The following is an 82,308-nucleotide window of genomic DNA, read 5'->3' as shown; positions in this document are numbered from 1 at the left end:
GAGGGAAATCTGATTAGCACGGATGTGTTTTCAACTTACAGAGATGGAAAGCCGATTGGAACGGAGGAGTTCCTCCTGCTCGATACAGTGACATGGGAATACTGCGGAATTAAGATGAATTAAGATGTAGAATCCGATACGTAATTGGATGCATATTATAACAGACATTATTACGATGATGTCCGGGGAACGAGTGAAAGTAAAAACGAAATCGTATCAGAATGATATGGTGACATTTAAAAATAAAGATGACGTTTTAACTGCACTGATTCACTTAGGCTATCTGGCATACGATCGAAGAGAACAGATGGCGTACATTCCAAATGAAGAAATCCGCAGCGAGTTCACGGATGCGGTAAAAGAACATCAGTGTATCATTGAGAAGTATGAAAAATAAAAAGGAGTATGAAAAAATGTATTACGTACCAGACGGAACCAAAACATGTGGTTATTATGAATGCAAGAAATGCGGCAACCGCTTTTTATCCCTTCAGACGATGGAAAAAATCCCATGCCCGGACTGCGAGGCGGAGGTGGATTATGAAATCGGACCTGGCGAATCTTTGGAGGATGTGCTGGACACCGCAGTGCTGCTGCAAAAAATCGAGGGCGAAGAGGAAGTGGAAAAGATGGATGCACTCTTAAGTCTTGCGATTACCGGCGGAGATTTTGACTGGATCTGACATAACAGAGCTTTTTTCAAACACGCTCCAGACAGGTAGCGGATATTTGATGAATGCCAAGTCTGGCGTCCGCTCTGAATTTTCACAGAATTTTGCCGGAGTTTTTCCGCGATTTTAAAAGAAAACAAAGAAATTTCAAAGGTTCATGAGAAAAATGTTCAGAAACAACCGAAAAAACATCGGTGAAATTGTGTAAAATTGACAGAACTGATGAAAAAGACCGGAAATCATCGAAAAATTTAAGGATTGACAAAAAGCGGGAATTCCGCTAGAATGTGCCTATGTTGAAAAACAGCAGAGAAAAAGAATAGAGTAAAGATAACGCAACGGAGCGGTTCTGGGAATAGAATCGCTCCGTTTGTAATTTTCTCCCTTTCTCCAAGGTTTTATTTCTCCCAAAAAACACTCTCAGAAAACCGGAAAACGCTCTGTCTGTTTTTCAAGATAAACTCCATATAAGTAGTGGATTCGCAAAGGCGCGGTACGAAGGGAAAGCTTCGTGCCGCGTTTTTCAATCCCAAGGAGAAACGTCAGTAAAGAGTTCGCAACGGGGCGATCTGGAAGGAAGATTTCCAGATCGCTTTTTGATTTTACCGGAAAGGAGAAAGTCCGATGGAAAACACAAACGTCTTATTTGACAGAAAGCGTCTGGTCCGGCTGATCGTACCATTGATTGTGGAACAGGTGCTGGCCGTTACCGTCGGTATGGCAGACATGGTAATGGTATCCGGGGCCGGTGAAACGGCTGTTTCCGGAATCTCACTTGTCAATACGATCTGTGTACTGCTGATCGTGATTTTCACATCGATGGCAAGCGGCGGTTCCGTTGTCGGAGCACAGTTCCTCGGAAGCGGGGATAAGAAAACAGCGTGTCACGCAGCCGAACAGCTCGTTATGATCTGCGGACTGATTGCACAACAGGAGGCGAGGCGTATGAAAGAAGAAAACTATGAGGTAGTCGTTTTTCAGGGAGACCCGGGAACCATCGATCTGACGTACGAAGAAATAGAAGCAGAGTGGAACAAAATGCTGCAGACCGTACCACAGATCGGAAAGTTCCGTATCATCCATCAGGGGAAAAAGAGGTACATCTTCGAAGATTACAGCAGTCAGATCGGGAACGCCGACGCAGCACTTGGTATCTGGGTCCACAAAGGAGTGATCAACGAAAAGCTTTTTGAAGCGCATCCGAATCTGAAATATATCGCAACGCTGGGACATGGATTTGAAGACTTCGATGTGGAAATGACAAGACGCCGGGGCGTGACCATAACGAATACGATTTACGGTGATGTCACCATTGCCCAGTATGCGATGGCACTGCTCATGAACATCTGTCATAACGTGACGGTACAGAGCGATTACACCAAAACAGGGTACTGGAAAGAAAAAGAAACGAATCCGCAGGCAAGCTACAATCAACTGTTCGTGCCGCAGATTGAGCTCTACCAGAAAACGATGGGAATCATCGGACTTGGCGCGATCGGCCTCTGGACGGCAAGAATGGCAAAGGGCTTTGGCATGAAGGTCATCGCAAACAGCCGTCACAAAAAGACGGGGCCGCAGTATGACGGCATCGAGCAGGTCAGCATGGAAGAAATTTTCGAACGGTCGGATGTGATCTCCATTCACTGTCCGCATACGAAGGAAACAGAAAACCTGCTGAACCGTGAAGCATTTGCCAAAATGAAGGACGGTGTCATCATTATCAACACCGCGCGGGGAATCATCATCGATGAGGAGGCGCTTCTTGAGGCGCTGGAATCGAGAAAGGTTTATATGGCAGGACTCGATGTTGTCGCAAATGAGCCGCCGCAGTATCAGATTCCGCTGATGCAGTCGCCGTACACCTTTATTACTTCCCATATCGCCTGGCAGCCGAAGGCAGCAAGACTCCGTGCAGTAGATCTGGCGGTGAAAAACTTCCGGTCGTACCTGGAGGGAATGCCGACAAGTGTGATTAATTAAAAACAGCGGATTGTGAAAGCAGATGCAAAAAAACGACTGTAAAAACAACTGTAAAAACAGCAGAGCTGCGGAACAGTCCAGGCATGAAAGAAGAGGTTAGAAAATCTGTCAGAAAACAGATTTCTATATAGAAGCAGCAGAGCCGGTAAATGAATGGAAGAGAAAACCGGGAAGGCGGATAAAAAAGAAATCCGCAGCCGGAAAAATCAGAAGCTGTACAGGGACCGGTTCGGAAAGGGAGGGAAAATCATGAAAAAGCTGGAAATTGTAATTCGTCCGGAGAGCCTCGAAAACCTGGAGCTACTCCTCGAGGAGCAGAAGGCAAACGGTATGATGATCACAAATATCCTTGGATATGGAAATCAGAAGGGATATCGTCAGATGTACCGTGGAGCGGAAATCGTGGCCAAAATGCTTCCGAAGGTTAAAGTGGAGACCGTTGTGGAGGACGACAAGGTTCCGAAAATCGTTGATTTTGTTGTGAAAAACCTGTCAACCGGAAACTACGGCGATGGAAAAATTTTCGTTTACGATGTCGAAGATGCAGTGCGGATCCGGACAGGTGAGCACGGCGAACAGGCACTTTAAAAAATCTGAAAGCCACCGTTTCAGAAGATCTGCAGACGGGAACAGGTAAGATGGGAATGAGGAGGAACTTATTATGGAAAACACACAGGTATTACTCAATATCGTATGGACCATGGTCGGAGCCTTTCTGGTGTATTTTATGCAGGCCGGATTTGCCATGGTGGAGACAGGATTTACAAGAGCGAAAAACTCAGGAAACATTCTGATGAAGAACATGATGGATTTCGTGCTCGGCTCTATTTTCTTCTTTATCATCGGATTTGCGCTGATGTTCGGAGGAAGCAATGCTTTTATCGGAACCGCCGGTTTTTTTAATCCGAAATCGCTGGCAGATGCAGACGGCATGTTCAACGGACTGCCGATCGGCGTATTCATGATTTTCCAGACCGTGTTCTGTGCAACATCGGCAACGATTGTATCAGGAGCTATGGCAGAGAGAACCAAATTTATCTCTTATCTGATTTACTCCGCAGCGATCAGCGTTTTCATTTATCCGATCACCGGACACTGGATCTGGGGAGGCGGCTGGTTAAGCCAGATCGGGTTCCATGATTTTGCAGGATCTACCGCAGTTCATATGGTCGGCGGTCTGTGTGCCCTTGCCGGTGCAAAAATGGTCGGACCTCGTATCGGAAAATACACAAAAGAGGGAAAACCGGTTGCTATTCCTGGTCATAACCTTCCGCTTGGAGCACTTGGTGTCTTTATCCTCTGGTTCTGCTGGTTCGGATTTAACTGTGGATCTACCACAGCAGCAACCTATAATCTTGGCGACATTGCCATGACTACAAACCTTGCGGCAGCAGCAGCAACACTTGTTACCCTGATTGTTACCTGGGTACGTTATGGAAAACCGGATATCAGTATGACAATGAACGGCGCACTGGCCGGACTGGTAGCTATTACAGCAAGCTGTGATGTAGTCAATGATTACGAGGCACTGTTCATTGGAGCAGTTGCAGGTGTTGTCGTTGTATTCGCAGTTGAATTCTTTGATAAAGTCGTAAAAATCGATGACCCGGTTGGTGCAATCAGTGTACACGGTGTCTGTGGAGCACTCGGAACCTTATTCACCGGTATTTTCGGCGAGGGATGCAGCTTTATCACCCAGATGATCGGTTTTGTAGCAGTTGCAGCATATACCCTGATCCTGGCGTTCATTCTGTTCTTCGTCCTGAAAAAGACCATCGGACTTCGCGTAACCGAGAAGGAAGAGATCGACGGATTGGATATGCACGAGCACGGATGCAGCGCTTATGCAAACTTCCACTTCCATAATGATAAATAAAAAAGGATCAATAAAAAAGGTGGTGCGGATATGAAAAAGCTGACAGTTATTGTCAAACCCGCGAACCGGGAGGATGTCATCGACATCATGGAATCGTGTGCCGTGTACGGCGTGATGGAAACGGATATCACCGGATATGGAAACCAGAAGGGTTACCGGGTGATGTACCGTGGAACCATGAGCGGACCGAATGTACTGATGAAATGCAAATTCGAGACCGTCGGTGACGATAAGACAATTGAAGTATTAAAAGGCTTTCTGGAAAAGAAGCTGTGTACCGGAAATATCGGAGACGGAAAGATTTTTGTCGAGAAAGTGGCAGACGTCATCCGGGTTCGTACCGGCCAGCGCGGCGAGGAAGCATTATAAAAACAAAAGACAGTAAAAAGGTGCAAAGAGGCAGCCAGAGCAGATCGTTCGGCTGCCTCTTCTGAGCTAAAAAAGCCGGAACGGGAGGAATGCTGCATGGTAAGATACATCATAAAACGTTTATTCATCGGAGTGGTGACAATCTGGGCACTGATCACCATTACCTTTTTCCTGATTCGGATTATGCCGGGCAGCCCGTTCGAGGCGGATAATCTTTCCCGGAGCGCGATTGAACAGCTCGAATCGACCTACGGACTGGATGAACCCATGTGGAAACAGTATATTCTTTACATGGAAAATCTGATGCACGGAGATCTCGGCATTTCCTATAAAAAGAACGTTTCTGTTAATACACTGATCGCAAGAGGATTTCCGTACACGCTAAGCATCGGACTTCTCTCTATTGCGGTATCTGCATTCCGGGCTGGATCGGCATGGCTCGTCAGGTAAGAGGCCAGCTGATTGCCTTAAAGGAGCAGGAGTTTTCCATGGCAGCACTCGTCATCGGAGCAAGTGATGCGAGAATTCTCTTCCGTCACCTTTTGATCAATGCCATCGGACCGATCATTGTACAGATTACCTTCCTTGTTCCGAATGCCATTTTTACCGAAGCCTTCTTAAGCTTCATCGGAATCGGCATTTCCGCTCCGATGGCAAGCTGGGGTTCCATGGCGCAGGATGCCCGACAGGTGCTCACCATGCACCCGGGACAGCTGCTTTTGCCGACCATCTGCATTTGTATCACCATTTTCTCCCTGAACTTCCTCGGTGAGGGAATCGGCGATGCCTTTAATCCAAAGAAAACCAGGGGGTGAAGCGTATGAGTTTACTCGAAATCAGCCATCTCACAACAAAATTTGAAACGCAGCAGGGAACCGTCAGCGCAGTCCGCGATGTTTCCTACCATCTGGAAGAGGGCGAGGTACTTGGTATTGTCGGCGAGTCCGGTTCCGGAAAAAGTGTCGGCATGCTGACCCTGATGGGGCTTCTGGCATCGAACGGCAGAGTGGAAGAAGGAGAGATCCTTTTCGACGGAGAAAACATTTCTCCGCCGCACACGAAGGACCGGAAAGAAAAACGGGCTTATGAAAAGAAAATGCAGCAGATCCGCGGAAACCGCATCGGCATGATTTTCCAGGATCCGATGACATTTCTGAATCCGATCCTGAAAATCGGAATTCAGATGACAGAGGGAATTCGAAAGCATCAGAATTGCTCTAAAAAAGAAGCGGAAGCGAAAGCCATTGAGCTGATGCGGCAGGTCGGAATTCCAAGTCCGGAAAAACGGCTCGATCAGTATCCATTTGAATTTTCCGGCGGCATGCGGCAGAGAATCATTATTGCGACGGCGCTGGCGTGTGATCCGAAGCTGATTATCGCAGATGAGCCGACAACCGCACTGGATGTGACCGTACAGGCACAGATTCTGGAGCTTTTGAAAAAGCTGACGAAGGAAAAAGGAACCTCCGTTATTATGATTACCCACGACCTCGGCGTTGTCGCTTCTATGTGTGACCGGATTGCCATTATGTACGCAGGACAGATCGTAGAAGAGGGAACCGTCGATGAGATTTTCTACGAACCGCATCATCCGTACACGAAAGGTCTTCTGAACAGTATCAACAATTCGGCAAAGGATAACGACGAACCGCTCGTTCCGATTCCGGGAACACCGCCGGACCTCTTAAAGCTTCCGAAGGGCTGCGCATTTATGAGCCGCTGTCCTTACACTATGAAGATCTGTGAGGTACAGGCCTCTCCGGTGACAACCTACAGCGAGACGCACTGCTGCAGATGCTGGCTGGAATGTATGGATGAAACAAAAATCACAGTTTCCAGGGAGGAGGTAAGCTGCCAATGAGTGAAAATGTACTGGAAGTAAAAAACCTGTGTAAATACTTTGATGTGAACAGAGGAATGAAGGGAGCACAGAAGGTCATCGCCGTAGATGGTATTTCCTTCGAGGTAAAAAAAGGGGAAACCTTCGGACTGGTCGGAGAATCCGGCTGTGGAAAAAGTACACTGGGCCGCACGATTTTACGGATCTATGAGCCGACAAAGGGCGAAATCGTTTTTGAGGGAGAAGATATCTCCAGGCTTTCCCGGAAAAAGATGCTTCCCTACCGGCAGAAGCTGCAGATGATCTTCCAGGATCCGTATGCATCCTTAAATCCCCGTTTTACCGTCGGTGAGATTATTGAGGAGCCGATGGTGATTCATCACATGTACGATGAAAAAAAGCGAAAAGAACGCGTGCAGGAGCTGCTGGAAACGGTTGGATTAAAACCGGACCACATCCGGAGATATCCGCATGAATTTTCCGGCGGCCAGAGACAGCGAATCGGAATTGCGAGAACGCTGGCACTTGAACCAGACTTTATCGTCTGTGACGAACCGATTTCGGCGCTCGACGTTTCCATCCAGGCACAGGTCATCAACCTTTTGGAGGATATTCAGAAAAAAGAGGGCATCAGCTATCTCTTTATCGCACACGATCTTGGCATGGTAAAGCATATCAGCCACCGGATCGGTGTCATGTATCTGGGACACATGGTAGAGATCGGAGAATCCAATGATGTTTACCGCCGTCCGCTTCACCCATATTCGAAGGCACTGCTTTCCGCAGAGCCGATCCCGGACCCGAAGACCGCAAGAAGCAGAAAACGAATCCTGCTGGAAGGCGAAATCCCAAGTCCGATCCATCCGCCGAAAGGATGCCCGTTCCACACGAGGTGCCCCTACGCTATGGAAGAATGCAGCCAGGCCCGCCCGGCAACGTATGATATTGAGGGCAGGAAAGTGGCTTGCTTCTTATATTCCCCGCGGTATTTGAGACAGAGGGAGGGTCTGGCAATCGAACCGCTGCTGGCCGGAGCAAAATAGAACCATTCCGGTGCGGCAGGTTTGGGAACAGAGGTTCCGGGGACCGGAGCTGTGTTTCAAACAAGCATCAGCAGCAAAAGGAGGAGAACATTATGAGAAAATTATGGAAAGCAACAGCGACACTGGCAGCGGCTGTTCTTCTGGCAGGATCCCTTGCCGGATGCGGAAGCAGCGGAGGAAGCAGCAGCTCTTCCGGAGGAGGCAAAAGCGGCAGTACTTCCGATATGATTGTGACAACGATGTATACCGAGGCCGGAAGCCTGGACAGTGCAGGAGAGAGCGGTTTATGGTGGTGGTCCTACGATGATGTGTGTATGGCGCCGATCATGGAAATGAAAGAGGACGGTTCCTGGGATTACATTCTGGCAGAAAGCGTTGATGTCAATGAGGATATGACACAGTACACCGTACACCTCCGCAGCGATGCAAAATGGAGCAACGGAGACGATGTGACAAGTGCCGATTTCAAAAATACCATTGTCCGCGCACTGGATCCGAACTGCAAGAGTGGTTATTCCTCAATGCTTTACCCGATTGCGGGAGCTGAGGAAATGTACAACGGAACCGGCGATGAGAGCGGTCTTGGCGTAGACACCAGCGATGACAAGACCATCGTGTTCAACTTAAAGGAGCCGTGCGCTTACTTCGAACAGCTCTTTGTACTTCCGGTTTATATGCCGACGCATCGTGAGCTTCAGACTGAGACCAACGGCGACTGGGCAATGGGAAATGACATGGATGCGCTGGTAAGCTGCGGACCGTACTACCTCGCAGAGTATGTACCGAATCAGTACAGCGTTTATAAGAAAAATGAAAATTACGTTCAGGCAGACCGGATCAAAACCGATACGATCAAAAAAATGGTTATGGACGATACACAGTCCATCATCAATGCGTATAAATCCGGTGAGCTGAACTTTATCTCAGCAGATTATACCGTTATGGACGAGTATAAAGACAGCGATGAGCTGATTGCTTCTCCATCTCAGACTAGTTATTATGTACTGTTCAATGTAAATGAAGCACCATTTGACGATGTCCGCGTCCGCCAGGCGTTCTCTATGGCAGTCAACCGCGATGAGGTAGCTTCCGCGTGCGGTTCCTCTTATGAGGCAAGTGATTTCTTCGTAGCAAAACATCTGAAATCCTCCGCAAGCGGCAAGGACTGGGCAGAGGAAGCAGAGGAAGATCCGATCGGCTTTGATCCGGACAAGGCAAAAGAGCTTCTGGCAGAGGCCGGTTACCCGGATGGAGAAGGCTTCCCGGCCATCACCTACAAATATCCGAGCCTCCAGCTTGACAGCGATATGGCACAGGCCCTGCAGGCACAGTGGAAAACAAACCTTGGCATCGAGGTGGAGCTTCAGGCAGAAGAGCAGCAGGTACAGGTAGCAGAGAGAAGATCCGGCGATTTCCAGCTTGCCCGCATGAGATGGACCGCAGACTTTACCGATCCGTTCACCTTCCTTTCCATGTACCGCTCCAACGACAGCTACAACGATAACAAGACCAACTGCCCGGAGTATGATGAACTGATGGCACAGTCGAATGAGGAAAGCGATCCGGCCGCCAGATTTGAGCTGCTGCACCAGGCTGAGAGCGTACTGGTAAACGACTACTGTTTCGGCGTACCGGTACTGAATTCTTCCAATATTTATCTGGTAAGCACCGACATCACAAACTTTGAGATTGACCCGTCCAGAAACATGATCCGTACCAAATATCTGGTATTAGGAGACAGCTCTTCTGAGTCTTAAGCAAAAAATCGGAAAACGGGAAGGCTCCGCAGATGGCTTAGCAGCTGTTTCGAGGGGAGCCGTAAAACGGTAATTTTCCGGAAAAAAAACAATAGAAGCCGTGGAAACAGGAGGAAATGAATATGGAAGTAAATAAAATCATCAGCCACGCATTACAGAGTATGCCGCCGAGCAAACGTCAGAAAGCATTTGCGAAGGACACCTCAAAACTGATCCATATGGGATTAAACGAAAACAATTACGGAATGTCACCGAAGGCAGTGGCGGCACTGGAGGACTCCATGGCGGGAAGCCATTTTTATCCTGACTTTGCGGCAGTACTGCTGAAACAGAAGGTGGCAGAACAGTACGGATTAAAAGCAGAAAATGTACTGACCGGAGCCGGATCGAGTGCGATGATTGATATGATCGGACTGACCTTTCTGGACGAGGGAGATGAGGTACTGTTTTCCGCTCCGACCTACGGGGCATTTGCCGACATGGCGTATTTAAATGGCGGTGTGCCGGTTTCCGTACCGGTAACCGAGGAGCAGAAATTTAATCTGCCTGCCATGAAAGAAAAAATCGGTGAAAAAACAAAAATTGTGGTGATCTGCAATCCGAATAACCCGACCGGAACGTATGTGCCGATCGGGGAGCTGGAGGCATTCGCAGATACCCTTCCGGAGGACGTGCTGCTGGTGATGGATGAGGCATACATGGAGTTTGCTACCGAGCCGGACTGCTGCAGTATGGTTGATTATATGAAAGCGCATCCGGAAAAACCGATTCTGGTTCTCCGCACCTTTTCCAAATATTATGCGATGGCAGGCCTTCGTGTCGGCTATGCGCTGGGATCCGAAGAGCTGATTGGAATCATGCGGAAATGTTCCGCTTCCTGGAACCTGAATGTCTGTGCCCAGAAAGCGGCAGTGGCAGGCCTGGCAGACCAGGAATATTATCAGGAGCAGAAAGCCAAAATCGTGGAGGGAAGAGAATATCTGGAAAAAGAGATGGCAGCGCTTGGCTGCAGGGTTTATCCGTCCCAGTCGAATTTCATCTACTTCGATACCGGAAAAGATCCTGCCTGGATTCAGGAACAGCTGATGGAAAAGGGCATCCGTATCGGCGCTTTTGAGATGAGCCGTGTGAGCGTGGGAACGATGGAAGAATGTCAGCTGTTTCTTCAGTACCTGAAAGAGATTCTGGAAACGGCAAAGGAATAAAAAGCCGGCCGGATGCGGCATGGTATGAAGAGAGACTCTGAATGGTTACAGAGACCGTACAGAGAAAGAAACAGTACCTAAAAAAGAGAGAAGAGAACGGGTTTTCATAGTGAAAAATCCGGTCTCTTCTCTCTTCTTTTGCAGGAATGACAAAAATACAGAGAAAAAACAATCTTTAGGAAATTAAGGCTTGCCATTCGATGAAAATTGGAATATTATATGTGCAAACGCCTATAGATGAAAAACGATGTTACACATCCTGAAAGGGGAAAAAAGATATGCTTTTTAAAACATACCAGAAGATTACGACTTTATTTAAACAACATCATGGCTATATGAGCTTTTCAGACCTCCGCGATCATCAGGTGACCGTACTGCAGCTTGCAGAAATGGAAGAGGAAGGAAGTCTTGAACGTTTTGCACGCGGATGGTATTGGTGCAAAGAGTGTGGCTATGAAAAGCCAAAAGACTATCAATATATAGAAATTGCAAAGGTAAACCCGCGCGCGGTGATCTGCATGGACAGCGCTGCATGGCTTGCCGGAATGCTGGAGAAGGAGCCGGAAACCATTGCGGTTGCCACATCCCGCACAGACCGGAAGAAGATGGAGCTGGAAAATTTTGAAATCAGACGTTTTTATTTTCAGAATGCCGGTCTTCCGGGCGAGATCTGTGAGAAAGAAACAGAGTTCGGATCCTACCGCTATTATGCGCCGAAAAGAACCTTCTGCGACTGTCTCCGTCTGAACAACAAAATGCCGGAAGAGGTAAAAGAAGAAATTTTAACCTGGTGTCGGAAACAGAATTATCCGAAGGAAGAGATCCTTGCCTATGCAAACAAGCTTCGCGCTGTAAAAAATATTGAGGAAGAGTACCGGGAATAAGAAAAAGGATACGAAACCGCAAAGAGGCTCCCGCCGGAAAACCACCAAATGGATTCCGGCGGGAGTTTTTGTTTTTTTGCTCAGATACAACTTATGACGGATCGGAAGAAAAGGAAGCGAGCTCGGCGAGCAGCAGATCATAATAATGTTCGGCATAGCGGCAGAGATAATCGGGCGCGCCCTGATACGAACCGGTCTCTAAAAAGGAAGCAGCTGCACAGGTACGGCAGATTGGCCGGAAACGGCATTGCCGGCATTTTGTGCTAAGCGAAAGATTCCGGGCTTTTGCGGAAACCGTTTCCCAGGCTGCCAAAAAGCCGAGATCAAAGACCGGCGCCGACAGCTCTGAAAGCATGACACAGGGGAAAAGCCGGCCCTGCCAGTTGATAAAGAAGGAGCAGTTCCCGGCAAGACAGGAAATGTGACCGTCCCCCCGCGGGAAAGCCGGGTCGTTGACACGACGGACGGATTCCCGGACATATTGCCGGAAAATATCGGCATCCAGCTGCAGCTTCAGTGCCTGAAAGGCCAGTGCGGCAGCGTCCCCTGGGTGCAGGCGTACCTGCGCATCGAAGGGGAGGGAGCGTTCCCGGACGGCGGGCATCATATAGTGATCGGCGTGGACAGGGACACCGAGCTCTTGTCCGAGGGCAAAAATCCTGGAAAAATCCTGCGGATTCTTTTTGGTCACAGAGCAGCTGATTTTCACATCCACGTTTCGTGCGCGGAGCAGCCGGACTGCGCGAAGAGTCTGATCGAAGCCCTGTGGAAAATGGCACAGACGGTCGTAGGAAGCGGCATCGGCACCGTAGAGTGTGATGTTGATGCGGCGCGGCGGGTATGTGGCAAAAAAATCAGCCCAGGCTTCGTCCAGCAGAGTTCCGTTTGTATTGATGGTAAGAATCATGCCCAGGTTTCGAAGCCTGCGATACAGCGTTTTAAAATCCGGAAAGAGCAGCGGCTCCCCGCCGGTCAGAAGAAGAAAAACAGTACCGGCCTTCTGCATCTGCTCTGCAAGGCGAACCCATTCCTCCACCGTGCGAAGCCGTCCCTGCCGTTCCATTTCCGAACGGGACAGCCGGACATAGCACATGTCGCAGTTCATATTGCAAAGCGGCAGAAGCTCAAGCGCGCCAGTAACGGGAATGTGCTTCTGGCGGGCTTTCTGGAGAAGGGAACGCTCAAAGGTCGAAGCGTCGTCCATATAGTTCATAAAAATTCCTCCGAAAAACAAAACCGGTCCAGAGCGTGTCTGAAAAAGCATTTCCGACACGCTCCGGAGGACCAGAGATGAACCGAATCAGACAAGTCCCCTGCTTCTATTGCGTGAAGCAATAAGCAGTGGGGTGGGATTTGCTTGTATCAGGAGTGGTATAAGCCACTCCTGATAAGCAGCGAAGCAGCTATTCGGCTATGAACAAGTAGCGAAGCGGATTGCGAATATACGCTTTACCTGGAAACAGAAAGAAAAGGATCGAAACGGTTGGTTCGATCCTTTTACAGTCGTTTGAAAAAATATGATGTTGTGGGAACAATCAGGATTTTGCGGTCGCCCAGGAATTGATGTCTAAGTTGGTGGTACAGTGGATATTATTGCCGTCTTTACCTCTCCAGATGACTACAGGAACAGGACTCTGATCCCTCCAGGGCCGCGTATCTTTCATGAAACCAGTTAAAAAGTCGTCACGTACAGGTGCTTCGTGAGCAGCACCACAGGCATGATAGCTACCCAGCTTTTCATCGCCTTCATCCCAGATGTCATTGTGATTTGAATCAACATAAACGTTATAAGGATAGATAAGATATAAATTTTTATCTCCGGCATTACATTCAAACTTATAAACCTTTCCACTATCTCCACAAGCCGCCACATACTCATTTGCAACAAATTCCTGAACCTCGATTACAGGTTCCATCCACTCTCTTCTCATAATGAAACAACCTCCTCTAATAATTGATATTTTAAAGTATCATGCACAAAGTTTAACACGGAATCTTGAATTTTTTCCTCCGGAGCCTCATACTCTTCTGCCGCCTGTGCAACGACCTCCGAAATGGTATGCGGCTGCAAAAATGCATTCCAGAGGAATACGGCGGTATCGTTTGGAACCATTACAGCATTCGAAATCTGACACGCAGCCCCGACGGGAATGATCGCGTATTCTCCTGCGATTTCACGCAGTAGATAATCGGCGCTGACACGATATTTCGTTTCTTTTATTTTCTGTAACAGATCCGACCAGGTCGGAGAAGCCATTGGTTCCATCAAAACCTCCTCTTGCAAAGTGCCGTGCCTTTTCGGGCGAACACCATTTCTGCCGTCAAACCGGTAAAATAGGAGAAAGCGCGCAGAAATGCAATTACAGTTATCATTACAAGTAATTATAAGAGAAAAAGGTGGAAAAGTCAAGGAAAAGCAGGAAAGAAAAGGAAGTAAAAAAATTACAAGTTACATTACATAACAGGAGTAAACAATTGACTGAGCATCTTTTTTTTGCTATCATAAATGCGGAAAAAGGGATCGTGACACGATGTGTGGAAAATGGAAGATCACAGAGAAAAAAGAGGAGTTTTTATGGAAAAAACATTTCAGACAGGGAGTTTTTCCTTCCGGCTGCGCTTTCCGGAGGAGCTGGTTCTTCCGGCGGATATGGAAAAGTTTGCGGTGGAAAAGGAGTCGGCAGACTACACCTATACCATTACCATTGTTGATACACTTCCGGAGGCGGAAGGCGAATTGCTTGTAAACCGGGTCGATCTGCAGGTGTTTCGTAACGGAGAAGGACTGGAAAGCCGCCTGATCGGTGTGAAAGGAGAAGAGCGTCCCTATGCACTGTATCGGGAGACAGCACAAAATCATGCACAGGTGTTTGTCGGAAGATGGTATCTGGATGGAGTTGCAAAATATGAGGTTGTATTTCTGTCTCTTCTTGCACTGGAACGCCGCCTGTCGGAGCGGCCATGCCTGATTCTGCACTGTGCATACCTGGAGTATCAGGGGAAGGCCATGCTCTTTTCAGCACCATCTGGAACGGGCAAAACTACGCAGGCGGGCCTTTGGGAGCAGTACCGGGGAAGCCGCACCGTAAACGGTGATAAGGCATTGCTTGAATACGATGGCAAAATGTGGACAGCAAACGGCTGGCCGGTCTGCGGAACGTCGGAGGTCTGCGAAAACAAAAAACTGCCAGTCGGATGCATCGTGATGCTGAGCCAGGCGAAGCTGAACCAGGCGTGGCGGCTTCGCCCGGCAGAGGCATTTACAAACCTGTACGGACAGATCACCATGAACCGCTGGGACAGGGAGGGACTGGTACACAGTCTCGACCTTCTCGAACAGCTTGCTGGAAAAGTTCCGGTGTATCATCTGGCGTGCGACATTTCAGAAGATGCGGTGAAAACGCTGGAGCAGGAGATCGGGACCGGTTCGTTCGAAAGTGAAACATATGCAGCTGCACTGCACAAAAACATGATTCAGAAAAGGGAGAAACATGCATGAAAATGATGGATACACGTGCCTATGTCGGAATGCTGAAAGAACTTGTAGAGCAGGGCAGAGAAGTGCGTATGGTGATTTCCGGGAGCAGCATGGCGCCGTTTCTGATTCATGGACGCGACAGTATTTTCTTCCGAGCGCCGGAGCGGGAACTTTGGAAAGGTGATATCGTATTTTACGAGCGGCCGGGCGGACAGTTTGTCGTGCATCGGATCTGCCGCGTTCATGCAGACGGTTATGACATAATCGGGGATGCACAGACGGAAATCGAGCATCATGTGCAACGGAAGCAGATCTTTGCACGGGTGACAAAAGTGGAGCGAAAAGGAAAAATACTTGTACCGGGAACGTTCTGGTGGGAGTTTTTTGCACAGGTCTGGATTCGCATCATCCCGCTTCGCCCGATTCTGATGCATGGATATGCCCGGTTATTCGGTGTGGATAAAAAGAAAAATGATGCGTGCAGAGAAAATGAAAGGAAAAGAAGATGATTACAGAAACAGAAACCGCATTCCTTGCGGTGATTTGTGCGTTTTTGACAGAAGAAAAAGCATCGCCGGCGGAAATTCAGGCGCTGACAGAAAAACAATGGAATCATCTGTTTGTCCTCGCGGCACAGCATTCGCTGCTGTCAGCGGTCTACGATGTTGTGGGCAAAACACCGGAATTTGCAGAACTTCCGGACGAGCTTCGCAGACAGGTAAAAACGCAGGCAATGCAGAGTGTTTTGCAGCAGGTTTCGCGTACAGCGCTGTTTCTTTCCGATGAAAAGGAGCTGGCGCATCTGGGCGTGCAGCCGCTGGTGATGAAAGGAATTGTGTGCAGAAATCTCTATCCGAAGCCGGATCTGCGCCCGTCCGGGGATGAGGATCTGCTGATTCCGGAAAAGGATTTCTCGGCAGTGGATGCCTATTTTATGCGGAAGGGCTTTGTGCGGGACAAAGAAACCGCAATGCCAAATGATGCCAAAGACGGTGATGCCCCGGAAGAGATGGGCTACATTCATCCGAAAACAGGGGTCTTCTATGAAATACATACCAGGCTGTTCAGCACAGAATCCTCTGCCTATGGTTATCTGAACCGTGCATTTTCCGATGTTTTTGCGCATCCATCCAGGGTGGAAGTGCAGGGTCAGAGTATCTTTACCTTAGAAGAAACGCATCATCTTTTCTATCTTCTCTGTCACAGCTTCAAGCACTTTCTTCACGGCGGCGTCGGGATCCGTCAGATCTGTGATATGGTACAGATGATTCGTATATATGGAAGAAAAATAGACTGGGAAATGTTCTGGCAGCTGTGCGAAGAGTATCATATGACGTGCTTCTGTATCAATCTGCTGGATATCGGCGAGCGGTATCTGGGCTTTTCCTATGAAGCAAGTGGGGCAGTCCGTGCCGCAAAGAAGCTTCACTCGGATTCCGAAGCGCTTCTGATCGATATTCTCGATGCCGGTTCGTTCGGAAAATCGAGCGCGGGACGGATCCACAGTGCAAACATTACCCTGTATGCGGCAGAAACCGGAATGGAAAAGCACACAGCCGGGGGAATCTGGAAATCGCTGGTTCCGGAAGCTTCCTATATGAAAAACAAGTATCCCTATGCGGCGAGGTATCCGTTTTTGCTCCCGGCTGCATACGTGGAGCGAATCCTGAAATGGCTGGGGCAGGGAGAAAAAGGACAGAAATTGAGCATTGAAGTGGGGGCGGGACGTGTCGAGCTGCTGAAAAAATACGATATGATCCGTACCGCAGACGGGAAAAAGAGAGGAGACGCGCATGCAGGAAGAATCCAAAGAGAAAAGTAAAGACGCTTCCTTTGAGTCTCTCCGTATCCTGTCGGAGCGATGGAAAAACGGAACGTTCTCGGAAATCATCGATGACTGGAAATGGATTTTTGGCTACAGCGCGCGCTATAAGGGTGCGATTGTTTTTTATACGATTCTCGGTATCTTAAGCACTTCGCTTGGGCTTGTCGGCAGCGTGGCAGGAAAATACCTGATCGATATCATTACCGGATACCAGATACAGAAGCTCCCGCTGCTGCTTTGCATCATGATCGGAAGCACCGTGTTCAGTCTTGGATTTGAGAGTGTCATCAACCGTATTTCAACGAAGCTTGGCATCGCGATCAACAACGACATCCAGGCGGATATTTTCGACAAAATCGTCGATGCGGACTGGCTGGAAATCAGCAAATACGCAAACGGTGACGTACTCAACCGGTTTAACGGCGACATTGGAACGGTCAGCGGCAACGCAATCAGCTGGCTCCCGACGATTATCATTGCCGTGTATCGGTTTATTGCCACCTTCTTCGTGATCCTGCATTATGACTGGGTCATGGCGCTGATTGCCTTTTTAAGCGCACCGTTTCTGCTTCTGATGTCCCGTTTTATGATCCGCCGTCAGCGGGAATACAGCAAAAAAGTGCGCGAGATGAGCAGCAACCTGATGAGCTTTGAGGTAGAAGCATTCTACAATTTTGATACCATCAAATCGTTTGGCATTGCGCCGTATTACAGCAAAAAGATGCGCTGGTGGCAGGGACTTTTCAAAGACATCAGCCTGAAATATAATCTGTTTACGATTAAAACCAATATCGTAATGTCTATTCTCGGGAGTGCGGTGGAGTTTACGGCGTTCGGATACTGCCTGTTCCGTCTGTGGACGCACGACATTACCTATGGAACCATGACACTGTTCCTGCAGCAGCGGAGTAACCTTTCCGGCGCATTTGGAAACGTGATTTCGATTATTCCGTCCTTCCTCAACAGCTCCGTCTCGGCGCACCGGATCCGTGAGCTCGTAGAGCTGCCAAAAGAAGTCCATATCCCGGAGAGTGCCGCGCTTGATCCGCTGGCAAAGGATGGTTTCCGGGTACAGATGCACGGGGTAGAATTTTCCTATATAGAAGGAAACAAAGTAATCACCAGATCGGAGTTTCAGGCCGCCCCCGGCGAGATTGTAGCGTTGGTTGGCCCGTCCGGCGAGGGAAAAACAACGATGATTCGCCTGATTCTCGGCCTTATCCGCCCGCAGGAGGGGGAAACCGTGATCATTGCCTCAAACGGAAAAACGGTTCCCATGAACGCCGAAACGCGTCATCTCTTCGCCTATGTTCCACAGGGAAATACGATCCTTTCCGGCACAATCGCCGAAAATATGCGCATGGTAAAAGAGGATGCGACCGACGAGGAGATCATTGAAGCGCTCAAAATCTCCTGCGCCTGGGATTTTGTTCAGCATCTGCCGGACACCATCAACAGCCGCGTCGGGGAACGTGGCCGCGGTTTCTCCGAAGGTCAGTCCCAGCGGCTTGCTATCGCCCGCGCCGTTCTCCGTGATGCTCCGGTGCTGCTTCTAGATGAAGCCACCTCGGCACTGGATGTCACGACGGAACGAAACGTCCTCCGAAACATCATCCGTCAGCGTCCCAACAAAACCTGTATCGTTACGACGCACCGTCCGAGTGTCCTCAGCCTCTGCCAGAGAGTTTACCGTGTCATGAATGGAACCGTGACCGAACTCGATGGGGCAGAAGGGGCAAAGATGGTGGAAGATTTTTGACAGAAAAAAGACACAAAAAAGACACAAAGGTCGGAAGAGTGATACTTCAAAGTCAAATCAGTTATAGAGTTGTAAGTCAAAATCCTGCTATAATACAACCATCAAAGGTCACACAACACGATACGTGAAAAGGAGAAAAAGTATGAAGAAAAAAGTGTTAGCAGGCATTCTTGCAGCAACCATGGCATTTTCCATGGCAGCATGCGGAAGCACAGGATCCAGTTCTGATTCCGGTTCCTCCGCAGCTTCCGGAAGCACAGCAAAGACAGAGGAAAAAGGCGAGCCGTACACTGTAACTATGGTACTGCAGGGCAGCCAGCAGCAGGATGAAGAGAGAATCGAAGAAAAAATCAACGAGATTCTGGAGCCGGAGCTGAATGCAAAGCTCGATATCGTTGTTCTTCCGTGGGCAAGCGCATCTCAGCAGTTACAGCTGATGCTTTCCGGCGATGAGAAAATCGATCTTCTGTACACAAATGCAACAACAGCTGTACAGTATATGCATTCCGGCCAGATCATGGATATGTCTGAACTGATTGACAAATACGGCACAAACCTGAAAGATATCTATGGCGAGGATATTGCAAAAACAAATCAGATTGATGGGTTTGTCTATGGCGTTCCGAACCAGATCGAACGAGGCAGCATTCCAGCCATCTTCATGAGAAAAGACCTGGTAGAAAAGTATAATATCAATACCGATGAAATCAAAGAGCCGAAGGATATGGAGAAAGTATTTGAGACCGTACAGGCCGGCGAGCCTGATATGACAATGCTGTTCTCCAGCAACAACAGTGATACGCCTCTGAGCCGTCTGTCCCGCGCTGATGGACTTGGCGATGCCAACACGGGCGCTCTGATGGATCAGACCAACAGCACAACCGTAGAAAACTACTTTGCAAGCGACTGGTACAAGGAGACTGCAACTATGCTGCATGACTGGTATCAGAAAGGCTACATCAGCAAGGATGCCGGAACAAACACAGAAAACTGGAGAACCGTATGCAAAGCAGGAAATCTCTTCTCCTTGTTCTTTGCTTATCATCCAGGTACCCCGGTTGAGTTCCAGAGCTCCACAGGATATGAGTTTGAAATCGTACCGTTCTATGATCAGCCGATCATCAACTCATCCTCTTACGGCGGAATTATCTTCTCTGTAGCACAGAACTCCGAAAATCCGGAAAAAGCAATGCAGGTTCTCGATTATATCTATGGCAGCCCGGAGGTCATGAACCTTCTGAACTGGGGCGAAGAGGGAACCGACTACGTAGTAGAAGATGAAGAAAACGGAATCATCAACTACCCGGACGGTGTAACAGCAGACAATGCAGGCTACAGCTTTAACTGTGGATGGGAGCTTCCGAACCAGTTCATCGCATACAAATGGGATGGATCTGACCCGCAGCTCTGGGACAAAATGCAGGAGTTCAACGCTTCCGGTATCGAGTCGAAAGCACTGGGATTTGTCTTTGATAACAGCGAATATGCGGATCAGGTATCAGCCCTGAACAACGTAATCAGCCAGTACAACGGCGCACTTAGCAGCGGCTCCGGAGATCCGGAAGAACTGCTTCCACAGTTCCTTGAGGCGCTGGACGATGCGGGAATCGACGATGTCATTGCTGCAAAGCAGGAGCAGCTGGATGCATTTCTTGCAGAGAAATAGGCACCATAATTTGTAAAAAGAGCACGACCGGGGCGGAAAAAAATCCGGTGTGATACAGTAACCGAAGGCTCCACTCTTACCAGAAAAGATGTGGAGCTTTCTCTGTGAAAGAACCTGAAAAAAACAGCCCTCATAAAAGGAGAGACGCTTTATGAAAAAAGCAGAGGTTAAAAAAGGAAAAAAGAAAAACGCGCTGAAGGAATACTGGCCGCTTTATCTGATGATGCTTCCGGCACTTCTGTATCTGCTGATTAACAACTATATCCCAATGGCAGGTATGGTGATTGCGTTTAAAAAACTGAACTTTGCAAAAGGTATCTGGGCAAGCCCGTGGGCAGGACTTAAAAATTTCAAATTCCTGTTTGCTTCCAAGGATGCATGGATTATTACAAGAAATACGCTGTTGTATAACATTGCATTTATTCTTGTAAACATGGTAGTCGGAATTGCCATTGCGATTCTGATTACGGAGATAAGAAACACAAAGCTCAAAAAGATATATCAGAGTGCGATTCTTCTTCCGTTCCTGATGTCCATGGTTATCTTAAGCTACATCGTATATGCGCTTCTGAGTGCAGAAAATGGTCTTGTCAACAACTCCATCCTTCCGTTGTTCCACATTGACCCGATTCAGTGGTACCAGAAACCGAAATACTGGCCGGCGATCCTGATTATCGCGAACTGCTGGAAGGGCGTAGGATACGGATGCCTGATTTACATCGCATCCCTGATCGGTATCGATCCTTCCTTCTATGAGGCTGCAAGACTGGACGGTGCAAGCAAATGGCAGGAGATTACGAAAATCACACTGCCGAGCCTCGTTCCGACCATCATCACCCTGCTGCTCCTCAGCATCGGAAGAATTTTCTATTCCGATTTCGGTCTGTTCTATCAGGTGCCGATGAACTCCGGTGTTCTGTTCCCGACCACAAACGTTATCGATACCTACGTATACCGTGCCCTGATTGAACAAGGAAATATCAGTATGTCATCTGCAGCCGGTGTATACCAGTCTCTGGTAGGCTTCTGTGTCGTAATGTTGAGCAACTGGATTGTCCGCAAAGTAGACAAAGACCAGGCATTATTCTAGGAGGATGGAAGTATGACAAATTCAAAAAAAGCAAAACGTTTCCAGTTCTGGATTAATGTAGTACTCATTCTGATTACGTTATCCATTATACTGCCGTTTGTACTCGTATTTATTTCCTCACTGACCGATGAAAACACACTGATCCGCAACGGATATTCGTTCTTCCCGGAGAAATTCAGCTTCTATGCTTACTCCTATATCATCCGCCAGGGCGAGAAAATCCTGAGAGCATACGGAATTACCATTTTTGTAACCATCGTCGGTACCGCTGCAAACCTTGCGATGTCCGCTCTGTTGGCATATCCGCTTTCGATTAAAAAGCTGCCGTACCGCAGAGCAATTACCTTTTTCGTATTCTTCACGATGCTGTTCAACGGCGGACTGGTGCCGACCTACTTGATGTATGTAAAGTATTTTCACATCAAAAACACGATCTGGGCATTGATTGTTCCAGGCTTCCTGTTAAGCGCAAACAACGTGCTGATGATCCGAAGCTACTTTAACACCAGTATCCCGGACGCGCTGTTCGAGGCAGCCAAAATCGATGGCGCCGGACACATGAAGATTTTCACCAGCATCACACTGCCGCTTGGAAAACCGATTCTGGTAACAATGGGACTGTTTTCCGCACTTGGCTATTGGAATGACTGGACAAATGGTTTATACTATTTATCAGGAAATGAAGGCCAGAAGCTTTACAGCATCCAGAACCTGCTGAATCAGATGATCACCGATATTCAGTACCTGGCAAGTGGAAAAGTAACCGGAAATATCGGCGCGGAGGTGGCAAAGCTGCCGACAACCTCGATCCGTATGGCAATCGCATTTATCGCCATGCTGCCGCTGTTTATCATCTATCCGTTCCTTCAGAAATACTTCGCAGAAGGTATCACACTTGGCGCGGTAAAGGGATGATTTTCCATGCAGGAATAAAAAAGAGAAACATTTCGGTGTTTCCGACATAAATCAGAAAAACAGTACAGACTCATGGAAACATGAGGTGTACTGTTTTTCTGCTGTATTATATTCAGAAAAAAAGATCAGTTCGTAAAATCAAACACGGAAAAATTTCGAGCGTACCGGAACAGAAAAAAGGAGGAAATATCATGCGTATTTCAAAACAGACGAAAAAAACAACACTGGCGCAGCAGGGGCGTTATCTTTTGATCTGCCTGCTGAGTATGCTGCTGCTTTTTCTGGCTGGGAGCGTGCTTATTCTGAACCGGACGCAGCGGCAGGTATATGAGCAGCTGGAAGAGATTTCAAAGCTGTATACGGATGAGCTGGATAACCGTTTTTTTCGAATCAGCCGAAACCTGTTCTCGACTGTAATGGACAGCTCCAACCCGGATTCTGCGTTCTGGAAATATATGGATCTGATGGAGAAGGATCAGTATGAGGAATATGTCATTACGCAGCTGCGAAGGAATTATGTATCTGCAGCGTGGGATTTTGGAACGGATTACAATGTTTTTCTCTATACGCAGAAGGATGACAGCTTATATCAGCTGAGCATTTCCTCCGACGGGCTTTACGCCGTTGATCCCTATTTGCAGGAAGCGCTGAAGCGTAGGATCAAAAGCCTGTCGCAGCAGACGTATGCAGTTAAGAAAAAATGGACCGTGATGTGCCAGGGAGACGATGTTTATATGCTCAAGGTAGCGCAGAGTCAGGGCATTGGACTCGGCTGCTACGTCAATCTGAAGACAATTCTGGAACCGTTCTCTGAACTGTCTCTTGGAAAGAGCGGCTATGTCAGTCTCGTTGACCAGAACGGGAAAAGCATCGGAACACTGACGGAAAAAGGAATTGTAACGGACAATTCGAAAATTAATACCGACAATTACACCTTCCGGCAGGAACTTTCGCAGGCGCCGTTTGAAATACGGATTAAAATCTCCTGGACCGGTGTTTTGAATCTGATGACGGGAAGTGTGTTTGCTCTTCTCGGCGTTGCATTTCTGATGGTGATTGCCGGTTCCGTGCTGCTGTTCCATCTGAAAACAAAAATCTTGAAGCCGGTCGCTATGTTTACGGAAAATCTTCAAAAATATGACAATGGGGATCTCACCTATCAGATGTCGGAAGGAAATCTGGTAGAGCTGGAGCAGATTGACGATAAATTCCGAAACATGATTCATCAGATCCGACGTCTGAAGATCACGCTGTATGAGCAGGAGCTGGAAAAACAGAAAATCGAGATGGATTACCTGAAAATCCAGATTCGTCCGCATTTTTACATGAACTGTCTGAACTTTATTTACAGCATGATTGACTTCGGACAGTACGACCATGCAAAGTCGATGAGCCGTATTACGTCCGATTATCTCGCCTATATTTTCCGCAATACAAGCGAGATGGTGCCGGTGACGGCGGAGACGAATCACTGCGAAAATTACCTCAAAATTCTGCTGCTGCGCTATCCGGAAAAATTCACCTATTATTTTGAAGTCCATGAAGAAGTGAAAGACGCGGTAATCTTCCCGTTTCTGATTCAGGTGTTTGTAGAGAATGCGGCAAAACATGCCCTGACGCTGGAGACGGTTCCGCTGATTTCCGTGACGGTTTACCCGGAGGACCGCGGCGAAGAAAAGTATGTCAACATTTATATTTCGGACACCGGAAACGGCTTCCCGGAGGAGACGTTGCAAAGGCTGAAAGCAGGGGAAGATATTTCCGAGCATGGAAAGCATATCGGGATTGAAAACTGCCTGAAACGATTCCGTTATTATTATGGTGATACAGGAGAGATTCATTTCGATAACAGCCCGCTCGGCGGAGCGATTGTAGATATCCATATTCCATACAAGACAGGGGGAGAAGAACATGAAACTATTGCTCGTGGATGATGAAGAGTACGTGATTGAAAGTATCAAAAGAAATCTCGATCTTACAGCGACCGGGGTGAGCGAGGTGTACACTGCGTTTTCCGTACAGCAGGCGAAGAACATCATGGGAATGGTGGATATTGATATTGTAATCAGCGATATCGTGATGCCGGGCGGAACGGGATTCGATTTTGTGGAGTGGGTCAGGAAAGAGGAGCTGAAGGTCCAGGTCATCTTCCTGACAAGCTATGCGGAGTTTGACTATGCCAGAAGAGCGATACAGCTGAACAGTGTCGATTATCTGCTGAAGCCCATTGATTTTGAAAAGCTGAAGGCGGCCGTGCAGCGTGCGGCGGAATCTGTTGCGAAAGAAAAGAAAATACAGGATCTCAGGCAGGAAAGCATCAAGTGGAATCAGAACAGAAAAATTCTGCAGCAGGATATCTGGAAAAATGTGCTGAAAAGCGGCTTCTCCGAGGAAAAATTCTGCGAAACGGCAGCACAGCGCCAGCTTTCATACGGACCGGGACACTATTTCCGGCTGATTTGTCTGATGCCGGAAATAAAGAGCAATAAGCGGGAGATGTGGGATACCGCGACCATGGAATTTGTGATCGATAATGTGCTGTCGGAACTGTATGAGGAAACGGATATTGCGGTAGATACTGTTTTTTACCAGGAACCGGGCATCTACTGGATTGTTACACAGTCAAAGGAAAAAGCATTCCCGCAGGACGGTGAGCGGGACTGTGAAATTCTGCGGCAGTTTGTTGCGTGGATGAATGAAAAAATCTATCTGGAGCTGTGGTGCGGTGTTGGACAGTGGGAATCTGTACTGGGGATGCAAAAGCAGAGCCGGAATCTTCAGAAAATGCGGGAGGGAAGCCTTTCCGTGCGGAACGAGGTGCTGTTTCTGAACGAATTTCAGGCTCCGCAGACCAGCTACGAAAATAAGGAGCTGGATGTGTGGAAAGCTCTGCTTTCGGAGGAAAAACCGGAGGAGCTGCTGGAGCGGCTGCAGAAATACCTTGACCGGACGGAGCGGGAAGGAATGATTACCAGGGAGCTTCTGGTAGCACTCCGTACCGATCTGACGCAGGTGGTGTATGCATGGCTTTCGGAACGGGAGATCAAGGCGTATGCACTGTTTGCAGATGCGGATATGGAAAACCTGCATCGGAATTCCCTTTATGGCAGAGAAGAGATGATGGAATATGCCGGGGTACTGGTTCGGAAAGCAGTGCAGTACAGACAGTACATCAACAAATCAGATTCGGTTACGAGTCAGGTATGCGCTTATATCGATGCACATTACCGGGAGGAGATTCACCGGGAGGAGCTTGGGGAGCTTGTCTTTTTGAATACGGATTATCTGTCCCGGATTTTTAAAAAAGAAAAGGGTATTTCGATCAGTAATTATATCATCCAAAAGCGGGTGGAGGAGGCAAAAAAGCTTCTGACACAGAGCACGCTGCCGATTAATACGGTGTCGCTGTATGTGGGGTACAGCAATTTCTCATACTTTACGAAGATGTTTAAGGATAATACGGGATACGCACCGCTGGAATACCGAAGAAGCTTTAGTGAAAAATAGCGGAAAGCCACCCTTCACATGTCCGGGAAATAACAGAGGATTTTATCACTTTCTTACGCACCGGAACAACAGCAAACAGGTCGGAATAGTGAAAGAAAAAGGTCGGATCAGGGGATATTTTTTTCAGATCAGATGTGGTAAAATTTCAGTATAAGATTCAGAAAAAACGGAAAAACGATATTTTTCTGACATTTTAGGGGTTTCTGAAGAAGCAGATACAGCAAAAACGAGGTATGGAGGAGAAAAAATGACCGAGCAGAAATTAAAAGAGCTTCTGGCCGACATGACGCTGGAAGAAAAAGTGAACCAGATGAGCCAGGTGGTGGGTGCCTTCTTCAATAAAGATATGGACATCACAGCCATGGGACCGATGGCGGATAAAGGCTTTACACCGGAAAATGTAGCGCTTTCCGGTTCCATCCTGGGCAGCATGGGCGCAGAAATGTTAAAGAAAATCCAGAAGGATTTTGTGGAGCAGCACCCGCATCACATCCCGATGCTGTTCATGCTGGATGTCATCAACGGCTTCAAGACCATTTTCCCGATTCCGCTGGGACAGGGCGCAACGTTTGAACCGGAGCTGTCCGAAAAGTGTGCGGCAGTTGCTGCAAAAGAGGCAGCCGTTTCCGGCCTTCACGTAACCTTCGCACCGATGACCGACCTGGTCCGCGATGCAAGATGGGGCCGTGTCATGGAGTCTACCGGTGAGGATCCGTATCTGAACGGTCTGTTCTGTGCCGGAATGGTGCGCGGATTCCAGGGAGACGATCTGAAGGAGCCGTACAAAATTGCTTCCTGCGTGAAACATTTTGCAGGCTATGGCGCTCCGACAGCGGGAAGAGACTACAACACCGTAGAGCTTTCCGAGCATACCTTCCGTGACTTCTATCTGCCGTCCTACAAAGCCGGCATCGATGCAGGCGCAGCGATGGTAATGACTTCCTTCAACACGGTAAACGGTGTTCCGGCAACCGGAAACAAGAAACTGATGCGCGGCATCCTGCGTGACGAGATGGGATTTGACGGCGTTCTGATTTCCGACTGGGCGGCAATCGAGGAGATTATTTACCACGGCTACTGCGCAGACCGTGAGGAGGCAGCTGTCCGCTCTGCCGAGGCAGGTGTTGACATTGATATGATGACCGGTATTTACTGCGAAAACCTGTGCCGCCTTGTAAGAGAGGGCAAGATTTCCGAGGATCTGATCGATGAGTCCTGCATGCGTATCCTGGAACTGAAAAACAAACTGGGACTGTTTGAAAATCCGTATAAAGACGCAGATGAGACGAAAGAAAAAGAGGTCATTCTCTGCAAAGAGCACCGCGCCCTGGCAAGAGAAGCCGCAAGAAAATCGTTTGTCCTGCTGAAAAACGAAGAGAAAATCCTGCCGCTTGGCAAGGAGAAAAAAATTGCCTGGGTCGGACCGTATGTCCACAGCAGAAACCTGATGGGCGCCTGGTCCTTTATCGGAGATGCAAAGGATGTGACAAATCTGGAAGAGGCCGTAAAAGCGCAGGCAGATACGACAAACATGAGCTTCCATGCAGGTTCCCCGATGCTCGGCTCCGACATCCGTCTGGAGGGCTTCGGCGAGGCGATGGAGCAGTCCACCACGCCAGAAGAGGAAGAAGCAATGCTTCTTGAGGCTGTAAACGCAGCAAAAGAGGCCGATGTTGTCGTTCTTGCGATCGGTGAGGATCGTCTGCAGTCCGGCGAGGCAACCAGCAACGCGAACATCCGCATCCCGGAAATCCAGCAGAGACTGCTTGAGCGCGTTTCAAAAGTCAATGAAAACGTTGTCGTTGTCCTCTTCAACGGCCGTCCGCTCGACCTGCGCGATGTCGTATCGAAAGCAAAAGCCGTTCTTGAAGTATGGATGCCGGGTACCGAAGGTGCCAATGCAATCGCAGACGTTGTTTTTGGTGCATACGCTCCAAGCGGCAAGCTGACCATGAGCTTCCCATACTCTGTAGGCCAGGTGCCGGTTCACTACAACGAGTATTCTACCGGAAGACCGCATGTGCCGGGCAAGGACAAAGACCGCTTCCGCTCCAAATACCTCGACATCCCGAACGCACCACTGTTCCCGTTCGGATATGGCCTTGGCTACACCAGCTTTGCAATTTCAGATGTGAAACTGGACAAGGCAGAGCTTGGCATGGAAGATGAGATTAAAGCCTCCGTAACCGTGAAAAACACCGGCGATACAAAGGGAACCGAGACCGTACAGCTTTACATCCACGACGTAGCCGCATCCGTGGTACGCCCGGTGAAAGAGCTGAAAGATTTCTGCAAGGTAACCCTTCAGCCGGGAGAAGAAACCGAAGTCATCTTCAAAATCACAGAAGAAGAGCTTCGCTTCCTGACAGAAAATGAGCGTGTAGAAAGTGAAAACGGTGCTTTCGAAGTATTCATCGGAAGCGACAGCACGACAGAGAATAAGGCAGAATTTGTGCTGAAAAAATAAGAAGCAATACTGGGATGTAGCGTAAGCGGAATCAAGATGGGGGTCTGAATCGCTACGGAAAGATAAAAGAAAAGCCAGCCACAAAAAGCGAAAAGAATTTTGCTTTTGCGGCTGGCTTTTTTCTGCCGGTACCGTATTGACCCTTCTGTTAAAACAAAGTAAAATAGAAATTGGTATTGGGACGAAAGAGAGGAAAAGAAATGGGGTACTTAGGAAACAAGTTAAAGGGGAAATACCACAAAGACACATTCCAGACCGCCGTCAACATGGCGTGGCCGGCGATCGTGGAGTCGTTTTTCATTGCATTTGCGGGTCTTGTAGATTCGCTGATGGTAAGTTCGCTTGGCTCCTACGCAGTTGCCGCGGTCGGTCTGACGACACAGCCGAAGCTGCTTGGCCTGGCGTTTTTCTTTGCGCTGAATGTGTCGATTTCCGCCCTTGTTGCGCGGCGGCGAGGGGAACAAAGACAGGGTGCGGCGAATGAGACTCTGGTAACTGCGCTTGTATTTATTATCCTTGCGGCAGCTGCATTCAGTGTTGGATTTGTGGCGTTTGCAAGTCCGATCATCCATCTGTGCGGCTCAACGGCGGAGACGCATAACGGCGCAGTAACATATTTCCGTATCATCATGGGCGGTATGATTTTTAACTGTATCCAGATGGGGATCAACTCGGCACAGCGCGGTGCGGGCAATACAAAAATCACGATGCGCACAAATGTAACATCAAATACGATTAATATTATCCTGAATTATCTTCTGATCAACGGCCATTTCGGGTTCCCGGCACTCGGCATTCAGGGTGCGGCACTGGCAACCGTCACAGGAACGGTTGTCGGATGTGTGATGAGCATCCTTTCCATCACAAAGCAAGACGGATTCCTGAATCTTGGCTATATTCTGAAGAACAAAATTAAACCGACGATTGCAGCGTTCATCAGCCTGGTCAGGGTCGGGTACAGTGTGTTTTTCGAGCAGGTTTTCATGCGGATCGGCTTTATGATGACGGCGATCATGGCGGCCAAGCAGGGAACCGATGCGATGGCGGCACACCAGGTCGGCATGAATATTATGTCGCTTTCGTTTGCGTTCGGCGATGGCCTCCAGTCCGCAGCGGTTGCACTGATCGGCCGGAGCCTCGGCGCAAAAAAGCCGGATCTTGCGAAAGAGTACGGCAGAACGTGCCGTCTGATCGGCGCGGGCATCGCAGTATGCCTCGTTGCGATTTATCTCTTCGGCGGAAGATGGCTGTACAGCCTGTTTTTCGAAGAACAGCATATCATTGAAATCGGTGTCAGCATCATCCATGTCATTATCTTCGTCGTCATTTTCCAGATCTGTCAGGTTATTTACATGGGATGCCTGCGCGGTGCGGGAGATACGCTCTATACGGCAGTTGCATCTATGATCAGCGTTACATTTATTCGTACGATCGTTTCGTATCTTGGCGGTTACACGCTGGGGCTTGGCATCGTCGGAATCTGGTTCGGCGTGCTGGCGGATCAGATGTCACGGTTTATCTTTGCGACGATCCGATTCAAACAGGGAAAATGGGTGAAAATTAAGATTTAACCGAATCAAGCAAGTAGCGAAGCAGATTGCGAATATCCGCTTGACGTAACGATTCAGAGCCATGCGAAATGGTACTCTGAATCATTACCAATATAAAACTAAAACAGGAGGAAGCAAAACGATGTACAAATTTGACAGAGAAGCTTATGACAGGCGGATGGAGTGGTACCGCGACGCCCGTTTCGGCATGTTTATCCACTGGGGACTTTATGCCATCCCGGCGCGCGGAGAATGGGTGCGGAGTACCGAGCAGATTCCAAAAGAAGATTACATGAAATATTTCGAGGAGTTCAACCCCGTTGATTTCGAGCCGCGGAAATGGGCAAAAGCGGCGAAAGAGGCCGGCATGAAATACATGGTTCTGACTGCCAAGCATCACGACGGTTTCTGCCTTTTCGACAGCCAGTATACCGATTTCAAATCCACCAACACGAAATGCGGCCGCGACCTCGTTGCAGAGTACGTTGATGCCGTCCGCGCAGAAGGACTGAAGGTCGGTTTGTATTTCTCCCTGCTCGACTGGTTCCACGACGATTTCCCACATTACGGCGACCGGAACCACCCGATGCGGAACAACCCGGCATACAAAAACGATGACCGCGATTTCGACCGCTACCTGACCTACATGCACAATCAGGTACGCGAGATCTGCACAAACTACGGAAAGCTCGATGTGCTGTGGTTTGACTTTTCCTACGATACGCTGCGCGGCGAAGCATGGAAAGCGACGGAGCTGATCAATATGGTGCGGAAGCTCCAGCCGGATGTCATCATCGACAACCGTCTCGAGGTGAGCGGAGAGGGCTACGGTTCTCTGGCGGCCGGAAATCCGACCCCATACCACGGCGACTTTGTGAGCCCGGAGCAGATGATTCCGCCGAATGGCATCCAGGATGTAAATGGAAACGATATCGCCTGGGAATCCTGCGTTACGATGAACAATCACTGGGGCTATTGTGCCAACGACCACTTCTTCAAACCGGCACCGATGCTGATCAAAAAGCTGGTCGAATGCGTATCGAAGGGTGGAAACCTGCTTTTGAATGTCGGCCCGGACGCCAGGGGAAATATCCCGGAGGAGTCGATCGAACGGCTGGCTGAGATTGGAAAGTGGATGAAGAAAAACGGAGAGAGCATTTACGGCTGCGGAAAAGCCGGTATTGAGAAACCGGACTTTGGCCGTGTGACGCGCCACGGAAACCATCTGTATTTTCATGTCTATGAAAATACCGTTGGGCCGCTGCCGCTGCCCGGCGTGAAAAAAGAAGAAATCCAGGCGATCCGCTACGTCGCAACCGGCGCGGAAATCCCGGTTTCCACAAGCTGGGTACACAGCGATTATCCGACCATGGCATTCGCCGATCTCGGCGAAGACCCGGTATTGCCGGATGGAGTCGATACAGTCATCGATGTGATTCTGAAAAAGTAGAGGGTAAAATCGGATTTGATTCTGGAGCGTGTCTGAAAAAGCATTTCCGCAATCTGCAGGCTTCACTTTGCGGTATCTTTTTTTTCAGACACGCTCTAAAAGTCTTACAAGTTCTTACAAAATTCTGTATTTTTCGTTCCGCTGATTGACAGTTCTGGCAGAAGAATGCATACTGAAAAAAACACAAGATCACAGCCCGTGCTTCGAAATTTAACTGAATCAAGCAAGTAGCGAAGCGGATTGCGAAGATCCGCCTGACTCCTTTTCCTGCGCAGGGAAGGATAAGAGCTTTCGGAGTGAGAAAAGGGCAGTCTGTTTTTAGAAACGAAGCAAGAGAATCACAGTTTCGTTTTACAAGAAAAAAAGAGGGGGAATAAAACATGATTCGTCTGAACCACGTCAGCAAAATTTACGGCGATGGAAGCAAAAAAGCCGTCGATGATCTTTCCTGGGATATCGAAGATGGAAAGATCACCGGATTTATCGGCCCAAACGGAGCCGGGAAAACGACAACATTAAAAATGATCACCGGTATCTTAGCGCCGTCCGAAGGAACGATTGAAATCAATGGAAAAGATATCCAGAAGGATCCGCTCGAAGCCAAGCGCCAGTTCGGTTTTGTGCCCGACGACCCGGATGCGTTTCTTCGCGTCAGGGGAATTGAATATCTGAATTTTATGGCAGATATCTACGGTGTCGGAACGGAAGAGCGTCAGCGTTTTATCGAAGAAACCGCAAAACGCTTTGAGATGGAAGAGAACCTTTCGAGCCGTATCATGAGCTACTCGCATGGCATGCGTCAGAAAATCATGGTGATGGGCGCACTGATCCACAAGCCGCCGGTCTGGATTCTCGATGAGCCGCTGACCGGCCTTGACCCGCGCTCCGCGCACGAGCTCAAACAGATGATGCGTGAACACGCCGATGCCGGAAACGCCGTGCTGTTTTCCACCCATGTGCTGGAAGTAGCGGAAAAACTCTGCGACCGCATCGCCATCATCCATCACGGCCGCCAGGTATACCTGGGTACCCTGGAAGAATTAAAAGCGGCCTATCCGGATCAGACGCTTGAAAATATCTTTTTGGAGATCACCGAACATGCGTAATTTATGGATTCTCACCCGTTTCCTTCTGAAAAGCGGACCAGGAAAAAGCAATCAGAAGAGCGGAAAAAAGAAAGCATTTTCGGACGGAGGACGTATCGTTGTATACCTTCTGCTTGGTGTCTGCCTCCTTCCCGTGTCGGTCTTACTGTTTCTTCTGGGATATTCCGGCTATACCTTCCTGCAGCCGCTCGGGCTGGAAACCCTGCTGATCGAGTTCGTCTGTGCCATCGGCATGATGGTCATTTTCTTCTATGGCCTGCCGCTGTTTCTGAGCGAGTATTACATGGACTCTGACCTCGTAAAGCTTTTGCCGCTGCCGTTTACCCCGGCGCAGATTGTTGGTGCGAAAGGCTTCTGCTGTCTGCTGAACGAATACTATCTTATTGTACTGCTGTTCTTTCCGTTTCTGTTAGGGTACGGGATCAGCGCCAAAATGGGCATTTTTTACTGGATCAATATGATCCTCGCCTGCCTTATTTTCCCGGTTGTGCCGCTCGTTTACGCCGCAGTTTTGACGATGCTCGTGATGCGTCTTTTCAAAAATATCCGAAACAAGGATTTCTTAAGCTACCTCGGATTCGCCGCATCCCTGATTTTTGCGATCGGCATCAACGTATTTTCGCGCAGTATCGGAAATTTTGAAATGCAGGATATCATGAACCTGATGGAAAGCCAGAAGGGCACTCTGCGCGCCTTCCGGACCATTTTTCCGAACCTGCCCCTGATGACCGGAAGCCTTGCAGATGCATCCTTTCTCAAAATGATACTCTACATCGCTACAACAGCCGTCATCCTTGCTGTCTTTTTCGCCCTCGCCTGGAAAATCTACCTCCCGGCTGTCCTCGGCATGAGCGAAACCACCAGCGAAAAACGCATTTTATCCAAAGAAGAAGTGACCCGAACCGTCAAAAGCAAAAATCCGGTCCGCACCTACGCGATGATCGAATGGAAAAAACTGTACCGAACCCCGGCCTGGTTCATGAATTGTGTTCTGATGCCTCTCATCTGGCCGGTCTTCATGCTTGGCATTGCCCTTGTTTCCATCATTTCCAGCCTTGGCATGGCTAAAACCACCGGCCTTTGGACCCGGCTTGTCGCCGATGGCACCATATTCCGCCTCCTGAAAGGGGAACTGCCTGTCGCAGTTGCCGTCCTTACCGCCGCCGGAATCGCCGTCATGATGTCCATGTTCTGCGTGATCTCCGCCACAGCGATGTCCCGAAAGGGCAGCGAATACATCTATATGAAATGCATTCCGATGAGCTATCACGACCAGATCCGTGCCATGCTGGTAAGCGGCATCCTGATCAGTCTCCTTGGCACCTTGCCGTACGCTCTGGTCTTCAACATCATCGCGGTCGTTTTCGGTCTGCACCCGGCGACCCTTCTTTACACCACGGCGATCACGGTTTTATTTACCCTGTTCGTAAACTATGAACAGCTCCTTTTTGACCTTGCATTTCCGAAATTAAACTGGGAAAACGAAACCGCCGCCATAAAATCCAACAACCGCTCCCTGATCTCCGTCCTCATCGACCTCACCGTCGGCGCAATCCTGATCGGAGCCGGCTACCTGCTGTACGGAAAACTTCACCTCAACATCCACATCACCACGAGCGTGATGATTCTGCTTACCGCAGTCCTGACCTTTGCCATGCGAACCGCCCTTTTTAAATGGGGCGTTCAAGTGATGGAACATCTGGAAAGCGCTTAACAGTTTCGAGACATAATAACAATATTAAAATGTGATAGAAAAGAGATTTCAGCCAATGTGCGGATCTCTTTTTTTTGCGCTCCTTTCCAATTTCGCTGCGTATTTTCTTTTATCGATTATGCTTCATTGTACTACTAAAAGACCTGTGTGGGCAATCCATTGCCGCCATTCCCCGAAAATTTTAAAAGACGGACAAAAAACAGAGGATTTCTCTCTGCATTTTGTCCGTCTCTCTACAACGTATTTATTGGATTCTCCGTTTACGGAAATGATGAACTAATTCATCGCCTCACCCTTCAGCAGTCTGCTGATGTGCTTGTACAGAAGCATGGTTACCAGTGATACCACAACACCTTTGATGATATTGAACGGTACAACGGCAAACAGAACAAAGGTCGGAAGGCTTGTAATTGCTTTGTTGACTGCAGATCCCATTCCCACAAGGGTATCCATCGGCATTCCAAAGGCTGCTGCATAAGCCGGAAGCAGTACAAAAGCGTTCAGAAGACCGCCGGCTGCTGCCAGAAATACGGTTCCGACTGCCATACCGATCATGGCATTTTTCTTGGTTTTCTGTGTTTTGTAGATCCATGCGGCCGGCATAACATACGCGCAGCCGATCAGGAAGTTTGCCACTTCGCCAACACCTGCGGTGGTACTTCCTTTCATAACAAGGTTCAGCAGAATCTTAATCAGCTCAATCGCAGCTCCGGCAAGAGGTCCCATCGCAAAGGCTCCGATCAGCACCGGAACTTCGCTTAAATCAATCTTGTAGAAACTCGGGGCAAACGGAAGCGGGATGTCAAAAAACATCAATACGACTGCGGCGGCGCCGAGCATTGCCACCTGTACCATGTAACGGGTTTTTCCGATTTGCGACATCTTTGATGTCTGTTTTGCTGTTGTCTGTGCATTCATAACTGCATTTCTCCTTTTTTCTGGAGATCTTGACCGGTTCTGCCGGAAGTAACGAGTCCAAATACGCTCCACGAATTTGAACTTGTTTTCGCGGCAGTCGCCAAGGTCTCGTGCAAGCACGGACTTTGGCTCGTTGCCCGCGAAAAAAAGTGCCCTGAATTCCTTTTCTTGAATTCAGGGCACCAAAAATATTTCCATGCAAATAAATTTTATTTCGTCTTCTTTCATCCAGACTTTAACTGTTGGTCCCGGAGTTGCACCGAGTCAGCCGCTGTTTGATATCGCAGCGGGTCGCGGACTATACCGCCAGTAGGGAATCACACCCTGCCCTGAAGATCTCCGTATTTTGTTTTTACAGGAATATTTTATTCATATTCACACAATTTGTCAATACTTTTTTCAGACAATACATTATCTGGTTAGTTTGCTACGCCCATCTGAATTTTTCCTGTGCTCTTATTTTTCAGCACACGCAGATAGCAGATCCGCATATCTCCCTTCAGGACAAGACGGATCTCAGATACGCCGTCCGTCTGCGGTCTGTTTGCGAGGGAAATTTCAACATCCTCATAAACCGGCTCGCGGTACCGGTTGCGCTCTTTTACTTCTTCCTCCGCATAGCGGTCCAGTTTCGGGGCGCTGCGGAACTCACAGGTTCTTGTGTCACCGGTAAAGCTTCCCATCGAAACACCGTCCACAAAGGCTTCCACACTGCCGCCGCGTTCACTCTTCACATGAAGCGCCAGAACAGCAGCATCGGAAAGATCACAGTCACGGTAAACGAGAACACCTTCTTTCGTCTCATCCTGCACGCGGACTGCCTTGAAATTGAAGTGGCCTTCCGTCAGATACATGTTCTCGTAATCATCGTAGTGGTCTGCCGCGGTAAATGCACTCAGATCGCGTACTCCCCTTTTTCCGCCCGGAATAAAGATTTCTGCGGAAACGGCTTTATCCTTGCAGGATGCGCCCGCATAGATTTCATACGTTCCTTCTTCTACCATCAGTCTGCGGCTGATGACATCGTAGAAGCGAAGCTCCTCCACCGGGATTTCCAGTGCGATGTGTCTCGTCTCGCCCGGGGCAATGTTTTTCACACGGACAAAATCAAGCAGCTGGCAGATTGGTTTCTTTACGCAGGATTCCAGAGCGTAACCGTAGATCTGGACGACCTCGTCGCTTGCGGTAGCGCCCGTATTTCTCACATCGAGAGAGATCTGCAGCAGACGGTCATCTTTTAAGGAAATCTTATAGTTCTCATACGCAAATGTGGTATACGTCAGGCCATAGCCGAATGGATACAATTCCTTCCCGTCGAAATAGCGGTACGTTCTTTTTCCTTTGATGATGTCGTAATCGTCAATGTCCGGCAGCTGATCGATACTCTCATACCAGGTCATATTCAGACGGCCGGCCGGTGCATAGATTCCAAGCACAGCCTCTGCCATTGCGCTTCCCATATCCTGGCTTCCCGTTGCAGACATGATGATCGCCGGCAGTTTTTCCATCGCTTTCTGAAGTGTGTACGGATAATTCGTAAACAGCACCAGAACGGTATTCGGATTGACCTCTGTGATCCGGTCAAGCAGCATCTCCTGCTCCTCTGGCAGCTCCAGTGTGTTGCGGTCGATCTCCTCTTTCGCATTGATCACGGAGTTACAGCCGAGCGCAAGTAAAACCTGCTTTTTGCCCCGGACTGCAGCAACTGCTTTTTCAATTCCGTTTTCGACAACCTCCATCGTAATCGGAATTCCCTCCGTCTGCTCAAAGGAGAAAAATCCCTCTGCATCCTTATAAACCGGGTAATGGAAACGGTTGGTCAGCACAACGCTGCCATCCTCCTGTGGCTCCACGTGGAAAATCTCCATCACGAACCAGTCGAAGGCTTCCTCCCGGTCTGCCGCAATCTGTCCCATTTTCGGCTTTTCTCCCTGCGACTCTGAGAGTCTTGCGCTGAGGTATTTTCCGGTACGGACACTCTTGAACGTATAGCTTCCCTCACCCCAGTATTCCTTGATAAACACATCTGGCTCATCTGCCATCTGAAGTGTTCCGTCTTCTGCTACGGCAAGACCTTTTCCATCACAGCGGAAAACAACGCGATCCAGACCATCCGCGAATGTAATGTTCTCCTGCTTCAGTACTTCCATCCCCTGCAGGAAGGTTGTGCGGTATGGTGCCGTTCCGCCGTACCAGTCCTGATACCATGCATCACCAAGCGGTCCGACAATGGCAATATCTTCTGCTTTCAGGGCTTTGTCAAGTGGCAGCGCTCCGTTCTCATTTTTCAGAAGTACGATCGATTCGCGGCTCAGCTCTTTACAGATTTCACGTGCCTTCGGGGAATCGATATCGTCCTCGGTCACACGGTCATACGGATTCAGATTTTCCCGATCATAAACGCCGAGACGAAGCTTCGTCTCCATCATACAGCGAATAGAGCGGTCCATATCCTCTTCTTTCAGAATGCCAAGCTCATATGCCTCGCGTGCCGCCTGCTCTACCATACGCGGATCGTCAGACATGGCATCCACACCGGCTTTCAGCGCCGTTGCGATCGTCTCCGCATGCTGTCCGAAATAGTGATGCAGATTCACGACAAGTCCCATCGCACCGCCGTCGCTGACAACGTGACGGAGACCGTACTGTTTTTTCAGAATATCGGTCACTTCCGGATTCAGGATACCGATCGTTCCGTTGATCTTGTTATATGCCGTCATAATGCCCTCTGCGCCGCCGTCCTCAATACATCTGCGGAATGGCTCCAGATACAGCTCATATTTGTTCCGCGGGTCAATGGAAGAATTTTTCCATCCGCGGCCGACCTCCGTGTTGTTTCCATAGAAATGCTTTAAGGTCGCTGCACAGCGCAGATACTTCGGATCATCGCCCTGCATTCCCCGGATATAAGCACCGGCCATTTTTCCGGTCAGCACAGGATCCTCTCCGTAACCTTCTTCGTTTCTTCCCCATCTCGGATCGCGCTCAAGATCAACGGTCGGAGCCCATCTGCTGAGTCCATGGCCCTCATGGCGGTGCCATACGACGCGCGCCTCGGTTCCTGTTATTTCACCGGCCTGTCTGATCAGCTCCGGATCCCAGGATGCACTCATACCGATCGGCTGTGGGAAGGATGTTGTCACATCCGGTTTTCCAAGACCGTTCTGATCGTTTCTGCCCTCAACGCCGTGTGCCGCCTCACCGCCCACAGAGACACCCGGAATGCCAAGGCGCGGCAGATCCGGGGAAGAGCTGGCGAGGTATCCCAGTTTTTCTTCGACCGTCATTTCTTTTAACAGCCAGTCGATTCTTTCCTGATCCGTCAGTGATGCATCCCAGAACGGTGTGTTTTTGTTTACCTGAAACTCCTTCTTTTCTGTCATTTTCCAAAAACCTCCCGATTATTTTGTCTCATGAAATTGTTTGCAGATTTTCCATATACTGTTATCTTTTTACAATGTTTCACATTTCCCATTACTGTCGCTGTATTTAAAAACATGGCCTGACATTTAATAATATCAGACCATGTTTTTGTGCCGCCTTCCGTTCAACGGCAAAACCTTATGTTTTTATGTTTTTGCTTTACTTACTCTACATCAACAAGTTTGGTAGCAAGGAACTCTGTCATAGCTTCTTCTGCATCTGCCAGACCATTGTCTGTCAGCTCCTGTACCATGCTCTCCCAGTTTGCATCAAACTCATCTTCTGTACCAGTTACGCACTTAACCAGTCCTGGCCATGCAATTTCATCCAGAATAGTCTGTTTCTCAGCCAGTTCCTGTGGCTGCTGATATGCCCACAGTGCAGAGTATGGAAGAAGGTCAAACTCCTCCGGCTGTGCAAACATGTCGGTCAGCATTTCAAATCCCATCGCTTCGCATCCTTCTTTTTCTGCTGTATTGTAGTTTGCAATAACAGACTCTTTGGTAGTTGGAGTGTATGGGAATCCGTCTTCAGAGTAGGAACCTGTTCCGTAGATCGGGAATCCAGTGTAGTTGTCAATACCGGTGTTCTTTGCATAATCCGGATCAGACTGAGCTTTTGCTACTTCTTCGTCAGTACGATATGGCTGTCCATCATCATCAAGGAAGTAGTTCTCGCCTTCGATACCCCAGTGATACAGGATCTGTCCTTCATCGGAGCACAGATAGTCAAGGAATTTGATGGCACGAACCGGATCTTCACAGCTCTTGGTAATTCCAATACCCCAGCCAACGGTAGTTCCCTGATACAGAAGGGCTTTTTCTACCTGATCTTCTCTTAAGGTTACAGGAAGTCCAACATAAGTCTGATCTACTTTTCCGTCTGCTACCAGAGTAGCTTCGCACTGGCTGTAATGCCACTCAGCATCGGTGATGGCAACAACACGGCCGCTGGCAACTTTTGCAATATAGTCATCATCTGTCTGCGTTGCAAAGTTCGGATCCAGGATACCTTCGTTGTACATACGGCACAGCCATTTGAAGTATTCTTTCTCTTCATCTGTTACATGTTTGTAATGTACGTTGTACTCGTCGTCAATAATCCACTGTCCATTATCCGGGGATGCATCAGCGATCAGTCCTGCCGGGTTTCCAAGGGTAATCATCCAGTGCCAGTCAGAAGCACTCATGGTGATACCGATCATATCCAGACCATCTTCTGTTTTTGGATGTGCTGCAAGATAGCTCTTGATCATTTTTTCATACTCATCCAGTGTCTTCGGATATTTATAATCGTTCTCTTTTAATGCAGCCCACTGAATCTGGCAGCTTCCGCCTGTTGTCAGGGTTTTCTGGTTTACACCTGCGTAGGAAAGCTGATAGATTCCAGGATCATCCTGGCTCCATTTCAGTTTTTCCATCTCTGCTCCGTACATTTTTTTGATGTTTGGACCATATTTTTCAATCAGGTCTGTCATATCAATCAGCGCGCCTGCCTGATACAAATCCGTTGCTGAGCCTTTTGCATAAATCATGTCCGGATACTCATCATTTGCGATCATCAGCGCAATATCTTCTTTTGCATCACCCTGGGATGCTACCGGATAGGAAACATCCAGTGTAACGCCTGTTGCCTCTGTGATTGCTTTTGCTACCGGGTTATCCCAGTTGCCGTTTTTACCATCAGCGTTAAAATACTCAAAGGTAATCGGAGATTTGTCATCTGCATCATCTGCTGTCTCGCCTGAAGAACTTGCCTCTGCCGCTGATCCAGTCTCTGTGCTGGATCCTCCCTTGCTGCTGCCACTGTCGGAACCGCATCCTGCGAGCATTCCGGCCACCATAGCAGATACTAACATGAGTGATACTACTTTTCTTTTCATAAAAGCCCTCCTTAAAATGGTTTATGTCATCCTGCACTCTTGCTTTCGCCTGGCAGGAATAAACATCATCTTTTTCTAAAAATTTTTTAATACTGTTTTTTATCAGTCTTTAACAGAACCAAGTGTCATACCGCCGATAAAGTATTTCTGAAGGAACGGATATACAATAACGATCGGCACAGTTGCTACAATCGTTACGGCCATACGTACGGACATTGGTGTTACGGCCGTCTGTACATTGGTTCCTGCATGAACGTCCATTTTCATGGTCGCCTGGTTCATAATCTCATACAGTTTGTACTGCAGAGTCGGGAGTTTTTTCGCATACAGGTAAGTATCCATGAAGGAGTTCCACTGACCTACTGCATAGTACAGACCTACGGTTGCGATAACCGGTTTACAAAGCGGCATAACGACTTTATACCAGATCTGAAAATCGTTTGCTCCGTCGAGCTTTGCTGCCTCCTGCAGAGCCATCGGCAGTCCGTCGATATAAGAGCGGACCAGAATCATATTATAAACCCACATCAGACCAGGCAGAATGTATACCATGAAGTTATTGCCCAGCTTTAAGGTACGGATAATCAGAAGGTATTCCGGAATCATTCCGCCACCGACATACATGGTAACAACGAACAGAAGCTGGAATGGTTTGCGGAGTACGAAGTCTCTGCGGCTTAATGTGTAAGCAACCATCGAGGTACATACAATACCTACGATTGTTCCGATGATGGTTCTTGTTACAGAAATCACAGCCGGCATTGCAATGCCGCCGTCTTTAAATACATATTTATAGTTGCTTAATGTAAACTTTCTCGGAATGATGAAGTTTACATTCTTAATGGTATCCGTAGAATCGTTGAACGAAATCGCCAGTACGTTCAGGAACGGATAAATGGTGATGATGACGAGGAATACGAAGATTACCGCCAGTACGTAGTCAAATTTTTTTGCTTTCTTGTTCATATTCGCGTCCTCCTACATAAGTTTATCTTCGCCTACCAGACCGGCAATCTTATTGGCGATCAGCAGCAGGGTAACGCTGACTGCAGACTGGAATACACCGATTGCGGTACCAAGACCGTAGTTGCTGTTTCCGATACCTCTCTTATAAGAGAACCAGGAAAGTACCATCGTGTGATCCTCAACCAGCGGGTTACTAAGAAGCATCTGACGCTCCATACCTACGTTCAGGGCGCCACCGATACTCATAATCAGCAGTACGATGATGGTCGGTCGGATACCCGGCAGAGTGATGTGCCAGATCTTCTGCAGACGGCTTGCACCGTCCATATCAGCGGCCTCGTAAAGACCAGGATCAATACCTGCCATGGCGGACAGATAAATAATTGCGTTCCAGCCAACCTCTTTCCAGCAGTTAATCAGGATAATGGTTACCCAGATAAGCGGTGAGTTGGAACTCATCAGGTGCAGGTTCTTGCCGAAGATACTGTCAACAACACCGCCGTCGTTGAAAATATTCTTTGCAATACTTGCAATAATAACCCAGGATACAAAGTGCGGCAGATAAGAAATGGTCTGCGTTACTTTTTTGAACTTCATAAAGAACATCTCGTTCAGAAGAACCGCAAATGCGATTGCTGCGATCGTTCCAACCGCGATGTCAAGGAAGCTTACTCCCAATGTGTTGATTAATGTCTGTGTGAACAGACGGTCTTTGAATGCATCTGTAAAATTTTGAAATCCAACCCAGGTTCTCTCCCAGATCGGAAGTGCGAACGTTGCCGGTTTTACCTCCTGAAACGCCATCGTCCATCCCCAAAGTGGAATATACTTGAAGATAATCAGCCAGATTACAAATGGTACTGACATTACAAGCAGCCAGCGCTGTTTCCACAAAATTGCAGGTGTGATTTTCTGTCCTCTTTTCTTTTTCACCTTTTCCTTCGCCATGCTCCCCATCCTTTCCGTTGTTTTGTGCGTTTTTATTACGCATTTTCTTTGCTTATTTGTGATATTTACATCATATCAAATAAAATCCCAGTTTGATATTGTGTATTTTGTCCACTTATATTGACTTTTTTTATCTTTTTCCACATTTTCAGGTGCTATGGCAGGCATTTTTACTAATTTATATGCGTTTGTTTTTATTTTTTACACCAGCTTACAATTCTACCAATCAGTGTTTTTTTTGTAAAAAAAGCAGGAAAACGTAATGGGGGATTACATTTTAAGAAAAATGTCAGTTTTTTATCCAAATAATCTCCGTTTTCTCTGCTATGATAAACACCATAGAACCAAGAGGGGAAAAACGAGATGAGCCAATACAACATATTAGTCGTAGACGACGACCGGGAAATCGTAAGATCTCTCGGCAAACTATTAGAACTGGAAGGCTACAGGGTAAAAAAAGCCTACAACGGCATGGAGGCACTCGACATCCTCATGACCGAACAGATCCATCTGATCCTGCTCGATGTCATGATGCCCAAAATGAACGGCCTTTCCGCCCTGATGAAAATAAGAGAAAAAAACAACATCCCGATTATCATGCTTTCCGCGAAAACCGAAGAGAGCGATAAAGTCATCGGACTTTCGATGGGCGCCGATGATTACGTGACAAAGCCGTATAATACCGCCGAACTCATGGCCCGTGTTAAATCCCAGCTCCGCCGTTACTTCTCCTTAGGCGCCGCAAACGGAACCACACAAAGCCAGGATATCCTGAAAAACGGCGGTCTGCTGCTGAACCGAAACACCAAAGAACTCCTGGTGGACGGTGAACCTGTTCGCCTGACCGCAACCGAGTACAAAATTATGGAGCTTCTGATGGAGCATCCCGGCTATGTATTCTCAGCCGAAGAAATCTACAGCCAGGTCTGGCAGGAGGATGCTTACAGCGTAGAAAATACCGTCATGGTTCATATCCGGCGCATTCGTGAGAAAATCGAAATTACGCCGAAAAATCCAAAATATTTAAAGGTGGTGTGGGGAATTGGATACAAAATTGAAAAAATTGACGGAAACTGAAAAACGCATCCTGCTGTGGATGCTTACCGATCTTTCTATGGTACTGATTTTGTGCGGAAAGCTTCTGCGGAAATGGGCCAGTGAATTCGAATGGGGAATGTGGCGCAACATCGAATGGGGTATCGGCATTGGAGTGACGGTAGTCGGCGTTTTGGGCATAGCCGCAGCCTTGTATCTGGTATGGAAATTCCGAAAAAATACCGGGAACTCGAAAATGACTGCTTTTGCCGGCAGCGAACCGGAAAAAGCGGGAAAAACAGCAAAAAGCAGCGAAGGGGCAGCCGCAGATAAGTCCGAGACAGATGAAATAGAAAAATCCCGGCAGATGCAGTTTGAGGCAAGAGCCGCTGCGGAAGCAGAGAAAGAGCAGCTGTTTCTGAAAAAATCCGAAAAGGTGCCAAATGAGCTTCTGGTTCTTGTCGGAGGATTTGCTTTTTTCGGATGGCTTCAGCCGCTCCGGCACAGCTATGCCAGATACCGCATTGTTGCCGAATGGGGTACTGTAATAGAGTGTGTGCAGACAGGTCTTCTGTTTTTTGGAATCTGTGGCGTTTTCCTTCTCAGTGCCGGCATTCTTGTCTGTCGCTATGAAAAGAAACAACTGAGAGAAATGTCCTTTTTTTGCAGAGAAAGGAAGCGTTACAGAGATCGGACCAGCCTGGAACGGCAGCTTGCCGGTCAGAGTAAATGGCCGTTCCGTGTGGCACTGATTGCGGAACTTCTAATCGTGATTACCATGATCACCGGACTGATAAACGGAATGGATGGCGAGGTGCTGTTTGTCATTCTTCTTGGGCTGACCACGCTGATTTTAATTCTGTTTGCCTGGAAAACATACCGCAGTCGCCTGAACCGGGAGATGGGCCTTTTGATGGAACAGATCCATACGATGGCAGAAGGCAGCATGGAAAGCCGGATCCATGAAATATCCGAAAAATCCCTGCTGTATCCGGCGTTTGCAGAGCTGGAAAATATTGAGAGCGCTATGCAGAAGAGCGTAGAAAAACAGATGCAGGCGGAGCGTCTCAAAATTGACCTGATTACCAACGTATCGCACGATCTGAAAACCCCGCTCACCTCGATGGTCGGCTATACGGATCTTCTGAAAAAAGAGGATCTGACACCGGCGGCACAGGATTACGTCGAAGTGATTTCTGTGAAACAGGAACAGCTAAAGGAGATGATCCAAAGCCTCTTCGAGCTCTCCAAATCGACAAGCGGAACCGAAAAATTCCAGATGGAAAAAATGGATATGAAACGGTTGATCGAGCAGACCCTCGCCGATATGGACGATGCGATTGCGCAGAGCAATCTGTCGTTCCGCACGGCGCTCGGAGATGAGCCGCTGCCGTTCCTTGGGGATAATGGGAAAATGTACCGCGTGATACAGAATCTCGTGGAAAATATCCTGAAATACAGCCTGGGCGGAACGAGAGTTTACATTGACGCAGGGAAGGAAAAAGGGGAGATTTTCGTGACGATGAAAAACATTTCCGCCTATGAGATGAATTTTGAAGCGGAGGAAATGATGGAACGCTTTGTGCGCGGCGACGAATCACGGACGAGCGAGGGGCACGGCCTTGGCCTTGCGATTGCATCAAGCTACACGGCCAACATGGGCGGCCGCATGGAGCTTGCGGCAGACGGCGATCTGTTTAAAGTCATCCTGCGTTTCCCGGAGGCAGGCGAGGATTCTGCAGCGGGAGAAACAGCCACAAAAACCTGACTTGCATAAGAATGAGACAGAAGCGGGATTGCAGCAGGAAGGATCTGCAGAAGGATTCTGAGAGAGTATGTAATCCCCGGGAGGAAAAAAATGGAGACAATCAGTATTATCATACCATGCTACAACGAAGAGGAAGCAATTCCGGTTTACTACGAGACGATGGTACGTCAGATGGATGAGATGGAAGAACAGCAGAAGGTTCAGTTCGAGCTGATCTTTGTTGACGACGGCTCGAAGGATCACAGCCTGTTTGAGATGCGCCGGCTTGCGCAGAAGGATATGCGCTGCCGTTACCTCTCGTTTTCGAGAAATTTCGGAAAAGAGGCAGCCATGTACGCCGGACTGCAGGCGGCCAAAGGCGATTACGTAACGGTGATGGATGTCGACCTTCAGGATCCGCCGTCCCTTCTTCCGAAAATGTACGCGATGCTGCAGAGCGGCACCTGTGACTGTGTAGCGGCACGCCGCAGTTCACGGGAGGGCGAGGGAAAAATCAAATCCTTCTTATCAAATGCCTTCTACGGTGTGATCAACCGCCTTTCCAGAACAGAGATTGTAAGCGGTGCACGGGACTACCGTCTGATGAGCCGCAAAATGGTGGATGCCGTGCTGGAAATGAGTGAGTACAACCGCTTTTCCAAAGGGATTTTCGGATGGGTCGGTTTTCACACAGAATGGCTGGAATTTGAGCACGAGGACCGCTGCGCCGGGACGTCGAAGTGGCCGCTTCGAAAGCTCCTCGCGTACTCGGTCGACGGCATCACAGGCTTTTCCGTAGCCCCGCTGTCACTTGCATCTGTCATGGGCGTGCTTTTTTTCCTGATTTCTATGATTCTGATCGTGTTCATCATCGGAAGAACGCTGCTGTTTGGCGATCCCGTTGCGGGCTGGCCGTCGATGGCATGCATCCTTTTTCTGGTGAGCGGTGTACAGCTTTTCTGCACGGGCATTGTAGGCATTTATCTTTCCAAGACATATCTTGAAACAAAGCACCGTCCGATCTATCTCTTAAAGGAGACGAGTGAAGAGACGGTCAAGATGCACAGTGTGCAGCCGGTGAAAAAGCAGGAGAGTGCTGCAAAGAGAAGAAAAGATACCCATACGGCAGAAAAGAAAAACGTGTATTTTCCAGAGTATGCCGACAAACGCCATGCGTCTGAAAGAGGAGAAATCCGGGCATGAAAAAGGAAATCTTAAAGGAAATAAGAGAGCCGGGAAAATCACGGAAAAAGAAAGGCCAGCCGAAAGGACGGCGGAACGGCTTCTTGGAAGGTCTTACCGGAAAGGATTTTACGGCGGCTGGTCTGTTTTTCTTTTCTTTGCTTTTGTGCCGGCTGTTCGTCCTGCAATACGGCGTATTCGGCTCCTCGATTGACTGGATCAGCCAGCACAGCACCCTTGCCGATTACTTCCGAAAGCGGTTTTACGCGACCGGAAACCTCTTCCCGGATTTCGCATGGAATCTGGGAGGAGGTCAGAATATTTACCATTTTGCCTACTACGGACTGCTGAGTCCGACCATGCTGTTATCCTACCTTTTCCCGTTCATCCCGATGGACCTGTGGGTGATGGGTTCCTCCGCGCTGCTGTATGCGGCGGATGCAGTGCTTTTTTATCAATGGATCAGCAAAAAGGGTCTGCATTACGGCAACTGTCTTTTTACATCACTTTTCTTTACGTGTTCTACCGCACTTCTATATCATTCCTATAATCAGCTTATGTTTGTCAATTATATGCCGTTTCTGCTGCTGGCTCTGCTGGGCGCGGATCGCCATTTTCAGAAGAGAAAGAGCGGTCTGCTGATTCTTTCCGTTCTTGGGATGATTCTGACCAGCTTTTATTTTTCGGTCGGCGGGCTGCTTGCGCTCACGGCGTATGCAGTGACGGAGTATTTGAAATGCGGTACAGAAAATGCTGCGTATGAAGCGGAACAGGAGAATCGAAAAGTGTCGCGGAATCAAAAGGCCGGGGCAGAGAAAAAGCAGATGGCAGGTGAAAAATCTTCAGGAACAGTCGAAGCTTTGGCGGGTTTGCGGAGCTTTTTTGGCGCAGCAATCCGCTTTGCGCTTCCGGTCCTCGCAGGAATCCTTCTTTCCGGTATTCTGCTGATCCCATCGGCTGCCGCCTTGTTCGGCGGCAGCGGCGAGGGCGGACGCGGCACCGCAGCGGGCGGCATTGCAGGACTTTTTACCGATCCGGCGATGTGGAAACCGCAGTTTCTGATCCTGCGTCTCTGCTACACGCCGTATGGCATTGGCCTCTCCGCATTTGCGGGGGTGGCGCTTTTGGGCAGAGTGATCGGAAAGAGCCGGTTGCGTGAGAAACTGTTGTCCTTCCTTTTGCTGGTATTCTTTTGTATTCCCCTGTTCGGCTATCTGCTGAACGGTGGCCTGTACAGCAAAGATAAAGTATTCATCCCGTTTCTTCCGGTCCTCTGTGCAGAAGTCGGGCTTTATGTGGAAAACCAGCTTGTCCGGAAGCGGGAGTGTGGAAAAAATCGAAGCACCGGGAATTTTAAGCGCAAAGTCATGACAGAGCTGCGAGAATTGTTTCCGTACCTCATAGTTCTGATTCTGATGTGGAATGCAAAGCAAGAGACATACTTTGAACCATACTGGCATCTCGGCATACTGGATGTGATCTGTGTGACTGCGTGCTATCTGGCATGGCGGTGGTTTCCGGCAAAAAAACAGCTGCGGGGCAGAGAGCTTCCGTTTCTACCGCTCGTCTTTAGTGCTGTGATTCTTGCATTTGCCGGAAAAGCAATCAATCAGGAAAAGCATGTGATGATCCCGCGCAAAACGTATGAAGCTCTGACGGACAGCAAGATTGCAGCGGCTATTCGCGAGATCCGTGCGGAAGATCCCGGCTGGTATCGCATGGAGCAATATGGAGACGGCGGACAAAACCTTGCGAACGTCAACCGGATCTGGGATATCGGGCAGAATGTTTCAACGATTTATTCCTCGGCATACAATGCAGAATATAAGAGATTCCGGGACGAGACGTATGGGATTAATGAAGCCTTCCGCAACCGCATGATGCAGACGGTTTCCGATGATCCGCTGTTCTGGCAGTTCATGGGAGTGAAATATATTCTGGCAGAAACACGGCCGGAAGGGTATGAACTGTACCGGGATTACGGGGACTTTCAGGTTTATCGTGCCATATCCGCAGCGCCGGTTGCCTACGTGACAGACCAGGTGGTTTCCGAGACGGAATACAAATCATTACCTTATCCGCAGAACCAGGAAATACTGGAGACGGCAGCCGTGATCCCGGATCAGGAAATGCGGAAGACAACAGCGGCAATCCCGGATCAGGAAAAATCGGCGGAATCTGTGGATAATTTCAGAGCCGCTGCAGATTCAGATACAAAGAATGGTTCTGTAGGACCCCTGTTTCACAGTTGTTTTCAGAAAGTGAACCTTGAAATTCCAGAGACCGATCAGGAAGATCTGCGCATTCAGAAGACAGCGGACGGATATGAGATTGAGACGAAAAAATCCGTGACCGTCTCAGCAACGCTGCCGGGTACCGCAGAGGGAGCGACGCTGCTCGCCGTTTCTTTCGAGGTGGAGAATCAGAAAGCGAGTCATGATATGTTTATCCGCATCAACGGCCAGACCAACCGCCTGACCGGCATCAACCATACGTATGCCAATGGGAATACACAGTTTAACTATCTTGTAACGATGAAAGAAGATGGAACCGTATTCATTCGGATGGGAAAAGGCCATTATATCCTGAAAAATTTTGAGACATGGACTGGTATGGCACAGCCGTTGGAAAAAACGGAGCAGCTGTACAGTCAGGCGGTTACCCTGATTGGCGGAACAACAGCAACATACGGCGGCGACGGCATCACAGGCGTGGTTTCCGCGGAAAGAGACGGATACCTCATCACCAGCATTCCATACGATGAAAATTTTGTGCTGAAAGTGGATGGGAAAGAAACACTGCTGTTCCGCGCAAACACGGCATTTCTCGGTGCAAAAATCCCATCAGGCGAGCACAAAATTGTTCTTGTGTACCATGCGCCCGGACGGACGGCTGGCAGTTGGTGCAGCCTGATGGGAGGAATGCTGGCACTCATCCTTGTGATCTGTGAAAAAAAGAAACAGCAAAACGGCAGCGAACGGGCAGGAGAGAGCAAAATGTTGCAAAAACAGCGGAAATATTATATCATCAGAGTGTAAAAATAGTTGTAGTGACACTTGGTGGAATGGAGCATATCTTTACAGCCGCAGGAAGAACTGGCAGCGTTTGCCCGGTTTGGAAACGCCGTTGCAAGCCTTTGTGTGGAGAAAAAAGGTGCTAGAGCGTGTCTGAAAAATCATTTCCGCAATCTGCAAGCTCCACTTTGCGGTATATTTTACCCTCATTCGGTTGCCGTAGCCCGCTACGCCGCCCTTATTCGGATAAAATCTCCCACGAACTGGGACTCGCAGCTCACGAAAAGCCTTTTTCAGACACGCTCTATTCCGGCCATGCCGGATCTGGCACAGGTAGAAAAAAGACTGGGGGATAAGAAATGGAATTAAGAGAGCAGTTAAATGGAATCCAGCATGTCGGTATTCCGACCAACGATATTGAGATGACGATTGCGTTTTATGAAAAGCTTGGATTTGAAATTGCATTCCGCACCGTAAATGAGGCGGCGGATGAGAAAGTGGCATTCTTAAAGCTTGGAACACTTGTGATCGAAACGTACGAAAACAAAGCTGCAGCACTGAAACCCGGAGCAATCGACCATGTGGCGATTGACGTAAAGAATATTGAAAAGGTTCACGAAATGATTACCGGGGCCGGTCTGAATACGACGCAGGATGAAGTACATTTCCTTCCGTTCTGGGAAAATGGCGTCCGTTTCTTCACGATCGAAGGACCAAATAAAGAAAAAGTGGAATTCAGCCAGTATTTGTAACGATTCCAAGCCATGCGAAATGGAAGAAAAATCGCGAATCATGCTTGCATGAATATCCGTTTGACCAGCAAAGCCTCTGCCGGAAAGCAAAATTTTTGCCCGGCAGAGGCTTTTTTACTTACTCTGAAACAAATACTACCGGATAGTCAAAAAAGCGCAAATTATCCCTATAGAGTAAAGGAGATGCAAAATTTATCTGCAGTTACAAAAACGGGGTGGAGTTTTTATGGAAACAGGGCAGGAAATCATTGTGCTTTCTGCACGTGAGTGGTAAAATAGAATAGATAATATATAATCTGCTTTGAATAAAAACAGGATATTTTAGATAACATATAATCTGTAACAAGAAGGGGAAAAAATGGAACAATTTATATGGGAAACTCCGGAAGAACTGGATCAAAAACTTGCGCAGCGAGTGAGAAAAATCAGAAAGAGACGTTCAATTACGCAGGAAAAATTAGCATCTATAAGCGGAGTGAGTTACGGCTCAATCAAAAGATTCGAAACGACAGGACAAATTTCCCTGTTATCTTTAACGAAAATTGCAATCGCACTGGATCTTGCAGATGAGCTCAGAAATATTTTCACGCAGGTACCGTATAAAGATATTCAGGAGGTTATCAATGAAACAAGATAAAGTACTGCAGGTGTGTTATGAGGATCAAACGGTGGGAACATTAGCTATGACGGCAGACCACAAAGTGGCATTTCAGTACAGTGATGAATGGCTGGAAACCGGATTTTCGATCAACCCATTTTCATTGCCTTTGCAAAAACAGGTATTTGTTCCAGTTAAGGATCATTTTGAAGGATTATTTGGGGTTTTTGCGGACAGTCTTCCAGATCATTGGGGCAGATTACTGTTGGATCGCCTGTTACGGGCACATAAACAAAATCCGGATGAACTGACCGTACTGGATCGTCTGGCGATTGTGGGCACATCGGGGATGGGAGCGTTGACATATCACCCGGAAAAGAATTTTCCAGAGGAGCAGAGCAGTGCAGATCTGGACAAACTGGCGGAAGAGTGTCAAAAGATACTGAATACAGAGTATTCGGATAAACTGGACGAATTGTATCTGCTGGGAGGTACCAGCGGCGGAGCAAGACCTAAAATCATGACAACCATTGATAATGAAGAATGGATTATCAAATTTCCAGCGCATGTGGACGGAAAAGATGCAGGAAAAATGGAATATGACTATTCCTGCTGTGCCAAGGCCTGCGGAATTATGATGAGTGAAACGAGATTGTTTCCATCAGAAAAATGTAAAGGATATTTTGGAACTAAAAGGTTTGACAGGAGAAACTGTTTGAAAGGGAAAAAGAAAGTGCACATGTTGACGACAGCTGCAATTCTGGAATTGGATTTTGAGCAGCCAAGTCTGGACTATCATGGATTAATGAAACTGACAAAAATCATGACACGCAATTGCGATGAAGATGTTGAAAATATGTTCCGCCGAATGTGTTTCAATGTTTTTGCACATAACAGAGATGATCATTCGAAGAACTTCACGTATTTGTACGAAGCAGACGAAGATAAATGGCATTTAAGTCCGGCATATGATCTTACTTACAGTAATACGTATTATGGCGAACATACTACGTCAGTAGATGGAAATGGAAGAAATCCAGGCAGAAAAGAGTTACTGGCGGTAGGAACTGGTGCAGGGATGAAAAAGACAAGGTGTGAAGAGATCATAGACGAAATTGAGAAAAAAGTAAAGGAAATGTTGGAAGAATATCTTTTGGGTAAGTGATTCTCTTTGCATTCAAAAAATTTTAAACAGCAAGTTATTAACAGTTAAATAAAAAAGAGTTGCCAGACAAATGAACACTATAAGTACCTTGCTACGAGTTTTATTTTCGTAGCAAAGTACAAGATAGTACAGAGATAAAAATATGTCTCATTTGTCGTTTAACTCTTTACATTGCGCTTTTATTTCTTCTATCGAATCCTTCAATAACTTTAATCTGGCAGGCTACTTTCTAAACAAAGTCGTCCCCATCCCACCCGCCTGTTCGGGTATTCGCTCTCGGATGCGATGGGTTTTGTGCCTGCGATGAGATAAGCTTTCAGCTTTTCACCATATAAAAACGGGTCATTTCCGCGCAGAATACCCCATTCCATCATAAGAGCGGCGCTTCCCGATACAAAAGGCGTGGCAAACGAGGTGCCGGTGAAGGAAGCATAGCCGCCGCCGGAACGGGGAGCTGGGATATTGACACCCGGGGCGGCGAGATCAGGTTTAATTTCGTGGAGAATACGGGTATAGCCGCGGCCGGAGAAGCTGGCATAGGAGGAAAGGCGGGGATCGTAGGCACCGACCGTGATGGCGGAGCGGGCGGTGGAAGGGATGGTGAGTGTGGTGTCGGCAGTGGGGGAGAAGAAGCGTGTCTGTGAACCGACGGCGTTTCCGCCGGGAAGCCAGAGGTCAAAGGAACCGGAGATCAGGCGGCCGGGGGTGAGACGCAAGGTCCAGATGCCGTTTTCGACGGACAGATGGTTTCCTGCGCCCTGAAAGGTCAGGTAAATTTCCTGCGCCTGGCTGTAGGGGGATGGCATGCCATAAAACAGGAGAAGTTCTGTCGGACCAAGCGTCAGACGCGCCGTGCCGAGGACAGGAGAGAGCGTGCCGGAGCGGATGCCGCCGGGGGAAATCAGTTCGATCGAGATTTCATCCCCATAAACCTTCCAGATCTGGAGACTGAACGAGGATTCATAAGCACCGACCTGAAATTCAACGGAGACAGCGCGGTCAGCCGTTGCCGAGACCGCAGACGTCGCAGCCGGATCAGATGTCGGACGGACTGTTTGCGTCTGACCGGACGACTTGCGGTCCGACTTTAGGTTCCCGGTATAATGGCGTCCGGTATCCCCTTCATTTCCTGCCCCGATACAGATCACGTTCTGCCCTAAATTTGACACTGCATTCAAATACGTTTCAAGTAAGGAATCCCCGCTGTGCGAACCGTAATTATTCCCGAAGCTCAAATTAATCACAAGCGGCCGCTCCACCAGAAGTGCATATCTTACGCAGAAATCCACCGCCTGCAGCAATTGCGATGTCCGCGGCAGATCCGCCGGATCAGGATTCCCAAGCTTTACGACCACGAGTGTTGCTTCCGGTGCCACGCCCCGCATGGCCGCATCTGCCGAGGATCTCCCATTTCCCGCTGCGATTCCGAGCACCGCTGTCCCATGCCCCGTCACATCGCGGGACGGCACGAGGGCAAACCGTTCTTCCGGCGTAGAAGATGCAAGTGCCTCATTGATCTGCTGCCGTGTATATACCGACCCAAGAGCATACCCCATCGGAGGATTCCCCGGAATCGTCTGATCCCATAAAATTGCAATTCGGCTTGTCCCGTCCGGTGCGCAGAAATCAGGATGCGCATAGTCCACGCCTGAATCAATGCATGCAAGCAGCACCCCATTCCCAGACAGACCCATAACCCCCTCCTGCACAGGCGTAATACAGGATATGCTCCGCACAAATGCATCTGCGAAATAAAGTAATTTCGGTTTCTCCAGATAGGTAATCTGCGGCAGTCCTGTCACGTAATCCATCAGGGACTCCGGAACCAGAAGAATGGCATACGAAAACAGCAGCAGCGTCACACGAACTCCCTGCTCCTCCAGAAAAGCCAGGTCTCCCTGATACTGTACAATTACTTCCCATGTTTTGCTGTAAGAGTTATAACCTGCCGAAAGCTCCGGCACACGCCGCCGTTCGACTTCCGTTGCGGCCAGCGCAAGGTTCAACAGGTTTTCCCTTTTTTGATCAATCATTACAAAAACTCCGTCCAAAATGTTGTTAAAATCTATTCCGCTTTTCCTGGAAATATGATATAATCGCCATCGTACAATAGGGGTACAGATCTGCTTTTTGGAGTGCATCGAAAAATGGTTTTACGATGCCGCCTGGCGGGTCTTTACTATTTTACGCGAAATGCTTTTGCATTGAAGGGAGAGAACATGAAAATTATCATTGTGGGCTGCGGAAAAGTCGGAGCCGCACTGACCGCCCAGCTGAGCCGCGAGGACAACCTTGTGACGGTCATCGACACAGACAGTATTGTCGTCCGCAACGTCTCCAACACCTATGACGTTATGGGAATTGTAGGAAACGGAGCAAGCTATCAGGTGCTTCAGGAGGCGGATATTGAGCATGCGGATCTGATGATTGCCGTAACCAAAAGTGATGAAATGAACCTGCTTTGTTGTGTCATCGCCAAACAGGCAGCAGACTGTCACACCATCGCCAGAGTTCGAAATCCGATGTATCGGGAGGAGAGAGAATTTATCCGTAAAAAGCTGGGTCTGTCCATGATCATCAACCCGGAGCACGCGGCCGCCATGGAAATGGCAAGACTGCTGCGGTTCCCATCTGCGATTGAGATCGACAGCTTTTCCCGCGGAAGAATCGAAATGCTGCGCTTTAAAGTGCCGGAAACATCGAAAATTGTCCATATGTCGCTGCGTGAGCTGGCCGGAGCGCTTCAGTACAGTCTGCTGGTCTGTGCTGTTGAGCGAAACGGCGAGGTTTACATACCGGATGGAAATTTTGTGATCCAGGCAAAAGACAGCCTTTCCATCATTACCACACCGCAGAACGCAGAGAGCCTGTTTAAGAAAATCGGTGTTCATACAAACAAGGTACACAGTACGATGATCGTCGGCGGCGGTGAAATTACGTATTATCTCGCAAAATCACTGGCAAATATGAACGTCGATGTCAAGATTATCGAGAAAAATAAGGATCGCTGTGAGGTTTTAAGCGAAGCACTGCCAGATGCAACCGTTATTTACGGTGACGGAAGTGACCAGGAGCTCTTAAAAGAGGAGCGCATCCAGAATATGGATTCCTTTGTGGCCTGCACCGATATGGATGAGGAAAACATCATTCTGTCGCTGTATGCGAAAGAGAAGGTATCCTCAAAGGTTGTAACGAAAATCAACCATCTGGAATTTAATGATGTTATCCACAGCCTGAACCTGGACAGCCTGATCTACCCGAAACACATCACCGCAGAGTACATTCTGCAGTATGTCCGGGCAATGAAAAACTCCATCGGAAGCAACGTTGAGACGCTGTATAAGCTGATGGAAGACCGTGTGGAGGCTCTTGAGTTTATCGTGAACCAGAATTGCCGTATGATCGGCATCCGTCTGCAGGATATGAAAACACGGCCAAACCTTCTGGTAGCAGCGATTAACAGACGGGGAAAGGTCATCATTCCGGGTGGACAGGATTCCTTTGAGGCAGGAGATTCCGTCATTATCGTAACAACGGAAACCGGTCTTCAGGATATCCATGAGATTCTGGCAGAGTAACGGGGGAAGCGGATTATGAACTATAAAATGATTCGTTTTGTCATCAGCTGGGTGCTGAAAGTGGAAGGTATGCTGATGCTGTTTCCGGCGCTGGTCGGAGCCATGTATCAGGAAAAGACAGGCTTTGCGTATCTTATCTGGGGACTGCTCTGCATTGCGGCCGGTCTGATCCTCTGCTTCAGAAAACCGTCCAATATGGAAATCTATTCCCGCGACGGATTTGTCTGCGTTTCGTTAAGCTGGGTTGTCCTTGGTGTTTTCGGAGCGGTGCCGTTTGTAATTACGGGGGAAATTCCGTTTTATATCAATGCGCTGTTTGAGATCGTTTCCGGTTTTACAACGACAGGAGCCAGCATTTTGAGCGATGTGGAAGCACTTTCACACGCCAGCCTGTTCTGGAGAAGCTTTTCCCACTGGATTGGCGGTATGGGCGTTCTTGTGTTCATTCTTGCATTGCTTCCGATGAAGGGCGGTTCCGTCATGAACCTGATGAAGGCAGAGAGCCCGGGACCGACCGTTTCCAAATTTGTTCCGAGAGTGCGCGGAACTGCTAAAATTCTGTATCAGATTTATCTTGGCATGACACTTTTTACCATTGCTGCCCTGCTGCTTTCCGGCATGAAGACATTTGATTCTGTCACACTCGCCATGGGAGCTGCCGGAACAGGAGGTTTTGCCGTGTTGAACAGCGGTTGTGCAGTGTACACACCACTGCAGCAGTGGATTCTGACAATCGCCATGATTGCGTTCGGTGTGAATTTTAACTTTTATTATCTGATGCTTTGCAAAAAGGGAAAGGCCGCCATTTCGTCCCAGGAGGTAAGAGCGTATTTCCTGATTATCCTTCTGGCAGGAGGCGTGATTTCCTGGAATACCTATCCGATGTACCATTCCATCGGTGAAGCGGTGCGGACTGCCTTTTTCCAGGTCGGATCGATTATCACGACAACGGGTTATTCCACGACGGACTTTGACCTCTGGCCGGAGCTGTCAAAATGTATTCTGGTGATGCTGATGTTCATCGGAGCCTGTGCCGGTTCAACGGGAGGCGGAATCAAGGTTTCGCGAATCCTGATCCTCTTAAAAACCGTGAAAAAAGAGCTTGGTTCGATCGTACATCCGCGCAGTATCAAACGCATCCGTTTCGACGATCACCCGGTAGAGCATGAGGTTCTGCGGGCGATCAACGTATTTTTGATTGTTTATCTGGTGATCTACAGCTTTTCCATGCTGATCATCAGTGTGGATGGATTTTCCTTCGAGACAAACTTCACGGCAGTTGCCGCAACACTGAACAACATCGGACCGGGTCTTGACCAGGTAGGACCGACCAGTAACTTCTTTGGATACGGTCCGGTTTCCAAGCTGATTCTGATTTTTGATATGCTGGCAGGCCGTCTGGAACTGTTTCCGATGCTGATTCTTTTCTATCCGTCTACCTGGAAGAAGAGAGGATAAAGCGGTTCACCGGGAAGAAAAGGGACTTTGCGTCGGCGGGAAACTGCCGGGAGCAGAAGGAAAAGAAAAAATGGTTACGATTCACAGGGGTTTCCAAAAAAACAGAAAGACGGAATAAAGTCAGGGTGCATTTCCTGACCACAGGCAGAAAGGAAGGAACTTATGAGTAACTGGGAAAAGAATGTAAGAAAAGTTGTGCCGTATGTACCGGGCGAGCAGCCGCATGAGGCTGACATGATCAAGCTGAATACGAATGAGAATCCGTATCCGCCGTCACCAAAAGCCGCAGAGGCGATCAGACGGGTAGCAGAAGAGGATACCCTCCGTCTCTATCCGGATCCGACCGCGGCAGAACTGGTGCAGGCGATCGCGGATGTCTACCACGTAAGCACAAAGCAGGTTTTTGTCGGCGTTGGTTCGGATGATGTTCTGGCGATGGCGTTTATGACGTATTTTAACTCTGACAAACCGATTCTTTTCCCGGACATTACGTATTCCTTCTACGATGTCTGGGCGGAGGAATTCCGCATTCCGTACGAGCAGATCCCGCTCGATGAAAATTTCTGCATTGTGCCGGAGCAGTATTTTGCAGAGAATCATCCAAATGGCGGAATCGTGTTCCCGAACCCGAATGCACCGACGGGTGTGGAGCTTTCGCTTTCTGCGATCGAATCGATATTACAGAACAACCCGGATGTGGTTGTAATTGTGGATGAGGCATATGTGGATTTCGGAGCAGCCACTGCGCAGCCGCTGCTGGAAAAATATGAAAACCTGCTGGTTGTGCAGACAACATCAAAATCTCGTTCGCTTGCCGGCATGCGCATCGGCTATGCAATCGGAAATGAGAAGATGATTTCGTATCTGAATGATGTGAAATATTCTTTCAATTCGTATACCATGAATCAGACCACGATCGCAGCCGGAGCCGCAGCGATCCGCGATGTGGAATATTTCCGCAAGACGGTGAAAAAAGTGATGGAAACGAGAGAGTGGTCGAAGGAGGAGCTGAAAAAGCTGGGATTTTCTTTCGAAGATTCGAAATCGAACTTTATTTTCGCAACGCACAAAAGCGTACCGGCCGGGAAGATTTTTCAGGCACTCCGGGAACGCCATATTTATGTGCGGTATTTTGAGAAACCCCGCATTGACAATTATTTGCGTATTACGATTGGCACGCGGGAAGAAATGCAGACGCTGTTTGATTTTTTGAAAGATTACTTAACCGAATCAAGCAAGTAGCGAAGCGGATTGCAAATATCCGCTTGCCAAGAGGGATGAAGCAGCTGAAAATATAAAACAGAAGAAGAGTATCTGCAGAGGAGCAGAAGAAAATTTTAAAGGGGGACTGCCGTCGGAATCAGCCATGAGATCCGGCGGCAGTTTTAGAAGGTATTTGGGTATGAACAAAGAGAAGAAAGAAGTAGTAAAGGTAAATCAGATTACGGAAGGTGTTATCTGGCAGCAGATTCTGATCTTTTTCCTGCCGATTCTGTTCGGAACGTTTTTCCAACAGCTTTACAACACGGCAGATGCCATGATTGTCGGACACTTTCTCGGAAAACAGGCACTTGCGGCGGTCGGCGGAACGACAGGTACGCTGATCAATCTGCTGGTCGGATTTTTTGTCGGCCTTTCGAGTGGTGCGACGGTTGTTATTTCACAGCATTACGGAGCCAATAAAGAGGACAAGGTGCAGTGGGCAGTGCACACTTCCATTGCCTTTTCCATTCTCGGAGGTATTGTGCTGACAGTAGTCGGCATTGGCTGTTCGAGATGGATGCTCGATTTGATGAACACGCCGGATGATGTTGTAAATCATGCGCTGATTTATATGCGTGTTTATTTCCTTGGAACCATCGGAAACCTGATTTACAACATGGGTTCCGGTATTCTGCGTGCGGTCGGCGATTCGAAACGTCCGCTGCTGTATCTGATCATCTGCTGTATGACCAATATCGCGCTTGACTTTTTATTTGTTGTCGGTTTGCAAATGGGTGTTATGGGCGCGGCACTTGCAACCATTCTGTCTCAAATCATCAGTGCGGTTCTTGTTATGGGCTCTCTGATGCGGACCAAAGACATTTACCGGCTTCATCTGCGGAAAATCAGCATCGACTGGATTATGCTGAAACGAATTGTCCGCATTGGTTTTCCGGCAGGCGTACAGTCAATTCTGTACTCGGTATCGAATGTAATCATTCAGTCTGCCGTCAATTCGCTGGGAACCAACAATGTGGCCGCGTGGGCGGCTTACGGAAAGGTGGACGGTCTTTTCTGGATGATGATCAATGCGCTCGGTATTGCGGCGACAACCTTTGTCGGTCAGAACTACGGTGCGAAAAAGATGGATCGTGTACACCGCGGTGTGCGCACCAGCATGATCATGGCATTCCTGATGACGGGTCTGATGGTTGTGTTTATGTGGTTTATCGGTGATACACTGATTTCTCTGTTTACCACAGATACGGCGGTGCGTGAAATCTGTCACGGACTGATCCATTTCCTGGTTCCGACCTTCTTTACCTACATTTCCATCGAAATCCTTTCCGGTGCACTCCGCGGTGTCGGAGATGCATGGATTCCGATGTTTATCACCGGAATAGGAATCTGCGGAGTACGTATCGTGTGGATGACGGCGGTTCTGCCGCATTTCCACTCCTTAAAAGGAGCAGCCTTCTGCTATCCGCTGTCGTGGGTGATCACAACGATTGCATACTTTATTTATTACCTGTTCTTCAGTCAGCTGAGTAAGAGGAAAGAATTGAGGAGTATCTAACAGAATGTTCAAACTGTATTAACAAAACTGTGCTATCATGAAAATATCAGTGTCAAAAGGTCAAAAAACCGATGCAGGCAAAGCTTGCAGGAGGATTTTTGAACTCGGGACACGGCAAAAAATGAGTAAGTAGCCATTTTTCAAAGAAAAATGAGCGGATTACAAAGGAAAGACAGGTGGAACGTAAGATGGTAAGTGAAAAAGTAACGATTGTCAATCCGTCAGGTCTGCATCTTTTAAACGCGGTAAATTTGTCAAACAGTGTAAGCCGGTACAAATCTTCCATGTCGTTTACCTATGAAAACAACGGGATGCAGGGAACGGTTAATTTAAAGAGTATTTTGAGTATCGTTGCCGCAGGAATCAGGCAGGGAGAAACCATTGAGATCTGCAGCAGCGGGGAGGATGAAGAGGAGGCACTTCGGGCGGCTGTTGCCGCAATTAAAAGCGGGCTCGGAGAGACGCCGGAGTGAGGAGATAGGAACATAGAATAGAAATAAAGAAAAGGACCTCGCTTTTTGAAAAAACGGAATGGGAAACCGGACCGTATTTCAAAAAGCGAGGTTTTTTTTGTGGCGGCAGATAAAAGATTCCTGCCTTCGGGGGGGATTTCGAAAGCAGGGATGAAAAGATAAGCTGCGAAGCAGCTCTTCGGCTATGAGCAAGCAGCGAAGCGGATTGCTCATAGCCGTTTGACAACAGGAGGTATAAGGCCGGAAAAAAGTGTCTACACTCTGGATAAAGCAAAAATGCAGAGAAAAGGAGTGTAGAAAAAATGGCAAGGCAGAAGAAAATTGATCTGGAACATATGACGGAGAAGGAGAAAATGAAATACGAAATCGCAGGTGAGCTGGGGCTTTTAGAACGCGTGCTGAATGACGGCTGGCGATCACTCACGGCAAAAGAAACGGGACGGATCGGTGGCCTTGTGACACGGAGGAAGCGGCAGATGGCGGCGGAAGGAAAGAACGAAAACGAAGAAAAATAAGCGGTACCGCAATTTTTGCAATATCCTCAACAGTTTTGACCATAGATTTTTCCTGTGAAAGCGTTATAATAAAAACAAGGAATGGGTGGTGCCGCGCCAAAGTCCGTGTCTGCACGAGACCCGGCGACTGCCGCGATACCCTGAGAAACTCGCAGAGCGTGTTTCGGATCGTTTGGAGAAGTGAGGGAAAAGTTTATGGAAGCAAAAAAAGAGAAAAAGTATATGTCGGATATCCATCTCGAGGATTATACCGAACAGTACGAAACGGGATTTGCCACAGTGGACACGATGATATTTGAAGGGGGAAGAAGAGAGGAGCTGCTGAACGGCGGCTGGCATTATGCAGTCGATCAGTACGATACCTGTCTGCGCCAGAAATGGTACAAAGAGAGATACCGCGACGAAAAAGGCTTCACTGTGCCAATCGACTATTCCTTTGACGAGTGGCCGGTGATGCAGCTTCCGTGCAGCTGGAATACCATCGATCCGATGTATCTCCTGTATGAGGGAAGCATGATCTTTACGAGAAAAATTTCCTATATCGCAGAAAGAGAGGAAACAGTTTTTCTGAAGGTGGGCGCAGCCAATTATCTGTGCCGCGTTTTCTTAAACGGAAAATACGTCGGTATGCATCGCGGCGGATCGACACCGGCGTTCTGGAATATCACAGAATACCTGAAAGCGGAGAACCGCATCGTGCTTGCTGTTGACGGAACGAGACGGCCGGAGCAGGTGCCGACCGAGAATACCGACTGGTTCAACTACTGCGGCGTATACCGCGATATCGCACTGATCCGTGTTCCGAAATGCCATATCAAAACTTTTAAAATTGCGCTTGTGCCGGACGGAACATTTGGACATGTTATGGCGAAAGTGACACTGTCGGAAAAAATCACAGCCAAGGCAGAGCTTGTCATCGAGGAGCTTGGCGTGAGCCGGAAAATCCAGCTGGAAAACGGAGCCGGAGAAGTTGTTTTTGATGCAAAACCGGAGCTTTGGACACCGGAAAAACCGAAGCTGTATGATGTAAAAGTAACCTGTGGAACCGATACCGTCAGCGATCGGGTCGGCTTTCGTGAAATTCGCGTGAACGGCAGAGACATTCTGCTGAACGGAGAGCCCGTTTTCCTGCGTGGTATCAGTTGCCACGAAGACAGCGTGGAAAACGGAAAAGGCCTGACAAGAGAGGAACGGATCGAAAATATCCGCATTGCGAAAGAACTGGGATGCAACTTCATGCGCCTTGCACATTACCCGCATAACGAAGAAATGGCAAAACTCGCCGACGAGTTTGGGCTTCTTTTGTGGGAGGAAATTCCGGTTTACTGGGCAATTCGTTTTGAACGTGAAAAAACATATGAGGATGCCCAGAATCAGCTCCGCGAACTCATCAACCGTGACTGGAACCGCGCGAGCGTGATCATCTGGTCTGTCGGAAATGAGAATGCCGATACGGATGAACGGCTGAAATTCATGAGCGCACTGGCAGAATGCGCGCATCGGGAAGATGAGACGCGAATGGTGTCTGCGGCCTGCCTGGTTAATGCTGCGAAAAATAAGATTGAGGACCGTCTGATGGAATACCTTGACATCATCGGCATCAACGAGTACTGCGGCTGGTACACCCCGGATTTTGCGATGCTGCCGGCACTGATGGAAAACAGCCAGCCGGACAAGCCGGTTATCGTAACGGAGTTCGGCGCAGACGCGCTGCCGCATCACCATGGAACCATCTCGGACAAAGGAACCGAGGAGTGCCAGGCGGATGTGTACGAAAAACAGATTGCAACGCTGCGGAACATTGACTACATCAAGGGCATGACCCCCTGGATTCTCTACGACTTCCGCTGCCCGCGCAGAACAAGCCTGATCCAGAAATATTATAACCGAAAGGGGCTGCTCTCTGAGGACAAAAAGTACCGCAAACCGGCATTTTATGTGCTGCAGAAATTTTATGAAGAGCTGAAAAGAAAAGAACAGTAGGGGCAAGAGCTTTTCGAAAAGATCAGCCGACTTGCACGGTTGACGATATCAAACGGAACAGAGAAAAAAAGACAAGAACAGACAAAAACAGATGATATGAAATCAGCTTTGAAGTCCGATTTCATACCATCTGTTTTTTTCACTGCAACAATCCGCCGTAGGCGGAGAATCCGGCAAGTGCTGTGTTATGCTTTTTTCTGTGCAGCCATCCACTCCAGAATCGGAGTTTCTTTTCCGTCCGTCATAACCGGTTTGCCGTCATAATCGAGGACACACTCATCGTTCAGCATCGGGATCCAGGACCAGTGGCCGATGTATTCGAATGGGGTGCCGTCTGCATTTTTCTGGGTTCCGGTGTGATCGAGTACCTTGTCCCAGTAGGTGAAGTGTGCATTCGGATTGACCTTTGCCAGACGCTCATAGGTCGGAACGACAAAGTCATCCGGAACGACAACCGGGTCGGTTTTTGCGTGTGTAAACCAGATCGGCAGATCTTTGAGCTTCAGAATATCTTCATCGGAAATCATCGACACCTGGAACATGACCATCACCCCGGCAGGCCGCCACAGCGGAGAATTCACGATCGACATGCCGTCAAGACCGTATATGGCTGTGCGACTGGTGAAAGTGAAATAAAAATGTGGGAGAGGAATCTTGAAATTCGATTCGGCATATGATATAGTATATGTAGCTAATAAGAGAAATAAGTGACATGTGTTCACAAAGCGAACCCCCAGCAGCGGCAACTGCTGGGGGTTCTTCCCTATTTTACGGAAGGGCATCCGCCTGTGCTAATTGTCACCATGTTTTCCGTCTAGCCACTTGCAGATATAGTAGCTGATTACACCTGCTACAACGGAAACGATAAGAGAAATAAGTATAGACATGCGCTCACCCCCTTCCTGTTGCCAGTTTGGGAGGCGACAACAACGTAAGTATAACATGGTATAGGAAGAAACGGTTTGAAAAAATAGAACGCATATTTTGATGAAGTTGCACAAATATGAAAAAAGTCTATTTTGATCTTGACAACCCTCCTCACATATGATATCATACCACCTGTATCACGCCGAAGACAGCAGGTGCCGCAAGGCGTAAGTTTCAAACGCCTGCCGAGGAGAAGTTACACAAGGTTCATGTTATGGAATTTTGAGATCTCTTCGCCAATCTTCGCGAAGAGCTTTTTTTATACTTCCAAAGCGTAGGTACGAAATACTACAAGGAGGTGCAATCATGGCAATCAATGCAAAAATCGATCTGAAGAAGCCGGTCCTGGAAGAGATCAGCGCACAGGTAGAAGGCGCACAGTGCGTGCTGCTGGTAAACTACAGCGGATTAACCGTTGCTCAGGATACTCAGCTGCGTAAAGAGTTAAGAGAAGCAGGCGTTCATTACAAAGTATACAAAAATACAATGATGAAACGTGCATTCGCTGGTACTGCTTTCGAGTCTCTTACCAAAGACCTGGATGGCACAAACGCTATCGCAATCAGCAAGGACGATGCAACAGCTCCGGCAAGAATCATCGCTAAATTTGCAAAAACCGCTCCGAAGCTGGAGATGGTTTCTGGTGTTGTAGAAGGAAACTACTACGACAAAGCTGGAATGGAAGCACTGGCAAACGTTCCGTCAAGAGAAGAACTTCTTGGCAAACTGCTTGGAAGCATCCAGTCCCCGATCGCAAACCTGGCTCGCGTCCTCAACCAGATCGCAGAGTCCAAAGGCGGCGCAGCAGAGGCCTAAGCCTCAAGCGGGCAGCGTGAAATACGCAGCCTGAGAACATTATTCAGAAAATATCCAAGGAGGAAAATAAAATGGCAAAGTTAACAACCGCAGAGTTTATTGACGCTATCAAAGAGTTATCTGTATTAGAGTTAAACGATCTTGTAAAAGCATGTGAGGAAGAGTTCGGCGTATCCGCAGCAGCAGGCGTTGTAGTTGCAGCAGCAGCAGGCGATGCAGCAGCAGCTGAGGAGAAAGACGAGTTCGACGTAGAGCTGACAGAGGTTGGCCCGAACAAAGTTAAAGTTATCAAAGTTGTACGTGAAGCTACAGGACTTGGCCTGAAAGAAGCTAAAGAAGTAGTTGACGGTGCTCCGAAAGTCCTCAAAGAGGGTGCTTCCAAAGCAGAAGCTGAAGAGCTCAAAACTAAACTTGAGGCTGAAGGCGCTAAAGTTACTCTTAAATAATTTAAGCGTAAATCAGAATCTATGGACGCACGGCGGGATTTCCTGCCGTGCGTTTTTTTGAACTGAGTCCATACTTTGTGGCAATAAAGTTAAAAATTGCCGGAAGGTATGGTGATGCCATGTGGTATCAAAATGTAATTGCGACCGTGGAGATGAAATTGAGAATGTGATCTATTCATACAAGACATTTACGGAGGAGTATAAGGGCTAAATATCCTCATGACAGAAAGACTCCGAGAGTACAGAAAGAGAAAACGGGAGGAACGAAAAATGCAGGTACATTCCGTTCTGGAATCTTTACAGCAGGGAATCCTGATCTGCGATCAGCACAGCAGGATTGTGTTCTTCAATCAAGTCTACAGCGATTTCATCGGCGTTCCGCTTGAAACCGCGAAAGGTCATAAAATCACGGAGTACCGAAAATCTGCCATTGCTCCGGAAGTTATTTGGAGCGGCATCCCGGTCGAGGGAATGGTGCGGAGAGAGGGAACACAGGAATACTTTGCAAGTGTTTATCCGATCTGGGAAGAGCATCAGATCCGCGGAAGCATCTCAATTGTGACGAGTCTCGTACAGTTTGAAAAACGGGAATCAGAGGCTCACATGACGCTGGAAGAGCGGGTGCGCCGCTTTGAACGGCAGGAGATCAAAAATACGTTGTTGCTGTACGGACGGGATATGGAAGGGAAGCAAAAAGCGGCAAAGGAACTCGGAATTTCGCTGGCAACGTTATACAATAAAATCAAAGAATAAGACAGAAGGAGAATGAAATGCCGGAATTTCTGCAGCTTTGGAGCTTTGTGGTATTTTCTGTCTTTGCTGTAACAGAACTCACATAAAAGAGGGATCATGATTTCTAAAATTTTAGAAATTACGATCCCTTTTGTAGTATCTGCCCGGATATCGCATTACAATGATCTCAGATCAAAGAAAGCGAGGCCATAGAACATGAAAAAAATCAGAATCGGAAGCGGCGCAGGCTATGCGGGAGACCGCATTGAGCCGGCAGTGGAACTGATGGAAAAAGGAAATCTGGACTACATTATTTTCGAGTGTCTGGCGGAACGCACCGTTGCGATCGGGCAGCAGGACAAAGAGAAAGATCCGTCGAAGGGATACAACCAGCTGCTCGACTATCGAATGGAAAAAATTCTCCCGCTGATGGCGAAAAACAAAGTAAAAGTTATTACCAATATGGGAGCTGCCAACCCGGTATCTGCTGCAGAACGGACGTGTGAAATTGCCAGAAAACTGGGTGTCAGTGGATTGAAGATTGCCTGTGTGACCGGCGATGATATTACAGACGAGCTGGACAAGTATGAAAATGAAACAGTGCTGGAGGATGGCACGCTGTTAAAAGAGAAAAAAGATGTTCTGATTTCTGCGAATGTCTATATGGGTGCGGAGGGCATCACAAAAGCGTTGGAAGAGGGTGCCAATCTTGTCATTACCGGTCGCGTTTCCGATCCTGCACTGACGATCGGACCGCTGGTATATGAATTTGGATGGAACATTGACGACAACCCGGATCAGATGGGACAGGCGGTTCTGGCAGGCCATCTGCTGGAGTGTGCCGGACAGGTGACAGGCGGCTATTTTGCGGATCCGGGCTACAAGGATGTGCCGGATCTGTGGAAACTTGGATTCCCGCTCATTGAGATCGACGAGACAGGCGCATTTACCGTGACAAAAGTCGAGGGAAGTGGCGGACTGGTGAGTGTGGATACCTGTAAAGAGCAGATGATCTACGAAATCCACAACCCCAAGGCTTACCTGACCCCGGATGCAACAGCGGACTTTTCAAAGGTGACGTTCCGGCAGATCGGGGAAAACCAGGTTTGCGCCGAGCATGCGACAACGCATGGAAGACCGGAAACTTTGAAAGTGAGTGTCGGCTACAAGGACTGCTTCATCGGTGAGGGTGAAATTTCCTATGGCGGAAGCAACTGTATGGCACGGGCGGAGCTGGCGGCGGAGATTCTGGAGAAGCGGATTGAACTGACAGGCATCGAGCTGGAAGAGTACCGTACTGATTTTATCGGATGCAATTCCCTGTATCGTGATGCAATTTCCAAGGAGATCGGAAGTGGAACTCCGTGTGAAGTGCGTCTCCGCGCCGCAGGCAGAACGAAAGACCGGAAAAATGCCGTTCTGCTGGCAAACGAGGTGGAGGCTCTCTATACCAACGGTCCCGCAGGAGGCGGCGGAGCAGTGAAACGGGTGTCCGAGATTGTCTCGGTCTGCTCAATTTTTGTGCCGCGCGATGCAGTAGAAGCAAAAGTTACATTCCGGGAGGTATAAGGCGATGAAATTAAAAGAGATTGCACATGCAAGAACAGGCGATAAAGGCGAGATCTCCAATATTTCGGTGATCCCATATGATGAGAACAATTATGAAATGCTGAAAGAAAAAGTAACAGAAGCACGCGTAGCAGAATACTTCCGCGAAATCTGTCACGGAAAAGTAACCCGCTACGAACTGGACGGAATCCATGCGCTGAACTTTGTCCTCGACAAGACACTCGGCGGCGGTGTCACAAGATCGCTGGCGCTGGACAAACATGGAAAGACACTCGGTATGGCACTGCTGGAAATGGAGGTTTAGGGCAATGGCAGAAGATTTTATGACGGCTGCGGTAAAACGCGTAGAAGCACAATTTGCGAAAAGCGGCGTTTCCGAAAGCTGTGCAGCATTTGAAAGAAAAGACAGCCAGATCGAGATGCGCGATGGTGTGAAGCTGCATACAATCTATTATTTTCCAAGGGAAGGCGGATCAGGAGAAAACAAGAAATATCCCGTCATCCTGACTCGTACCTGCTATCCGGGCAACGACCGTATTCACCGTGCCTACGGCGAGGGACTGGCGCGCAGGGGTTATGTGTATGTCTACCAGTATTGCCGCGGCAGAGAGCAGTCGGAAGGAAAATGGGAGCCAAACATTAATGAGCGGAACGATGGCATTGACACCATGGATTACCTTGTGGAGCAGCCATGGTGCGAAATCTTAGGCTACTGGGGCCATTCCTACACAAGCATGACCGGCTGGGCGTTCGCTGATGCCGCGGAGGGGAAAGTTGCCACAATGTTTCTGGAGGACTATGGAACGGATCGTTTTGTATCAGCCTACGAGAAGGGCTGCTTCCGCCACGATATCCTGACCGCATGGTCGATGGAAAATGCGGAAAAACCAGTGAATGCTGACTATCGCGAAAGCTGCCGTTATCTGCCGCAGATTGAAGTGGACGAGGCGCTGTGGGGACAGCGTGTTCCGTCCTACCGCGAATACATCACAAGCCCGAGCCCGGATGCGGCACTCTGGCAGACGGGCTGGTGGAAACAGTTACGGGAAATTCCATCAAAAACGAAGGTTCCGATTTATCTTTTAAGCGGCTGGTACGATCATCACCACGGCAGCAGTATGAAAACGTGGGAGCGGCTGAACGCGGAAACAAAACAGCACAGCTGGCTCGAAATCGGCGCCTGGAACCACTTTTTCCAGATCTGCCTCGAGGGCAAAGAGGTGCTGCACCCGCAGAATGAAGAAATTCCAAAGATGCTGGAATGGTTTGAGCTGACGCTGAAACAAAAAGAAATCCCAACACAGCGGATCCGTGCCTATGAGATCGGCTCAGACCGTTGGATTGATAGCGTGTCCGACGGACTGGGAGAAGAAGAAACTGCGGGAAGCATGACGCTGTATCTGGATGAGAAAACACTGCGGGAAGACGCGCCGGAACGGGAAAAAACGAGAAACTACACGTTTGACCCGGCCACTCCCGTCGAGAGCATCGGCGGAGAAGCCCTTCTGCATACGATGCCGCAGATCGGCAGCCATCTTCAGCCGGAACCGGATTATCGTGAGGATGTCCTGAGCTTTGTATCAGAACCGCTGGAAGAAACTTTCACGCTGAACGGAAAAGCTTCCGTCCGTCTGTTCGTGGAAAGTGATTGCGAGGATACGGCATTTACCGCTAAAATCATGGAGGTAACGCCGGAAGGAAAAGCGTACAACATTCGTTCCTCGATTGCAACATTGGAGCAGGGAAAAACGGAGGCCGGAGCCTATGAGGCGGGCAGCGTGGCAGAGGTACAGATTACTATGTGGAATATTGTATACACGATTCCAAAGGGTTCCCGCATTCGTGTAGATGTTTCCTCCTCCGACTTCCCGCAGTACCATGTCCACAGCAATCAGAAAGGGCTGTGGTCGGAAAAAACGGAAAATAAAATTGCACATCAGACCATTCATATGGGCAGAAAAGCTGCTTCCTGCGTGATTTTGCCGCTGATGAAAAAACAGTGAACCGTAACGGTAAAGCGGACATCGGGAAAAATCAAAAAGAAAAAGTAGCATAATCCATTCTTTTGTGATATAGTGGAAACACTATAGGTTTTGCGGTAAACCTAAAGAACGGCCCGCATTATAAAAACAAAATGAACAGGAGAAGAGTAATGGAGAAAAAGTGGTGGCACAAAACGGTCGGATATCAGATTTACCCGAAGAGTTTTCAGGATACCAATGGAGACGGCATAGGAGATCTGAAAGGCGTGATCCGTCATCTTGACAAAATAGAAAAGCTGGGAGCCAATGTCATCTGGCTCTGTCCGGTGTTTGCATCCCCGATGGTGGATAACGGATACGATATTTCCGATTACATGGATATCGACCCGTCGTTTGGAACGATGGAGGACATGAAGGAGCTGATTGCGGAGGCAAAAAAACGCGGCATCCGCATTCTGATGGACCTTGTCGTGAATCATTCCTCTGACCGGCATGCGTGGTTTCAGGCGGCACTCAAAGATCCGTTTGGAAAGTACGGAAAGTATTATGTGTTCCGGGAAGGAAAAGACGGCAAAGAGCCGAACAACTGGCGGTCGATTTTTGGCGGCAGCGCGTGGGAGAAAGTACCGGGATATGATAAACTGTATTACCTCCACATCTTCACAAAAGAGCAGCCGGATCTCAATTGGGAGAATCCCAAATTGCGGGAAGAAATTTATGAGATGATTTTAAAATGGATGGATCTGGGACTTGGCGGATTCCGTCTTGATGCGATCAGCCATCTGAAAAAGAATTATCAGTACACCAACCTTCCGCCGGATGGACCGGACGAGTACAATATGGCGTTCGAGTATTTCAACAATGTAGACGGTCTTGCCGATATCTTGTGTGAAATGAAGGAGCGCACCTTTGCACCGACCGATGCGCTGACGATCGGAGAGTACGATCACATGGGACCGGAGGATGTGGAGGATGTGATTGGGGAAAACGGCAGTTTCTCGTCCGTTTTCGATTTTTGTCACACCCTCGACAATGTGCGTAACCCGAAATGGGGCAATACCGTGGCGCTGTTTGACGATTATCGCGATCAGCTTTTTGCGGCGCAGAAAATCGTGGATGGCCGCGGCATGCTCTGCAACTTTCTCGAAAACCATGACAAAACGCGCATCATCGACCGGTTCCTGATGCCGGAGGACCAGAACCGCTACAGCGAAAAGATGCTTCCGGTCACCAATTTCTTCCTGCCGGGTATTGTATTTCTGTATCAGGGACAGGAGATTGGCATGCGCGACAACCCGAAACAGTCTATTCAGGGATTCGTCGACAAACCGACCTTTGCTATTTACGACCGTCTGATTGCAGAAGGAAAAACGGATGCGGAAGCGCTCGAGCAGATCAACCGCGAGAGCCGCGAGCACAGCAGAACTCCGATGCAGTGGGATGCATCTGCCGAGGCGGGATTCACAACAGGTACGCCGTGGTTCCCGGTGAATAAAAACTATACGGAACTGAACTATGAGGCCGAGGAAAAAGATCCTGATTCCCTGCTGTGGTTTTACCGCAAAATGGTGGCAGTAAGACGACGTGAAGATCTGGAAGAAACCTTCCTCTACGGAACGCTGATTCCGGAATACGAGACGGTAAGCGGCGTTCTGGCGTACCGCAGGAAGGATGAGAAGAATAATATTCTGATCCTTACTACTTCTCTTGCGGATGGCATTACATTGCCATTTACAGACACAATCGAAGAAGTACTTCTGAATAACTATGACACCTGCGAGGCAGGCGAGGAAACGATCCGTCTGCAACCGTATCAGTGTCTGGTGCTGAAGGTGAAGGAATAATTGCAAAAACTAAAACAAAAACCGAAAAATTGGTCCCACAAAAGGAGAAGATCTTTTTGCGGGACCTTTTTTGTGGTACAATACAACAAAAAAATCTATCATGAGGTGTGAAATGGAAAGAGACAACAGAGACGAAGACATGATGCTGAAAGGAACAAAACAGGAAATGCCGGGATTCCGTTTTCGGCTACTCCGGCCGGAGAAGAAACGGGAACTGTGGAATCCGGATTTTGAACTTTTATTTCTGCTTCGTGGGAGTGGAAGAGTCAGCTACGAGGACGGGGAAGTTCACAATCTCCCGATGGGATCTATCTTTGCGATCAACCGGTTTCAGATCTGTGACCTGGATCTGGACGAAGACGGACTTGCTCTGTCGCTCTGCGTTTCAGCGGAGACGATTGATTCATTTCACATTAAGCTGCTGAAATGTGAAGTCAAATGTCAGTCGTTTTTTTATATGGAAGATCAGCAGGAAAAATTTGATTTGATCCGGCGGGATATGGCACGGATCTTTCTTGAGATGTACAAGAATAATGAGGAACAACCGATCTATATGAAAAGCCGTGTGACGGCGCTTCTGGAGGATCTGCTTTTTTACTTTACATCCGGGGAAAAGGTGGAACAGGGCCGGGGCGGAAGGGAACGCATTCAGCGGGCATCAGACTATATTCTGCAGCATTGCCGGGAAGAGATTACGCTGGAGGATCTGGCGGATCATCTTTATCTGAGCCGTGCCTATATTTCACGGAGCTTTCCGCAGTATTTCGGTGTATCATTTCGGGAGTACGTGACGCAGGTGCGCCTGGCGCATGCCGTACAGGAAATGCACAGCGGCGCAACGCTGACGGAGATTGCCTATCACAATGGATTTGTCAATGAGACGGCGATGATCCGCGCATTCCGCAAATACCGCGGTATGACACCGAGCGAATACCGGAAGCAGATGGAATATACAGTAAAACAGCGTGAAAAGAAAGGAAAAGAGCGGGAAGAGGCGGCGGGAGACCATGATATTTTCCAGAGTCTCCTGCAGTATGCAGCGGTCACGGAGCAGGAGATTGAGACGATAAATGAGAGTGCCGTTTCCGTGACAGCGGCAGTAAACGGACGGAAACCAAGAGTGGCAGGCCACTGGAAGCGCGTGATCAATGCTGGCTATGCGGCAAGTGTGCTGAACCGCGAGGTGCAGGATGAGCTGGAACAGCTGGTGCAGGAGCTCGGCTATGAGCTGATCCGCGTAAAAGGAATTCTTGATGATGATATGTGCGTATTTCGGCGGAATATGTGGGGCGAGATTCAGTTCTGCTGGAACTATATTGATGAGGTGATCGATTTCATCCTTTCCACGGGAGCGAAGCCGTTGCTGCTGGCAAAAACAGACCCGGGAAGAACGATGCGTCCGGCGCTAAGCAGCTCTCCGCGGGATCTGGCTGAGTGGCGCATGCTGATCAAAAACCTGATGGAACATCTAAGGGAACGGTATGGAATCAACCAGATGCGGCGCTGGATTTTCAACCCGTGGATCAGCGGAGACGTGATCACGATTGATGGAGGAGATGAGTTCTTTGAGACGTGGAAAGCATCGTACGAGGAGATGAAACGTGTGAGCCCGGATCTTGTAACATGTCTTTCCTTTGGTCTTGGACCGGAGGAACATCTCAAAGCCTTTATCGAAACTATGAAGGAAAAGGAATGTGTGCCGGAAATTTTTGCATTCCGCTCGTTTGGCACGGTGATCTATGGAGAGGAAGAGGAGAAAATGAATCTGATCCAGAACAACGAGAGCGTCAATATGATTGTGAGCCGCGACCCGGATTTTCTGCGGAACCGCGGGGAGAAGGTAAAAGGTCTGCTGCAGAAGGCTGGGCTTGGTGCACTGCCGGTTCTGGTGGATGAGTGCAGCAGCAACATCTGGCAGAGGGATCTGTGCAACGATACCTGTTATAAAGCGGCATGGCTGTTTAAAAATCTTCTGGAAAATGAAGAGGCGCTGCAGGGAATTGCGTATTTCTCGGTCAATGACCGTTTGGATGAAGTATTTCCGGCGCGGGAAACGTATCATGGAGGTTTTGGGCTGTTCACGATGAACGGCATTCCAAAGGCGGTCTGCACTGCGCTGCGGCTGCTCGGCAGAATGGGATCTCGTCTGGTGAAGCGTGGGGACGGCTATTTTATCAGCACGGAGCCGGAGAAAAACCAAAGCCAGATTTACCTGTACAACTATGTTCACTACGATATGCTGTACCGCTACCGCCATGCCGTGAATATTTCCCGCACGGATCGTTACCGCGTATTCAATATGGGGGAAATCCGGACCTTTTCAGTGAAACTGACCGGACTGGAACCGGGAAAATATTGCCTGCGGCTGTATAAAGTGACAAAAGAGCACGGCAGCAGCTACGATGCGTGGGTGCGGATGGGAGCTCCGGAGCGGATGAACCGGATGGAGCGCGCGATGCTGTGCCACAGTGCGGACCCGGAATACCGTGTCTGGGAGCAGGAAACCGACCCGGAAGGCAGCCTCACGGTGCAGGAACGCCTGGAGCCGCACGAGACGGCGCTGATTGAGGTGGAGCAGATTCTGTAAAATCTTCAAAAAATTGCACTCGCGGTGGGAGAATACAGAGAAAGAGTGGAAAAAAAGCAACAATATAAGAAGATCTTGCGACAATTCGAGTAGAAAAGGACGAAAATATTGTTTATACTGAAAACAACATAAATGCTAAATTCTACAGAAAAGAGGTATTTCAAAATGGGGAAAATATTTGATTACGATGGCGTGCCGGTGCTGCATACCACATCCGGCGATTTAAAAGGTTATTTTTATGACGGTGTTTACATTTACAAAGGAATTCCGTATGCATACGCAGACCGTTTCCAGATGCCGGTTCCGTCCAAATGGGATGGCGTGAAGGATGCGACAAACTACGGCTTTGTATGCCCGCTTCAGAACCAAGATACACCGAACGGCGAGCTTATGGTTCCGCACCGCTACTGGCCGCAGGATGAGCACTGCCAGTCCTTAAATATCTGGACAAACAAACTTGATCCGGAAGCCAAAAAACCGGTTCTCGTATGGTTCCACGGCGGTGGATACGCAGCGGGATCTTCCATCGAGCAGGTTGCGTATGACGGCGTCAGCATCGCAAAGAAAGGTGATTCGATTCTTGTTTCTGTCAACCACAGACTGAATATTTTAGGATATCTGGATCTGTCTCCGTTTGGGGAAAAATACAAAAACTCCGCAAACGCAGGCCACGCCGATATGGTGGCAGCCCTGCAGTGGGTACATGACAATATTGCCCTGTTCGGCGGCGATCCGGAGAATGTAACCATTTTCGGCCAGTCCGGCGGCGGAATGAAGGTGATTGACCTGATGCAGATTCCATCAGCAGACGGCCTGTTCCAGAAAGGCCTTGTCATGAGCGGTGTTATGGAGGACGATCCGCTCGGCGCAGGAGAGAAAGACGGCACGGAGATTATTACGGCAATGATGAAAGCGCTCGGCTTTGACGATGTGGCTCAGCTGGAAACTGTACCGTATCCGCAGCTTGCTGCTGCATATGCAAAAGTGGCTCCGGCGATTGCACAGAGTGGCGGCTACATCGGCGGCGGCCCGAAAAAGGGCGATTACTTCTATGGAAATCCATTCGACGCAGGCTTCCGTGAGCATGCACATCAGATTCCGATGATGATCGGAACCGTATACGGCGAGTTCGCAACGTTTGCACCGGCAGCTTATGATAAGAACAAACTGACAGCGGAAGAGATTCTGGAAATCCTCAAAAAGGTTTATGGAGACAATGCCGAAAAGGTTCTGGACGCTTTCAAAGAAGCATATCCGGAGAAGAACGGCGTAGATGTTCTTGCCATCGACCGTGCAATGCGTGAGCCGACCGTAAAACTTGCCAAACTGTTCGCAAAAGGCGGCGGCAAAGCATATCTCTACAACTTCGCTCTGGAATTCCCGTTCCAGCACGGCAAGCCGGCATGGCACTGCTCCGATATCCCATATTTCTTCGGAAACGCAGATCTCGTAGAAATTTGTGGCATCCCGGATGTCAGCGATAAACTGGAAAGCGAAATCTTCGGAGCACTTCTTGCCTTCGCAAAGAACGGCACCCCGGATCATGCCGGACTCCCGCACTGGCCGGAAGTAGAAGCAGAGGATGCGGATACCATGGTGTTTGACCGCAAAACGGAAGTAAAACACAACTACGATGATAAAGTGTTTGCAGAGATCAACAAAGTTCTGAAACCATGGAGCTTTATGGACATGATGGCTGACAATATTCAGCATTAAAAAGAACGATTCGACGCGGCATAAGCGAAATCGGGATGGAGCTCTGAAATATTAAAAAATTAGAATAAAAAAACCGCCTGTTTGATTTGAAAAATAAAAAAATCAAACAGGCGGTTTTTTCTGAAAATTCGGTGCTTTCAATCACATCTAAAGTATTATTCTAACAGGGTCACGGAAGAAAAACCAGTAAAAAACAGATTGTACTGAAAAAAATACAATCTGTTTTGTTGACACACTTGAAAAAACATGATAATCTAGAAAATGCACTATTATGGCAAGATATGCCTAAAACCTTTTGTTCAGGCATGAGCGGTAATAAATATATTATAACACAAGGGGTGACAACGTCAATGGAGAAAAACAGAATACGTCCGATACCTACCGGAAAAAGTATGCGAATGAGTTACCAGAGACAAAAAGAAGTATTGGAAATGCCCAACTTGATTGAAGTCCAGAAGGATTCCTATGACTGGTTCCTGAGAAGCGGACTCAAGGAAGTCTTTGATGACATTTCACCAATCTCCGACTACGGCGGACGGCTGAGCCTTGAATTCGTAGACTTTACACTGTGTGAAGATGACGTAAAATACTCAATCGAAGAGTGTAAACAGCGTGACGCTACTTATGCGGCACCGTTAAAGGTAAAAGTAAGATTATATAATAAGGAAAAAGACGAGATCACAGAGCACGAAATTTTCATGGGTGATCTGCCGTTGATGACAGCAACAGGAACATTCGTTATCAATGGTGCAGAGCGAGTAATCGTCAGCCAGCTGGTACGTTCCCCTGGTATTTATTACGGCATCGCACATGATAAGCTCGGAAAGAGACTGTTCTCCTGTACCGTAATCCCGAACCGTGGAGCATGGCTGGAGTACGAGACCGATTCCAACGACGTCTTCTATGTCCGCGTAGACCGTACCAGAAAAGTTCCGATCACAGTCCTCATCCGTGCACTTGGAGTAAGCTCCAATGCAGAGATCGTAGAGCTGTTCGGTGAAGAGCCGAAGATTCTTGCAAGCTTCACCAAAGATACTTCCACCAACTATCAGGAAGGTCTTCTCGAGCTGTACAAGAAAATTCGTCCGGGCGAGCCTCTCGCAGTAGAAAATGCAGAGAGCCTCATCATGAGCATGTTCTTTGACCCGCGTCGCTATGACCTGGCAAAGGTAGGCCGTTATAAATTCAACAAGAAACTTGCACTGCGCAGCCGTATCCGCAACCAGATCCTCGCTGAGGATGTTGTAGATCCGTCCACCGGTGAAATCCTTGCAGAAAAAGGCACCACCGTTACTCTGGAACTCGCAGACAAGATTCAGAACGCAGCAGTACCGTATGTATGGATTCAGACAGAGGAGAGAAACGTAAAAGTTCTTTCCAACTTAATGGTAGATCTGAAAGCATGGGTAGATGTTGACGAGGAAGAACTTGGCATCAACGAGAAAGTATACTATCCGGTTCTGGAAAAGATCCTGGAGGAAAATACCGATATCGAAGAGATCAAACAGGCGATCAAACGTGACATTCACGACCTGATTCCGAAACATATCACAAAGGAAGATATTTTCGCTTCCATCAACTACAACATGCATCTGGAATACGGCGCAGGAAATGCCGATGATATCGACCACCTGGGCAACCGTAGAATCCGTGCCGTAGGTGAGCTGCTTCAGAACCAGTACCGCATCGGTCTGTCCCGTATGGAGCGTGTGGTACGTGAGCGCATGACAACACAGGACATCGACGGAATTTCTCCGCAGTCCCTGATCAATATCAAACCGGTTACAGCTGCAATCAAAGAGTTCTTCGGATCTTCCCAGCTGTCCCAGTTCATGGATCAGAATAACCCGCTTGGAGAGCTGACGCACAAGAGACGTCTTTCCGCCCTTGGACCTGGCGGTCTGTCCCGTGACCGTGCCGGATTCGAGGTTCGAGACGTACACTACTCCCATTACGGAAGAATGTGCCCGATCGAGACTCCTGAGGGACCGAACATCGGTCTGATCAACTCTCTGGCATCGTATGCGCGCATCAACGAGTATGGCTTCGTTGAGGCTCCATACAGAAGAATTGACAAATCAGATCCGAAAAATCCGCGTGTTACCGACGAAGTAGTCTACATGACCGCAGATGAAGAGGATAATTACCATGTAGCACAGGCAAATGAGCCGCTGGATGCAGAAGGACACTTCCTCAACAAGAACGTTTCCGGACGTTATCTGGATGAGACCCAGTCCTACGAGCCGCACATGTTTGATTACATGGACGTGTCTCCGAAGATGGTATTCTCCGTTGCTACGGCGCTGATCCCGTTCCTTCAGAACGACGATGCGAACCGTGCGCTGATGGGATCCAACATGCAGCGTCAGGCCGTACCGCTGATGATCACCGATGCTCCTGTTGTAGGAACCGGTATCGAAGCAAAAGCAGCCGTAGACTCCGGTGTCTGCGTCGTTGCAAAAAAAGCAGGAACCATTTCCTATTCCTGCTCCAACGAGATCCGCATGAACAATGATGACGGAACAAAAGATGTTTACCATCTGACCAAATTCATGCGAAGCAACCAGAGCAACTGCTACAACCAGAAACCGATCGTATTTAAAGGTGACCATGTAGAGGCCGGCGAAGTAATCGCAGACGGTCCGTCTACTTACCAGGGCGAGCTTGCTCTTGGTAAAAACCCGCTGATCGGATTTATGACCTGGGAAGGATATAACTACGAGGACGCCGTTCTTCTTAGCGAGCGTCTGGTACAGGATGATGTTTACACTTCCATCCACATCGAGGAGTACGAGGCAGAGGCCCGTGACACCAAGCTTGGACCGGAAGAGATCACAAAAGACGTTCCGGGCGTCGGCGATGAAGCCTTAAAAGACCTGGACGAGCGTGGAATCATCCGCATCGGTGCAGAGGTACGTGCCGGTGATATTCTGGTCGGAAAAGTAACTCCGAAGGGAGAAACCGAGCTGACCGCAGAGGAGCGTCTGCTCCGTGCCATCTTTGGCGAGAAAGCAAGAGAAGTACGTGATACTTCCCTGAAAGTACCGCACGGTGAGTATGGTATCATCGTGGACGCCAAAGTATTTACCCGTGAAAACGGCGACGAACTTTCTCCTGGAGTAAACCAGGCAGTCCGCATCTACATCGCACAGAAGAGAAAAATCTCTGTCGGCGATAAGATGGCTGGTCGTCACGGAAACAAGGGTGTCGTTTCCCGTGTACTTCCTGTAGAGGATATGCCGTTCCTGCCGAACGGACGTCCGCTGGACATCGTGCTGAACCCTCTGGGTGTGCCGTCCCGTATGAACATCGGACAGGTGCTGGAGATCCACCTGAGCCTTGCAGCAGCAGCGCTTGGATTTAACGTATCCACCCCGATTTTCGACGGCGCAAACGAGAAAGATATTCAGGATACCCTGGAACTGGCAAACGATTATGTAAACATGGAATGGGATGCATTCTCCGAGAAATATAAAGATGTTCTGCTTCCGGAAGTATATCAGTACTTGGAAGAGCACCTGGATCACAGAGAACTGTGGAAGGGCGTTGATATCGCAAGAGACGGTAAGGTACAGCTCCGCGACGGACGTACCGGTGAGCCGTTTGATGGAAGAACCACCATCGGACACATGCATTACCTGAAACTGCATCACCTGGTAGACGATAAGATCCATGCACGTTCTACCGGCCCATACTCCCTCGTTACACAGCAGCCGCTGGGTGGTAAAGCTCAGTTCGGTGGACAGCGTTTCGGAGAGATGGAGGTTTGGGCTCTTGAGGCGTACGGTGCATCCTACACGCTGCAGGAGATCCTGACTGTGAAGTCTGACGATGTGGTTGGCCGTGTGAAGACATACGAAGCCATCATCAAGGGCGACAATATTCCGGAGCCTGGTATTCCGGAATCCTTCAAAGTATTGTTGAAAGAGCTGCAGTCCCTGGCACTCGATGTCCGCGTACTGCGTGATGACAATACCGAAGTTAAAATTATGGAATCAGTTGATTACGGTGATACCAATCTGAACCACATCATCGAGGGAGACCGTTACTCTGACAGAGAGGACGAGAGATTTGGTGACTATGGATTCTCCAAGAAAGAGTTTGACGGAGAAGAAATGGTAGATGTGGAAGAGGATGAAGAAGAAGACTCTTATCTTGATCTGGATGAAAGTTCAGATGATGACATGTAACTTGTAGATCTTCGCTTTGCGAGGAAAGGGGTAATCAAATGCCAGAAACAGCAAAAAAAGAAAATTACCAGATGAGCTTTGATGCCATCAAAATAGGACTTGCCTCCCCGGAGAAAATCCGGGAGTGGTCCCATGGCGAGGTAAAAAAACCGGAGACCATCAACTACAGAACGCTGAAACCGGAAAAAGACGGTCTGTTCTGTGAAAGAATCTTCGGACCAAGCAAAGACTGGGAGTGCCATTGCGGTAAATATAAGAAAATTCGCTACAAAGGCGTAATCTGCGACCGATGCGGCGTAGAAGTAACAAAATCCAGTGTGCGCCGTGAGCGTATGGGACACATTGAGCTGGCAGCTCCGGTATCCCACATCTGGTATTTCAAAGGAATTCCGTCCCGTATGGGACTGATCCTGGATCTGTCTCCGAGAACTCTGGAAAAGGTTCTGTATTTCGCAAACTACATCGTTCTTGATGCAGGCGATACCAAATTACAGTACAAACAGGTTCTGACCGAGAAAGAATACCAGGATGCCAGAGAGGAGTTCGGAAACAGCTTCCGTGCAGGTATGGGTGCGGAATCCATCAAAGAGCTTCTGATGGCAATCGATCTGGAAAAAGAGTCTGCTGAATTAAAGGCAGGTCTTAAAGATTCTACCGGACAGAAGAGAGCCCGCATCATCAAGAGACTTGAGGTTGTTGAGGCATTCCGTGAGTCCGGAAACCGTCCGGAGTGGATGATTCTTGATGCGGTTCCGGTTATTCCGCCGGATCTGCGTCCTATGGTACAGCTTGACGGAGGACGTTTTGCAACATCCGACCTGAATGATCTGTACCGCCGTATCATCAACCGTAACAACCGTCTGAAGAGACTGCTGGAGCTCGGTGCACCGGATATCATCGTGCGCAACGAGAAACGTATGCTCCAGGAGGCAGTTGATGCCCTGATCGACAACGGCCGCCGCGGCCGTCCGGTAACCGGTCCTGGAAACCGTCCTCTGAAATCTCTGTCCGACATGCTGAAAGGTAAATCCGGCCGTTTCCGTCAGAACCTTCTTGGTAAACGTGTTGACTACTCCGGCCGTTCTGTTATCGTCGTAGGACCGGAACTGAAGATTTACCAGTGCGGTCTGCCGAAAGAAATGGCAATCGAGCTGTTTAAACCGTTCGTTATGAAAGAGCTGGTTTCCAACGGCACTGCACATAACATCAAAAATGCAAAGAAAATGGTCGAGAAACTCGAGCCGCAGGTATGGGACGTTCTCGAGGACGTCATCAAAGAGCATCCGGTTATGCTGAACCGTGCCCCTACCCTGCATCGTCTGGGTATCCAGGCGTTCGAGCCGATTCTGGTAGAAGGTAAAGCGATTAAGCTGCACCCGCTGGTTTGTACCGCATTCAACGCCGACTTCGACGGTGACCAGATGGCTGTCCATCTGCCGCTGTCTGTAGAAGCGCAGGCAGAGTGCCGTTTCATGCTTCTTTCTCCGAACAACCTGCTGAAACCGTCCGATGGTGGTCCGGTAGCCGTTCCTTCCCAGGATATGGTTCTTGGTATCTACTATCTGACACAGGAGCGTCCGGGCGAGAAGGGCGAAGGAAGCTTCTTCCGCGATATGAACGAAGCCATCCTGGCATACGAGAACGGATACATTACCCTGCAGACCAAGATTACCATCCGCTGCGAAAAAGAGATGGAAGATGGTACTGTAATGCAGCAGAACGTAAGCTCCACACTCGGAAGATTCCTCTTCAATGAGATTCTGCCGCAGGATCTGGGATACGTAGACCGTACGGTTCCGGGTAACGAGCTTGCGCTTGAGGTTGATTTCCTCGTTGCAAAGAAACAGCTGAAACAGATTCTGGAAAAAGTCATCAATACACACGGAGCTACCAAGACCGCAGAGGTTCTGGACTATATCAAGGCAACCGGATATAAATACTCCACCCGTGCAGCCATGACCGTATCCATTTCCGATATGACCGTGCCGCCGCAGAAGCCGGAGATGCTCGCCGAAGCACAGGCAACGGTAGACAAGATTACAAGAAACTTCAAACGTGGTCTGATTACAGACGAAGAGCGTTACAAAGAGGTTGTAGATACCTGGAAGAAGACCGACGATGCGCTGACAAAAGCACTGCTCGACGGACTGGATAAATACAACAACATCTTCATGATGGCTGACTCCGGAGCCCGTGGTTCCGATAAGCAGATCAAACAGCTGGCCGGTATGCGAGGACTGATGGCCGATACAACCGGACATACCATCGAGCTGCCGATCAAGTCAAACTTCCGTGAAGGTCTTCAGGTACTGGAATACTTCATGTCCGCACATGGAGCACGAAAAGGTATGTCCGATACCGCGCTTCGTACCGCCGACTCTGGTTACCTGACCCGTCGTCTGGTAGACGTTTCTCAGGACCTGATCATCCGTGAAATCGACTGTGCCGAGGGCAAGGACGAAATTCCGGGTATGTGGGTCAGCGAGTTCACAGACGGAAAAGAGCAGATCGAGAGTCTGCAGGATCGTATCACAGGCCGTTTCTCCTGCGAGACGATCAAAGACAAGGACGGCAACGTCATTGTAAAAGCAAACCATATGATCACCCCGAAACGTGCTGCCCGTGTCATCAAAGACGGCATCAACGAGAACGGTGAGCATTATACAAAAGTAAAAATCCGTACCATTCTTACCTGCCGTTCCGGTAACGGAATCTGCGCAAAATGCTATGGTGCCAACATGGCAACCGGCGAGGCAGTACAGGTTGGTGAGTCTGTCGGAATTATCGCAGCACAGTCGATCGGTGAGCCTGGTACACAGCTGACCATGCGTACCTTCCATACCGGTGGTGTTGCCGGTGGAGATATCACACAGGGTCTTCCTCGTGTCGAGGAGCTTTTCGAGGCAAGAAAGCCGAAAGGACTTGCCATCA

General features: G+C 48.6%; 65 protein-coding genes, 1 riboswitch and 1 other annotated feature (1 of these 67 running past the window's edge). Of the genes, 54 read left to right on the top strand and 11 right to left on the bottom strand.

Translation table 11 applies throughout. The features are described 5' to 3' along the window. Nucleotides 1-148: 148 nt before the first annotated feature. From DWZ44_RS08755 to DWZ44_RS08695, 13 genes are all read left to right on the top strand, one after another. Entirely contained in the window at nt 149-397 is a 249-nt protein-coding gene (locus tag DWZ44_RS08755) for a hypothetical protein (protein ID WP_147341985.1), read from the top strand. Nucleotides 398-413: 16 nt separating this feature from the next. Beyond that, a complete protein-coding gene (locus DWZ44_RS08750) occupies nt 414-683 on the top strand; it encodes a hypothetical protein (RefSeq protein ID WP_055221876.1) in 270 nt (89 codons plus the stop codon). 612 nt (nt 684-1,295) lie between these two features. Then, nucleotides 1,296-2,651, top strand: coding sequence for an NAD(P)-dependent oxidoreductase (locus DWZ44_RS08745; RefSeq protein ID WP_117804667.1), 1,356 nt, complete (start codon nt 1,296-1,298; stop codon nt 2,649-2,651). Nucleotides 2,652-2,900: 249 nt separating this feature from the next. Further along, nucleotides 2,901-3,239 carry a P-II family nitrogen regulator gene (locus DWZ44_RS08740; RefSeq protein ID WP_055221847.1) on the top strand — a complete coding sequence of 113 codons (339 nt, stop codon included), beginning with the start codon at nt 2,901-2,903 and terminating at the stop codon, nt 3,237-3,239. 73 nt (nt 3,240-3,312) lie between these two features. Then, nucleotides 3,313-4,527: an ammonium transporter gene (locus DWZ44_RS08735; protein ID WP_117804666.1), complete on the top strand. Its 1,215-nt coding sequence runs from the start codon at nt 3,313-3,315 to the stop codon at nt 4,525-4,527. A gap of 30 nt (nt 4,528-4,557) precedes the next feature. Continuing rightward, entirely contained in the window at nt 4,558-4,896 is a 339-nt protein-coding gene (locus tag DWZ44_RS08730) for a P-II family nitrogen regulator (RefSeq protein WP_022462439.1), read from the top strand. 96 nt (nt 4,897-4,992) lie between these two features. Next, on the top strand, nt 4,993-5,346 hold the full coding sequence (locus DWZ44_RS08725; RefSeq protein ID WP_117804665.1) for an ABC transporter permease: 354 nt from the start codon (nt 4,993-4,995) through the stop codon (nt 5,344-5,346). Continuing rightward, nucleotides 5,331-5,711, top strand: a complete 381-nt coding sequence (locus DWZ44_RS08720; RefSeq protein ID WP_082424743.1) for an ABC transporter permease — start codon at nt 5,331-5,333, stop codon at nt 5,709-5,711. Before DWZ44_RS08725 ends, DWZ44_RS08720 begins: the two co-directional genes overlap by 16 nt. A gap of 5 nt (nt 5,712-5,716) precedes the next feature. After that, nucleotides 5,717-6,757 carry an ABC transporter ATP-binding protein gene (locus DWZ44_RS08715; RefSeq protein ID WP_117804664.1) on the top strand — a complete coding sequence of 347 codons (1,041 nt, stop codon included), beginning with the start codon at nt 5,717-5,719 and terminating at the stop codon, nt 6,755-6,757. After that, nucleotides 6,754-7,779, top strand: coding sequence for an ABC transporter ATP-binding protein (locus DWZ44_RS08710; protein ID WP_117804663.1), 1,026 nt, complete (start codon nt 6,754-6,756; stop codon nt 7,777-7,779). Before DWZ44_RS08715 ends, DWZ44_RS08710 begins: the two co-directional genes overlap by 4 nt. A 92-nt stretch (nt 7,780-7,871) precedes the next feature. Continuing rightward, the gene (locus tag DWZ44_RS08705; RefSeq protein WP_117804662.1) at nt 7,872-9,536 is read left to right on the top strand and encodes a peptide ABC transporter substrate-binding protein; all 1,665 of its coding nucleotides are present in this window, start codon (nt 7,872-7,874) and stop codon (nt 9,534-9,536) included. 122 nt (nt 9,537-9,658) lie between these two features. After that, nucleotides 9,659-10,741: a histidinol-phosphate transaminase gene (hisC, locus tag DWZ44_RS08700; RefSeq protein WP_158565853.1), complete on the top strand. Its 1,083-nt coding sequence runs from the start codon at nt 9,659-9,661 to the stop codon at nt 10,739-10,741. 278 nt (nt 10,742-11,019) lie between these two features. Next, nucleotides 11,020-11,625 (top strand): type IV toxin-antitoxin system AbiEi family antitoxin domain-containing protein, encoded by a 606-nt coding sequence (locus tag DWZ44_RS08695; protein WP_117804661.1) that lies wholly within the window; start codon nt 11,020-11,022, stop codon nt 11,623-11,625. A 91-nt stretch (nt 11,626-11,716) separates the two neighbouring features. Here DWZ44_RS08695 and DWZ44_RS08690 read toward each other — a convergent pair whose 3' ends face one another. The 3 genes from DWZ44_RS08690 to DWZ44_RS08680 all read right to left on the bottom strand — a co-directional run bounded on the left by DWZ44_RS08690 (nt 11,717) and on the right by DWZ44_RS08680 (nt 13,891). Beyond that, entirely contained in the window at nt 11,717-12,838 is a 1,122-nt protein-coding gene (locus DWZ44_RS08690; protein WP_117804674.1) for a radical SAM/SPASM domain-containing protein, read from the bottom strand. A gap of 322 nt (nt 12,839-13,160) precedes the next feature. Next, nucleotides 13,161-13,556: a hypothetical protein gene (locus tag DWZ44_RS08685; protein ID WP_117804660.1), complete on the bottom strand. Its 396-nt coding sequence runs from the start codon at nt 13,554-13,556 to the stop codon at nt 13,161-13,163. Next, nucleotides 13,553-13,891: a PqqD family peptide modification chaperone gene (locus DWZ44_RS08680; RefSeq protein ID WP_117804659.1), complete on the bottom strand. Its 339-nt coding sequence runs from the start codon at nt 13,889-13,891 to the stop codon at nt 13,553-13,555. The genes DWZ44_RS08685 and DWZ44_RS08680 overlap by 4 nt, the downstream gene beginning before the upstream one ends. A 309-nt stretch (nt 13,892-14,200) precedes the next feature. On the opposite strand from DWZ44_RS08680, the gene DWZ44_RS08675 reads away from it, so the two are divergent. From DWZ44_RS08675 to DWZ44_RS08610, 14 genes are all read left to right on the top strand, one after another. After that, on the top strand, nt 14,201-15,124 hold the full coding sequence (locus DWZ44_RS08675; RefSeq protein WP_117804658.1) for a hypothetical protein: 924 nt from the start codon (nt 14,201-14,203) through the stop codon (nt 15,122-15,124). After that, entirely contained in the window at nt 15,121-15,612 is a 492-nt protein-coding gene (locus DWZ44_RS08670) for a S24/S26 family peptidase (RefSeq protein ID WP_117761465.1), read from the top strand. Before DWZ44_RS08675 ends, DWZ44_RS08670 begins: the two co-directional genes overlap by 4 nt. Continuing rightward, nucleotides 15,609-16,925 (top strand): nucleotidyltransferase domain-containing protein, encoded by a 1,317-nt coding sequence (locus tag DWZ44_RS08665; protein ID WP_117804657.1) that lies wholly within the window; start codon nt 15,609-15,611, stop codon nt 16,923-16,925. The genes DWZ44_RS08670 and DWZ44_RS08665 overlap by 4 nt, the downstream gene beginning before the upstream one ends. Further along, nucleotides 16,897-18,687 (top strand): ABC transporter ATP-binding protein, encoded by a 1,791-nt coding sequence (locus DWZ44_RS08660; RefSeq protein WP_117761463.1) that lies wholly within the window; start codon nt 16,897-16,899, stop codon nt 18,685-18,687. Before DWZ44_RS08665 ends, DWZ44_RS08660 begins: the two co-directional genes overlap by 29 nt. 142 nt (nt 18,688-18,829) lie before the next feature. Further along, nucleotides 18,830-20,353, top strand: a complete 1,524-nt coding sequence (locus DWZ44_RS08655) for an ABC transporter substrate-binding protein (protein WP_117804656.1) — start codon at nt 18,830-18,832, stop codon at nt 20,351-20,353. 151 nt (nt 20,354-20,504) lie between these two features. Further along, on the top strand, nt 20,505-21,443 hold the full coding sequence (locus DWZ44_RS08650) for an ABC transporter permease (RefSeq protein WP_117804655.1): 939 nt from the start codon (nt 20,505-20,507) through the stop codon (nt 21,441-21,443). A gap of 12 nt (nt 21,444-21,455) precedes the next feature. Continuing rightward, complete coding sequence (locus DWZ44_RS08645; protein WP_117804654.1) at nt 21,456-22,358, top strand: carbohydrate ABC transporter permease; 903 nt, start codon at nt 21,456-21,458, stop codon at nt 22,356-22,358. A gap of 191 nt (nt 22,359-22,549) precedes the next feature. Beyond that, nucleotides 22,550-24,292 (top strand): cache domain-containing sensor histidine kinase, encoded by a 1,743-nt coding sequence (locus tag DWZ44_RS08640; protein ID WP_117804673.1) that lies wholly within the window; start codon nt 22,550-22,552, stop codon nt 24,290-24,292. Continuing rightward, complete coding sequence (locus DWZ44_RS08635; RefSeq protein WP_117804653.1) at nt 24,270-25,865, top strand: response regulator transcription factor; 1,596 nt, start codon at nt 24,270-24,272, stop codon at nt 25,863-25,865. Before DWZ44_RS08640 ends, DWZ44_RS08635 begins: the two co-directional genes overlap by 23 nt. Before the next feature lie 247 nt (nt 25,866-26,112). Beyond that, nucleotides 26,113-28,332, top strand: coding sequence for a beta-glucosidase BglX (gene bglX, locus DWZ44_RS08630; protein WP_117804652.1), 2,220 nt, complete (start codon nt 26,113-26,115; stop codon nt 28,330-28,332). A gap of 200 nt (nt 28,333-28,532) precedes the next feature. After that, nucleotides 28,533-29,903 (top strand): MATE family efflux transporter, encoded by a 1,371-nt coding sequence (locus DWZ44_RS08625; protein ID WP_117804651.1) that lies wholly within the window; start codon nt 28,533-28,535, stop codon nt 29,901-29,903. 121 nt (nt 29,904-30,024) lie between these two features. Further along, nucleotides 30,025-31,332, top strand: coding sequence for an alpha-L-fucosidase (locus DWZ44_RS08620; RefSeq protein ID WP_117801282.1), 1,308 nt, complete (start codon nt 30,025-30,027; stop codon nt 31,330-31,332). Between the two features lie 380 nt (nt 31,333-31,712). Continuing rightward, nucleotides 31,713-32,438: an ABC transporter ATP-binding protein gene (locus DWZ44_RS08615; RefSeq protein ID WP_055221955.1), complete on the top strand. Its 726-nt coding sequence runs from the start codon at nt 31,713-31,715 to the stop codon at nt 32,436-32,438. After that, entirely contained in the window at nt 32,431-34,152 is a 1,722-nt protein-coding gene (locus DWZ44_RS08610) for a putative ABC transporter permease subunit (RefSeq protein ID WP_117804650.1), read from the top strand. The genes DWZ44_RS08615 and DWZ44_RS08610 overlap by 8 nt, the downstream gene beginning before the upstream one ends. Nucleotides 34,153-34,428: 276 nt before the next feature. Here the strand turns inward: DWZ44_RS08610 and DWZ44_RS08600 are convergent, their stop codons facing one another. From DWZ44_RS08600 to DWZ44_RS08580, 5 genes are all read right to left on the bottom strand, one after another. Continuing rightward, on the bottom strand, nt 34,429-35,070 hold the full coding sequence (locus DWZ44_RS08600) for an ECF transporter S component (protein WP_117804648.1): 642 nt from the start codon (nt 35,068-35,070) through the stop codon (nt 34,429-34,431). A 212-nt stretch (nt 35,071-35,282) separates the two neighbouring features. Next, nucleotides 35,283-35,411: riboswitch (FMN riboswitch) on the bottom strand. Between the two features lie 78 nt (nt 35,412-35,489). Continuing rightward, nucleotides 35,490-38,453, bottom strand: coding sequence for a glycoside hydrolase family 3 C-terminal domain-containing protein (locus tag DWZ44_RS08595; protein ID WP_117804647.1), 2,964 nt, complete (start codon nt 38,451-38,453; stop codon nt 35,490-35,492). 203 nt (nt 38,454-38,656) lie between these two features. Continuing rightward, on the bottom strand, nt 38,657-40,375 hold the full coding sequence (locus DWZ44_RS08590; RefSeq protein ID WP_117804646.1) for an extracellular solute-binding protein: 1,719 nt from the start codon (nt 40,373-40,375) through the stop codon (nt 38,657-38,659). A 102-nt stretch (nt 40,376-40,477) separates the two neighbouring features. Continuing rightward, nucleotides 40,478-41,341, bottom strand: coding sequence for a carbohydrate ABC transporter permease (locus tag DWZ44_RS08585; protein ID WP_117510366.1), 864 nt, complete (start codon nt 41,339-41,341; stop codon nt 40,478-40,480). A 12-nt stretch (nt 41,342-41,353) separates the two neighbouring features. Beyond that, nucleotides 41,354-42,289: an ABC transporter permease gene (locus DWZ44_RS08580; RefSeq protein ID WP_117804645.1), complete on the bottom strand. Its 936-nt coding sequence runs from the start codon at nt 42,287-42,289 to the stop codon at nt 41,354-41,356. A 363-nt stretch (nt 42,290-42,652) separates the two neighbouring features. Between DWZ44_RS08580 and DWZ44_RS08575 the strand changes: the two genes are divergently transcribed. The 4 genes from DWZ44_RS08575 (at nt 42,653) to DWZ44_RS08560 (ending at nt 49,291) form a co-directional block, all read left to right on the top strand. After that, nucleotides 42,653-43,366: a response regulator transcription factor gene (locus tag DWZ44_RS08575; protein WP_055266899.1), complete on the top strand. Its 714-nt coding sequence runs from the start codon at nt 42,653-42,655 to the stop codon at nt 43,364-43,366. Further along, nucleotides 43,332-45,092, top strand: a complete 1,761-nt coding sequence (locus DWZ44_RS08570; protein WP_117510364.1) for a sensor histidine kinase — start codon at nt 43,332-43,334, stop codon at nt 45,090-45,092. The genes DWZ44_RS08575 and DWZ44_RS08570 overlap by 35 nt, the downstream gene beginning before the upstream one ends. A 90-nt stretch (nt 45,093-45,182) precedes the next feature. Then, a complete protein-coding gene (locus tag DWZ44_RS08565) occupies nt 45,183-46,274 on the top strand; it encodes a glycosyltransferase family 2 protein (RefSeq protein ID WP_070103713.1) in 1,092 nt (363 codons plus the stop codon). After that, nucleotides 46,271-49,291, top strand: a complete 3,021-nt coding sequence (locus DWZ44_RS08560) for a YfhO family protein (protein WP_117804644.1) — start codon at nt 46,271-46,273, stop codon at nt 49,289-49,291. Before DWZ44_RS08565 ends, DWZ44_RS08560 begins: the two co-directional genes overlap by 4 nt. A 39-nt stretch (nt 49,292-49,330) precedes the next feature. On the opposite strand, the gene DWZ44_RS19310 is transcribed toward DWZ44_RS08560, so the two are convergent. Further along, the gene (locus DWZ44_RS19310; protein ID WP_334294805.1) at nt 49,331-49,543 is read right to left on the bottom strand and encodes a DUF6783 domain-containing protein; all 213 of its coding nucleotides are present in this window, start codon (nt 49,541-49,543) and stop codon (nt 49,331-49,333) included. Between DWZ44_RS19310 and DWZ44_RS19305 the strand changes: the two genes are divergently transcribed. The 4 genes from DWZ44_RS19305 to DWZ44_RS08540 all read left to right on the top strand — a co-directional run bounded on the left by DWZ44_RS19305 (nt 49,463) and on the right by DWZ44_RS08540 (nt 51,782). Then, the gene (locus DWZ44_RS19305; RefSeq protein ID WP_308054139.1) at nt 49,463-49,636 is read left to right on the top strand and encodes a DUF6783 domain-containing protein; all 174 of its coding nucleotides are present in this window, start codon (nt 49,463-49,465) and stop codon (nt 49,634-49,636) included. The two genes, DWZ44_RS19310 and DWZ44_RS19305, sit on opposite strands and share 81 nt — an antisense overlap. After that, the gene (locus DWZ44_RS08550; RefSeq protein WP_055227805.1) at nt 49,627-50,019 is read left to right on the top strand and encodes a VOC family protein; all 393 of its coding nucleotides are present in this window, start codon (nt 49,627-49,629) and stop codon (nt 50,017-50,019) included. The genes DWZ44_RS19305 and DWZ44_RS08550 overlap by 10 nt, the downstream gene beginning before the upstream one ends. Before the next feature lie 358 nt (nt 50,020-50,377). Further along, nucleotides 50,378-50,656 carry a helix-turn-helix domain-containing protein gene (locus DWZ44_RS08545; RefSeq protein ID WP_055227803.1) on the top strand — a complete coding sequence of 93 codons (279 nt, stop codon included), beginning with the start codon at nt 50,378-50,380 and terminating at the stop codon, nt 50,654-50,656. Then, entirely contained in the window at nt 50,643-51,782 is a 1,140-nt protein-coding gene (locus tag DWZ44_RS08540; protein WP_055227801.1) for a type II toxin-antitoxin system HipA family toxin, read from the top strand. The genes DWZ44_RS08545 and DWZ44_RS08540 overlap by 14 nt, the downstream gene beginning before the upstream one ends. Before the next feature lie 209 nt (nt 51,783-51,991). Here the strand turns inward: DWZ44_RS08540 and DWZ44_RS08535 are convergent, their stop codons facing one another. Further along, entirely contained in the window at nt 51,992-53,815 is a 1,824-nt protein-coding gene (locus tag DWZ44_RS08535) for a S8 family peptidase (protein WP_117804643.1), read from the bottom strand. Between the two features lie 171 nt (nt 53,816-53,986). On the opposite strand from DWZ44_RS08535, the gene trkA reads away from it, so the two are divergent. From trkA to DWZ44_RS08500, 7 genes are all read left to right on the top strand, one after another. After that, nucleotides 53,987-55,360, top strand: a complete 1,374-nt coding sequence (gene trkA / locus DWZ44_RS08530) for a Trk system potassium transporter TrkA (RefSeq protein ID WP_334294804.1) — start codon at nt 53,987-53,989, stop codon at nt 55,358-55,360. 15 nt (nt 55,361-55,375) lie between these two features. Next, nucleotides 55,376-56,818, top strand: a complete 1,443-nt coding sequence (locus DWZ44_RS08525; RefSeq protein ID WP_117804642.1) for a TrkH family potassium uptake protein — start codon at nt 55,376-55,378, stop codon at nt 56,816-56,818. A gap of 162 nt (nt 56,819-56,980) precedes the next feature. Continuing rightward, the gene (hisC, locus tag DWZ44_RS08520; protein WP_117510360.1) at nt 56,981-58,060 is read left to right on the top strand and encodes a histidinol-phosphate transaminase; all 1,080 of its coding nucleotides are present in this window, start codon (nt 56,981-56,983) and stop codon (nt 58,058-58,060) included. Nucleotides 58,061-58,220: 160 nt separating this feature from the next. Continuing rightward, on the top strand, nt 58,221-59,597 hold the full coding sequence (locus DWZ44_RS08515) for an MATE family efflux transporter (RefSeq protein ID WP_117804641.1): 1,377 nt from the start codon (nt 58,221-58,223) through the stop codon (nt 59,595-59,597). 188 nt (nt 59,598-59,785) lie between these two features. Beyond that, nucleotides 59,786-60,070 (top strand): HPr family phosphocarrier protein, encoded by a 285-nt coding sequence (locus DWZ44_RS08510; protein WP_117804640.1) that lies wholly within the window; start codon nt 59,786-59,788, stop codon nt 60,068-60,070. A 302-nt stretch (nt 60,071-60,372) separates the two neighbouring features. Continuing rightward, complete coding sequence (locus DWZ44_RS08505) at nt 60,373-60,585, top strand: small, acid-soluble spore protein, alpha/beta type (protein ID WP_055220834.1); 213 nt, start codon at nt 60,373-60,375, stop codon at nt 60,583-60,585. Nucleotides 60,586-60,780: 195 nt separating this feature from the next. Continuing rightward, a complete protein-coding gene (locus DWZ44_RS08500; RefSeq protein WP_117804639.1) occupies nt 60,781-62,568 on the top strand; it encodes a glycoside hydrolase family 2 protein in 1,788 nt (595 codons plus the stop codon). A gap of 185 nt (nt 62,569-62,753) precedes the next feature. On the opposite strand, the gene DWZ44_RS08495 is transcribed toward DWZ44_RS08500, so the two are convergent. Continuing rightward, entirely contained in the window at nt 62,754-63,110 is a 357-nt protein-coding gene (locus DWZ44_RS08495; protein WP_117804638.1) for a hypothetical protein, read from the bottom strand. Between DWZ44_RS08495 and DWZ44_RS19515 the strand changes: the two genes are divergently transcribed. From DWZ44_RS19515 to rpoC, 12 genes are all read left to right on the top strand, one after another. Further along, the gene (locus tag DWZ44_RS19515) at nt 63,109-63,204 is read left to right on the top strand and encodes a DUF5605 domain-containing protein (RefSeq protein ID WP_158565852.1); all 96 of its coding nucleotides are present in this window, start codon (nt 63,109-63,111) and stop codon (nt 63,202-63,204) included. The two genes, DWZ44_RS08495 and DWZ44_RS19515, sit on opposite strands and share 2 nt — an antisense overlap. Nucleotides 63,205-63,619: 415 nt before the next feature. After that, nucleotides 63,620-63,764: a sequence feature (ribosomal protein L10 leader region), on the top strand. A 37-nt stretch (nt 63,765-63,801) separates the two neighbouring features. Continuing rightward, nucleotides 63,802-64,311 (top strand): 50S ribosomal protein L10, encoded by a 510-nt coding sequence (gene rplJ, locus DWZ44_RS08490; RefSeq protein WP_055227784.1) that lies wholly within the window; start codon nt 63,802-63,804, stop codon nt 64,309-64,311. A 71-nt stretch (nt 64,312-64,382) separates the two neighbouring features. Beyond that, the gene (rplL, locus tag DWZ44_RS08485; RefSeq protein WP_022462823.1) at nt 64,383-64,757 is read left to right on the top strand and encodes a 50S ribosomal protein L7/L12; all 375 of its coding nucleotides are present in this window, start codon (nt 64,383-64,385) and stop codon (nt 64,755-64,757) included. Between the two features lie 270 nt (nt 64,758-65,027). After that, nucleotides 65,028-65,510: a helix-turn-helix domain-containing protein gene (locus tag DWZ44_RS08480; RefSeq protein WP_173841386.1), complete on the top strand. Its 483-nt coding sequence runs from the start codon at nt 65,028-65,030 to the stop codon at nt 65,508-65,510. Nucleotides 65,511-65,705: 195 nt separating this feature from the next. After that, nucleotides 65,706-67,058 (top strand): acyclic terpene utilization AtuA family protein, encoded by a 1,353-nt coding sequence (locus DWZ44_RS08475; protein ID WP_117761438.1) that lies wholly within the window; start codon nt 65,706-65,708, stop codon nt 67,056-67,058. Nucleotides 67,059-67,062: 4 nt separating this feature from the next. Next, entirely contained in the window at nt 67,063-67,362 is a 300-nt protein-coding gene (locus DWZ44_RS08470; protein WP_022462826.1) for an AtuA-related protein, read from the top strand. 4 nt (nt 67,363-67,366) lie between these two features. Next, on the top strand, nt 67,367-69,061 hold the full coding sequence (locus DWZ44_RS08465) for a CocE/NonD family hydrolase (protein ID WP_158565851.1): 1,695 nt from the start codon (nt 67,367-67,369) through the stop codon (nt 69,059-69,061). A gap of 149 nt (nt 69,062-69,210) precedes the next feature. Then, the gene (locus tag DWZ44_RS08460; RefSeq protein WP_117761436.1) at nt 69,211-70,884 is read left to right on the top strand and encodes an alpha-glucosidase; all 1,674 of its coding nucleotides are present in this window, start codon (nt 69,211-69,213) and stop codon (nt 70,882-70,884) included. A gap of 112 nt (nt 70,885-70,996) precedes the next feature. Then, nucleotides 70,997-73,471: a GH39 family glycosyl hydrolase gene (locus DWZ44_RS08455; protein ID WP_158565850.1), complete on the top strand. Its 2,475-nt coding sequence runs from the start codon at nt 70,997-70,999 to the stop codon at nt 73,469-73,471. A 165-nt stretch (nt 73,472-73,636) separates the two neighbouring features. Beyond that, nucleotides 73,637-75,187 (top strand): carboxylesterase/lipase family protein, encoded by a 1,551-nt coding sequence (locus tag DWZ44_RS08450; protein ID WP_117761434.1) that lies wholly within the window; start codon nt 73,637-73,639, stop codon nt 75,185-75,187. Nucleotides 75,188-75,537: 350 nt separating this feature from the next. Next, a complete protein-coding gene (gene rpoB, locus DWZ44_RS08445; RefSeq protein ID WP_055227767.1) occupies nt 75,538-79,377 on the top strand; it encodes a DNA-directed RNA polymerase subunit beta in 3,840 nt (1,279 codons plus the stop codon). A 38-nt stretch (nt 79,378-79,415) separates the two neighbouring features. After that, a protein-coding gene (rpoC, locus tag DWZ44_RS08440) for a DNA-directed RNA polymerase subunit beta' (RefSeq protein ID WP_117804635.1) crosses the window boundary here: on the top strand, nt 79,416-82,308 show its 5' portion. The gene runs 824 nt beyond the window's last position; the window shows 2,893 of its 3,717 coding nt (coding positions 1-2,893); its start codon is at nt 79,416-79,418; its stop codon lies beyond the right edge, outside the window.

The organism is Blautia sp. AF32-4BH (assembly GCF_003460565.1).
Taxonomy (GTDB): Bacteria; Bacillota; Clostridia; order Lachnospirales; family Lachnospiraceae; genus Fusicatenibacter; species Fusicatenibacter saccharivorans.
This window is presented reverse-complemented; position numbering and strand designations above follow the sequence as displayed.

Coding starts and splice junctions, on each gene's coding strand:
- DWZ44_RS08755 (WP_147341985.1), top strand. CDS start 149: ATGCATATTATAACAGACATTATTACGATGATGTCCGGGGAACGAGTG.
- DWZ44_RS08750 (WP_055221876.1), top strand. CDS start 414: ATGTATTACGTACCAGACGGAACCAAAACATGTGGTTATTATGAATGC.
- DWZ44_RS08745 (WP_117804667.1), top strand. CDS start 1,296: ATGGAAAACACAAACGTCTTATTTGACAGAAAGCGTCTGGTCCGGCTG.
- DWZ44_RS08740 (WP_055221847.1), top strand. CDS start 2,901: ATGAAAAAGCTGGAAATTGTAATTCGTCCGGAGAGCCTCGAAAACCTG.
- DWZ44_RS08735 (WP_117804666.1), top strand. CDS start 3,313: ATGGAAAACACACAGGTATTACTCAATATCGTATGGACCATGGTCGGA.
- DWZ44_RS08730 (WP_022462439.1), top strand. CDS start 4,558: ATGAAAAAGCTGACAGTTATTGTCAAACCCGCGAACCGGGAGGATGTC.
- DWZ44_RS08725 (WP_117804665.1), top strand. CDS start 4,993: ATGGTAAGATACATCATAAAACGTTTATTCATCGGAGTGGTGACAATC.
- DWZ44_RS08720 (WP_082424743.1), top strand. CDS start 5,331: ATGGCTCGTCAGGTAAGAGGCCAGCTGATTGCCTTAAAGGAGCAGGAG.
- DWZ44_RS08715 (WP_117804664.1), top strand. CDS start 5,717: ATGAGTTTACTCGAAATCAGCCATCTCACAACAAAATTTGAAACGCAG.
- DWZ44_RS08710 (WP_117804663.1), top strand. CDS start 6,754: ATGAGTGAAAATGTACTGGAAGTAAAAAACCTGTGTAAATACTTTGAT.
- DWZ44_RS08705 (WP_117804662.1), top strand. CDS start 7,872: ATGAGAAAATTATGGAAAGCAACAGCGACACTGGCAGCGGCTGTTCTT.
- hisC (WP_158565853.1), top strand. CDS start 9,659: ATGGAAGTAAATAAAATCATCAGCCACGCATTACAGAGTATGCCGCCG.
- DWZ44_RS08695 (WP_117804661.1), top strand. CDS start 11,020: ATGCTTTTTAAAACATACCAGAAGATTACGACTTTATTTAAACAACAT.
- DWZ44_RS08690 (WP_117804674.1), bottom strand. CDS start 12,838: ATGAACTATATGGACGACGCTTCGACCTTTGAGCGTTCCCTTCTCCAG.
- DWZ44_RS08685 (WP_117804660.1), bottom strand. CDS start 13,556: ATGAGAAGAGAGTGGATGGAACCTGTAATCGAGGTTCAGGAATTTGTT.
- DWZ44_RS08680 (WP_117804659.1), bottom strand. CDS start 13,891: ATGGAACCAATGGCTTCTCCGACCTGGTCGGATCTGTTACAGAAAATA.
- DWZ44_RS08675 (WP_117804658.1), top strand. CDS start 14,201: ATGGAAAAAACATTTCAGACAGGGAGTTTTTCCTTCCGGCTGCGCTTT.
- DWZ44_RS08670 (WP_117761465.1), top strand. CDS start 15,121: ATGAAAATGATGGATACACGTGCCTATGTCGGAATGCTGAAAGAACTT.
- DWZ44_RS08665 (WP_117804657.1), top strand. CDS start 15,609: ATGATTACAGAAACAGAAACCGCATTCCTTGCGGTGATTTGTGCGTTT.
- DWZ44_RS08660 (WP_117761463.1), top strand. CDS start 16,897: ATGCAGGAAGAATCCAAAGAGAAAAGTAAAGACGCTTCCTTTGAGTCT.
- DWZ44_RS08655 (WP_117804656.1), top strand. CDS start 18,830: ATGAAGAAAAAAGTGTTAGCAGGCATTCTTGCAGCAACCATGGCATTT.
- DWZ44_RS08650 (WP_117804655.1), top strand. CDS start 20,505: ATGAAAAAAGCAGAGGTTAAAAAAGGAAAAAAGAAAAACGCGCTGAAG.
- DWZ44_RS08645 (WP_117804654.1), top strand. CDS start 21,456: ATGACAAATTCAAAAAAAGCAAAACGTTTCCAGTTCTGGATTAATGTA.
- DWZ44_RS08640 (WP_117804673.1), top strand. CDS start 22,550: ATGCGTATTTCAAAACAGACGAAAAAAACAACACTGGCGCAGCAGGGG.
- DWZ44_RS08635 (WP_117804653.1), top strand. CDS start 24,270: ATGAAACTATTGCTCGTGGATGATGAAGAGTACGTGATTGAAAGTATC.
- bglX (WP_117804652.1), top strand. CDS start 26,113: ATGACCGAGCAGAAATTAAAAGAGCTTCTGGCCGACATGACGCTGGAA.
- DWZ44_RS08625 (WP_117804651.1), top strand. CDS start 28,533: ATGGGGTACTTAGGAAACAAGTTAAAGGGGAAATACCACAAAGACACA.
- DWZ44_RS08620 (WP_117801282.1), top strand. CDS start 30,025: ATGTACAAATTTGACAGAGAAGCTTATGACAGGCGGATGGAGTGGTAC.
- DWZ44_RS08615 (WP_055221955.1), top strand. CDS start 31,713: ATGATTCGTCTGAACCACGTCAGCAAAATTTACGGCGATGGAAGCAAA.
- DWZ44_RS08610 (WP_117804650.1), top strand. CDS start 32,431: ATGCGTAATTTATGGATTCTCACCCGTTTCCTTCTGAAAAGCGGACCA.
- DWZ44_RS08600 (WP_117804648.1), bottom strand. CDS start 35,070: ATGAATGCACAGACAACAGCAAAACAGACATCAAAGATGTCGCAAATC.
- DWZ44_RS08595 (WP_117804647.1), bottom strand. CDS start 38,453: ATGACAGAAAAGAAGGAGTTTCAGGTAAACAAAAACACACCGTTCTGG.
- DWZ44_RS08590 (WP_117804646.1), bottom strand. CDS start 40,375: ATGAAAAGAAAAGTAGTATCACTCATGTTAGTATCTGCTATGGTGGCC.
- DWZ44_RS08585 (WP_117510366.1), bottom strand. CDS start 41,341: ATGAACAAGAAAGCAAAAAAATTTGACTACGTACTGGCGGTAATCTTC.
- DWZ44_RS08580 (WP_117804645.1), bottom strand. CDS start 42,289: ATGGCGAAGGAAAAGGTGAAAAAGAAAAGAGGACAGAAAATCACACCT.
- DWZ44_RS08575 (WP_055266899.1), top strand. CDS start 42,653: ATGAGCCAATACAACATATTAGTCGTAGACGACGACCGGGAAATCGTA.
- DWZ44_RS08565 (WP_070103713.1), top strand. CDS start 45,183: ATGGAGACAATCAGTATTATCATACCATGCTACAACGAAGAGGAAGCA.
- DWZ44_RS08560 (WP_117804644.1), top strand. CDS start 46,271: ATGAAAAAGGAAATCTTAAAGGAAATAAGAGAGCCGGGAAAATCACGG.
- DWZ44_RS08550 (WP_055227805.1), top strand. CDS start 49,627: ATGGAATTAAGAGAGCAGTTAAATGGAATCCAGCATGTCGGTATTCCG.
- DWZ44_RS08545 (WP_055227803.1), top strand. CDS start 50,378: ATGGAACAATTTATATGGGAAACTCCGGAAGAACTGGATCAAAAACTT.
- DWZ44_RS08540 (WP_055227801.1), top strand. CDS start 50,643: ATGAAACAAGATAAAGTACTGCAGGTGTGTTATGAGGATCAAACGGTG.
- DWZ44_RS08535 (WP_117804643.1), bottom strand. CDS start 53,815: ATGATTGATCAAAAAAGGGAAAACCTGTTGAACCTTGCGCTGGCCGCA.
- DWZ44_RS08525 (WP_117804642.1), top strand. CDS start 55,376: ATGAACTATAAAATGATTCGTTTTGTCATCAGCTGGGTGCTGAAAGTG.
- hisC (WP_117510360.1), top strand. CDS start 56,981: ATGAGTAACTGGGAAAAGAATGTAAGAAAAGTTGTGCCGTATGTACCG.
- DWZ44_RS08515 (WP_117804641.1), top strand. CDS start 58,221: ATGAACAAAGAGAAGAAAGAAGTAGTAAAGGTAAATCAGATTACGGAA.
- DWZ44_RS08510 (WP_117804640.1), top strand. CDS start 59,786: ATGGTAAGTGAAAAAGTAACGATTGTCAATCCGTCAGGTCTGCATCTT.
- DWZ44_RS08505 (WP_055220834.1), top strand. CDS start 60,373: ATGGCAAGGCAGAAGAAAATTGATCTGGAACATATGACGGAGAAGGAG.
- DWZ44_RS08500 (WP_117804639.1), top strand. CDS start 60,781: ATGGAAGCAAAAAAAGAGAAAAAGTATATGTCGGATATCCATCTCGAG.
- DWZ44_RS19515 (WP_158565852.1), top strand. CDS start 63,109: ATGACCATCACCCCGGCAGGCCGCCACAGCGGAGAATTCACGATCGAC.
- DWZ44_RS08495 (WP_117804638.1), bottom strand. CDS start 63,110: ATGTTCCAGGTGTCGATGATTTCCGATGAAGATATTCTGAAGCTCAAA.
- rplJ (WP_055227784.1), top strand. CDS start 63,802: ATGGCAATCAATGCAAAAATCGATCTGAAGAAGCCGGTCCTGGAAGAG.
- rplL (WP_022462823.1), top strand. CDS start 64,383: ATGGCAAAGTTAACAACCGCAGAGTTTATTGACGCTATCAAAGAGTTA.
- DWZ44_RS08480 (WP_173841386.1), top strand. CDS start 65,028: ATGCAGGTACATTCCGTTCTGGAATCTTTACAGCAGGGAATCCTGATC.
- DWZ44_RS08475 (WP_117761438.1), top strand. CDS start 65,706: ATGAAAAAAATCAGAATCGGAAGCGGCGCAGGCTATGCGGGAGACCGC.
- DWZ44_RS08470 (WP_022462826.1), top strand. CDS start 67,063: ATGAAATTAAAAGAGATTGCACATGCAAGAACAGGCGATAAAGGCGAG.
- DWZ44_RS08465 (WP_158565851.1), top strand. CDS start 67,367: ATGGCAGAAGATTTTATGACGGCTGCGGTAAAACGCGTAGAAGCACAA.
- DWZ44_RS08460 (WP_117761436.1), top strand. CDS start 69,211: ATGGAGAAAAAGTGGTGGCACAAAACGGTCGGATATCAGATTTACCCG.
- DWZ44_RS08455 (WP_158565850.1), top strand. CDS start 70,997: ATGGAAAGAGACAACAGAGACGAAGACATGATGCTGAAAGGAACAAAA.
- DWZ44_RS08450 (WP_117761434.1), top strand. CDS start 73,637: ATGGGGAAAATATTTGATTACGATGGCGTGCCGGTGCTGCATACCACA.
- rpoB (WP_055227767.1), top strand. CDS start 75,538: ATGGAGAAAAACAGAATACGTCCGATACCTACCGGAAAAAGTATGCGA.